This is a genomic window from Thermomonas sp., assembly GCF_029945965.1.
In the GTDB taxonomy this organism is placed as follows: Bacteria; Pseudomonadota; Gammaproteobacteria; order Xanthomonadales; family Xanthomonadaceae; genus Thermomonas.
In genome coordinates this window covers 1-85,983 of record NZ_JAQSDO010000002.1, presented here as the reverse complement: position 1 = coordinate 85,983, position 85,983 = coordinate 1, and the positions used below count along the sequence as shown (strand labels likewise).

79 protein-coding genes and 5 pseudogenes are annotated in these 85,983 nt (G+C 61.5%); 47 read left to right on the top strand and 37 right to left on the bottom strand.

The annotated features are described in order from the left end of the window. Positions 1-235: 235 nt before the first annotated feature. Genes PSV05_RS00470 through PSV05_RS00440 form a run of 7 tightly spaced genes read right to left on the bottom strand, consistent with a single transcriptional unit; the run spans position 236 to position 7,623 of the window. Positions 236-1,384: a PrpF domain-containing protein gene (locus PSV05_RS00470; protein ID WP_300059862.1), complete on the bottom strand. Its 1,149-nt coding sequence runs from the start codon at positions 1,382-1,384 to the stop codon at positions 236-238. A gap of 9 nt (positions 1,385-1,393) precedes the next feature. Further along, on the bottom strand, positions 1,394-1,813 hold the full coding sequence (locus tag PSV05_RS00465) for an OB-fold domain-containing protein (protein ID WP_300059859.1): 420 nt from the start codon (positions 1,811-1,813) through the stop codon (positions 1,394-1,396). A 9-nt stretch (positions 1,814-1,822) separates the two neighbouring features. After that, positions 1,823-2,968: a thiolase family protein gene (locus tag PSV05_RS00460; protein WP_300059856.1), complete on the bottom strand. Its 1,146-nt coding sequence runs from the start codon at positions 2,966-2,968 to the stop codon at positions 1,823-1,825. Positions 2,969-2,987: 19 nt separating this feature from the next. Beyond that, positions 2,988-3,764, bottom strand: a complete 777-nt coding sequence (locus PSV05_RS00455) for an enoyl-CoA hydratase-related protein (protein ID WP_300059853.1) — start codon at positions 3,762-3,764, stop codon at positions 2,988-2,990. A 9-nt stretch (positions 3,765-3,773) separates the two neighbouring features. After that, positions 3,774-5,141, bottom strand: coding sequence for an MmgE/PrpD family protein (locus PSV05_RS00450; RefSeq protein WP_300059850.1), 1,368 nt, complete (start codon positions 5,139-5,141; stop codon positions 3,774-3,776). Next, positions 5,138-6,358 carry a CoA transferase gene (locus PSV05_RS00445; RefSeq protein WP_300059847.1) on the bottom strand — a complete coding sequence of 407 codons (1,221 nt, stop codon included), beginning with the start codon at positions 6,356-6,358 and terminating at the stop codon, positions 5,138-5,140. The genes PSV05_RS00450 and PSV05_RS00445 overlap by 4 nt, the downstream gene beginning before the upstream one ends. Then, entirely contained in the window at positions 6,355-7,623 is a 1,269-nt protein-coding gene (locus PSV05_RS00440) for a CoA transferase (RefSeq protein WP_300059844.1), read from the bottom strand. The genes PSV05_RS00445 and PSV05_RS00440 overlap by 4 nt, the downstream gene beginning before the upstream one ends. Positions 7,624-7,879: 256 nt before the next feature. Between PSV05_RS00440 and PSV05_RS00435 the strand changes: the two genes are divergently transcribed. Genes PSV05_RS00435 through PSV05_RS00420 form a run of 4 tightly spaced genes read left to right on the top strand, consistent with a single transcriptional unit; the run spans position 7,880 to position 11,679 of the window. After that, complete coding sequence (locus PSV05_RS00435; protein WP_300059842.1) at positions 7,880-8,836, top strand: tripartite tricarboxylate transporter substrate binding protein; 957 nt, start codon at positions 7,880-7,882, stop codon at positions 8,834-8,836. Continuing rightward, positions 8,833-10,083 (top strand): iron-containing alcohol dehydrogenase, encoded by a 1,251-nt coding sequence (locus PSV05_RS00430; RefSeq protein ID WP_300059840.1) that lies wholly within the window; start codon positions 8,833-8,835, stop codon positions 10,081-10,083. Before PSV05_RS00435 ends, PSV05_RS00430 begins: the two co-directional genes overlap by 4 nt. 22 nt (positions 10,084-10,105) lie before the next feature. Then, on the top strand, positions 10,106-11,089 hold the full coding sequence (locus tag PSV05_RS00425) for a tripartite tricarboxylate transporter substrate binding protein (RefSeq protein WP_300059838.1): 984 nt from the start codon (positions 10,106-10,108) through the stop codon (positions 11,087-11,089). A 5-nt stretch (positions 11,090-11,094) separates the two neighbouring features. Then, entirely contained in the window at positions 11,095-11,679 is a 585-nt protein-coding gene (locus PSV05_RS00420; RefSeq protein ID WP_300059836.1) for a DUF2889 domain-containing protein, read from the top strand. On the opposite strand, the gene PSV05_RS00415 is transcribed toward PSV05_RS00420, so the two are convergent. Then, positions 11,634-12,485: an IclR family transcriptional regulator gene (locus tag PSV05_RS00415; RefSeq protein WP_300059834.1), complete on the bottom strand. Its 852-nt coding sequence runs from the start codon at positions 12,483-12,485 to the stop codon at positions 11,634-11,636. The two genes, PSV05_RS00420 and PSV05_RS00415, sit on opposite strands and share 46 nt — an antisense overlap. 119 nt (positions 12,486-12,604) lie before the next feature. Here PSV05_RS00415 and PSV05_RS00410 point away from each other — a divergent pair, with 119 nt between their 5' ends. The 5 genes from PSV05_RS00410 to PSV05_RS00390 all read left to right on the top strand — a co-directional run bounded on the left by PSV05_RS00410 (position 12,605) and on the right by PSV05_RS00390 (position 16,579). After that, positions 12,605-13,792: an acyl-CoA dehydrogenase family protein gene (locus PSV05_RS00410; RefSeq protein WP_300059832.1), complete on the top strand. Its 1,188-nt coding sequence runs from the start codon at positions 12,605-12,607 to the stop codon at positions 13,790-13,792. A gap of 119 nt (positions 13,793-13,911) precedes the next feature. After that, entirely contained in the window at positions 13,912-14,196 is a 285-nt protein-coding gene (locus PSV05_RS00405; protein ID WP_300059830.1) for a hypothetical protein, read from the top strand. Between the two features lie 55 nt (positions 14,197-14,251). Further along, complete coding sequence (locus PSV05_RS00400) at positions 14,252-14,584, top strand: transposase (protein WP_300059828.1); 333 nt, start codon at positions 14,252-14,254, stop codon at positions 14,582-14,584. Beyond that, positions 14,581-14,901 (top strand): IS66 family insertion sequence element accessory protein TnpB, encoded by a 321-nt coding sequence (gene tnpB / locus PSV05_RS00395; protein ID WP_300059826.1) that lies wholly within the window; start codon positions 14,581-14,583, stop codon positions 14,899-14,901. Before PSV05_RS00400 ends, tnpB (PSV05_RS00395) begins: the two co-directional genes overlap by 4 nt. 85 nt (positions 14,902-14,986) lie before the next feature. Continuing rightward, the gene (locus PSV05_RS00390) at positions 14,987-16,579 is read left to right on the top strand and encodes an IS66 family transposase (protein WP_300059865.1); all 1,593 of its coding nucleotides are present in this window, start codon (positions 14,987-14,989) and stop codon (positions 16,577-16,579) included. A 97-nt stretch (positions 16,580-16,676) separates the two neighbouring features. On the opposite strand, the gene PSV05_RS00385 is transcribed toward PSV05_RS00390, so the two are convergent. The 8 genes from PSV05_RS00385 to PSV05_RS00350 form a co-directional block, all read right to left on the bottom strand. Further along, on the bottom strand, positions 16,677-17,531 hold the full coding sequence (locus tag PSV05_RS00385) for a WYL domain-containing protein (RefSeq protein WP_300059824.1): 855 nt from the start codon (positions 17,529-17,531) through the stop codon (positions 16,677-16,679). 332 nt (positions 17,532-17,863) lie between these two features. Beyond that, a complete protein-coding gene (locus PSV05_RS00380; RefSeq protein ID WP_300059822.1) occupies positions 17,864-19,273 on the bottom strand; it encodes an IS701 family transposase in 1,410 nt (469 codons plus the stop codon). A gap of 113 nt (positions 19,274-19,386) precedes the next feature. Then, positions 19,387-20,556, bottom strand: coding sequence for an IS4 family transposase (locus PSV05_RS00375; protein ID WP_300059820.1), 1,170 nt, complete (start codon positions 20,554-20,556; stop codon positions 19,387-19,389). A 347-nt stretch (positions 20,557-20,903) separates the two neighbouring features. Next, complete coding sequence (locus PSV05_RS00370) at positions 20,904-24,398, bottom strand: indolepyruvate ferredoxin oxidoreductase family protein (RefSeq protein ID WP_300059818.1); 3,495 nt, start codon at positions 24,396-24,398, stop codon at positions 20,904-20,906. 44 nt (positions 24,399-24,442) lie between these two features. Then, complete coding sequence (locus PSV05_RS00365; RefSeq protein WP_300059816.1) at positions 24,443-25,639, bottom strand: acyl-CoA dehydrogenase family protein; 1,197 nt, start codon at positions 25,637-25,639, stop codon at positions 24,443-24,445. A 5-nt stretch (positions 25,640-25,644) separates the two neighbouring features. Beyond that, positions 25,645-26,430 carry an SDR family oxidoreductase gene (locus tag PSV05_RS00360; protein WP_300059814.1) on the bottom strand — a complete coding sequence of 262 codons (786 nt, stop codon included), beginning with the start codon at positions 26,428-26,430 and terminating at the stop codon, positions 25,645-25,647. Then, entirely contained in the window at positions 26,427-26,816 is a 390-nt protein-coding gene (locus tag PSV05_RS00355) for a DUF6285 domain-containing protein (RefSeq protein ID WP_300059811.1), read from the bottom strand. Before PSV05_RS00355 ends, PSV05_RS00360 begins: the two co-directional genes overlap by 4 nt. After that, positions 26,813-27,847, bottom strand: coding sequence for a phosphotransferase family protein (locus PSV05_RS00350; RefSeq protein ID WP_300059809.1), 1,035 nt, complete (start codon positions 27,845-27,847; stop codon positions 26,813-26,815). The genes PSV05_RS00355 and PSV05_RS00350 overlap by 4 nt, the downstream gene beginning before the upstream one ends. Positions 27,848-28,061: 214 nt before the next feature. Here PSV05_RS00350 and PSV05_RS00345 point away from each other — a divergent pair, with 214 nt between their 5' ends. The 10 genes from PSV05_RS00345 (at position 28,062) to PSV05_RS00300 (ending at position 37,127) form a co-directional block, all read left to right on the top strand. Next, positions 28,062-28,409 (top strand): RidA family protein, encoded by a 348-nt coding sequence (locus tag PSV05_RS00345; protein ID WP_300059807.1) that lies wholly within the window; start codon positions 28,062-28,064, stop codon positions 28,407-28,409. 14 nt (positions 28,410-28,423) lie between these two features. After that, complete coding sequence (locus tag PSV05_RS00340) at positions 28,424-29,665, top strand: D-amino acid dehydrogenase (protein WP_300059805.1); 1,242 nt, start codon at positions 28,424-28,426, stop codon at positions 29,663-29,665. Next, a complete protein-coding gene (locus tag PSV05_RS00335) occupies positions 29,665-30,435 on the top strand; it encodes an aspartate/glutamate racemase family protein (protein WP_300059803.1) in 771 nt (256 codons plus the stop codon). The genes PSV05_RS00340 and PSV05_RS00335 overlap by 1 nt, the downstream gene beginning before the upstream one ends. A gap of 130 nt (positions 30,436-30,565) precedes the next feature. Further along, positions 30,566-31,666, top strand: a complete 1,101-nt coding sequence (locus tag PSV05_RS00330; RefSeq protein ID WP_300059801.1) for an ABC transporter substrate-binding protein — start codon at positions 30,566-30,568, stop codon at positions 31,664-31,666. Positions 31,667-31,809: 143 nt separating this feature from the next. After that, entirely contained in the window at positions 31,810-32,703 is an 894-nt protein-coding gene (locus PSV05_RS00325; RefSeq protein WP_300059799.1) for a branched-chain amino acid ABC transporter permease, read from the top strand. Continuing rightward, entirely contained in the window at positions 32,696-33,583 is an 888-nt protein-coding gene (locus PSV05_RS00320) for a branched-chain amino acid ABC transporter permease (RefSeq protein WP_300059797.1), read from the top strand. Before PSV05_RS00325 ends, PSV05_RS00320 begins: the two co-directional genes overlap by 8 nt. Next, positions 33,580-34,380 carry an ABC transporter ATP-binding protein gene (locus PSV05_RS00315; protein WP_300059795.1) on the top strand — a complete coding sequence of 267 codons (801 nt, stop codon included), beginning with the start codon at positions 33,580-33,582 and terminating at the stop codon, positions 34,378-34,380. Before PSV05_RS00320 ends, PSV05_RS00315 begins: the two co-directional genes overlap by 4 nt. Further along, positions 34,380-35,168 carry an ABC transporter ATP-binding protein gene (locus PSV05_RS00310; protein WP_300059793.1) on the top strand — a complete coding sequence of 263 codons (789 nt, stop codon included), beginning with the start codon at positions 34,380-34,382 and terminating at the stop codon, positions 35,166-35,168. The genes PSV05_RS00315 and PSV05_RS00310 overlap by 1 nt, the downstream gene beginning before the upstream one ends. A gap of 60 nt (positions 35,169-35,228) precedes the next feature. Then, positions 35,229-36,182, top strand: coding sequence for a 4-hydroxy-tetrahydrodipicolinate synthase (gene dapA / locus PSV05_RS00305; protein WP_300059790.1), 954 nt, complete (start codon positions 35,229-35,231; stop codon positions 36,180-36,182). A gap of 210 nt (positions 36,183-36,392) precedes the next feature. Further along, positions 36,393-37,127 (top strand): GntR family transcriptional regulator, encoded by a 735-nt coding sequence (locus tag PSV05_RS00300; RefSeq protein ID WP_300059787.1) that lies wholly within the window; start codon positions 36,393-36,395, stop codon positions 37,125-37,127. A gap of 73 nt (positions 37,128-37,200) precedes the next feature. On the opposite strand, the gene PSV05_RS00295 is transcribed toward PSV05_RS00300, so the two are convergent. Genes PSV05_RS00295 through PSV05_RS00275 form a run of 5 tightly spaced genes read right to left on the bottom strand, consistent with a single transcriptional unit; the run spans position 37,201 to position 41,043 of the window. Further along, positions 37,201-37,452, bottom strand: coding sequence for a DUF3363 domain-containing protein (locus PSV05_RS00295; protein WP_300059784.1), 252 nt, complete (start codon positions 37,450-37,452; stop codon positions 37,201-37,203). 43 nt (positions 37,453-37,495) lie between these two features. Then, positions 37,496-38,212, bottom strand: coding sequence for an IS6 family transposase (locus tag PSV05_RS00290; protein WP_300059782.1), 717 nt, complete (start codon positions 38,210-38,212; stop codon positions 37,496-37,498). A 55-nt stretch (positions 38,213-38,267) separates the two neighbouring features. Next, complete coding sequence (locus tag PSV05_RS00285; RefSeq protein ID WP_300059779.1) at positions 38,268-39,110, bottom strand: fumarylacetoacetate hydrolase family protein; 843 nt, start codon at positions 39,108-39,110, stop codon at positions 38,268-38,270. A gap of 24 nt (positions 39,111-39,134) precedes the next feature. Beyond that, the gene (locus PSV05_RS00280; RefSeq protein ID WP_300059776.1) at positions 39,135-39,875 is read right to left on the bottom strand and encodes an SDR family oxidoreductase; all 741 of its coding nucleotides are present in this window, start codon (positions 39,873-39,875) and stop codon (positions 39,135-39,137) included. Positions 39,876-39,918: 43 nt separating this feature from the next. After that, a complete protein-coding gene (locus PSV05_RS00275; RefSeq protein ID WP_300059773.1) occupies positions 39,919-41,043 on the bottom strand; it encodes a mandelate racemase/muconate lactonizing enzyme family protein in 1,125 nt (374 codons plus the stop codon). A 97-nt stretch (positions 41,044-41,140) separates the two neighbouring features. Here PSV05_RS00275 and PSV05_RS00270 point away from each other — a divergent pair, with 97 nt between their 5' ends. Genes PSV05_RS00270 through PSV05_RS00240 form a run of 7 tightly spaced genes read left to right on the top strand, consistent with a single transcriptional unit; the run spans position 41,141 to position 47,232 of the window. Beyond that, entirely contained in the window at positions 41,141-42,100 is a 960-nt protein-coding gene (locus tag PSV05_RS00270) for a C-terminal binding protein (protein ID WP_300059769.1), read from the top strand. A 55-nt stretch (positions 42,101-42,155) separates the two neighbouring features. After that, positions 42,156-43,151, top strand: a complete 996-nt coding sequence (locus PSV05_RS00265; protein WP_300059766.1) for a TRAP transporter substrate-binding protein — start codon at positions 42,156-42,158, stop codon at positions 43,149-43,151. After that, positions 43,148-43,657, top strand: a complete 510-nt coding sequence (locus PSV05_RS00260; RefSeq protein ID WP_300059763.1) for a TRAP transporter small permease — start codon at positions 43,148-43,150, stop codon at positions 43,655-43,657. The genes PSV05_RS00265 and PSV05_RS00260 overlap by 4 nt, the downstream gene beginning before the upstream one ends. Then, positions 43,654-44,931, top strand: a complete 1,278-nt coding sequence (locus PSV05_RS00255) for a TRAP transporter large permease (RefSeq protein ID WP_300059760.1) — start codon at positions 43,654-43,656, stop codon at positions 44,929-44,931. Before PSV05_RS00260 ends, PSV05_RS00255 begins: the two co-directional genes overlap by 4 nt. Beyond that, on the top strand, positions 44,928-45,692 hold the full coding sequence (locus PSV05_RS00250) for a FadR/GntR family transcriptional regulator (RefSeq protein ID WP_300059757.1): 765 nt from the start codon (positions 44,928-44,930) through the stop codon (positions 45,690-45,692). The genes PSV05_RS00255 and PSV05_RS00250 overlap by 4 nt, the downstream gene beginning before the upstream one ends. Next, a complete protein-coding gene (locus PSV05_RS00245; RefSeq protein WP_300059754.1) occupies positions 45,689-46,477 on the top strand; it encodes an acetoacetate decarboxylase in 789 nt (262 codons plus the stop codon). The genes PSV05_RS00250 and PSV05_RS00245 overlap by 4 nt, the downstream gene beginning before the upstream one ends. Beyond that, a complete protein-coding gene (locus PSV05_RS00240; protein WP_300059751.1) occupies positions 46,474-47,232 on the top strand; it encodes an SDR family oxidoreductase in 759 nt (252 codons plus the stop codon). The genes PSV05_RS00245 and PSV05_RS00240 overlap by 4 nt, the downstream gene beginning before the upstream one ends. 390 nt (positions 47,233-47,622) lie before the next feature. Here the strand turns inward: PSV05_RS00240 and PSV05_RS00235 are convergent, their stop codons facing one another. After that, on the bottom strand, positions 47,623-47,832 hold the full coding sequence (locus tag PSV05_RS00235) for a hypothetical protein (RefSeq protein WP_300059748.1): 210 nt from the start codon (positions 47,830-47,832) through the stop codon (positions 47,623-47,625). A 331-nt stretch (positions 47,833-48,163) separates the two neighbouring features. Between PSV05_RS00235 and PSV05_RS00230 the strand changes: the two genes are divergently transcribed. Next, positions 48,164-48,352, top strand: a complete 189-nt coding sequence (locus PSV05_RS00230) for a DUF1778 domain-containing protein (protein WP_300059745.1) — start codon at positions 48,164-48,166, stop codon at positions 48,350-48,352. A 136-nt stretch (positions 48,353-48,488) separates the two neighbouring features. Here the strand turns inward: PSV05_RS00230 and PSV05_RS00225 are convergent, their stop codons facing one another. Together PSV05_RS00225 and PSV05_RS00220 are read right to left on the bottom strand one after the other, a co-directional pair. After that, the gene (locus tag PSV05_RS00225) at positions 48,489-49,043 is read right to left on the bottom strand and encodes a hypothetical protein (protein ID WP_300059742.1); all 555 of its coding nucleotides are present in this window, start codon (positions 49,041-49,043) and stop codon (positions 48,489-48,491) included. A gap of 141 nt (positions 49,044-49,184) precedes the next feature. Next, positions 49,185-49,472, bottom strand: a pseudogene (locus PSV05_RS00220) (IS3 family transposase); the annotation flags it as partial. Here PSV05_RS00220 and PSV05_RS00215 point away from each other — a divergent pair. Continuing rightward, positions 49,473-49,774: pseudogene (locus tag PSV05_RS00215) on the top strand (integrase core domain-containing protein); the annotation flags it as partial. Positions 49,775-49,832: 58 nt separating this feature from the next. On the opposite strand, the gene PSV05_RS00210 reads toward PSV05_RS00215, so the two are convergent. From PSV05_RS00210 to PSV05_RS00185, 6 genes and pseudogenes are all read right to left on the bottom strand, one after another. Further along, positions 49,833-50,105: a hypothetical protein gene (locus tag PSV05_RS00210; protein ID WP_300059739.1), complete on the bottom strand. Its 273-nt coding sequence runs from the start codon at positions 50,103-50,105 to the stop codon at positions 49,833-49,835. Continuing rightward, a pseudogene (locus PSV05_RS00205) lies at positions 50,102-51,589 on the bottom strand (IS66 family transposase); the annotation flags it as partial. The pseudogene PSV05_RS00205 and the gene PSV05_RS00210, both read right to left, overlap by 4 nt. Positions 51,590-51,845: 256 nt before the next feature. Next, positions 51,846-52,064 carry an IS66 family insertion sequence element accessory protein TnpB gene (gene tnpB, locus PSV05_RS15055; RefSeq protein ID WP_345782226.1) on the bottom strand — a complete coding sequence of 73 codons (219 nt, stop codon included), beginning with the start codon at positions 52,062-52,064 and terminating at the stop codon, positions 51,846-51,848. Positions 52,065-52,105: 41 nt separating this feature from the next. Further along, positions 52,106-52,504, bottom strand: coding sequence for a transposase (locus tag PSV05_RS00195; protein ID WP_300059736.1), 399 nt, complete (start codon positions 52,502-52,504; stop codon positions 52,106-52,108). Positions 52,505-52,742: 238 nt separating this feature from the next. Beyond that, the gene (locus PSV05_RS00190; protein ID WP_300059733.1) at positions 52,743-53,480 is read right to left on the bottom strand and encodes a helix-turn-helix domain-containing protein; all 738 of its coding nucleotides are present in this window, start codon (positions 53,478-53,480) and stop codon (positions 52,743-52,745) included. A 22-nt stretch (positions 53,481-53,502) separates the two neighbouring features. Then, on the bottom strand, positions 53,503-54,759 hold the full coding sequence (locus PSV05_RS00185) for an MFS transporter (RefSeq protein ID WP_300059730.1): 1,257 nt from the start codon (positions 54,757-54,759) through the stop codon (positions 53,503-53,505). Between the two features lie 196 nt (positions 54,760-54,955). Between PSV05_RS00185 and PSV05_RS00180 the strand changes: the two genes are divergently transcribed. The 11 genes from PSV05_RS00180 to PSV05_RS00130 are packed head-to-tail and all read left to right on the top strand — an operon-like array spanning position 54,956 to position 65,652. Beyond that, entirely contained in the window at positions 54,956-56,173 is a 1,218-nt protein-coding gene (locus PSV05_RS00180; RefSeq protein ID WP_300059727.1) for a CoA transferase, read from the top strand. Beyond that, complete coding sequence (locus PSV05_RS00175) at positions 56,170-57,336, top strand: acyl-CoA dehydrogenase family protein (protein ID WP_300059724.1); 1,167 nt, start codon at positions 56,170-56,172, stop codon at positions 57,334-57,336. Before PSV05_RS00180 ends, PSV05_RS00175 begins: the two co-directional genes overlap by 4 nt. 4 nt (positions 57,337-57,340) lie before the next feature. Beyond that, a complete protein-coding gene (locus PSV05_RS00170; protein WP_300059722.1) occupies positions 57,341-58,513 on the top strand; it encodes a CaiB/BaiF CoA-transferase family protein in 1,173 nt (390 codons plus the stop codon). 10 nt (positions 58,514-58,523) lie between these two features. Further along, positions 58,524-58,982 (top strand): MaoC family dehydratase, encoded by a 459-nt coding sequence (locus tag PSV05_RS00165; protein ID WP_096697583.1) that lies wholly within the window; start codon positions 58,524-58,526, stop codon positions 58,980-58,982. Then, positions 58,979-59,770: an enoyl-CoA hydratase-related protein gene (locus PSV05_RS00160; protein WP_205853051.1), complete on the top strand. Its 792-nt coding sequence runs from the start codon at positions 58,979-58,981 to the stop codon at positions 59,768-59,770. The genes PSV05_RS00165 and PSV05_RS00160 overlap by 4 nt, the downstream gene beginning before the upstream one ends. A gap of 9 nt (positions 59,771-59,779) precedes the next feature. Beyond that, on the top strand, positions 59,780-60,343 hold the full coding sequence (locus PSV05_RS00155; protein WP_300059714.1) for a TRAP transporter small permease: 564 nt from the start codon (positions 59,780-59,782) through the stop codon (positions 60,341-60,343). Next, on the top strand, positions 60,340-61,629 hold the full coding sequence (locus PSV05_RS00150; protein WP_300059711.1) for a TRAP transporter large permease: 1,290 nt from the start codon (positions 60,340-60,342) through the stop codon (positions 61,627-61,629). The genes PSV05_RS00155 and PSV05_RS00150 overlap by 4 nt, the downstream gene beginning before the upstream one ends. 44 nt (positions 61,630-61,673) lie before the next feature. Beyond that, the gene (dctP, locus tag PSV05_RS00145; protein WP_300059708.1) at positions 61,674-62,696 is read left to right on the top strand and encodes a TRAP transporter substrate-binding protein DctP; all 1,023 of its coding nucleotides are present in this window, start codon (positions 61,674-61,676) and stop codon (positions 62,694-62,696) included. Between the two features lie 3 nt (positions 62,697-62,699). After that, a complete protein-coding gene (locus PSV05_RS00140) occupies positions 62,700-63,851 on the top strand; it encodes an acyl-CoA dehydrogenase family protein (RefSeq protein ID WP_300059705.1) in 1,152 nt (383 codons plus the stop codon). After that, positions 63,848-64,864, top strand: a complete 1,017-nt coding sequence (locus tag PSV05_RS00135; protein ID WP_300059702.1) for an acyl-CoA dehydrogenase family protein — start codon at positions 63,848-63,850, stop codon at positions 64,862-64,864. The genes PSV05_RS00140 and PSV05_RS00135 overlap by 4 nt, the downstream gene beginning before the upstream one ends. Beyond that, positions 64,861-65,652 carry a crotonase/enoyl-CoA hydratase family protein gene (locus PSV05_RS00130; RefSeq protein ID WP_300059699.1) on the top strand — a complete coding sequence of 264 codons (792 nt, stop codon included), beginning with the start codon at positions 64,861-64,863 and terminating at the stop codon, positions 65,650-65,652. Before PSV05_RS00135 ends, PSV05_RS00130 begins: the two co-directional genes overlap by 4 nt. 188 nt (positions 65,653-65,840) lie before the next feature. Here PSV05_RS00130 and PSV05_RS00125 read toward each other — a convergent pair whose 3' ends face one another. Genes PSV05_RS00125 through PSV05_RS00110 form a run of 4 tightly spaced genes read right to left on the bottom strand, consistent with a single transcriptional unit; the run spans position 65,841 to position 70,267 of the window. Next, a complete protein-coding gene (locus PSV05_RS00125) occupies positions 65,841-67,109 on the bottom strand; it encodes an acetyl-CoA hydrolase/transferase C-terminal domain-containing protein (RefSeq protein WP_300059696.1) in 1,269 nt (422 codons plus the stop codon). Continuing rightward, positions 67,106-68,020: a CoA ester lyase gene (locus tag PSV05_RS00120; RefSeq protein ID WP_300059693.1), complete on the bottom strand. Its 915-nt coding sequence runs from the start codon at positions 68,018-68,020 to the stop codon at positions 67,106-67,108. Before PSV05_RS00120 ends, PSV05_RS00125 begins: the two co-directional genes overlap by 4 nt. Next, entirely contained in the window at positions 68,004-69,116 is a 1,113-nt protein-coding gene (locus tag PSV05_RS00115; RefSeq protein ID WP_300059690.1) for a nitronate monooxygenase, read from the bottom strand. The genes PSV05_RS00120 and PSV05_RS00115 overlap by 17 nt, the downstream gene beginning before the upstream one ends. Continuing rightward, on the bottom strand, positions 69,113-70,267 hold the full coding sequence (locus tag PSV05_RS00110; RefSeq protein ID WP_300059687.1) for an NUDIX domain-containing protein: 1,155 nt from the start codon (positions 70,265-70,267) through the stop codon (positions 69,113-69,115). Before PSV05_RS00110 ends, PSV05_RS00115 begins: the two co-directional genes overlap by 4 nt. A 153-nt stretch (positions 70,268-70,420) precedes the next feature. Between PSV05_RS00110 and PSV05_RS00105 the strand changes: the two genes are divergently transcribed. From PSV05_RS00105 to PSV05_RS00095, 3 genes are read left to right on the top strand one after another with little or no spacing between them, the layout of a single operon-like run. Continuing rightward, a complete protein-coding gene (locus tag PSV05_RS00105; RefSeq protein ID WP_300059684.1) occupies positions 70,421-71,164 on the top strand; it encodes a hypothetical protein in 744 nt (247 codons plus the stop codon). A 38-nt stretch (positions 71,165-71,202) separates the two neighbouring features. Further along, positions 71,203-72,204 (top strand): tripartite tricarboxylate transporter substrate binding protein, encoded by a 1,002-nt coding sequence (locus tag PSV05_RS00100; protein WP_300059682.1) that lies wholly within the window; start codon positions 71,203-71,205, stop codon positions 72,202-72,204. A gap of 23 nt (positions 72,205-72,227) precedes the next feature. Next, entirely contained in the window at positions 72,228-72,707 is a 480-nt protein-coding gene (locus tag PSV05_RS00095; RefSeq protein WP_300059680.1) for a MaoC family dehydratase N-terminal domain-containing protein, read from the top strand. Positions 72,708-72,828: 121 nt separating this feature from the next. Here PSV05_RS00095 and PSV05_RS00090 read toward each other — a convergent pair. Both PSV05_RS00090 and PSV05_RS00085 read right to left on the bottom strand, forming a co-directional pair. Continuing rightward, positions 72,829-73,013: pseudogene (locus PSV05_RS00090) on the bottom strand (IS3 family transposase); the annotation flags it as partial. Positions 73,014-73,166: 153 nt separating this feature from the next. Further along, a pseudogene (locus tag PSV05_RS00085) lies at positions 73,167-73,443 on the bottom strand (transposase); the annotation flags it as partial. Positions 73,444-73,788: 345 nt separating this feature from the next. Here PSV05_RS00085 and PSV05_RS00080 point away from each other — a divergent pair. Then, positions 73,789-74,637 carry a hypothetical protein gene (locus PSV05_RS00080; RefSeq protein ID WP_300059677.1) on the top strand — a complete coding sequence of 283 codons (849 nt, stop codon included), beginning with the start codon at positions 73,789-73,791 and terminating at the stop codon, positions 74,635-74,637. A gap of 11 nt (positions 74,638-74,648) precedes the next feature. On the opposite strand, the gene PSV05_RS00075 is transcribed toward PSV05_RS00080, so the two are convergent. Beyond that, a complete protein-coding gene (locus PSV05_RS00075; RefSeq protein WP_300059674.1) occupies positions 74,649-80,174 on the bottom strand; it encodes a hypothetical protein in 5,526 nt (1,841 codons plus the stop codon). A 777-nt stretch (positions 80,175-80,951) separates the two neighbouring features. Between PSV05_RS00075 and PSV05_RS00070 the strand changes: the two genes are divergently transcribed. The 4 genes from PSV05_RS00070 to PSV05_RS00055 all read left to right on the top strand — a co-directional run. After that, positions 80,952-83,141 (top strand): type I secretion system permease/ATPase, encoded by a 2,190-nt coding sequence (locus tag PSV05_RS00070; RefSeq protein ID WP_300059672.1) that lies wholly within the window; start codon positions 80,952-80,954, stop codon positions 83,139-83,141. Then, positions 83,138-84,553: an HlyD family type I secretion periplasmic adaptor subunit gene (locus PSV05_RS00065; protein ID WP_300059669.1), complete on the top strand. Its 1,416-nt coding sequence runs from the start codon at positions 83,138-83,140 to the stop codon at positions 84,551-84,553. The genes PSV05_RS00070 and PSV05_RS00065 overlap by 4 nt, the downstream gene beginning before the upstream one ends. Positions 84,554-84,748: 195 nt before the next feature. Then, positions 84,749-85,237: a response regulator transcription factor gene (locus tag PSV05_RS00060; protein ID WP_300059665.1), complete on the top strand. Its 489-nt coding sequence runs from the start codon at positions 84,749-84,751 to the stop codon at positions 85,235-85,237. 77 nt (positions 85,238-85,314) lie between these two features. Further along, positions 85,315-85,983 (top strand): retention module-containing protein (locus PSV05_RS00055; protein ID WP_300059662.1); only part of this gene is annotated, 669 nt, incomplete at its 3' end.

Here is an 85,983-nt window from a genome sequence, read left to right as displayed (position 1 = left end):
AAGGCGTCAATAATCGAACTCTTGCGGAAATCAAGCATGAGCTGGATTGTCGGTTACGCTTATTGCGATAGAACCAAGATTATGTCCCTCGGGGCAGCCCAGCGCGCGCAACGTCACGTGGCAAACTCCATCACAACGTTGCGCCTCCAACTGGGCGTCGCACTCGCAAGCGTCCTGGGGCACTGTCCGCACTGCAACTCGATAAATCTGCGTTTACGTCTGTGACACAGTAAGACTAGAAGGCTTCCTTGAGGAAGGCCCGCCCCTCCGCGAGCCGCCGCGCGGTTCGCTGCACTGCCAGCCGCCGGACCTGAGGCGGCGCGCCGGCGCGGCAGTTGGCATCGGCCTCCACGTAGATCACCCCGGACGGATGGCCGAAAGCCAGCGGGCGCTCCGGGTTGCCCCGGACGGCCGCCATGATGCGATGAGGCAAGGTGCCGGGCACGCGGCAGGCGATGCCGGTGGTGGCGGTCAAGGTCCCGGCCAGGGTCTTGCTGGCAGAGCCGGAGGCGTACTGGCGAACCACCAGGTCGAGATCCCCCGCGGCCACCAGGTCGCCCTGCGTGCAGGTGCGGTAGTCAGCCGGTTCCGCCAGCACGATCAGCATCGGCGTCGATGGCGCCTGCCGCGCATCCCAGTATTCGCGCAGGCCGCAGCTGTAGGCCACGATTCGGCGAATCGCATCCATCCGGGTCTTGAGGTCGGTGTCGCCATCGATCTCCTCCGGCGACTCGATGCCCGTCATGCGCAACGCGCTGTGGTGCACGTAGATTGCCATGTTGGCGCCATCCACCACCGACAGCTCCACCGAGCCGACGCCAGGAACGTCCATCATGTCGACTGCATTTCCAGTGGGCAGCAGCTTGCCGGTGATGGCGCCGATTGCCTGCGAGAAGTCCAGCGAGATCGCAGCGCCGGTGCCGGGCACACCGCCGATGGCAAAGTCGCCGCGCCACACGGGCTTGCCGCCCTGCACCGGCACTTCGACGCCAATCACGCGGTCGGTATTGACGTTGTGCACCCGCACCAGCGTGATGCCTTCTACCGGGGCGACCATGCCCTCCTGGATGGCGTAGACCCCGACCGCGGCCGTGAGGTTGCCGCAGTTCAGGTTGTAGTCGACCTCCGCCCGCACCGTGCCGACCTGTCCGAACAGGTAGGTCACGTCGGTGCCTTCGCGCACCGGCTTGCCGATGATGGCCGCCTTGCTGGTCAGCTTGTCGGCGCCGCCGAGGCCGTCGATCTGGCGACGGTCGGGGCTGCCGAACAGGTCCAGCAGGACCTTGGTCAGCGCGCCGCGGTCCGTCGGCAGGTCCTCGGCGCGCAGGAAGACACCCTTGCTGGTGCCGCCGCGCATCAGGACGAAGGGCAGGTCGTCACGCATGGCGTCGCCTCAGCTGGCGCGCTGGAAGCGCGGGATCGAGACTTCCGGCGTTACCGGGTCGAACATCACCTGCACGTGTTCGCCGACCTTGACGTCGGACGGCGGCACGCCGACCACGTTGCTGATCATGCGCGGCCCTTCGGCCAGCTGGATCAGCGAGACGTTGTACGGGACGTCCTGGGCGAAGGCCTGGTTGTAGACCTGGTGGAACACGATGCTGGAATGCACCGTGCCGCGGCCGGACACCGCCTTCCACTCGAATTTTTCGCACAGGCAATGCGGGCAGACATGATTGATCGGGTAACGCGGCTTGCCGCAATCGCCGCAGTGCTGCAGCACCAGGCGGCCCTCGCGGGCGGCGCTCCAGAACGGGCGGTTAGCGTCGTCGAACGAGGGCAGCGGCTTGTCGTAGGTCATGGCTTCGGTCATTGTGGTTCCTCAGGCAGCTCGCAGGATCATCGCGTTGGAGCAGTTCAGCGTCATGCCGCGCCCCGTCACCAGGCAGGTCTGCGCTTCCTTCACCTGACGCTCGCCGCCCTGGCCGCGAATCTGGCGCACGCCCTCGACGGCATGCAGCCAGCCTTCCATGTAAGACTCCGACAGGTTGCCGCCCGCGGTGTTGATCGGCAACTGGCCGCCCAGTTCGATCCGGCCGCCTTCGGTGAAGGGGCCGCCCTCGCCAACGCCGCAGAAGCCCGCGTGCTCCAGCCAGAGGATCACGCTCATCGTGAAGTTGTCATAGAGCTGGGCGACGTCGATGTCCTTCGGGCCCACGCCGGCCATCTTGTAGGCACGGGCTAACGCGTCCTTCTGGTGCGGCACGTACCACCAGTCCTCACGCTCCATGTTTTGCGTCGTGTACGCCTGGCCCATCCCGGAGATCAGAACGGGCTTTTGCTTCAGGTCCTTCGCCCGTTCGGCCGAAGTCAGGATGATGGAGACGCCGCCGTCGCTGATCAGGCAGCAATCGAGCAGGTGGAAAGGCTCGACGACCATGCGTGAGGCCTGGTGGTCTTCGATCGTGAAGCGGTCGCGCATGACGGCGTTGGGGTTCATCGAGGCGTGCTTGCGGCAGGCCACGGCGACGTTGCCCAGGTGGCGGCTGGTGGTGCCGTACAGCGCCATGTGGCGGCTGGCGGCCATGGCGCTGTTGGCGGCGGCGCCGAACATCCCCCAGATGCCCCAGGAATCGCCCCAGCCAGATGCGCGGCCGAAACGGTAGTTGCCGGTGCGGGCGGTGTCCGCGAAGACGCAGGCCACGTAGTCGGCCATGCCTGATTCGATGGCCATCGCGGCGTTCTGGATCAGCGCGCCGCAAGTGCCGCCGCCCATGGTCATGCTGCCGGTGTACTTGGGGTCGATGCCCAGCGTCTCGCCCATGCGCAGGTAGTTGAGCGATCCTTCCGGCGAGGTGGTTCCCGGCATCGTCAGCAGGCCGTCGATCTGGCCCTTGTGCAGGCCGCTGTCTTCGAGCGCGAGCTTGAAAGCCTCGGTGCCGAGCGTGACGGGGGTGGAGCCTGGCAGCTTGCCCTGCCTGGTGGCGCCGACGCCGACGATGGCGATCTTGTCCTTGAGTGAGTTCATCGTTTGTTCCTTTTTGCTTTCAGCGGCCGTGGTAGACCGGGGGACGCTTTTCCTGGAAGGCACGGCGGCCTTCGATGCGGTCTTCGGTGTCGCGCAGCAGGCCGAACACGTAGCTCTCAAGCGCCAGCGCGCGGTCCAGCGGCATGGCCGAACCTTCGCGCACCAGGCGCTTGACGGCGCGCACCGACAGTGGTGCGTTCAGGGCGATGCGGGCGGCAATGGCCAGTGCCGTTTCCAGCAGTTGTGCCGCCGGGACCACTTTGCTGACCAGCCCGGTGCGGAGCGCCTCCTGGGCGTCAACGCGGTCGCCGGTCAGCAGCATCAGCATGGCGTCGGAGCGGCCGATCAGCCGCGGCAGGTGCTGGGTGCCGCCGGCGCCGGGGATGCTGCCGATGCGCACCTCGGACAGCGCGAAGTGCGCGTTCTCGGAGGCGATGCGCACGTCGCAGGCCAGCGCCAGCTCCATGCCGCCGCCCATGGCGTAGCCGTTGACGGCGCCGATGATCGGCTTGTCCATCTCCATGCCGGCCAGCAGGTGACCGGGTTGTGCCTGGCCGAAGGTGAGCTGGGCAAAGCTTTCCTTTGGCGGCATGGTCTTCTTGAGGTCGGACCCGGTGCAGAAGGCCTTCTCGCCGGCGCCGGTCAGGACCACGCAGCGCACCGCGTCGTCCTCGGCGACGCGCTGCCAGGCTGCGCGCAGCTCGGCCCGGGTCTCCGGGTCGATCGAGTTCATCGCCTCGGGGCGGTTCAGCGTGATGATGGCTACGCCTTCACGCACTTCATACAGCAGCGGCATGTCGATCCTTCAAGTTCGGTTGGGGAAGGCGACGGCGCTGTCCAGCCACTGGCGCACCGGCATCCTGTCGATCGAAAGCGCGCCCTCGAACAGGCGGTCGAGGTCCGCGCGGGCATGGCCCCATTCGAGGCAGTCCTGCACCTTGGCGCGCAATTCCTGCAGGCTGAGTGGCGCCTCGGCCGAACCGCGCAGCACGTCGACGCGGCGCTGCAGCCGCTCACCGTTGCGCAGTTCAAACGCGATCTCGGTCCAGCGTGGGAAGGTGCCGCCTTCCGAGGCATCGACGGCGGTCACTTGGGGGAAGAAAGCCTGGGCCTGCGGCCGCAGCACGGCTGCGTCGATGAAGCTGGAGAGGCCGATACCGCCATCCAGCAGAGCCGCGGTCACCGCGTACTGCATGCTGAACTTCGCTTCCAGTCCGGTCTGCGGCCGCTGGTGGATCAACGGCGTCAGCGCGCCTGCGCTCGCTCGCACGTGCACCGAACCGACATCGGCCAACGTGAGCCCGTGCTCCCGACGCAAGTCGAGCACACCGTCGAGGGCGCGGTGGGTGGCATAGCAGAGAGGGTACTTCTTGACCTCGATCCCGCTCGAGACCAGCTCCAGCGGCGCCTGGCCGAGCGTTTCCAGCGCGGAGAGGGACTCGCCGTTGGCGTACAGGTCCATGTAGCCGAAGGCGTCGTCCAGCGCGCCTGCGGCGGCGTCGAAGCCCTCGCTGGCCAGCAGCGCGGCCCGCAGGCCGGCGCTGTTGGTGTGGCCGGCCTGGAAAGACTTGGCGTGGGTGCCGAAGTTGGCCCGGCTGCCAGCCGCCTGCGATACGGCAAGGCCGATCGCATGGACGGTCTGCGCCGCGTCCAGTTGGAGCAGTCGAGCGCAGGCCACGGCAGCGCCAATGGTGCCGATGCTGGACGTCGAGTGCCAGCCGCGGGCGTAATGGCGCACCGCCATCGCCTTGGACAGCTTGCAGATCACCTCGAAGCCGCAGACGTAGGCGCAGGCCAGTTCGGCGCCGTCGGCGTCGATGGCCTCGGCCAGGCCGACCAGCGCCGGCAGCAGCGCCACGCTAGGGTGGCCGCGCAGCGGCGAGGTGACGTCGTCGTAGTCGAGCACGTGGCCGGCGACACCGTTGCTCAGCGCGGCCAGTTCCAGCGGCAGCATTTCCCCCGTGCCCCAGTCGCGGGAGGCCCGGCCCGGTGCCGGCAGGCCGCTGCGGCGCGCGTACGTCAACGCCATCCGCGAAGCTTCTTCATTGCGGCCTGCGAGGGCGACCGCATAGGTGTCCAGTAAGGCGCGGCCGCACGCTTGAACCAGATCCCGCGTCAGGTGTTCGCGCCTGAAGCCGACGGCGAAGGCGGCGATGCGCTCGGCGGCCTTCACTGCAGCGCCCCCTGCGCGCGCAGTGCGACGATCTCCGCTGCTGCCAGCTCCAGCTTTTCCTTCAGCACTTCGTCGGTATGCTGCCCCAGCAGCGGCGCCGGCCGGTGCGGGAAGCCGGGCGTACGCGACATCTTGAATGGCAGCCCGTTGTAGACGGTGCGGCCCATTTCGGGGTGATCGAGGTAGACCCAGTGCTCGCGCGCCTGCAGCTGCGGGTCGCGCTGCAGCACGTCGGCCGCATCCTGCACCGGGCCGGCGGCGACGCCGCGCTGCTGCAGCCGCTGCGCCAGTTCGAGTGCGTCGTGCAGGACGGTGCTGCGGGCCAGTGCTTCGTCCAATGCGGCGCGGTGTTCCCAGCGTCCGGCCATACCGGCAAAGCGCACATCCTGCTCCAGGGCCGGGTCCCCCAGCACGTGTAGCAGTGCCTGCCAGGCCACTTCGCTCGAAGCCGAGATGGCGATCCATCGATCCTCGCCGCGGCTCGGGTAGACCCCGTGCGGCGCGCCGGCGATGTGCTGATTGCCCACGCGGCCGGCAACGTGGCCGTTGGCGGTGTAGTCCATCACCGCCGGGCCGAGCAGCGCGATCGTCGGCTCGATCTGCGCCACGTCGATGAACTGCCCCTGGCCGGTGCGTCGTCGATGGCGCAGTGCCGCCAGGATGGCGAAGGCGGCATGGGCGGGGTTGGGCACGTGATCCGGAAAGTTGGTACCGGTGCCGGCCGGGTCGAGCTCAGGCCGGCCGCATAGCTGGTGCAGGCCGGTGACGGCGCCCATGGTCAGGCCGTAGCCGAGGTACCTGGACTCGGGGCCGACCTGCCCATGCATCGACATGCCGATGTAGATCGCGTCCGGCTTGAAGGCGCGCACCGCTTCATGGCCGAGGCCGAATTTCTCCATCGTGCCGGGGGTGAAGTTGTTGGCCACGACGTCGCTGCGTTCGATCAGGCGGCGCGCCAGCGCGCGGCCTTCCTCGGTCTTCATGTTCAGCGTGACGCTGCGCTTGCTGGAGTTGCGGTCGGCGAAGTAGCCGCTGCGGTTGACGCCGCGCACGCCGCCCTGGAAGGGCTTGGCGTCGCGCAGCGTGTCCAGCCTTTCGGCGCTTTCGATCTTGATCACGTCGGCACCGAAGTCGGCCAGGATCTTGGTGGTGTAGGAGCCGGCGCCGATCCAGGTGAAGTCGGCAACGGTGATGCCGGCGAGCGGGAAACGGTTCATGCGATCACTCCCTCGCGCAGCAGCACTGCCTGGCGCTGGTGGTCGTAGCCGAGGCCCGAAAGGACCTCCCCCGTGTGTTCGCCGAGTTGTGGCGCCGGCCGGCCCAGCCGCCACGGCGAAGCTTCCATGCGGAACGGTGCGCCGGGGACGGTCAGCGTGCGGCCGGAGAACGGGTGCGCGGTCTGTTCGAAGAACTGCCGGAAGACGAGTTGCCGGTTGACCAGCAGGTCGGCCGTGGTGCTGACCGGGCAGATCGGGATGCGGCGCCGCTGGCCTTCGGCATAGAGCTGCGCCTTGGTCATGCCGGCGGCATAGGGCAGAAAGATGGCGGCGAAGATTCGCTTGGCGCCCGCCGTCTGCAGGAAGGCGGAGTCCAGCCAGCGCGGCTCGCGCAGTTGCTCTGCGCCTTTTGCGCCGGCTTCCACCAGCCAGTCGGTGGTGGTGTTCCAGAACTTGTTGGAAGCGACACCGCCCGCCATCAGGTAGACCATGCCGTCCTGGCACGGAAACACGCCGGTGCCGGCCTGGCGCTGCTCGCCACCGTTTCGCTTGCGCACGGTGTTTTCCAGTTCGACGAACTGCACCGCGTTCTCCAACGCCATGGCCACGCTCTCCTGCACCGAGACGTCCACATGCTGGCCCTGCCTTGCGCCGGACTGGCCTTCGACTTCCAAGATGGCGATCATCGATGCCACCGCAGCGAATTGCGCGGCCGCCAGCAACGCCTGGTTGCCGTAGGGTGCGGTCGGCGCCAGCCCGGGATAGCCACCGAGCGACAGCAATCCGCCGAAAGCCAGACCGATCAGGTCGCCGCCCTCATACTGGGCGTACGGTCCGTTCTGGCCGAACGGGGTGATGCTGGTGGTGACCAGCGCCGGCTGCTCGCGCAGCAACGCCTGCACAGCCAGTCCGCGGGCCTGCATGCGGCCAGGCCGCTCGGCCTCGATCACCAGATCGGACTCGCGCACCAAGGCGCGGAACACTTCCTGGCCCTGTGCCTGGTCGAGGTCGAGAGCAATCCCGCGTTTGCCCTGGTTGAAGTATGCGAACGCCAGACTGTGTTCGCGGTGGGCGCGGTCGCCCAGGAACGGGCCCTCGCGGCGGTTGGCGCAGCCAGCGGTCGGCTCCACCAGTAGCACCTCGGCACCGAGCTGGGCGAACAGCTTGCCGCAGTACTGCTCGCTGCCCTGGGTCAGGTCGAGGACGCGGATGCCTTCCAGCGGCCCGGGTGCGGGACTGCCAGGCGGGAGGGCTGGGGATTGCATGTCGTCGAAGGTCATAGGAGTCCGGCTGATCGTAGAGGCTGGACTGGCCCACCGCAATGCCCCGGGCCATGCCGCACGTCCACATAGTGAGACTCCAATGCCCTTGGGTGAAATGCCTGCAGGAATAACTCCGCCTTCTCAGTATGTGGACATTTTTATGGCGACGCGATGTGCAGGCGGCCGGCGCCTGTACGAAACTTTGCACTAACGCCGAACAGGAGACATCATGACAGTCATTCGAGACCGCAGCCGACGCTTGATCACCGCTGCAGCCGTTGCCGTGGTGGGACTCGCCGCCATGGGTGCCGCGCTGGCGCAGGACTTCCCCAACAAGCCGATCCGCCTGATCGCGCCGTTCGCCGCCGGCGCCAGCACCGACGTCCTGGCCCGCACCATTGCCCAATCGATGGCCAAGGACCTCGGCCAGCCGGTGATCGTGGAAAATAAGCCCGGCGCGGGCGGGGCCCTGGCGGCCGAGATCGTGGCCAAGGCACCACCGGACGGCCACACTTTTCTGCTGACCTCCGCCGGCATCGTGACGATGAACCAGCACATCTACGAAAAGCTGCCCTACGACCCGATCAAGGACTTCACGCCGCTGACGATCGCCGTGCGAATGCCCATCGTCACGGTGGTGCACCCTTCGCTGCCGATCAAGAACATGGCCGAACTGATGGCCTATGCGCGCGCCAACCCGGGCAAGCTGACGTATGGCTCAGCCGGCACCGGCACCTCGCAGCATCTGGCGGGCGAACTGTTCAAGTCCATGGCCAAAGTCAGTCTGCTGCATATCCCGTACCGCGGTGGCGGCCCGGCCATGACCGACCTGCTGGGCGGCCAGATCAACCTGATGTTCGTTCAGGTGCCGTCTGGCCTGCCGCAGGTGAAGGCCGGCAAGGTGCGTGCCCTGGCCGTCGGCAGCGACAAGCGCGACCCGTCCATGCCGGACGTGCCCACCGTGTCGGAGTCCGGCGTCAAGGGCTACAACTCCGACACCTGGTACGGCTTCGTGATGCCCGCCGGCGTGTCGGCCCCGATCGCGCAGAAGCTGCATGCCTCGATCCTCAAGGCCTTGAAGGAAAACGAGCAAAAGCTGACTGCGCAAGGCTTCAACGTCGATGGCGGCTCGCAAAAGGAGATGGCCGATACCATCACCGTCGAGTCGAAGAAGTGGGCCGGCGTGATCAAGACCGCCGGGATCAAGGCCGAGTGACGGTGGGCCGCGCTTCGATGCCGCGGGCGCATGCACACACCTTCCGCGCGGTCAGCCATCCGCTGCGGGTGTTCAGCGGCGAGGACGCCCTGGCCCACCTGCCGGCGGAGCTGGCCCGGGCTGGAGCCAGCCGCGCAGTGGTGCTGTGCGGGCGCACCGTGCAAGACCGTACTGACCTCATCGCGCGGCTGCGCAGCCTCCTCGGTCCGCGACTGGCGGGCGTGTACGCCGATCTCGGCGCCGGTGCGCCGCAGCGCCAGGTGGAAGCGGCCGCGGACGCCGTCGCGGCACTCGCAGGCGATGCGTTGATCGCCATTGGCGCCGGCAGCGTCACGAAGGCGGCGCGGGTGGTCGCGATCCGCTTGGCTGAAGACGGCCCGCTTGATGCTTTGGCCACGCGATACGACGCCAACGGGCGCGGCACCAGCACCCGGTTGCCAGCCCCCAAGCTCCCGATCTTCAATGTGCTGACCGCCGCGACCACCAGCCAGAACCGCGCCGGCGCCTCCATCCGCGACGAAGCTGCGAATCGACAACTGGAGTTCTTCGACCCCAAGACCCGCCCACGCGCCGTGTTCTGGGATGCCCGGGTGCTGCTCACGGCACCGCGCTCGCTGACCCGCTCGGCGGCCGGCATGGAGTACTGGTGGGGCCTGATGAACTTGGCCGGCGGTTCCGACGAGAACCCGCTGGTGCTGGCCAGCCGGCGCCAGGCCTGGGCCATCGCCCAGGAGGCAATGCCGCGCATGGACGATGACACCGACTGGCAGGTGCGGGTCGAGCTCTGCGCCGCCGCGTTGCTGCGCACCCGCGACGAGGACGATGGCGGCGTGCCCCTGGGCGTCGCGCCCGGCAGCCACGAGATTCGAATGCACCCGGTCACCCGAGCCACCTACATGCTGGCCCAGGGCTTGTTCAACGCCGGCTTCGGCATCAGCCAGCCTGGCGCCACGATGGCGCTGGCCGCACCGGCCGTGCGCGCCTTCGGCGACCTCTGCCCGCAGGTGGTGGCCGACATCGGCCACTTGCTCGGTGTAGCCGACACGTCCACCGCCGGCGTCGCCGATGCGCTGGAAAGCCGCCTGCGCGACTTCGGCTTCACGCTCGACTTGCGTGCCGCCGGCGTGTCGCGCGAGAGCGCCGCGGTCGTAAGGGCCGCTTCGCTGCGCACCTTCAATTGCAATGCCGACGGCTGGATGGACGACAAGCAGCCGCGCCTGCAAACAATGCTGGACGCCGTCCTGTAGAACCAACACAAAGGAGACCGACATGAACCGCAAGAACTTCCTGCTTCGCGCCCTCGCCATCGGCGCCACGCTGACACTGGGCGCCGGCGCCGCCAGCGCCCAGGCCTTCCCCTCGCGCCCAATCAAAATGATCGTGCCGTTCAACGCCGGCGCCTCGGTCGACACCATCGCCCGCAGCATGGCCCTGCTGATGTCGAAGAAGCTGAACCAGCCGGTGGTGGTGGAGAACCGTCCTGGCGCCAACGCCGCGATCGCCGCCCAGGCCGTGGCCAGCGCTCCTGCTGATGGCTACACCGTGTTCTTCGCTTCCGATTCCGCCCTGGTGCTGAACGGACTGCTGTACAAGAAGCTTGCCTACGACGCTGAACGCGACTTCACCGCGGTGGCGCTAGCCGCGAACGTGCCGCTGGTGATGCTGGTGAATTCCTCACTGCCTGTGAAGAACCTGCAGGAGTTCGTCGCTTACGGCAAGCAGAACCCGGGGAAGCTGAACTACAGCTCCACCGGCACAGGCGGCGCCTTCCACTTGGCCGGCGAGTTGTTCGACCAGGCCTCCGGCGTCAATATGACGCACGTTCCCTACACCGGCGGCGCGCCGGCAATCCAGGCGCTGCTGGCCGGCCAGGTGCAGGTGATGTTCGGCATCGTCGGCTCCAGCCTGCCGCACGTGCGCGCCGGCAAGCTGCGGCCGATGGCTCTGGTCACTAAGGAACCCGTGAACGTGCTGCCCGGCGTGCCCACCCTGCACGAAACCGGCTACCCCGGCCTCGAGGCGATGGTGCGGTACGGCCTGGTCGCCCACAAGAAAACTCCGCCCGAGGTGCTGGCGGTGCTGAACGATGCCGCCAATTTTGCGCTGGCCGATGCGGGCTACCGCGAGAAGTACATCGGCGAGGGCTATCTGGTGCCGCAGCCCCACAGGGGCTCGGAGTTCGACGCCATCATCGCGGCCGATCGCCTGCGCTGGGGCAAGTTGATCGCGGCGCGCGGCATCACGGTCGATTGAGGCGGATGTTCGCCGAAGATCCCGGGCGCATCCCGGTCCACCAGCGCGACGTCAGCTACCGCAGCTTCCTGCGGCCTGACGGGCTATGGGACATTGAAGGCACGCTGATCGACACCAAGGCCTACGACCAGGCGGCCATCGAGCGCGGGCCGCTGCCTGCCGGCACGCCCATCCACCACATGCGCATCCGCCTGACCATCGACGAGAGTTTCACCGTGCGGTCGGCGCAGGTCGACATGCCGGCCACGCCGTTCGGCGAATGCCAGGGCGCGACCTCGCCACTGCAGCAACTGGCGGGGCAGCGCTTAGGTGGCGGCTGGCGCAAGATCATCAGCGAGGCCATGGGCGGCGATCGCGGCTGCACCCACATCCGCGAACTACTGTTCGGCATGGGCACCGCCGCCTTCCAGACGGTGGGCCGCTACCGGGCCCACCAGCGCACCCTGGCCGGCGAGCCGGAACCCGTGATGCTCAAACCCCGGCCGCCGCTTGGCGAGTGCCTGGGATGGGCCTTCGACGGTGGCCCGGTACAGCGCTACCGGCCTCAATTCTTCGGCTGGCGCCCAGCAGCAGACGGCGCTGACGGCTGAAGAGCCGCCAGCGCCTGGTCGGCGAGTGCGGCCTCTATCGCCTCGACAGCGCTCCGTACCAGAGTGCCGATTTCCATGGCTCGTTCATCGTCCAGCCGGCTAGCCACTGTCGATACGCTGATAGCCGCCACGGGAGCGCCGCCGACATCGCGAATCGACACCGCCACCGTCCGTACGTCGGGGATCTCCAGCACCCCACTCAGCACGAAGCCGCGGGCCCGTGCACGGGCGATTGCGCCGCGCAACGTCGGCTCCGAGTAGCGGGCAAACTTCTTCAAGGTGCGGTCGAGATTGGCACGGCAGATCCGATCCACCTCCACGTCGTCCATCGCACTCAGGATGGCTGTGGCGCCGCCGCCCACCGTCAGCGGCCGGCGCTTGCCGATCTCCAGTACGTAGGCCTTGATCGGCGCGTTGCCCTCGGCGCGGTCGGTGCAGACGCCGTCCAGGCCGGAGCGCTCTGTCAGAAACACCGTGTCGCCAGTATGCTGGGCGATCCGCTGCAAGTGCGGGTGGCAGATGTCGCGCAACGCCAGCTGCGGTGATGCCGCCAGCCCCATCTCGTACATCGCCGGGCCCAGGAAATAGCGCCGGCTTGCGCCGTCCTGCCGCAGCAGGCGCTCGCCTACCAGCGCCTGCAGTAGCCGGTGCACGGTCGGACGCTCCAGGCTGGCAGCCCGGTGCAGGTCGGCCAGCCGCAGGCCGGACCGCTGGCCTGCGGCCACCAGCCGCATCAGCAGGGCCACCCGCTGCACCACCTGGCTGCCGCTGGCCCGGGTCGGCGCCGCGTCTTCCTCTTGTCTCATCATATGGACCATTTTCGCACGCGAAAACGGGCGTTATCCAGCGTGGCTTTCTATGATCCACGCATACCCGGCGGGCAAGTTGCGTCCATATGCCGGAAAAGCAACGACCAGGAGATGCCATGAATTTCGAGCTCCCCGACACCACCCGGATGATCCGCGACACCGTGCGTGAATTCACCAGGCGGGAGCTAATGCCGCTCGAGTCGATGGTGATCCGCCGCGAGGCCGAGCGCGGCATGCGCGACGACCCGCTGCTGCCCCCCGAGGTGGAGCACGAGCTGACCGAGAAGGCCAGAGCCATCGGCCTGTGGGGTATCGACGTGCCCGAGGAATTCGGCGGTCAGGCCTTCGGCATGCTGGCCAAGTGCGTGGTCACCGAGCAGCTGAAGCACTCGATCGTGCATTTCGTGCCGCCTCCAGACAGCCCCAACCTGTACCTGCTGAAGGAACAGTGCAAGGGCGCGCAGATCGACAAGTACCTGATGCCCTACGTGCGAGGCGAGAAGAAAAGCTGCATCGCGCTGTCGGAAGAAGGCGCCGGTTCGGATGCCGCCGGCATCCGAACCAAGGCCGAGCGGGTCAACGGAAAATGGGTGATCAACGGCGCCAAGATGTGGATCAGCAACGCCCGCCGCTCGCACTTCATGATCGTGGTGGCTGTGACGGACGCCAGCAAGGGCTCGCGCGGCGGCATGACGGCCTTCCTGGTGGACCGCGAGACGCCCGGCGTCAGCATCCCCACCTCGTACCCGATGATCGGCGAGTACCACCCCTACCAGGTGTTCTTCGACAACGTCGAACTCGACGACGGTCAGGTGCTGGGCGAAGTGGGTAACGCCTTCGTGCCGATCACCAACCGGCTCGGCGTCCGCCGGCTGGACATCGCCTCGCGCTGCCTCGGCCTAGCCGAGCGTTGCTTGGAAATGATGATCGAGCAGGCCAACACCCGAAAGACCTTCGGCTCGCTGTTGGCCGACCGCCAGGCCATTCAGTGGATGATCGCGGACAGCTGGCAGGAACTCGAGATGGTGCGGTTGCAGGTCTATCAGCTGGCCTGGAAGATTGACAACGGCGCTAAGGACTTCCGCCGCGATGGTTCGATGGTCAAGGTGCAGGCGACCGAGCTGATCGGGCGCGTCGCCGACCGCGCCATCCAGCTGTTCGGCGGCATGGGCCTGTCAAAGGAATTGCCGCTGGAATACATCGCCCGCTCGGCCCGCGTGCTGCGGATCGTGGAAGGCCCGAGCGAGGTGCATCGCTGGGTCATCGCGCGGGACCTGCTCAAGAACGGGCTGCCGGAACGGTGAACGCGCACGCTGCCTGAGCGCGTCTGAGCGCCAAGCTTCAATCCAGCCAGCGCCTCGAACGCGACGATGTCGTAGTCTCGGCGGTTCTGTCGCAATAAGCGCAACCGACAATCCAGCTCATGCTTGATTTCCGCAAGAGTTCGATTATTGACGCCTTGCGCAAGGTGCTCCTTCGGTTCCACTATCCGCTGGAAGTGATGCTCACATGCGTGCGCTGGTATGTGGCCTATCCGCTGAGTCTGCGTCACATTGAAGAGATGATGCAGGAGCGCGGTGTTTTCGTTGACAACGCCACTGTGCATCGCTGGGCAATCAAGATGGTGCCGGTGCTGGCCGCCGTATTTCGTCGGCGCAAGCACCCCGTTGGCAAGAGCTGGGTAAGCGTCCGGCGATCCCCTTCTTGAATCCGGAGGTGTAAGCGGTAAAGATGGTGTCCACCAAAGAATTTAGGTGGACACCATGAAAGACTCCAGAAAGATTGTGCGGCGGCGCCACAGCGCCGAGCTCAAGGCGCAGATTCTGAGCGAATGCGCCCAGCCCGCAGCGTCAGTGGCGAGTGTGGCCCTGTCACACGGACTCAACGCCAACGTCGTGCACAAGTGGCGCCGCCTCGCAGGCGCTGCGCGCCTGCCGGTTGCCGCATTCGTTCCCCTGGCATTGCCTGCGCCCGGCAGCCCGGCGCCAGCGGATATCCGACTGGAACTGCGCCGAGGCGCCACAAGCATGACCATCACCTGGCCCGTCGCCGCTGCTGCGGACTGCGCAGCCTGGATGCGAGAGCTGCTGCGGTGATCCGGGTAGAAGCCGTGTGGCTGGCCATTGATCCGCTGGACATGCGCTCGGGCAGCGAAGCGGCGCTGGCCCGCGTGGTCCATGTCTTTGGCGCGGCCCGCCCGCACCATGCGTACCTGTTCGCCAACAGGCTGAAAGTGCTCGTGCACGACGGCATTGGTGTGTGGCTGGCCGCGCGGCGCCTGAACCAGGGCAAGTTCGTCTGGCCCAAGGACACTGCCGGCACCTTGGCGCTCACCCGCGCGCAGCTTGATGCGCTCGTGCTGGGCCTGCCCTGGCAGCGTATCGGCGAGGCCGGCGTCATCACGGTGCTGTAGGCGCAAAGCAGGCAGCGCAGTGCAGTGCAATTGGCGAAAGTGCCGATGTGCATGGGCATGTTGATCGGTAGCATCACCCTTCGTGATCGACGAAGCACACATCCACAACCTTGACGCGCAGCAACTGCGCCATCTGGTGCGCACTCTGATCGCCGAGGCGGCCGACACGCTGGCAAGCCAGCAGGCCGAGATCGGGCGCAAGGATCGCGAGATCGCCTTCAAGCAAGCCTTCATCGACAAACTCACCCACGAGATGGCGGTCTTGAAGCGGCTGAAGTTCGCAGCACAGTCCGAGGCGTACAGCGCCGAGCAAAGAAGTTTGCTCGAAGAAGCCATCGACACCGATCTGGTCGCGCTGGCCGCCGACATCGAGCAGGCACAGCCCTCACCACAAACTCAGGACGACAAGCAAAAGCCCAAGCGCCAGGCGCTGCCTGCGAGTCTGCCGCGCCGGGAGATTCACCACGAGCCGAACAGCACCACCTGCCATTGCGGCTGCCAGTTAAAGCGCATCGGCCAGGACGTGGCCGAGAAGCTGGACTATGTTCCCGGCGTGTTCAGTGTGGAGCGGCACATCCGTGGCAAGTGGGTCTGCGCCCAGTGCGAAACCCTGGTGCAGGCGCCGGTGCCTGCGCACGTGATCGACAAAGGCATCCCCACCGCCGGCCTCTTGGCCCAGGTGCTGGTGGCCAAGTACGCCGATCACCTGCCGCTGTATCGCCAGGAGAACCTCTTTGCCCGTGCCGGGCTGGCGATTGCGCGCTCGACGCTGGCGCATTGGGTCGGGCAATGCGGGGTGCAGTTGCAGCCGCTGGTCGATGCGCTGCGCACTGAGTTGCTCAAGCACAGCGTGCTTCATGCCGACGAGACGCCGGTGGCGATGCTCAAGCCGGGCAAGGGCAAGACCCATCGCGCCTATCTGTGGAGCTACTGCACCACGGCATACGACGACACCAAGGCGGTGGTGTTCGACTTCGCCGACAGCCGCGCCGGCCAGCATGCCAGGGACTTCCTGGGGCTGCCCGGCCGCGTCGGCGAAGACGGCTGGCATGGCAGCCTAGTGTGCGATGACTATAGCGGCTACAAGGCGTGCTTTGAGATGGGCGTGACCGAGGCCGGTTGCCTGGCGCACGCCAGGCGCAAGTTTCATGAGCTGTGGGCCAACCACCAAAGCACCGTTGGCGAGGGGGCGCTGAAGTTCTTCATGCAGCTGTATGCCATTGAGCGCGAGGTGCGCCAGCTCGATGCCGGCGAGCGAAAGCGAATACGGCAGGAGCGATCCCGGCCCGTGGCCGATGCGCTGCACCTGTGGCTCAGCGAGCAGCGCAAGAAGCTGCCCGAGGGTTCGGCGACGGCCAAAGCCATCGACTACAGCCTGGGCAGATGGCGGGCGCTGACGCGTTACATCGACGACGGGAACCTGCCCGCCGACAACAACTGGGTAGAAAACCAGATTCGGCCGATCGCCATTGGGCGAAACAACTGGCTGTTCGCGGGATCACTGCGGGCGGGCAAGCGCGCCGCCGCGGTGATGAGCCTGGTGCACTCGGCGCGGCTCAACGGGCACGATCCGTACGCATACCTCAAGGACGTCCTGGAGCGCCTGCCCACGCAGCCGGCCAGCCGCGTCGAGGAGCTGCTGCCGCACCGCTGGCGACCCGAGTACGCGACTATCTGACCCCCCGGGCCGTCGTCAAGACGGGTTCACAGCGCGCTTACGTTGCCGCGTGAATGGCATGACCTTGTGCATGACCACGCGGATGACAAGCAGGCGTTCATTCTTTTTCCCTCTCCAAGTTTTCGTTTGTGAATCCTGGAGCCAGTGCCGCGCTCTCAACCCCGTATAGCGTCATCGTATTGCGCAACCAAAGGTGATGGGATGCCGAGTTCAGTCGGTGGTCGGGCGAGCAGTCAATCGACCAACGGCGCAGGAGATAGCCGGCCAAGGCCGCGCGGGTGCGCAGCTGCAGTACCCCGTTGTCCATGCTGTAGTCCGCAGCAACGGCGTCGGGCCACCGGATGGCGGGATGTGGCACAACTTCGAGTTCGACGATACGTGCCCATTGCTCGTCTGCGGACAGCAACTCGGACTCTTCGGCTTTTCCAGGCCCAACTTTGGCCGATGTGATGCGCGTCAACACAAAGTCGCTGAACCGCTGACGAGCCCGGTCATAGGCTCGAACATGCCAGCGCTGGCCGTTGTCGGCGAGCGCCACTGGAACGATCTCGCGGGAGGATGCTCCGGAGGAGAGAGAGATATAGCTGACGCGCAGGGAGCGTTGCGCGCACATCGCACGCGTCACCTCGGACAGAATTCCCATGCTGGGCCGCACCAGGTTGCCAGGCCCTTCACAGGGCGTGATTCTCCGCTGCTTCAGATCCAGGCCATCTCCAAAGCCCTGCATAAGCCAGGTCAAAACTCTTTCTGTCGAGAACTCAAACACTGGCGCGAAGGACTTGACGGGGCGGTAACAGCGGGAGGCCACGTCATACTGGAGGTTCTTTGGAGAGAGATGCCGGTAGGCGCTGATGTCGCGAGATGCCGCGGCCGGTTTAACGCCAAATCGAGTCTCGATATCGGCCCGACGAAGCTCACCCGTGAAGTAGGCGCGCATCTCCAGGAACGCCAAGCGCTCTCGTTGAGTCTGTGGAATCTCTGTAGGGTCCATGGATCGGAGCAAAAAGCCTCAGGTATTCAGACGGATTATGTATCCTAATAGACTGGTACCCCTTATCTTTTTGATAACCTAACTCAGAAAGCTGAAACTCAGCCCCCAGACCTGGCCTTAAAGAATGATCGAACGGGCCTAGGGTGCTTCTTTACCTCGTGCAGTTGTTGCTCGACGCAAACTCCAAGCTTTTCGCCGGCACGCAATGGATTGCAAGCCATGACTCCAACCAATTCGGTGGGTTCAAATCCGGCGCGTAGACCGGGGGAACTTGTATGGTCAGCGTTTTAGTCTTACTGTGTCACAAACGTAATTTTGGACTTATCCAATTGCAATGAGGGCAATGACCCAGAGCGTTTGCGAGTGCGCCGCTCAGGCGCAGGCGCAGCGTCGTGATTGAGTCCGGCACATGACGCTGCGCGCGCTGGACTGCCCCGAGGGATGTAATCTTTGGGAATGGCAGGCACTTGGCGCCCGGCGAAGTTTTTTTTACTGCTGGCATTGTTGCCAGTCTTGAGTCGCTCGGCCATCAGGAACCCGTAGGCTGCGATGCTCAAAGTGGCGTGATGGTGAAAGCCGCGCCAGCCCCTTCCCTCATAGTGGCCCAGCCCGAACTCCTGCTTTAAATCCTGGTAATCGCGCTCGATGCGCCAGCGCACCTTGGTGACGAACACCATTTGCTCCAGTGTGGCATCTTCTGGGGCGGTCGTGAGGAAGTACTTTGCTGGTTCGGCCTCACCTTCGGGCCATTCGATCAGCAGCCATTGTTCGGCTCGCATTTCGCTACCCAGGTAATCCCGATGAGCCGGGCGCACCCGTACCCCGGCGAAACGGGAGGAGAGTTCGTTGTTGGTACCCTCCCGCCAGGTGACCGTGCGCCAGGCTTTGGCCGACAGTGTCATGGCCAGTGCCTTCACTGCCAATGGCTCATTACCGGGCTCCCGACGCAGCCGCGTGGGCCGTATGCCGCGACCCGACCAGGGCTTGGGCGGTAGCGGCCCGGTCCCCGTCGCCCACACCGTGGTGGCCGGACGAATACCGACGGCGTAGAGCATGCCCAACTCGGTAAGGTCATCACGAAAGGCGGTTTCATCCCCATAACCGGCGTCTGCCAGCACCACGCCCATGGGTACACCCGCAGCGACTGCTTGGCGCACCTGTGCCAGGGCGATCTCGGGCTTGGTGGCGAACGCTTGTGTCTCAGGAACCCCGCCCGCCTTGCGCCGCACTGGGTCAGCAGCCCAGTCTTTGGGCAGGTAAAGTTGGTAGGCTATTGGGATGCTGCCTTGAGCGCTTGCCAGCGACAGGCTGACTGCCACCTGGCAATTGTCTTGTTTGCCCGGTTGACCGCAATACTGGCGGGCCACACCCACCGAGTGTTTGCCCTTCTTTGGAAAGCCCGTGTCATCGATGATCCAGTAGCAGCCGCTATCCAGGCCTAGCGAGGGCATAACCCAATCGCGCACGCCAGCCATCACGGTTGTGTCCGACCACTCGGATTTGGCCACAAAGTGATGCAGCGCCTGGTGCCTGGCGCTGGCGTGCAGTGGGTCAACGCGCGCGGCCATGGGCTCTACGCTTTTACGTGACAGGGGCAGCATCAGGCCGGTGCAATACCCGCTCAGTCCTGCATGCCGGTCAACATGGCCGAGCCCTTCAGACAAATGAGCGATGTAGCGGTTGAACTTCGTCACTGTGTCCATCATGCCTCCGGCCGGAATTTACGACGTCGACATCATAGCAAACTTTGTGACACAGTAAGACTAGATGGCGATAGCTCAATTGATACGCCGCGTCAGTAGTGTCCCAACGTTCTTCAGAGGAGAGCGAGCTGATCGGGCTCGAAATCCGGGTCTGAATCCGGCGATGGTGGCGTAAGTAGTTGATTTATAGGGATAGTTTCAAACATGGACAGGTTCAAGATCTGTAGGATTTCATACAGGCTGTGATGGTCAAGATGCAAACGCTTCTTCGCAATGGCAATCAGCAAGTAGGTCGATATGGCAATCCATATCTGCGTCTTCACCGCGTTCTCGCTGGTGCCGAAGAACACCTTGATGCGCAGGTGTTGCTTGATCCACTTGAAGAACAATTCCACCTGCCAGCGCTGGCGGTACAGATCGGCAATCAACTCTGGCTTCAAGGTGAAGTTGTTGGTCAGAAACACCAGGCGTTTTCCATTGTCGTCTTTGGCCACCACCCGGCGCAGCGTCGTGGGGTAATCCTTGCTCGAAAGATAGGTCGTCAGAACGCCCGTCTGATCGCAGATCACCGTCGTATTGATCCGGTCCACCGGATGCGAGTAGCGCCGTTTGAATTTGGTGTTGCTCTTGGCGCGAGTCACAAAGAAGGCCTTGGCCTCGTGAATCACGAACAGGCGGGAAAAATCCAGATAGCCCCGATCCATCAAGTAGAACGCCCCCGGCTCCAGCACCAGATCGTCCAACACATTGACCTCGTGCGTCTTGCCGTCGGTGATGTGAATGAAACTGGGGATGTTGCCTCTCAAGTCCAGCAGCGTGTGCAGCTTGATGGCGGCCTTGGTCGAGCGAAACGGAGCCCACGCAAACACCGACAGACACAGATCGATGGTGCTGGCGTCGAACGCATAAACCGCCGCGTCGAGCGCCAAGCCAAAGGGCTCCGTGGCGTACAGCGGGCGTGCAAGGGCAATCAGGTGCTGAGCAAAGTCGGCGTAGATTTGCCATGGGCGCGTGGCGTTCGCATTGGCCAGCGTGTTGCGCGAAATCGTCTGGCAGCGAAACCCCATGTGGTACAGCCGTCGAGCCTGAGCGCGCAGGTTGACTTCGATGTCGCGCAAGGACTCGCGGTAGGTCAACTGGGCGAAGGCCATGGCGAAGAACTGGTCCAGGCAGGAGAAGTCCTTGACCTTGTGCTCGCCTCGGTGGTCGGCCACACAGCGGCGAAACGTGCTCAGTGGCAGGTAGAGCATGAGTTGCGCAAATACGAGCTTGCCTTGGTGCATGGCGGTTTTGGGCGGAAATCCGCAAAAAACCGACAGTCTGACTTTCGACGTTCAAATCGAGACCAGACTGAAATGCCAAATTCAACAAGTAAATCATTAACTTACGACGTCCTGGTGTGCAAACGTTGGGACACTACTGACGCCGCGTACCAACGGATGCACACCAGAATCACGTCGATTGGGAATCGCATTTTTTTGGTGCTCAGCATCTCGTTTCAACCCTTTTCTGTTAAGGCCCTCAGCATAGTCGAGCGGGTTGCTTTGACAGTCAACGCGACAAAACCGTGCGCGCTGCTCCCGCCACCACTATTTCTGGTACGGTCTTCATGCTTTCCTTCACTGGTTGGTCAAGCCGCTTGTTTCAGCGGGATCACGCGGCACTGCAGGGCAGCGAGCAGGTCGCCTTCTCGTTTGCGCGTGGGTTCGATGTTGCGGACGCGGACATGCCCGTAGCCCCGGATTTGTTCCGGCAAGGAGGCCAACTCCACTGCGGTGTCATGGTGCGATTGGTCCTTGGTCACTTCGAGAATCGAAAGAGCCTTCTCGATGCTCGCCTCGTATCGGGTAATCAGGGCACGCTCGGCGCGGCGTTCCGTGGTATAGCCAAACACATCCAGTGCGGTGCCGCGCAGAAAGCGGAGCTTGGCGAGGATGCGGAACACCGGCACGATCCACGGGCCGAACTCGCGTTTCTTCGGCTCGCCGGTCGATGGGTCGCGCTTGGACAACAGCGGCGGCGCCAGGTTGAAGACAAGCTTGTAGCCGCCTTCGAACTGCTGCGCCACGCTGTCGAGGAAGCCGCTTTCCACGTGCAGGCGTGCGACTTCGTATTCGTCCTTGATGGCGAGCAGCTTGAAGTAATACTTCGCAGCAGCCTCGGTCAAAGCGGTGCGACCGGGAAACGCACGCTGCTCGACCGTCTGCACGCGTTCCAGCAAGGCCATGTAGCGCTGCACGTACGCGTCGTTCTGGTAGTCCTTCAGGAATTTCTTGCGCAGATCAATCGCTTCTTCGAGAGTCTTCGCCGGCGCAGGCGACACACCCGCGTTGGATGCAGAGCGCTTGGACGCAAGAATCCGTTGGACAGCCTTCGGATCGACGGCGGTGCGGCGCCCCCAGAGGAAGGCGTCCTTGTTCATCTGTTGCGACGCACCATTGAGCACGATGGCCGCATCGATGGATTCGGCGGAGATCGGGATCAGGCCGCGTTGGTAGGCAAAGCCGAGCATGAACATGTTCGCTGCAATGCTGTCGCCCATCAGTGCCGTTGCGATGCGCCCCGCGTCCACGAACTCGGCGCAGTCCTCGCCTACGGCATCGATAACGTTTTTGCGCAAACCACCACTCGGGTATTGCATGTCCGCGTTGCGGGTGAATTCACCAGGCATCGTTTCCTGGGTGTTCACCAGCATCCGGGTGCTGCCGCGCCGCGTGGCGGCCAGGGTCTTCGAGTTCCCTGCCACGATCATGTCGCAGCCGAGCACCAGGTCAGCGCCGCCCGCGGCGATGCGGATGGTCTTGATGGCCTCAGGCGAGGCGCCGAAGCGCAGATGACTCCATACCGAGCCGCCTTTTTGCGCGAGGCCAGCCATGTCCAGCAGCCCGCAGCCGCGCCCCTCCAGGTGGGCCGCCATTCCTAGGATGGCGCCAATCGTGACCACACCGGTACCGCCCATGCCGGTCACCATGATGCTGTACACGTGACTGTCCAGGGAAGGCAGCACCGGTTCAGGCAATGCGGCGAACACGTTGGCCTCGCTCACGCGTTCGGGTTTGCGGAGGTTGCCGCCGAGAACGGTCACGAAACTAGGGCAGAACCCCTTGACGCAGGAATAATCCTTGTTGCAAGAGGACTGGTCGATGGTGCGCTTGCGACCGAGCTCGGTTTCGAGCGGCTGCACAGACACGCAGTTGGACTTCACGCCGCAATCGCCGCAACCTTCGCACACGAGATCGTTGATGACGATGCGTTTGGCCGGATCAGGGAAGGCGCCGCGCTTTCGGCGGCGGCGCTTTTCCGCGGCGCAGGTCTGGTCGTAAATTAGGGCGGTCGTGCCTTCGGTCTCGCGCAATTCGCGTTGTACGTCGTCTATGGTGTCCCGGTGGTGCACCGTCACGCCGGGCGGCCAGGCGGTGCGGGCCGGATACTTGTCGGGTTCATCGGTGACCACAACGATACGCTTCACACCTTCAGCATGCACTTGGTGGGCGATGGTAGGCACGTCAAGGTTACCGTCGTGCCGCTGTCCGCCAGTCATTGCGACTGCATCGTTGAACAATATCTTGTAGGTGATGTTCGTTTTTGCCGCGACCGCAGCGCGGATGGCTAGCAAGCCGGAATGGAAGTACGTCCCGTCGCCGATATTCTGGAACATGTGTTTGCGCTTTGAGAATGGCGCCTCCCCCACCCATGAAAGACCCTCGGCACCCATCTGGGTATAGCCAGTGGTGGAGCGGTCCATGGTCTGCGCCATCCAGCTGCAACCGATGCCGGCGTAGCCCTTGCTTCCCTCCGGGAGGACCGTCGAGGAGCTGTGCGGGCACCCGCTGCAGAAGTAGAAGCTGCGCGACAAGATGTCGATGACTCCCTTGGGGGCGCGGTAGGTGCGGATTTCCTCCACCCGTTTGCGCAGCGCATCGTTGTCCCCCTCGTTCAGTTCCAGCAAACGCTCGCCGATGGCGATAGCGACCTGGTTGGAGTCGAGCGCCATCTCCGACTGGAATAGCGTTTGCTTGTTTTCATCGAACTTGCCGACGATGGTGGGGGCGTCGGTCCGGCCGTACAGCTGTTCCTTCAATTGAAACTCAAGCAGGCTGCGTTTTTCCTCGACGACAAGAATTTTTTTCAGGTCATCAGCGAACGCCGCTACGCCCTCGGGCTCCAGAGGCCAGGGCATCCCGACCTTATAAAGACGCAGGCCCAACCTGGCAGCTGCCTCTTCCGAAAGGTTCAGGTCATCCAGAGCCTGCAGAACGTCGAGATAGCTCTTGCCGTGGGTGATCACACCGAGCTTTGCCGCTGGTCCGTTGATGATGGTCCGGTCGATGCCGTTTGCTCGGGTGAATGCCTTGGCCACCACAAGCTTGTGCCGATGCAGCCGGGCTTCCTGCGCATGCGGTGTGTCCGGCTGGCGGATGTTCACTCCGTCGGGCGGCAAGCCCACACCTTCCGGAATCTTGATGCGGACACGGTTGATATCCACGTCGATGGAGGCAGTGGCCTCAACGGTGTCCTTGACGCACTTCATCCCTACCCAGCAGCCGCTGTAGCGGGACAAGGCCCAGCCAATGACGCCGTAGTCGAGGATTTCCTGAACGCCGGCTGGACTCAGCACCGGGATCATGGCGTCCACCATCGCGAACTCGCTTTGGTGGCATGTGGTGGAAGACTCGCAGGTATGGTCATCGCCCATGAGCACGATCACACCACCGTGTTTGGAAGAACCCGCGAGGTTGCCGTGGCGGAAAGCATCACCCGTGCGATCCACGCCTGGCCCTTTGCCATACCAAAGCGCGAACACACCGTCATATTTGCCTTCGCCACCGATTTCGGCCTGTTGCGAACCCCATACGGCGGTCGCTGCCAGGTCTTCGTTCACGCCAGGCACGAACACCACGTTGTGCGCTGACAGATGCTTTTTCGCTTTCCCGATCTGGTCATCGAAGTTGCCGAGTGGGGAGCCGCGGTAACCGCTGATGTAGCCCGCAGTATTGAGTCCCTCTTGGCGGTCGCGTTGCTGCTGGGTCATGGGCAGGCGAACCAACGCCTGGGTGCCGGTGATAAAAATTCGCCCTTCGGAGAGTGTGTACTTGTCGTCCAGTGTGACTGTTTTAAGTTGCATGGCTATCGCTTCTATGGGGGTGGTTGGAGGAACGGTCGTCTGGCTCAGTCCCACTGCCAGAACTGGTCGCCCTGTGACATCAGGAATCGGGCGAGGACCATCTTGTGGACCTCGGAGGCGCCATCGACAAGGCGTGCCTGGCGCGCGTACCTGTAGATCCATTCAAGCGGCGTGTCTTTGGAGTAACCCCGTGCGCCATTGAGCTGGATCGCGGTATCCACGGCCTTGTGCAGGGCTTCCGAGACTACGATTTTGGCCATCGATACTTCCTTGCGCGCAAAGTCACCCTGGTCTAGCCGTGCCGCGGCCCGCATCGTCAGTAAGCGTCCGATCTCGATCTGCATGGCCGCCTCGCCCAGCATCCATTGCACGCCTTCGCGGTCGGCAAGCAACACCCCGCCGCTGCGACGCGTGCCAACGTGTTCCCGCGCGATCTCCATTGATCGCCGGGCTAGGCCGAGCCAGCGCATGCAATGCGTCAGACGGGCCGTGCCAAGGCGGATCTGTGTGAGCTTCAAGCCGTCCCCGACGTCCATGAGACGGTTCTCGTCAGGAATTTCCAGGCCTTCGAACTCGATCTCGCAATGGCCGCCGTGCTCCTCCGGCCCCATGATCCCAATGCGACGAACGATGCGCCAGCCAGGCTGGTCGGCATGGAACAGGAAGGCGGTCAAGCCTTTCCTTTGATCGTCCGAGGTCTTGGCAATCAGGATGAAGTGACTCGCGATGCCGGCGCCAGTGATGAACCACTTGCGGCCGTTGATGATCCAGCGGTCGCCTTCGCGACGCGCCGTCGTCTTCATCATCGAGGGGTCGGAGCCCGCGCCGGGTGCCGGTTCGGTCATGGCGAAGGCAGAGCGAACGTCGCCTCGCACGATCGGATCCAACCAGCGTACCTTTTGTTCTTCGGTGGCGACTTTCTCCAGGACAATCATGTTCCCATCGTCAGGCGCGGCACTGTTGAAAACAACGGGACCAAAGAGGGAACGGTTCATTTCTTCGTAGCACGCAGCCATGCTGGTCACCGACAAGCCTTTGCCCCCGCGCGCGACTGGCATCTGCAGCGACCACAGGCCGGCGTCGCGGGCTTTGGCCCGATATATTTCGAGAGTGTGCTCGTCGATGTTCTCGTGGGCGTCGTACGCGTCGGGCTGGGCCTCGAGCGGGATCAGTTCCTCATCGACAAACTGTCGGATGCGCAGGCGCAGGGATTCGGTGGTGGGGTCGAGTTTGAAGTCCATGATGATTAGAGGCTGTTGATGCTGTGACCACCGTCCACTGTCAAGACGGTGCCGGTCATGAATGAAGAGGCGTCTGATGCGAGCAGCAGCAGCGGCCCGTCCAGCTCGGCCGGGTTGCCAATTCGTCGTTGAGGTACTCTGCGGGTCAACGCCTCGCCGGCTTCTCCGGCGAAGAATTCCTGGTTGAGGTCGGTCTCGAAATAGCCCGGCGCCAGTGCGTTGACGCGGATCGAGTGACGCGCCAGTTCGATGGCCATCGCGCTGGTGAGGTGCAGCAGCGCTGCTTTGCTCGCCGCGTAAGCCGGAACCTGCTGCGCCACGCGCAGCCCCAGGATAGAGCCCACGTTGATGATCGAACCGGGCACACCATGGGCGACCAGGTTCTGCGCAAACACCTGCGCGGCACGCCAGGCACCCGTGAGGTTGACGTCGACAACAGCATTCCAGTCCGAGTCCGAGGTTTCCAGAATGGGTGTGGTCGTTGCCACACCGGCGTTGTTGACAAGAATGCTTGGTTGACCGAATGCTGCGTGGACGTCGCGCAAGCAGGACTCCACGCTTTTTCGTTCTGTCACATCGAGAGCAAAAGCGCGAACGGTGGCTTTCGAGCCCTTGTCGATGGCCACTTGTTGCAATGCTTCCGCCGTGGCTCGTCCCAAGTCGATGCGTCGCCCCGCGATCGCTACGTTGGCGCCAGCCTCCAGCAGCGTGGAACAGAAGTGCTTACCAAGGCCGCTAAAACCACCGGTGACGACAGCCGTGCGGCCCTGAAGGGAAAACAACCCCCTCATGGCTGTGCCTCCTCCAATGCCGCGAGCGCCTTGGGTTGGTCAATGGAACACTGAGCGACCACGGACTGTGAAAGAAATGACTTGAGTCGGCTTGCTCCTTCGGGGTGCGTTTCCGCGTCGAACGCTCCGGTGCGAATCTGCTGGATCAGTTCTCGGCGAAGCGAGGAGGGATCGTCCAATTCGCCCCGGACCAAGGCTTGCAGGCCGCGCATTTCTTCCGCTTCCTGCGCATCGCCTTGTTGCAGCACCCGGATCGCGATGCCCATCGCATTGGCCACCATCAGTCCGACTGTGCGCGTGTTCCCGCTCAACGCGGGGAGCACCTGTTGGCGCAAGGCTTCCAACGACGTTTTTAGCAGGTCGACAGCGTCGCTTTTTTTATTCATGAAGCGCGTCCTCCAGCGGTCAGCAGTTCAAGGTTGAGCTGCGACGGAATTCGACCAGTCAACAGCAGTTCAAGCGAACGTTCCTTCCCGCTGTGATGGCGGTGGGCTTGCAAGTGGGCGATTACGGCCCAACGTGCCTGGGCCAGCATCTGCCAGTAGCGTAATTCCTCCGGCAAGGGTGCTTCGCCGCCTTCGTCGCGGTAGCCGGCGAGGAACGAGGCCAGCGGACCAACACCGCCCGCGCGGTCCGGTCTGCCGAAGCACCAGCACTTGGCCGTGAACCAACCCATATCTTCCAACGGGTTGCCCCAGCCGGCGAACTCCCAATCCAGCAGGGCAGCCAGGCGCCCCTCGTGGACCATGTAGTTGCCGGTACGGAAGTCGCGATGCACCAAATGGGCGCGTTCTTTCCCCGGTGCGTTCAATTCGAGCCAGCGCAGGCCCCATTCGAGGGCGGGATCGGCGACGCCGATTTCATCGAGATGCGCACGCTGTAGCAAGACTTGTGCAAGCGTTGGGCGGCTCTCCACCGGAGCGAGAAAGTCGAGTTCGGCAACCGGTGGGAGGACGCGATGCAAGCGCGCCAAGTTCTGCCCGAGTTCGAAGGTCAGCGCTTCCCGGTCGGGCACCAGACTGTCGTCACGCACCAGGCGGTACGCCGTGGCCAGGCCAGGAACGAAATCGGTGATGAAAAAGGGCCTACCGATCACCTCACGCGAATCGCACAGCGCACGCGGCGTCGCGACCTTCACACCAGCTTTCACCATGGCCTTTAGCAAGGCGTACTCACCCGCGCGCGATCCGCTGGCGGAAACTAGTACGTCGGCGTCGGTGCGCAGCAGCCATGCGGATTCCCCGATGAGATCGATGGTCTCCACCTTCCAGTTTTGTTGGATGGCGCCGCCAGTGAGCCGACGCGTCGACGTGATTCGCAAACCCGGGCGGTGGAGGACCACCGCCAGCCAATGCGCAAGACGGTCGGCGATTTCCGGAATTTCAATTAAGTCCATACGCACCAGGAAAATGTCCACAAAAATGTTGGCATGGCCTTTGCTTATCCTTTAAATATATGTGTCGGCACTTGTGCCGGCACACTTCAGAATTCAAAGGTCTCATATTTACTAGTTGATTGCACCTAGGGAAAACACTCTGTTCGCAAATCTAATGGGTAAATTATAAACAAGTGGTTGCACAAGTGTCGGCACATGTGAAATCAATCAACATTATTTTTTCAAGGACTATCGAATGCAGATCAAACGCTTGCAACCTGGTGCCCGCATGAGCGCCGCCGTTAACTACAATGGCTTCGTTTTTGTCTCGGGCCAAGTAGCCGACGATACCGGCGCAAACGTGGCCGGGCAGACCCAGCAAATCCTCAACAAGATAGACAAGCTTCTGGAGGAGGCTGGCAGCGACAAGACCAAGATCCTGAGCGCGAACATCTGGCTGGCTGAAGCGTCCAGCTTTGGCGAGATGAATTCTGTCTGGGACGCCTGGGTGCCCGCCGGCAACACGCCTGCCCGAGCCTGTGTGGAGTCGAAACTGGCATTCCCGCAGTACACCGTCGAAATCGGCGTCATCGCGGCAGCCTGATCGGGGAGTTCCGAATGAAGACGGTTATCCTTGGAGCGGGCATCGTGGGTGTGACCACGGCGTACTACTTGGCGAAGAGCGGACGCGAGGTCACGGTGATCGACCGTCAGCCTAGCGTCGCGCGGGAGACAAGTTATGCCAATGCGGGATTGGTCGCGCCCGGGCATTCCTACACTTGGGCATCGCCGAAGGCGCCCAAGATCCTGTTCAAATCGCTTTTCCAGGACGGACAGGCTTTGCGGCTGCGGCTCAATGCCGATCCCAGGATGTGGGCTTGGGGTCTGCAGTTCCTGCGCAACTGCACAGCGGAACGGTCCCGGCTGAACACTACGCGCAAGTTGCACTTGTGCGTCTACTCCCAGCGCAAGCTGCAGGAGCTCACGGCATCCGAGGGCTTGCAGTACGACCGCATTGAAGGTGGGCTGCTCTACCTCTACAGGGACCAAGCCTCCTTCGCCAAAGGCTGCTCAGCGATGACCGTCCTTTCGGACAACGGTCTGTCTCTGCAGATTCTGACGCCCGACGAGGTCGCGCTGCGCGAACCCACTCTGGCAGCTTCCAAGCACCGCATCGCCGGCGCCATCTTCTGCCCGACCGACGAAAGCGGCGATGCGCACCTTTTCTCCCAGGACCTTGAAAGGCGCTGCAGGGCTCTCGGCGTGCGATTCGAGCTGGACCGACAGATCCAGGGCTTCTCACACGCGGGCAACCGCGTCGACGCCGTTCTTACGGACAAAGGCCAAGTCAAGGGTGATGACTTCGTTTTGGCCCTAGGAAGCTATTCGCCGCTGTTGGCAAGCAAGCTCGGTTATCGGCTATCGGTCTACCCGGTCAAGGGTTACTCGGTCACGTTGCCCGTGCATGCGCACCACCGGCCGCCCACCATGGGTGGAGTCGATGAGAACAACCTGGTGGCCTGGGCCCGCTTTGGCGATCGACTTCGATTCACCGCCACCGCCGAATTCGCCGGCTATGACACCTCGTATCGGCCCAGCGATTTCGTTCACATGTTGCAAGCCGCACGGGACCTGTTCCCCGAAGGCGCGGATTACGACAAGCCCACCTATTGGTCGTGTCTGCGTCCCATGACACCGGCCGGTGCGCCAATCCTGGGCAAGACCGGCCATAGCAATTTCTACCTCAACACGGGCCACGGGCACATGGGCTGGACCATGGCTTGCGGAACCTCACAGATCCTCGTCGACATCATGAATGGACACACGCCGGATCTCGATCTTCAAGGACTGACACTGTGATGAGCACGATTGCAAAAGCAGCTTTCGCGGTGCAACCCTTCACGCTGGATCAGGGTGTCTCACACCGGGCGGCCATCGGACTGGTGGTCTTGGCCACCGATCACACCATTGAACACGAGTGGCGGAACCTGCTGCGTCTGGATGGCGTGGGCTTCTACGAATGCCGACTTGCCAATTCGCCCGACATATCACCCGAGACGCTGGCGGCCATGGAAAAGGACATTGCCGCAAGCGTCGCTTTGATCCGGCCTGGAGAGCGCATCGACGTCGTTGCATTCGGGTGCACGTCTGGTGCAATGGTGATCGGCGAAGAGAAAGTCTTTGAGCGCATTCGCGAGGCGAGACCAGGTGTTGCGTGCACCACTCCTATCACAGCGGCACTCGCGGGCCTGCGTGCCCTGGGAGCCAAGCGCATCGCGCTGCTGACGCCTTATGTGCGCAGCGTGAGCGAATGGATGGCCAGCTATATCGAAGCGCGCGACATCCAGGTCGTCAAGGCCGGTTCGTTCAACCACGCTAATGACAACGAGGTCGCCCGCATTGATGCCCAATCAATTCGCAATGCAGTGCTTGACCTGGGCTCTGACGACGCCGTCGACGCAGTCTTTGTGTCGTGCACCAGCTTGCGCGTGGCAAGCCAGGTCACTGAACTGGAACAGCTACTGGGCAAACCCGTGCTGTCCAGCAACCACGCCATGGCCTGGCACGCGCTCCGCCTAGGTGGGGTGCAAGACAAAGTGCCCCACCTAGGACGGCTCTTTGACCTCTGAAACCAGGACGGCGTCGCGCGCGGGAGGCGCCGTTATCTCCTTCCCCGCAAAGTCTTTCGTCTTCTTTTACCGTGTCGCGGACAAGTTGCCCGCGGCGATTTAGCAACCAAGGAATCTAAAGGATCCAATCATGATGAAGCGTGCAATCAAAGCCCTGGCTGTGCTGGGCGTGTGTGTGGGATCGATCGGCGCCGTCCGAGCGCAGGACATCGCCATCGGCGCGGTGCTGCCCCTGACGGGTTCGAGTGCGAGCATTGGTGAGGACCAGCGCCGCGGCATGGAACTGGCCGTTGAACGCGTAAATGCGTCCGGCGGTGTACTTGGGCGGAAATTGAAAGTAATCACCGAAGATTCGGGTGGGCGTGCGCCGACCGCGCTGGACGGCGCGAAGAAACTCGTGACAGTCAACAAGGTGCCGGTGGTTCTGGGTGAGTATTCTTCCGGCATCACAATCCCGACCGCACAGTACCTAGTCAACGAAGGCGTGTCGCATGTCAACATCGGGAGTTCGAGCCCCAAGGTACGCAGCATCGGCGAAGGCTCATTCAGCGTGATCGGGCTGGATGACGTATCCGCCAAGTTCGCAGCGCAGGATGTCTTCGATCAAAAGTACCGCAAGGCTGCATTCATTGCACCGAACAACGCCTACGGCCAGGGCGTTGCAGAGGAGTTCAAGAAGAACTTCGAAGCCATGGGTGGCAAAGTGGTTGGATCCGTCCTCTACACCGCGGGCCAATCCACCTACCGGCGTGAGTTGCAGCAGCTCGAGCGGGCCGCGCCCGACGTCTATGTCTACAGTGCATATGGCCAAGAAGCGGCCATCATCAACCGCGAAGCCTATGACTTGGCCCTCAACAAGTCGGCATGGTATGCGATCTACCAGACCATGTGCACCACTGACACCCCGGCGCAGATTGCCAATGGACAGCTGGGCATGGAGGTGAGCTCCACCGGGCCCAACGGCCGTCAATATGAAGAAGCGTACACGAAGCGGTTTGGCGAGAAGTTCAAATCGGCTTACAGCGGCTATGCCTACGACGGCGTCATCCTGGCCGCGGCTGCAATCAACAAGGCGGGATCCACGGAGCCGGCCAAAGTTCGCGCGGCACTGCTTGAAACGGGCAGGAAATTCGAGGGCGTGACCGGCGCCATTGCATTCGATGCCGATCGTCAGCGCACGGTTCAACCCTACGTGAAGACCCGCTATACGAACGGTGTTGTGCCGCGCTGAAATGGCAGTTCTTTCCTCCTGCGAGGACGCAGCCTGCGGCACGTCTCGGAGAAATCCAACGGCTGCAGGCAGTTCGATAACCCGATACTTCAGGCGTGCACGGTCCGCTGCGCGCTCCTGAAGCAACCCAAGCGGCTACTGCCATGTTTCAATTCATCCTGGACGTGCTGATCCGGTCGGCCGACATCACACTGGTCGCGGTCGGCCTGAGCGCGGTCTACGCGTTGGTCAAGTTCCCAAATGTCGCGCACGTACAGTACGCAACACTGGGCGCCTTCCTTACGCTGGCCGGCCAAAAACTTGGCTTGCCGTTTACCGTCGCCATGCTTGTCTCGTGCCTGATAACGGGCATCTTCGCGGTGGTCCTGAATAGCCTCATCTTCACCCGACTGCTTCGCGCCGGTCCTGCGATCGCGATGATCGGTTCATTGGCTGTGTCCATGGTGATCGTGGCTTGCATCCTAGGTTTTGCCGGATCGCGTCCCCTGCGGTACGCATTCGATATCACACCACCCGTCATCATCGGCGGTGCCAGGGTGGCGCATGCACAGCTCTACTCGATTGCCGCAGGACTGACCGTCCTGATCGGTTTCGCCTTGGTCTTGTACCGGACCAGTGTCGGGCGCTCGATGCGTGCCTTGTCGGCCAACCGATCTCTGGCCGCAGCCACCGGTATTGATGCCGCGACTATCACCAACCTGATCGCCTTCACCAGCGGAGCCTTCGCGTCGGTCGGTGGCACGATGCTCGCGATGACGGGCGACGTCCACGTCAACCTGGGCACCGACCTCCTGTTGCCCGTGTTCGCTGCGGCCATCATCGGGGGGCTGGGCAATCCCCTCGGGGCAGCAGCAGGTGCTTTTCTCATCGCCATCGCGGAGACAGCCGTGACCAACATCAACTTCGGTTGGGCTGTCGGCCAGCCCCTGGCATTTCTTCCCGTCACCTACATCGGGGCGGCATCCTTCCTCTTCCTGCTGGTGGCATTGCTTTTCCGCCCGTACGGTCTGTTCGATCGTGAGGTTCGCCGTGTTTGACTTTGCTATCCATATCGCCACGGTCGCTTCGATCTATGCGCTCATCGCGATTGCTCTTAACTTCCAGGCGGGCTATGCCGGACTCCTGAATCTGGGCCACATCGCATTCGTGGGTATCGGCGCATATGCGATCGGCATTTCCAGCGCATCGGGCGTGTCACCCATCATCGGGATCGCAGCCGGCTGCGCTGCCGCTGCGGCGCTGGGTTTCGGGATGTCGCGACTCGGTCGCAACCTCGGCGCGGACTACTGGGGAATCGCCACGCTCGCGATTGCAGAGATCCTACGCACGGTTGCGCTGAACGAAAACTGGCTCACGGGAGGGGCGCAGGGGATGAGCGGCATTCCGCGGCTGTTCCAACACATCGAACGCCCTTGGGACCGAAGTGCATTTCTTGCCGCTGCTGTTGGCGCGGCGTTGGTGGCAGCTCTGCTATCGCGACGCCTGGCAGCTGGACGCTTCGGGCGTGCCCTTCGGCTCATGCGGGAGGAGCCCGCGTTGGCGACCAGCCTTGGATACAACCTAGTGTCGCTGAAGTCCAAAGCCACCATGGTTTCGGCCGTGGCGGCCTCCATCGGTGGATCTTTGCTGGGGCTGTACATGAGCTACGTCGGCCCGGACTTCATGCTCGCCTCCGAGACGTTTCTGATCTGGACGATGGTCATGATCGGTGGGCTCGGCAATGCCGGAGGCGTAGTCCTAGGTGCCGTGATCGTTCAGATGATCTATACAGCCGTTCCTTTCGCAAAAGATTACCTGGGCATTAGCTCGGACGTCGCTGGCGCGGTACGTCTCGGTTTGATTGGCTGCCTTCTTCTGGCCTGCCTACTGTGGCGCACAGAGGGCCTGCTGCCGGAACGCGTTCGGAGAATTCGATGAAAGTACTTCTGAGGGTCGCCCACGTCGCCAAGGCGTTCGGCGGCAACCAGGTGTTGAACGATGTCTCGTTTGAGATCCACCCCGGCGAGATCGTCGGGTTGCTCGGTCCGAACGGATCTGGCAAGAGCACCTTGTTGAATGCGATCTCGGGCTTCACGCGGGCAGATGCCGGAAGCGTCTGTCTGGGGAATACCGATGTCACCCGCTGGAAGAGCCACGAGATCGTGCACAGCGGTATCGCCAGAACGTTTCAGTTGCCCTCGATGCCTCAGAAGATGTCGGTGCTCGAGGTTACGGTGGCAGCGAGCACCTCGCACCACGGCGTGATCGCGACGATGTTGCGTCCTGCATCGGTGAAACAAGCGGAGCGAGCCGCCATAGACCAGGCCAACAGGTTGCTCGACGAGCTCCTGCTGGCCAAGGTGAAGGATCTGCCGGCGGCCTCCCTGTCGGGGGGGCAGAAGAAGCTCTTGAGCATCGCCTGCTCACTGATGGGCGCGCCCAAACTCCTGATGCTCGACGAGCCTACTGCCGGCGTTCATCCGAATCTGCGGCGCGACATTGTGGGTACGTTGCAACGGCTGAACCAGCGCGGCATTTCTCAAATGATCGTCGAACACGACATGCACTTCGTTCGTGAAGTCTGCACCCGGTGCATCGTCCTTGATCGTGGCCGGATCGTCGCCGACTGCCTTCCCTCCGAGCTTGCTACTAACCCCAAGGTGCTGGAGGCCTACCTGGGCCGCCCGACTGATCAAGCTCAACCCGTTTCCCAGATCTGCAAGGAAGCCGCGTGATGACACCTGAACTCTGGCCCCAGACGCCACAAGCGGTGCCGTCGGCCCTGCAGCGGACGGACAGCCTCGCCATTCAAGTCGACAACGTGGTCGCCGGATATGCGGTGGAGGTCGATATCCTGCGTGGCATTTCATTGAAAGTCGCGCGCGGTGAGATCGTCTGCATTCTCGGACCCAACGGGTGCGGAAAGTCCACGCTGCTGAAGACGGTCGCGGGCTTCCTGAAACCCCGCTCCGGCGTCGTGCGGATTGCCGGTAGCGAAGTCACGAATGTACCTGCGCATCGCAAGGTCCGCCACTGCGGCGTAGGCTTTGTACCGCAGACGGAGAACGTCTTCGGCGCGCTCACTACTTGGGAGAATCTGGCGCTTGGGGGCCAGTTCTGCACCAAGGTGGCTTGTGCTGAACGCATGGAGCAACTGTGCGACATCTATCCGGTCCTTCGTCGGAAGATGACTGCCCCCGCATCCTCGCTCTCCGGCGGCGAGCGGCAAATACTCTCGCTTGCGCGTGCGCTGATGCCGCGCCCTCAGGTCTTGTTGCTTGACGAGCCCTCGGCGGGTCTCTCGCCCAAGACCTTGGGCGAGGTTTTCGATGCAATCTCTCGCATTCGGGAGACCGAGCAAGTATCCGTACTCATGGTGGAACAGAACGCCATGGAAGCCTTGCGCATGTCCGACAGAGCCTATGTCCTGTCGATGGGAACCGTCGCGCTGGAGAACAGTGCGAGCTATCTTCTTAACAGCAGCGAGATGCGAGAGCTCTACCTGGGCGGCCGTCCCCATTGAACCTCGCCCCGGAACAGCAAGGGAAAACACAATGAAAAGCGAAGAGCAAAGAACGCGAACATGAACGCGTGCACCAAATTGTCTTCGAACCTGCCACGGGGCTCGTTGGTTGCACTGATCACCCCGTTCCTTCATGACGGTTCGGTGGATCTTCAGAAGTTCCGAACCCTGATAGATTGGCACATTGGCCAGGGCACGAGCGGCATCGTCGTTGCCGGGACGACGGGCGAATCCTCCACCCTGTCAATTGAAGAACATGGCCGCCTGCTGGTGGAGGCGGCTCAGCATGCCGCGGGGCGGATTCCGATAGTCGCCGGTGTCGGCGCCAATGCCACCTCCGAGGCGATTGCACTCGCGCGCATCGCCAGCGAAGCAGGCGCTGACGCTTTGCTCAGCGTGGTGCCCTACTACAACAAGCCGACGCAGGATGGCTTGTTTCGCCATTTCAGCGCTCAAGCCGAGGTAACCTCATTGCCGTTGATCCTGTACAGCGTCGCGGGGCGTACGGTCGTCGATTTCTCCGTGGAGACTGTGCAGCGCCTCGCGGCCCATCCGAACATATGCGGCATCAAGGATGCGTCGGGCGACATGATCCGAGCCCAAGCCATCGCCTCCGTGGTTCCAACTGATTTCGCGCTGTACAGCGGTGACGACTTCACCGCGTTGCCTTACGTCGCCGTGGGCGGCTGGGGCATCATTTCGGTGACTGCCAACGTTGCACCGCGTATGGTCGCTGACCTGTGTGCATACATGGCCCTCGGCCAACTCGACATGGCTCGCACGGTCGCCCGGAAACTACACCCCCTCACCACGGCGCTCTTCTGCGAATCAAACCCGATTGCAGTGAAGCACGCCGTGTCCCTCTTAGGCCTCAGTGCCCCCATGCTTCGGCTGCCCATGACCTCGCTGCCACCCGAGTTGGCAGAGTGTGTGGCTGTGGCCATGCGAGAGGCGGGTTTGCCGATAGCAAATCGGAACACGGTGACGCACAGTGGCGTTGTTGACCCGAAATGAGGGTTTCCAAGGTACGCGTGCCAGCGGCGGCTTAGGGTGAAGCCCTATTGTGGGTCATGTTGAAACAAGTGCCGACAGCTGTCTACGCAGATGTGTGTCGTACACGAACTGGCTACACTGGGAGCCCACCCACACTGAAATAAACATATGGCTACAACTTCACGACGCAGCGCCGTTAAACCGCCGCCTCGGGTCCGAGACGAAAGCAGCGTGGAGCGTTTGTATTATGAGCTGCGCGATCGAGCAATGCGGTATGACTTCAAACCAGGCTCGCGAATCAACGAGCAGGCGCTCGGACGAGAACTTTGTGTCAGTCGCGCGACGCTTCGGGAAGCGTTGAATCGCCTCGTGGCTGAAGGTCTGTTTGACTTTGTGATGAACAAGGGGTTCTTCCGCAAAGCCATCAGCGTCGACGAAGTGTTCGATCTGTATCAGGTGCGCATTGCGTTGGAGCGCAGGGCTGTGTTCCTGGTGATTCAACGAGCCACGGACGAGGAGATCGCGTCCCTCAAGCGATTCTGGGTCGAAGTGATGCAGCGAACGGCGACGCTAACGACCGGCGATCTGCTGCTCGCCGATGAGGAGTTTCACCGCAGATTAGTTGCATTGTCCCGCAACAAGGAACTGTCGGCGTTCATGGAAATCGTCACCCGCCGCATCCACGTAGCGCGGCACATCGACATCCAACAATTGTCTGCATGGAACATCCAGGCCTTCGATGCCCACTTGGCCATTGTTGACCTCATCGCGCAGCGCAAAACGGAGGAGGCGCTCAATACCCTCACCGAACATATCGACATGAGCCTCAAGCGGGCGATCGAAATCACAAAGGAAATGGTCGCGCGTTTCTTCCTCGTGGAGGCCACTTCCGCCTCAATCGATGACGGAGGTCGGACAGCATCCGATGGAAATCGCGAAGCCACGCGGGTCGTTGAATCGGCTTGATAGTGCGCGGGCTGGCATTCGTTCATCAGCCGCGTCGGTGCCATCGTGTGCTCGGCTGAAATGTCAACAAATCTTAGATACCGATACCGCGCTGGCGGCCGAACTTCCAGGTAACGAACTGGCCGCGCACCACGAAAGCTACGTACTGCGCCAACCGCTGCTCAACCATCAGGCGCCACGGAGCCAGGCTGAAGCCCATGCCGTCTTCGATCATGGCGAATCGACCACTGACATGGGCTCGATGCTCTTGCGGGATAAAGGTAAGCGTCCGACCAGTACCGTCTTGCGGCGATAACCAGGTGGGGTAAAAATGGTTTTGTCGCAATAACGGACTCTGGCCGAAAGGAGTTGCGTTGCTGACCTGGTGATCAAACTGCGAGACTGTAGAACTGCTGTGCTGCGGACATGGTCTGACCGGCAGGGCAGTTCAGCTGCCCCTTGCGAATCATGTGCATTGTCTCGACCCCGGCAATGATGATTCGTGCACTCCAAAACGACTTGAATCCGAGTAACGGTCGGGTGATTCGTTTGATGGCGCGATGGTCCTGCTCGACGATGTTGTTGAGGTATTTGTTTTGACGCATCAGGATATCGACGCAAGCGTCGGCCTTGATGCTTTCTATGGCCGCCGTGTTGGCTCCACTCTTGTCGATGGTGATCTTCTCTGGCAATCCGTGCAGGTTGATGGCGCGCTCCAAGAAGCGCCGCGCTGCAGCCATATCTCGCTTGGCAGTGAGAAGAAAGTCAACCGTATCACCAGCGCGATCAACCGCGCGGTAAAGGTACTTCCACTGGCCGGCCACTTTGATGTAGGTCTCGTCCATCCGCCAGCTCAGGCCAACGGGTCGTTTGCGCCGCCGCAAAACGGCAGCCAACACCGGCACCATCTTGATTGCCCAGCGATGCACAGTGGCGTGGTCAACGAAAACACCGCGCTCCTGCATCATTTCCTCAACATGGCGCAGGCTCAACGGATAGGCCACATACCAGCGCACGCACGTCAGCATAACTTCGAGGGGATAGTGAAACCGTTTGAGGACCTTGCGCAGGGCGCTGTTGATTGAACTTTTGCGGAAATCAAGCATGGCCCGGATTGTCGGATACCCTTATCACGACAGAACCGGTAGATCTGCTTTGGTGTCAGGCCTGAACACACACCTGCCGTTGTTCGCCGAGGCCTTCGATGCCCAGCGCCATCACGTCGCCGGCTTTCAGGTAAACCGGCGGTTTTTGGCCCAGCCCAACACCTGGGGGTGTTCCGCTTGAAATAATGTCGCCGGGTTCCAGCGTCATGAACTGCGAGATGTATGACACCAGTTTTTCGACGCCGAACACCATGGTACGGGTGCTGCCGTTTTGGTAGCGCTTGCCGTTTACATCAAGCCACATTGAGAGATCATGCGGGTTGGCGATGTCATCTCTTGTGACCAGCCACGGACCAACCGGCGCGAAGGTGTCGTGACTTTTTCCCTTGTCCCATTGGCCAAGACGTTCCAGCTGGAATTCGCGTTCGGACACATCGTTCATCAGGCAATAGCCTGCTACGTGTTCCATCGCTTGCGCCTCATCAACGTATTTGGTGCGTTTTCCGATTACCACTCCTAGCTCGACTTCCCAGTCCGTCTTATGGGAGTTTCGGGGAATTTCTACATCGTCATCTGGACCACAGACGGCAGATGGCGGTTTGATGAAAATAATGGGTTCCGCTGGTACTGCAGCACCAGTTTCGGCTGCGTGATCGGCATAGTTCAAGCCTACGCAAATGATCTTGCTGATGCCGGCGACACAGGGACCGAAGCGTACGTCCCCATTTACCCGAGGCAAGCTATTCGTATCGATTTTCTGCAGCACCGCCAGTTTGTCCGGTGTGAGTATATGCAGGTTGATGTCGGCGACATGCGCGCCCAGTTCACGCAGCGTCCCTTCCTTGTCTACCAGGCCAGGTTTTTCCTTGCCGGATTCTCCATATCGAACTAGTTTCATAGTAGTCTCCTTTGTATAAATCAGTTAGCGCATCAGCATGCCGCCGTTCACATCCAGTGTGTGGCCAGTCACATAGGCAGCAGCGGGCGAGAGGAGAAAAGCAGCGCACGCAGCCACCTCAAAAGGTGTTCCTGCACGTCCGAGCGGCGCAAGCTTCAGGAATGCATCGAGAGCTGCGGATGATGTACCGTCACGCAGCATGGGGGTATCGGCTGCACCGGGCGAAATCATGTTCACGCGAATACCCTCCGGAGCCCATTGCCGGGCAAGCGATTTGCCGAGGGCGATGACCGCCGCTTTTGTCATCGCATAGATAGTAGATCCGACATAGCCGCCCGTGTGCGCTCCTTGCGACGTGAATAGCACGATCCGTCCATCTCCGCCTTTTGCGAGCAATGGGCGGGCGGCGCGGCAGAGATGGAATGGCCCGGCCATGTTGACCGCAAACTGGCGTTGCATGGAGTATTCGGTCACGTCATCAATGTCCTCGCGCCGAATCATTGCGGCGCAGTGCACCAGCCCATCGAGCCCACCTAGAACCGCAATGGTCTCGTGTATGGTCTCCAGGCAGGAAGCCTCGATACCGAGGTCCAGCCGGAGGCTTTTTTCGCCTCGGCATTGCTGTGCAACCTCATTGAGGTCGGCCGTGACAACTCTCGCACCAGCGGCGACCAGAAGCTCCGCCGTAGCCGCGCCTATACCGGAGGCGGCACCGGTCACGAGGAAGCGCTTGTTCTGCAGTGAAAAGCAGTTGGAAAGTTGCATGGACGTGAATTCTTTGAGTATGTTGCGGTTTTGAATCCGGAGATTACTGATGCTTGTAGCGGTTCAATGCCGCATCCACTATTTCAATGCCGAGACCGGGACGGTTTCCCGCAAAGACCTCCCCTTTCACATGCCAGATAGGCTCACGCACCAGTTCATGCTGCAGGGGACTTGGCAAGGGCTTGAGTTCAAACCAGCGGGCACATCGTGTGGACAGTGACAGGTGAAGCGAGGCTGCGGTCAGAATCGCCGAGGACCACGCATGCGCGTTCACAGTCACCCGGGCCGCTTCCGCTATCGCCGCAATCTTGCGAAACCCGGTAACCCCTTCGGCCCGCGCCGGATCGACGCCCACGACATCGACCAGTCCCGTCGCGATAAGCCGGCGGTAGCCTTCAACTGTCCACTCACGTTCGCCGGTAGCGATGCGTGTCGCGGTATGTCTACGCAGTTGCGCAAGCCCTTCCAAGTCGTCCGGGTGCAACGGCTCCTCGATCCAGTCGATTCCTACTTCTGCAAACAGGTCGGTGGCGCGAATGGCGGTTGCAGCATCCCAACGCACACCGTTGCCGATGTCAACCATCAGTGAAGCGTCTGGGCCGCACGCGTCGCGTACTGCTTTCAGGTAGGCAAGATTCACGACGGGGTCAGGACCGACTCTCGACAGGCCGCGTTTAGCGAATCCCAGCTTTGCGCCCTTGAAGCCCGAGCGGATATGTCCGGCCACTTCCTCTGCGCCTTCTTCGTGGGTGGCGCGGTTGACGTGCATGGACGCGAGTGCCGGCAGGCTCTGATGAGCCCGCCCTCCCAACAAGGCATAGAGCGGAAGGTCGGCATTCTGCGCGGCCGCGTCCCAGCAAGCCATGTCAATGGCCGAGATGGCCATTGACGCGAGTCCGCCTTCGCCGTACCACCATGTATGCGTCTTGAGCTTTAGCCAGACTGCCTCGGGTTCACGCTCGTCCATACCGCAAACCGTGTCTCCCAAGCCGGAATTGATCAGGCTTGCCACGGCATGCGCAGCTTCGGGCCATAGCGTGATTGCCTCGCCCCAGGCCCGTATGCCTTCCAGCGTACGCATTTCAAGTAGCAGGGTGTAACGCGTATTACCAAAGTCATTGGGCTCCGGGCAAGCGAGGACATGCGTGCGCAGTGCCTGAATCGTCATCGGCTGTCTCCTATTAGGGTAGTTACTACTAGCGAGTACCTACAGTCATCTTACAATTGGTCTGTCCAATTAGTCAAGCAAACCAAGTAAAAGCACTATGCGTAAAGTTGTGGTCACTGACAGCACATTTCCAACGCTGGAGTACGAACAGGCAGTTGCCTTGCGGCATCAGGGCCAGTTCAATGCACACCAATGCAGAACAAGTGCCGAGGTGACGGAGGCTGTCAAAGGCGCGGCAGCTGTATTTGTGCAATTTGCCCCGCTTCAGGAAGAGGCGATTAACGGCTTGGCGCCAGGCGCCACCATCGTTCGTTATGGGGTAGGCTTCGACAATGTCAACGTGGCAGCGGCACTCGCTGGCGGGCATCGTGTGTGCTATGTACCCGACTATTGCACCGACGAGGTGGCTGATCACACCGTGGCGCTCTTGCTGGCCGGATTGCGCAAAATCCCTCAACTGGACGCATCGGTCCGGCAAGGGCAATGGAAGGCGGTCGCTATTTCTGCGCCGCTCAAGCCGTTTGATCTCTCGACTATCGGTTTTGTCGGATTGGGGCGCATCGGCCGGTCTGTGCTACACCGGATCAGAAATTTCGGTTTTGACATGGTGGTCAGCGACCCGATGATGACTGATGAGCAGGCCGTGGCGTTGAATGTCCGCCGCGTATCCACAGATGAACTCTTGACGTCCTCCGATGCCGTGCTTCTGCACGTTCCCTCCACGTCGCAGACGCGCGGAATGATCAACCGGCAAAGCATTTCGTCCATGCGCGATGGCGCATTGATCGTGAATTGCTCCCGCGGCGACCTGATTGATGAAAATGACCTAGCCGCAGCTCTGACGGCCGGGAAGGTTCGCGCCGCCCTTGATGTATTCGGTCATGAGCCCTTAGTCGAAACCAGCCCTCTGCGTTCGGCGCCGAACCTCATCCTAACGCCTCATGCAGCCTGGTATTCCGACCGGGCGATAGGTCGATTGCAGGAGTTGGCGTCCGATGAAGTTGACCGCGGCCTTTCTGGCAAGCCGGCCCGCTGCCCCGTTCCTTTCACAGCCTAAATGCAAAAGCCGCGAGCGCAGGGCTACTGCGCCATTCACAACAGGAGACAAATCAATGATGACCAGCAACCGGCGCCGTTTCATTCAATCCGCAGCGGCAGCAGCCACCGTCGGCGTTATTCCGTTCCGAGCTCACGCTAAGCAAACACTGCACCTGTCGCACATCTTCAACTTAGAAGACCTGCGGCATAAATCTGCGCTGGCGTTTGCCGACGAAGTACGCACCAAAACCAACGGTGAAGTGGATATCGTTGTCCATCCCTTGAGCCAGATGGGCGGCTTGCGAGACAGTGTCGAGGGAACGCGCCTGGGTACCATCGACCTGACTATGGCCGACACCGCGACCATCGGCAACTGGGCTCCGGCCTTGGGGATGTGGTCCTTGCCTTTCATCTTCAATGACTACGACCATGCGCAGCGGGTCATGGCTGGACCGGTGGGTGAATGGCGCACGAAGGAAATTCGATCCAAAGCCGGCCTGGTTGCACTGGGTCATGCCGTCGTCGGTTTTCGTGTGATGTTGACCTCTAAGCGCGCAGTAAATTCCGCCGCAGACATTCGCCAAATGAAACTCCGGGTGCCAGAGATCCCGATTTATGTCTCCACGTTCCGCGCGCTGGGCGCCAATGTCACGCCAGTTCCTTGGGGCGAGGTGTACTCGGCTCTGCAGGCTGGCGTCGTGGAAGGAGTGGAAAGCAACCCGTCGAGCTTCATCCTTGCCAAGCATGTCGAGGTCACCAAGTTCGCATCGCGCACGCAGCACATCCTGCTGGACAGCGGGTTGCTGATGAATCCCGACCGCTTTGGCGCACTACCACGCGACACGCAGGCCATAATTGCCGCCGCGGCCAAACGCCATGTAACCGATAGCCTGTCCAAACAGCAGATCGCTCTGGAAACCGGTGCTTGGAACGACCTCGCCAAATGGGCTACGCTAAATCCAAACCCGGAACTCGCAAGCTTCAGAACTGCCGTCGCTCCGGTGGTCGAGGACTTCTCCAAACGCAACGGCCTCGGTGAAATACTGGCAAAGGTCGGGGCGGCGAAATGAACGGCGCGCTAGAAAACTCGGGCCCAGCGCCCATCAGGCCGCTGGCGCTTTTCATACGGGCGTTGCGAATCTGCGTGGAAACCGCAGCCGTCCTGATTTTTTTGAGCTTCGTGGTGGCCGTTGCCGCCCAAGTTTTCTGGCGCTATGTACTTAATGACAGCATTTTTTGGGCCGAAGAATATGTGCGCTTTGCGCTCTACTGGATGACCATGCTATCAATTGCGATTGCGGCGGACCGCAAGGCGCACATCGTTATGGACCTCTTACACACCTCGGTCGGAGAGGCCTTTCGCAAGGTGCTCGACTGGATAAATGCCGCGGTGTCCGTAGTATTCCTAGCCATCCTCAGCTATTACGGCGTTCAGCTGGTCAACCGGTCGCATGAAACGATGTCGCCGGTCACCGAGATTTCGATGAGCTGGGTATACCTAGCCGCGCCCATCGGTTGCCTAGCAGCCATTGTTTTTACCATAGACGCCCTTGTACGGCCTAGGCAGATTGCATGACAGCCACAGTGATGATTCTTGTGTTTCTGGTGCTAATGACCCTCGGAACACCGATCGGCTTCTCGATGGGTCTTGCCGCTGTGGTGGCAATTGCAGCTTTTGAGAGCGCTCCGCTTATCTTGCTCCCACAACTCTTTTACACGTCTATCGACAATTTTTCGTTGCTGGCGATTCCATTATTCGTGTTCGCTGGCGCCCTGATGGGCCTCAGCGGCATCACCGAACAACTTGTGGCGCTGGCGCGTTCATTGGTTGGTCATCTCCGCGGTGGGTTGGCACAGGCCAACGTGCTGACCAACACGTTCATGTCTGCGATTTCTGGCTCCGCGGCTGCCGACGTGGCTGCCGTCGGGTCGATCATGATTCCCGCCATGACTCGAGCCGGATACGACAAGCCCTTCGCGGTGGCCGTGACCAGCAGCGCCGCGATGCTGGCCCCAATCATTCCGCCGTCCATCATTGCTGTCATCTATTCGTCCGTTACAGGCGTATCAGTCGGGAAGCTTTTCATCGCCGGCGTGATACCCGGGATCATCTGTGCCATGGCCATCATGCTACTGACTTGGTACTACGCCCTTCGCGCCGGAACACCGCGGGATACCAAGGCTACTTTTGCACAACGCGGCCGCGCCATCGTTGTAGCAGGTCCTGCTTTGTTGATGCCGGTCCTTGTGCTCGGTGGCATTCTCGGTGGCATCTTCACGGCCACCGAAGCCGGTGCTCTAGCTTGTGTCTATGCGCTGATTTATTGCCTGTTTCGCATGCGCACGGGGGCCAGTGCATTTTATGAGGCGGTGATGGAGTCGGCCATTACCACCGGCACCGCGCTGGTCGTGTTGGCAGGTGCTGCTCTGTTCTCCTGGGTGCTTGTTCGCACTGGAAGTAGCGCCGCTATGATGAACATGATCATGGGTGTGTCCAACAACCCACATGTGGTCATGGCCCTGGTCCTCGGCATGCTGTTCTTTGTTGGCATTGTGATGGAGCCGATACCCGCCCTGGTGTTGACGGGGCCACTGCTGGTAACAGCAGCCAACGCCATGAACTTTGATCCACTGTCATTCGGTATTGCCGTGATCATGATGCTCATCGTCGGCAGCGTGACCCCACCTGTAGGCGTGCTGGCCATGATCGCCTGCAGAATCGCCAAAATCCCCTATTCGTCTACGTTCCGTGTGATCATTCCCTTCACGCTAGTCTGGCTGGCTGTTATCGCATTGATTGCCTACGTTCCTTCTATTGCCAACTTTCTGCCATCACTTCTCACCGAATGACCTCCCTTCCTACCGTCTCAACCGGTGAAAGCCGGGATTTGGGTATTGCGCCGATCGAACGGGTCTCCATTGCCGAGAAGGTTGCCAAACACCTGCTCGACCTGATTCGCACGGGCAATCTGGAGCCGGGTCAGCAGCTTCCACCGGAGCGCGACTTGGCTGCCAGCCTGCAGGTGTCGCGGCCATCAGTTCGCGAAGCGCTACGGGGCCTGCAGATTCTTGGCGTCATCAAAACTCGGCAGGGTGGCGGAATTTTTGTTTCGAGCTTAGATGCGACCGATCTGCTCCAGCCGCTTCAGGTGTACCTGACCCTGTCCGGCGAAAACTTCGAAGCCTTGCACGAGGCGCGGCTTGAGGTCGAGGCCGGGCTGGGTCGGCTCTTGACAGGCCGCATTTCAGACGTGGCAATAGAACGCCTCGATGCAATGGTCCAAGCCCAGCGCAAGCTGGTCAATGACCCGGTCGCATTCCGTATTTCAGATATGGAATTCCATCACACCCTGCGCGTGGCGGTTGCCAATCCTTTTCTCGAGCGCGTATCCGCCTCACTTTATGTCCTTGGCACCGAATACCGGCGCGTGCGTTGGGAGACGCCGGGCATGCTGCAGCAGTCGCTGTCTGATCACCAGGAAATAGTGGATGCCCTCGCAGCGCGGGACAGCACCCGCGTCGTCAGCGCCATGGAGCGCCATATGCACAGCGTGCACAACTCCACCCGCCAAGTTATGAATGTCGAACTTCCCGAAAAGGAGAACCAATGAGTGAGCGTGATGTTATGCGTGGCCGGCGCCTGACGACGGAACAGATTCTGGGCAGTGGTTTTTCCACACCCTTCGACGCGCCCATGATTCCGCCGTTTCCGTTTTCATTCCGGAACGTAGAAGTACTGACGCTCGCCTGGCGAACCCGTGGCGAGTGCGTCGACGCCTTGCTGCCACCCGAACTGTCTCGCACTTCTGATGTAGTGATGGCCCATATCTACAAGATGAACGACACCGAATGGCTCGGGCCTTACACGGAAAGCAACTTCATGGTGGGTTGCCGTTATGACCGTACGGGCGAGGCAGGCTCATATTCTCCCTATCTGTTCCTGTCCTCTGACGTCGGTGTGGCTCATGGACGTGAAGTCCACGGTCAGCCGAAAAAGCTAGGCAAGCCCACATTGGTCACCGACGGCGATGCTTGGGTTGGGCGGGTAGAAAGAAATGGTATTGAGATCATTACGGGAACGCTGGCGTACAAACAATCGCGCAGCGTTATCGCCAAAATGGCCGACTACTACGATTTCGCACTGAACTTCAACCTGAAAGCCATTGACCACATCGACGGCCGTCCGGCGATTCGCCAGCTGACAGCACGCAGATTGGGTGAATTGACGGTGCATGAATGCTGGTCCGGTCCCTGCACCGTCGAACTGAGGCCTAACGTGCAAGCCCCTGTCCATCGACTTCCTGTAGTTGAAATGCTGGACGGGTTTTACTGGCGAGGTGATTTCACGTTGGTGCAGGGGCGTGTGCTCCACGATTACCTGGACCGTGCTTCGTGATCATAGCGAAAGTTTTTATCGTGACTGGCGCCGCTCGTGGCATTGGCTACGAGGTCTGCCGGCAACTTGTAGGCCGTGGTCATCGAGTCGTTGCCGCTGTGCGCCAAGAGAAAGATATACAGGACATCGCCTCCGCTATCGGACCTCATCTTGAGGCCGTTCTTTGTGATGTCAGCGATTCCGTGCAGGTTCGCATGCTCGTTCAAGTTGCAATGCAGCAGTTCGGCAGACTGGACGGGCTGGTCAACAACGCGGGCACGGTGCACCCCATCGGGAAAATCTCTGAAGTCCCTGCAACGAAATGGAAAGACGCCTTGCTGACCAACGTATATGGGCCCTATCTGTGCAGCGCATGTGCAGTACCGTACATGGCAGATGCCGGTGGCGTGATCGTGAATCTATCGTCCGGCGCCGCAAATAAACCAATGGAAGGCTGGTCCGCCTACTGCGCCAGCAAGGCCGCTCTTGCCATGTTCACGCGCTCCATGCATCAGGAATTCGGTGCACGTATCAGCACCGTGGGGTTCGCTCCAGGGTTGGTGGACACAGACATGCAGGCGTCCATCCGCCACTCCGGAGTCAACCCTGTTTCAAAGCTGAATCGCACGAGCCTGACGTCGCCCTCGGTTCCGGCAAGTCTGATTGTTTCTCTTCTTGAAGGTGTAGCACATCAATATTCAGGCCAGGAAGTCGATGCGCGTGATGAGGCATTTCGCAAAATTTGCGGGCACTCCACGATGGATGCAAACCAGTAGTACTTCGATCGGCGGTCGCACTTCTGCTGAGCCACAGGCTGGGGCGCGGCGCACTCACTGCTTTCCACTAAGGCTGAGCGTGACCACACGCGGCACGCTGGCTACTTCTGCAAGGAGTTGGAATTCGCTTGTGAGGGCAACTGAGCTGCAACGCTTCAACGCAAAGGATGGCCTGAACAAGCCGCTAAATTTGCTCCGCGAATTGCCGTCTGGCTACCCGGGGACAGCACCAATCATTTGGTAGGGTACAGACTCCGCCCAATTTACTAATTGCTCTATTGATTGCGTTTGCGCCCCACCTGTTTGGCATTGAAGTCCTGTCCTGACCTACGTAAACCTTCTTTTATCGCATCCCAGCCCTTTGTCCTCCGAATACCATCAAAAGCCGCGTCACCACAGCGCCGAATCACGTATCTCGTCCAGCTTTCGCCGCGCGTTCTTTCTCACCACCACGCGCCAAATCACCACAACTACCATCGTCACTAGCGCGCCCATTAAAAGTTCAGCGTTGCTCAAAGCGCGTCCGAATAGCGTTTCAGTTTGCAGCAGCAGCGCGGCTGCGATGCCTAGGATGAGGCAGAGAAAGATGAGGGATTTCATGTGTAGGCTGAAGATCTGAGTCTGAGGAGCTGAGTTGTGTTTTTCATTTTAGGGGCGCCAGAGGATTACGACTGGATAGGCGTTGGAGATTTGACCGGGTGATAGGAATTCGAGGCTGGAGCTGCAGAAAACGGTTGCGTGTGACGGGGCTAGAGCGCGAAGGGTTCGGTAGATGGTTGCGGCGTCGTGGAGTTTCGGGCGGTATGCGAGGGTGAAGGCTATTGCTGCGGAACCGCGGGATGCAGCTTCTTGCGAGAACTAGCTCGGTGTGGACAATAGCTACACGTGCGTGCGTGCTGTATATTTGTTACATACACATTCGGAGTTTCCCATGCGTGACGCTGCCCTCAACCTGCGGGCCAAGCCCGAACAACGCGACCTAATCGACCAGGTGTTCTTCAGCCTCGATACGGACAGATTCATGCAGTTCACGGCACTGCTCGATACGCCGGCGACACCCAATGCCGGGCTGCAGCGCCTGATGGCCGTGCGCGCCCCCTGGGCCGCCAACGCCGAATGAGCCTGCGCCTGTCCGCTCCCGAGCCTCTTTCCGCTGTCCATGATTTGAGCGCCTTCGAATGCGGCGAAGCCAGCCTCTAGATTGGCGAAAGAGCCAATTTTTTTGGTGCTCGGCGACAGTTCACTCCACCCTGAGGTCAGTCCTTGCCGCCGAATCCAGGCAGAAACGCCGCGGCCTTTGCCATGTAGGCGGCCCGCAGAGCAAGGGCATCAGCCAGGGCGTGGTGTCGGCCGAGACGTCGAGCCTTGAGGGAGCGAAAGCACTCTTCGGCCGCCAACTCTCCGGTGATGGTGCCGGTAATCGCGTCGACATTTCTTGGGATCACAACTTCTCGCACTTGCTCCCACAACCCGGCATCCCGTATCGCGTATTCCAGCAGCTCATAGTCCATCGAGTAATCGAAGGCAATTTCGACTTTTTCCCCGGCGTCGGCAGCAAGCCCAAGGATCCACTCCCCGGCTCGCCGGCCCATCTCCCACTCCGTTCCCAACGCACCTGGGACACGGCCCCATTGGTCAATGACGCCGTTGTAGCGCACAAACTCAGATGAAGCTTTGAGGCGGGCTTTTCCGATGTCCGATTCCAAGTCGAGCTCTGCGTAAAACTCTCTCGCATCTAGGGAGGCAAGTCCAAGGCTGAGTAATTGCGGATCCAGCAGGTCGGTGAATTCGGAGTCGAGAAAAGCGATCATTAGATTTAGGGGTACTTATTGATGTCGGATAGCGTCCCATCGGATGACGAGTACATGAGCGGCTGGAGTAAGAGGTGGTGGACTAGACTTTCTATCAAAAGCTGAATCGCCCCGGGTTTCGTGGAGGCCCGTTGGGTTAAGTCAGACCTCCGCCGTGGTGGCCTGGCTGGCTAATTGCTGAAAGTAATTTTCTTCCGCTTCGGCAAGGGGAATGTATCCGATGGGCTCCAGCAGTCGGTGGTGTTTAAACCATGACGCCTATTCGAGCGTTGCAAATTCCAGCGATTCTTTGGTTTTCCAGGGCGCCCGCCGATGAATCAATTCGGCCTTGTACGAGTCGTAGATCGTTTCGGCCAGAGCGTTGTCGTAGCTGTCACCCCGGCTGCCCACAGAGGGCTCAATACCGGCTTCGGTCAGCCGCTCACTGTAACTGTTGAATACGCCCAGTACACCAGCGAAGACTTTCAGCGCCTGCTGGCCGATCAGGGCCTCACCTGCAGCATGAGTCGGCGCGGTGAGTGCTGGGACAATGCGGCGATGGAGAGCTTCTTCTCGACGCTCAAAATTGAAAGAGTGTTTCGCTCCAGGTACAAAACCAGTGACGAAGCCCGTGCAGGCATCTTTGACTATATTGAGCGGTTCTACAACCCCGACGTCGGCATTCGACGCTCGATGCATTGAGCCCGGTAGAGTTTGAAAAACGCTATGCGAGCTTAACGGTGTGTCCGTGATAATGAGGGTAAGCGTCCGACCAATACCGTCTTGACGCAGATGCTGAACGGGTAGCAGCTACTGGGGGCCGTTCACTTCGTCAATGAAGTGGTCGTATTCATAGGCAGCCTCGATGGCAGCATCCAGGCGCTGCAGCAAGTCGTCCAAAGACTCACCGGGCTGGCGCACCAGCATTGCCAGGCAGTTGTGCGCATCGGTTGCGGTGGCCACACATTCAAACGGACGCACGGGCCCGATCGTAATTTCCCCGCCCCCTTCAATCAACGCCTCAATATTGATCTGCCCGGGCTGTGGCTGTGGCCGCCTCCTGGTTTTTCCGATCATGTTCATGCCGCCTTCTGCTCAGGTGCGCGTGCTGCGGCCATCTCCTGCGCAAGATTCCACGGCAGCAACTCATCGACCCGATTGACTGGATGCTGCGCAATGCGCTTGATCACTTCTGTGAGGTAGGCCTGCGGGTTGACCCCGCCCAGCTTGGCCGTCTCGATCAGGCTATAAACAGCGGCGGCGCGCTCGCCACCGGCATGGGAGCCGGCAAACAGCCAGTTCTTGCGACCCAGGGCGATGCCGCGTATCGCCCGCTCGGCGGCATTGTTGTCCATCTCGATGCGCCCATCGTCCAGGTAGCGGGTCAGCGCCGTCCAGCGTGTAACCGCGTAGCCAATCGCCTTGGCCAGAGCCGACTTGGCCGATACCTGCGCCAGCGCATCCTGCAACCAGGCGTGCAGTTCCTCCATCAGAGCCCGCGAACTCGCCTGCCGAACACTTACCCTCTCATTGGGCGGGCATCCCCGAATCGGCGTTTCCACGGCGTACAGCTGGGCAATGCGTTGCAGCGCCTGCGCAGCCAGCGTTCCCGGCAACCGTTTCTGATCCTCATGAATGTCGTAGAACTTCCTGCGTACATGCGCCCAGCACGCCGCCTCCAGAATCACCCCGGCTTCGCGCGTCGGTTCATACAGTGCGTTAAAGCCCGCATAGCCATCGGCCTGCAAGATGCCATGGAACGTCCTGAGATGTCTTGCTGGGTGTTCACCCTTGCGATCCGGCGTGTACTGGAACCACACCGCCGGTGGCGCGGGACCAGCGGCCGGCCGATCATCCCGTACGTAAGCCCACAGCCTGGCGATCTTGGTGCGCCCGCGGCCCGGGTCAAGCACTGACACCGGGGTGTCGTCCGCATGCACCTTCACGCCATCCATGACGTGACGGGCCAGACTGTCCACCAACGGGCGCAGCAAGGCGCTGGTCTGTCCCACCCAGTCGGCCAAGGTGGAGCGGTGCAGGTCAACACCCACCCGCCTGTAAATTTGGCTCTGCCGGTACAGCGGCAGATGGTCACAGTATTTGCTGGTCAGGACATGGGCCAGCAAACCGGCTCCAGCCATGCCGCGCTCAATCGGACGTTCGCCAGCGCTGGCCTGGCAGATGCTGCTGCACTGCCCACAAGCGTACTTGGGACGCACGTGGCGGATGACTTTGAAGCTGCCTGGCTCGTAGTCCAACACTTCCGAGACATCTTGTCCGATGGCGCGCAACTCGCTGCCGCAGCTCAGGCAAGTGCAGTCCGTTGCGTGGCGGGGCTCGTGGACCACCGTCTCGCGCGGTAGATGCTCGGGCAGGTGGCGCAGTTCAGGGCGTTTGTTGGACTTGCCCTTGCGACGCTCACGCTCGACTTGCAGATCGATCACCGGCGCTGCGTTGACCTGGGCGTTTTGCACCAGCAACTCCAGCTGCTGGGCGTCCATCTGTTCGCTGGAGCGCCCGTAGCGCATGCGCCTCAGGTACGCCAGTTCCAGATTGAGTTTGTCGATGGTCAGGTGTGCCGTCTTGAGCGCGCCGCCCTGCCGCTCAACCGTTTTGGTCAGCGTGTCGATCGTGGCCTGCAGCACATCCGTTGTCATGGGGCATGACTTTGCCACGCAAACCGACGCCTCGCTACAGGATTGTCCCTGTCAACCAAGGCCGCAGTGGACCATGCAATTGCCTATGCCGCGCGCTGCGGTTGCCAGGTGCGAGTCGGCATTCTCCAGTCGAGGCCTTCGAGCAGCATGGACAGCTGCGCCGGGGTCATGAAACCGCGCCGCTGTCGGCCTGCGGCCAGACGAAGCGCCCCTTCTCCAGCCGCTTGGCAAACAGACACAGGCCTTGTCCATCCCACCACAGCAGCTTGATAATGTCGCCTCGCCTGCCACGAAAGACGAACACATGGCCGGAGAACGGGTCTTGGGTGAGTGAAGTTTGTGCAAGACCGGCCAGACCGTCGAATCCTTTGCGCATGTCGGTCATGCCGGCCGCCAGCCAGACCCGTGTTCCCGCAGGCAAGCCGATCATCTCAATGCGGCCAGAATTTGCACGATGCAGCGCAGCTCCGCCGGATCGAATCCGGCCGGCAAGCGCACCGTTGCTCCAGCCAGGCTCATCTCGATGGGCGCACGTTCCGCAGCGAGTGTTGGGTTCATCCCAGACCTGGGCGTGACTGCCGCTGCTGCTGGCTCGATGCTGACCGGCAGCATCGTCGCCAACGACGTTGATGTCCCTGGCTTGGGCCGGCGCAGCCATTTGCGTATGACGTTGGCGTTGATGCCGTGGCCCAGCGCAATGGCTGAAACTGAGGCTCCTGGCAGCAGGCATTGCGCAACCACCTCGCGCTTGAACTGCTGTGCGTAGGTACGTCGCGCTCTGCGGGTAACAGGTGCCGCTATCGACACGCTATTTTTGGCGTCCACTATTTTCATCATGGACGCTATCTTTACGCCACCCCTTCAACTCCACAAGGCGGTACTGGTCGGACGCTTACTAATGAGGGAATCCTACAGTGTCAAGTCGGCTCTTTGAGGGGATCGCGGCGTCCGGGCTAAGGCGCGGTGGACGATTCCCGATCAAAGTCTGGCGATGCTCCAAACCGTTCCGCGGCAATCTGCCGTGAATTTCATCTGTAACGAATACCGGGGGGAGTAGGCGCTGTTATTTGGGGTTTCCCAAGTGCCGCTCGATCTCGCCCTTCATCGCTTCCACTAGTTCCTTGGCGCGCTCGCCCACGCGGAACATCGGCCCGGCCAACAGCAGGGCGAACTGGCGGTGCGGCATCTTCAGAGGCAGCGCTACGCCGCCCAAGTCCGGCGTGAACTCGGCGTTGCCCTCGAACCAGCCGCGCTCCAGCGAGCGCTGGATTTCCTTTTCGACCGCGGCCACACTCATGAGTGTGGAGGGCGTATAGCGCTCGAAGTTCGCCCGCCGTAGCACGGCCGAGCGTTCAGCGGTCGTCATTTGCGACAACAGGACGCGGCCGGTGGCCGTCACATGAAGTGGGACCAGCTTGCCTGGCGAAGCGGTATAGCGGATGGCATGGGGTGATTCCACTACATCCAGGAACACGGCGTATGCGCTACTCGAGGCGGCCAGCACCGCCGTCTCGCCGGTGCGCTGGACAAGGGCGTGAAGCAGTTCTCTCAGTTGCTCGGGGATCGGCTCCGCGCTTTCGATCTGCTGCAGAAGCGAGAACCAGAGCGGCGAGGGATAGTAGCCACCGCGGGCGCGCGGCTCATAGAGGAATCCACGCGCCGCCAGCGTACCCAGCAGGTTGAAGGTGCTTGACCGCGGCCACTCGAGCTGCTTCGACACCTCCGCAAGCGTCGCCGGCTGCCGGTGTTTGGCAAAGAACTCGAGCAGATCGAGCACGTTCGCAGCTTGTTTGACGTTCACGGGTTATCTATCGAAGGGTGGATTAATCGGCGGCCCGATTATGCCGCAGCAGGTCGGACGTCCAGAACGGCGCGGCCGCAATGGCCAGGCACCCGAGTGACAGCATGAACGCCAGGCTATAACTGCCTGTTGCGTCGTACAGCACGCCGGAGAGCAGGGCGCCGATGCCCGAGCCGATCGCCATGCACGCGTAGATCACGCCGTAAATCGCCGCTTGGCCGGGGCCCGCGAAGAGCCGCGAGCTCAGGCTGGCGATAAGTGGCCCCCGGACACCCTGGAAGAGCCCAAACAACAGGACGTAGCACGCGAGGAGCACGGTGCTGGGCCCGAACGAGAGGCTGTAAAGCATGGCGACTCCCGAGGCCGTGCCGATGAAACTCGCGGTGGCCGACAGCTTGTAGCCGAAGCGGTCGGCGATCCAGCCGGCGCTGGACACCCCGACCACGGATAGCATGCCCGCGGCCCCGAAGGCGCTCGCGGCCTTCAGTGGCGGGAAGCCCACATCGACAAGATAGGCAACCGATTGGACGATCACGAGGTACATGCCCACGGCGGTGAAGAACATGGTTTGCACCATCAGCCAGAAGCGCCGCTGCCCCAATGCCGAGCGCAACCCCGCGGACGCGCTCTTCGCGCCGGCCGCCCCGCGAGCCAGTCTGGGCGACAGCGGATCGGTGCGCCCCACTAGGATCGACCGCCAAGGGATGAACTGCGAGAGGACCAGCACGACCAGCAAGGCTTCGCCGGCCCACCGGTAGGTGGCGCGCCAGCCCGAGGCATCGATCAACGCCTGCGTGAGAGGCACCATCACGAGCGAGCCGCAACCGAATCCCGCGTAAGCAATGCCCGTGGCTGCGCCGAACCGGTGCGAGAACCACCGGCTCAGCAGGGCGGTGGCGGGCACCATGCCGATCGCGCCCGCACCCAGGCCGCCGAGTAATCCCACGTACAAGTAGAAGTGCCAAATTTTCGTTGCGAATGCCGCGAGGAAGTAGCCGCACGCCAACACGGCGATGCCCACTGAATAAAGCTTGCGCGGACCCCAGCGCTCGATCAGAAGCCCAGCCAGGGGCGAACTCAAGCCGCTGATGACCATCAGGGTTGAATAAACGCCCGTCATCTGCGACCGTTGCCAGCCGAATTCGGCCTGCAGCGGCAGCAGGAACACCATGAACGTATCGCCTATGCCGCGGGCCAGAAAATTGAAAAGGAAGCAGAGCCCCAGCACCAAGGCCGGCAGACGAGCGCTAGCCGCAGGATTGCCTTCATTCTTGTACATGAAAGGTAATGTACAGGTATCTGAATTTGAATTCTAGTCATAACGTCGTAGTCGCGAAATATCTGGTTTTTTCACTAGAAAGTTCTCCGTCGATCGGTAAAAACCCTATTAATAATCTGTCCACTCTCAGGAACAATGATGACAGCCCGCTGAACTTAACTTTCACTCAACCACGAGAACGACCCCAATGGGACCCTTGGACGGCATTCGCATCATCGACATGACGTCGGTCCTCATGGGTCCGTTCGCCACCCAGGCGCTCGGCGACATGGGTGGAGACGTTATAAAGGTCGAGGCGCCACAAGGGGACGTCGTGCGTCAGATCGGGCCTGCTCGCCATGACGACATGGGGCCCATCTTCCTTAACACCAACCGCAACAAGCGATCGCTCTCGCTGGACCTGAAGCGTCCCGAAGGCATCGCGGTGCTTCATCGACTCATCGCCGAAGCGGACGTGCTGGTCTACAACGTGCGCCCGCAAGCGATGGCGCGTCTCGGCCTGGATTACGAGGCCGTGGAAAAGATCAATCCGCGCATCGTCTACGCCGGCCTCTTCGGCTTCGGCCAGGATGGCCCCTATGCCGCGCGGCCCGCCTACGACGACCTGATACAGGGTGCGTCCACGCTCTCGTACCTGATTGCCCGCGCCAGCGACGGCACGCCCCGCTATGTGCCCACGGCGATGGCGGATCGCATCGTTGGCATCACGGCGGTGGGCGGCATCCTTGCCAGCCTGATCGCGCGGGGCCGCACCGGCCGTGGACAGCGCGTGGACATCCCGATGTTCGAGACCATGGTGGGCTTCGTGCTCGGCGACCACCTCGGCGGCCTGACGTACGAGCCTCCGCTCGACGGTGGTGGCTACGCGCGGCAGCTTTCGCCGTACCGGCGTCCTTACCGTACGAAGGACGGCTACATCTGCGCCCTTGTCTACAACGACAAGCAGTGGGAAGGTTTTCTGCGCGCCATCGGCCGCGAGTCCCTGCAAAAGGAAGACGCGCGCTTTGCCACGTTCGCGAACCGTTCGCGCAACATCGACTTCGTCTACGAGCGGCTCTCGGACATCTTCGGGGAGCGCACGACGGCCGAATGGATGCGCGTGCTGGAAGAGGCCGACATCCCGATGATGCCGATGCACGACTTCGAGAGCGTGCTCGAGGATCCGCACCTCACCGCCACCCGGTTTTTTACTACGGTGGAGCACCCCACCGAGGGCACCATCCGCTCGATGCGCGCCCCTGTCAGCTTCTTCGGCACGCCGACCGGCCCCATCAAGCATGCGCCCAGCCAGGGTGAGCACAGCGTGGAGATTCTGCGCCAGGCCGGCTACAGCGCCGAGGAAATTGATTCGTTTCTCGCCAGCGGCGCCGTGCAGGCCCCGCCGGCTCCCTCTTCCAAGGAAAACACAGCGTGAATTTCGAACTGAGCGAACAACAGGAAAGCATCCGTGAGGCCATCGCGCGCATCTGCGCGCAATTCGATGACCAGTACTGGTTTGACCGCGACCATGACGGGCGCTTCCCCGAAGAGCTCTACCGGGCGCTGGCCGACGATGGCTGGCTGGGCATGTGCATCGGTGAGGAATACGGCGGGGCCGGGCTGGGCGTGACCGAGGCGGCCATCATGATGCAAGCCATCACCCAGTCGGGCGGCGGCATGTCGGCCGCGTCGTCCGTGCACATCAACCTGTTCGGTCTGAACCCGGTGGCCGTCTTCGGCAACGAGGAACAGCGGCGCCGCATGCTGCCGCCGGTGGCGCGGGGCGAGGCCAAGAGTTGCTTCGGCGTGACCGAGCCGAACACGGGCCTGAACACGACGCAACTGAAACTGCGCGCGGTCAAGAAGGGCGACCGCTATGTCGTCAACGGTCAGAAGGTCTGGATCTCGACCGCCAAGGTGGCCGACAACATTCTGCTGTTGGCACGCACCACGCCGCTGGAAGGGGTCAAGAAGCCCACGCACGGCCTGAGCCTCTTCTACACGCCGTTCGACCGCAGCCGGGTCACGGTGCACGAGATCGAGAAGATGGGACGCAAGTGCGTCGATTCCAACGAACTTTTCTTCGAGGACTTCGAAATCCCTGCGGAGAACCTGATCGGCGAGGAAGGTCGTGGGTTCGAATACATCCTGCATGGCATGAACCCGGAGCGCGTGCTGATCGCGGCCGAGGCCGTGGGGCTGGGCCGTGTGGCTCTGCAGCGCGCCACGGCCTACGCCAAGGATCGCAACGTCTTCAACCGCCCCATTGGCATGAACCAGGGCATCCAGCACCCGCTCGCGCAGAACTGGATGGAACTGGAGGCGGCCAACCTCATGGTGATGAGGGCGGCGTGGGAGTACGACAGCGGCAAGGACTGCGGCGCGAGCGCCAATGCGGCGAAGTTCCTGGCGGGCGAGGCGGGCTTCAATGCCTGCCAGCAGGCAGTGATGACGCACGGTGGCTTCGGCTATGCGAAGGAATACCACGTCGAGCGCTACCTGCGCGAATCGCTGATCCCGCGTATCGCGCCGATCAGCCCGCAGCTGGTGCTTTGTTACATCGCCGAGCGGGTGCTCGGCTTGCCGAAGTCGTACTGACCCCATGGCAGCCGGCACGCACGACCTTGCGCGAAGCGGCCCCTTGGCAGGGCTGCGCGTCGTCGAGTTCGCGGGCATCGGCCCGGCGCCGTTCTGCGGCATGCTGCTGGCCGACCTGGGGGCGCAGGTGCTGCGCCTGGACCGCACCGAGCCCAGCAGCCTGGGTATTCCGCGCCCTCCGCAGTTCGACCTGCTGCAACGCGGCAAGCGGTCCATGCGCGTCGACTTGAAGGGCGGGGCTGGCCTGGCTCTGGCTCGCAGCATTGTGGCGCGGGCGGATGCGCTCATTGAAGGATTCCGTCCCCGGACGATGGAGCGCCTCGGCCTCGGCCCTGATGTGTGCCTGGCCGACAATCCGAAACTCATCTACGGCCGCATGACCGGCTTCGGCCAAGAAGGCCCGCTCGCGCACGCCGCGGGCCACGATCTCAACTACCTGGCGCTCACCGGCGCGCTGCATGCGATCGGCCGTGAAGGCGGCCCGCCGACGCCGCCGTTGAATCTGGTCGCCGACTACGGGGGTGGCGGCCTGATGCTGGCCTTCGGCATGGTGAGCGCGGTGCTCCATGCCCGCGCCACTGGGCAAGGGCAGGTAGTCGACGCGGCGATGGTTGATGGTGTGGGTGCGCTGATGACGCCGTTGCACGGGCTCATCGCCGCCGGGCTTCAAAAGGGCCCGCGCGGCACCAATCTGCTGGACTCTGGCGCGCCCTTTTACGATGTATATCGCTGTGCCGACGGTGAGTACGTCAGCCTGGCGCCGATCGAGGCGAAGTTCCAGCAGGTGTTTCGAAAAAAGCTCGCTGAGGCCGGCATCGACGCGCTGGACCTGACCGCTTTCGACGATCGGGCGAACTGGCCGCACTTGCGTGGGCGCCTGACGGCGATCTTCGAAACACGAACCCGCGCGCAGTGGTGCGAAATTCTCGAAGGCAGCGACAGCTGCTTCGCGCCCGTGCTCTCGCCGACCGAAGCGCCACGACATCCGCACAGCGCCGCGCGCCGCAATTTCATCGAGATCGCGGGCGTCGTCCAGCCGGCGCCGGCACCACGTTTCAGCGCCACCGTCCCCGACCTGCCCGAGCCGCCTGGGCAAGACGGTGGTGAGGAATGGGCAGCGGCCTGGGGCGTCCCGGGGGGCGAACTTACGGGCTGCGGGTATGACCTGAGGACATAGGAGGGACAACATGGCAGGATTGCATTTCGAGGAATTTTTTGAGGGCCAAGAATTCATGCACGACTGGTCGCGCACCGTCACGGAAATGGACAACACGCTGTTCAGCCTCCTGACGATGAATCCGCAGCCGCTGCACCTGGACGCCCATTTTTCCGCCGGCACCGAATGGGGCCAGCGCCTTTTCAACAGCCTGTACACATTGGGTATCCTGGTTGGCATGACGGTGAACGACACGACCATGGGCACGACGGTAGCCAACCTGGGCATGACCGACGTGCGTTTTCCCAAGCCCGTGTTCCATGGCGATACGCTCAAGGCCCGCACCCGCGTGGTGTCGGTGCGTGCCAGCAAGTCGCGCCCCGACACCGGTCTGGTCGAGTTCGAGCACACGGGTCTGAACCAGCGCGGCGAGATCGTGGCTGTCTGCCGGCGCACGGCCATGATGCGGCGCAAGGTAGTGACTGCATGAACGCGCCCGGAAGCATAGAAGCGATCAATCCGAGCCTGCTTTACGAGCAGCACGGGTCCGTGGTCGTGATCCGGATCAACCGGCCCGACCAGCGCAACGCGATCAGCGGCGAAGTGCGCTCCGGCCTCTTCACTGCATTCGAGCGCTTCGAGCAGGACGACTCGGCGCTGGTCGCCATCCTCACCGCAACCGGGGACCAGGCCTTTTGCGCCGGCATGGACTTGAAGGAGGCCGCCGAATCGGGTCTGGCGGTGCCGCCGCCGGGTTTCCTGCCGATCATAGGTGACAGCATACGGGTGACCAAGCCCACCATCGCCGCCGTGAACGGGCTGGCCTTCGCGGGCGGCTGGCTGCTGGCCCAGATGTGCGACCTGTGCATCGCCGCCGACCACGCGACTTTCGGCATCACCGAGGCGCGGGTGGGACGCGGCATGCCCTGGGCAGCGCCGCTCATGAGCATGGTGCAGCAGCGGGCCGTGATGGAATTGCTGCTGACGGCCGAGCCGATTACTGCGCAGCGTGCGTACGAGATCGGGTTCGTGAATCACGTGGTGCCGGGGCTACAAGTCCTGCCGCGCGCCATGGCGATGGCCGCAAGAATCGCCGCCAACGCGCCGCTGACGGTGCGGGCCGCCCGCGAACTCGTCTACCTGTCTAACGAGATGGGGCGCTCCGCCGCGCAGCGTGCGGCGACGCACCTTTTTGAGAAGGTTTACCTGAGCGAGGACGCCCAGGAGGGTCCTCGCGCATTCCGAGAAAAAAGAACACCCGCCTGGAAAGGGCGTTGAGAAAGACGAATGACAAAACCAACTGCTTACCAAACGATCCGCGGCGTCGTCGATGCAATCGACAACGTCGTGATGTTCGTCGGCTGCGCGATGCTCTTCGCGCTGATGTTCATCGTCGTGGCGGACGTGTCCCTGCGCTACCTCTTCAACGCGCCGCTCCAGTGGGCGTATGAAGTGGTGTCGAGCTACCTCATGCCCGGCCTCTTCTTCTTCGCCGTGTCGCACACGCTGAAGGCCCATGCCCACGTCTCTGTCGACATCGTCCACAACTACATCAGCCCCCGTGCGCGGTATGTCTTCGAGGCGATCGCCACGCTCGTGTCGATCCCCGCGTTCGCGATCTGCACCTGGGTCTCGGCGCGCAACACGATGGCCGACCTCGCGACGGCCGCCGAGTCAACCAGCGGCCTGGCGGTCCCGACCTGGACGATCAGCATCATGCTGCCGATCGGGTTCGGCCTGCTCACGATCCGCTTGATCCTCAACGCCATCGGCTACCTGGGCACGCTCGCGAGCGGTCGCGAGCTGCTGGCGCTGCCACCCATCGCCGGCACCGAGGAGACGGCGCAATGATCGCCGCCGGTATCACCCTCCTGCTGTTCGTGCTGCTGGCGCTCGGGACGCCGGTCGCATTCTCGCTGGCGATCGCGGGCAGCCTGGGCCTGTTCATGATCGGCGGGCTCGACGTGCTGGCTGGCGTCATCACGACGACCCCCTTGTCCACCGCGGGCAGCTACGAACTGATCTCCGTCCCCATGTTCATCCTGATGGCGGAGTTCGTCATCCTGAGCGGCGTCGCGGACGGGCTCTTCACGGCGGCCAAGACCTGGGTGGGCCGCGTGCCGGGCGGCCTCGGCATGGCTACCGCGCTTGCAGGAGCCGGGTTCGGCGCGATTTCGGGCTCGAGCACGGCATCAGCGGCGACGCTCTCGTCGACCACGATGCCGGCGATGCTCAAGCAAGGCTACGACCCCAGGCTCGCGGGCGGCGTGGTCGCGATTTCGGGAACGCTGGCGATGCTCATTCCACCCAGCATCGCCCTGGTGCTGTACGGCATCATTGCCGACGTCAACATCGGCCAGCTCCTCATCGGCGGCGTGATTCCTGGCATCCTCGTGACGCTCACGATCATGGCCACCGTCTATGTGCTGGTCCTCATCGACCCGTCCGCGGCGCCCCGCGGTCAGGCCTACACGATGAAGGAAAAGATACTGTCGCTGAAGGTCGTCGGCCCGATGCTGCTGCTCTTCATGGCCGTCACCGGCGTCATCTACAGCGGCATCGCCACGCCGACCGAGGCCTCGGGCATCGGCGCCTTCGGGGCCTTCCTTCTGGCGATCAAGGCGGGGACGGTTAACCGCAAGAGCCTGGTCAAGGCCCTCACGCACGCGGCACACGCCAGCTGCATGATCATCATGATCATCGTCTGCGCCAAGATCTTCGGCTACTTCCTGACGATGACCCAGAGCACGCAGATGATCGTGACCTGGGTCGGATCGCTTGGCGTTTCACCCTGGGTCGTGCTGGTGATCATCCTGTTCGGCTACCTCGTGCTGGGCTGCCTGATGGACCAAGTCGCGATCCTGATCCTGACGGTGCCTGTCGTGCTGCCGCTGATCAAGGCGCTGGGCTTCGATCCCGTCTGGTTTGGCGTAATCATCATTGTCGTTGCCGAGGTCGGGCTCGTCACGCCACCCGTGGGGCTGAACGTTTTCGTCGTCGCCCGCTACGCGAAGCGACCGTTGCAGGAAATTTTCGCTGGTGTTTGGCCGCACGTCTTCAGCCACCTGATGCTGCTGGCAGTGCTGGTCGCGTTCCCTTCCATCATCCTCTGGCTGCCAAAGCAGATGGCGCCTTGAAGCCGGATCTCCATCTCTCCTTACCCAAAACGAAAGGTTACATCATGTCCAAGCTAATTCACAACGCGCCCCTGGCTCTCGCCGCCGCAGTGCTCCTGGCCGCCGGTGGGGCCAACGCCCAGACCGTCAAGATCAAGATTGCCGACTCTTTCCCGGTCGGTCACTATCTGCCAAAGTACTTCACGATGCCGATGATTGAGCGGCTGAAGGCCAACCCGGCCGCCAAGGGCTACGAGTTCGAGTACTATCCGGCCGAACAGCTGGGCAAGGCCAAGGACCTGCTGGCGCTGACACAGTCGGGCGTGGTCGACATCGCCTATGTCGCCCCGGGCTTCGTGTCGGACAAGATGCCTCTGTCCGTCGTGGCCGAACTGCCCCTGGAGTTCACCGGCTCATGCATGGCAACCATGGCGTACTGGAACCTGGCGAAGCCGGGCGGCACGCTGTCCAAGAAGGAGTTCGAGCCGAACGGCGTGCGCCTGTTGTTCACGATCGTACTGCCACCGTACCAAGTGGTCACGCGCAAGCCGTTCGCGACGCTCAAGGAAGTGGAGGGCATGAAGATTCGCGCTTCGGGCTCAGCCAAGGAACTGCTGCTCAAGAAGATGAAGGCCGTGCCGGTGCTGATGCCCACGCCCGAGGTGTATGAGTCGCTCTCGCGCGGCACCATCGACGGCGTCCTGTTTCCGTTCAACAGCCTGCCGCCCTATGACATCCACAAGCTGTCGAAGGCCGGCACGATCGGCGAGAACTTCGGAACCTTCGTGGCCAACTGGGTCATCAGCGAGAAGCGCTTCCAGTCGCTGCCGCCGGCCGTCCAGCAGGAACTCACCACGATGGGCGAACAGTTCACCAAGAGCGTCTGCCTGCAGGTGGAAAAGGACGAAGCGGGCGACATCGAGAAGGTGAAGGCAGCCGGCGTGAAGCTCACGCCGCTGCCCGCCGCCGACAAGGCGACGCTGTCGACGCTCTCGCTGGAAGTGGCCAAGGACTGGGCCGACACGCTCGACAAGCGCGGCAAGTCGGGCACCGAGATCCTCAATGCCTTCCGCGCCGGCCTGAAGTAAGGCGTGATCGAGACCTTGTCCCTGCAGCCCTTGCCGCTGCAGGCGGAAGCCCTCCGCGCCGAAGTCCGCAACTTTCTCGACGAGAAGCTGCGCGGCGTGCCGCCCGAGCGGCGGGCGCGCTCCTGGCTCGGCTTCGACGCGGACTTCAGCCGTGCCCTGGGCGAGCGCGGCTGGATCGGCATGGCCTTGCCGCAGGAATACGGCGGCGGCGGGCGCGATGCGTTCGCGCGGTTCGTGCTCGTCGAGGAGCTGCTAGCGCAAGGTGCGCCTGTTTCGGCCCACTGGATCGCGGAGCGCCAGAGCGCCCCGATGCTGCTGCGCTTCGGCACTGAGGCTCAGAAGCGCTTCTTCGTGCCGCGCGTCTGCAAAGGCGAGCTCTTCTTCTGCATCGGCATGAGCGAGCCGCAGTCCGGTTCGGACCTGGCTAGCGTTGGGACGAGGGCGACGCCGACGCAGGACGGCTGGCGCCTGAAGGGCCAGAAGATCTGGACGACCAACGCCGACCACTCGCACTGGATGATCGCACTCGTGCGGACCTCGGGCACGCCCGCGGACCGGCAGGTCGGCTTGTCGCAGCTGCTGGTCGACATGAAGGCGCCAGGTGTCACGGTTCGCCCGATCCAGGACCTCACCGGCGACCGCCACTTCAGCGAGGTGTTCTTCGACGATGTGGAGTTGCCGCACGAGGCCCTGATCGGCGATGAAGGCTCCGGCTGGAAGCAGGTCAATGCCGAACTGGCGCTCGAGCGCAGCGGCCCGGAGCGTCTCTACTCCAGCATGGTGCTGCTCGACACCTGGATCGATCACCTGCGCCAGATGCAGGCCCCGGACGAGCAGGCGTTGGCCTTGGCCGGCCGCATGGTCGGCCACCTGGCGTCGCTGCGCTCCATGTCCGTGGCAGTGACCGCGCGGATCGGTGCGGGGGGCAGCCCGATGACCGAGGCCTCCTTGGTGAAGGACTTGGGCACCGAGCTCGAGCAGTACATCCCGATCGCGATTGCCGATGCGATCGCCAGCGACACGCGCCACGTGGCTTCGCCGGCGCTGATGCGCACGCTTGCCTACGTGACACAGTTCGCACCGACTTTTTCACTGCGCGGCGGCACCCGCGAAGTCTTGCGCGGGCTGATTGCACGCGGCTTGGGGTTGCGATGAACGATCTGACAGCGCCTTTCGAGCGTCTTCTTGCCGATGTATTCCCCTTGACGACAGTACGCGCCATCGAGGCCGGCAGGAACGCGGACGCATCGTGGGAGAGGCTCGAGGACTCGGGCTTTCTCGATGCCATGGTGCCTGAGACGGCAGGCGGCGCGGGACTCTCGCTGGCCCAGGCCTTTGAGCTGCTCGTGGCGGCGGGCGCTTCGGTGTTGCCCGTGCCTGTGGCTGCGACGATGCTTGTGCGGGCCTTGCTCGCGCAGGTGGGCGCCAGCGCGCCGGCAGGGCCAATCACGATTGCGGCGCGTGTCGAATCCCTTGCGCAAGACGGTGTGCATGCCCATCAGGTGCCCTGCGGGATGACGACGCAATGGGTTGCGCTGTCGCAAGGTGCTGGCTGGCTGTTATTGCCGGTGGCTGCGGCCCGGCGCGAGCCGAGCGGTATCCACGGCAGCCTGCGTGCGGATTTTCACTGGGACGCGTTGCCCGCCGAAACCATCCGCGCCGACTCCAGCGTCGACTGGATGGCGGCAGGGGCGGCGATTACGGCAGCACAGCTCGCCGGTGCGATGGAACGCGTGCTGGCGATGACTGTCGCATTCGCGAACGACCGGGTGCAGTTCGGCAAGCCGATCGGCAGATTTCAGGCGATCCAGCACCAGCTCGCCGTCCTGGCTGAGAACGTGGCGGCGACCCGGATGGCAGCGCAGATCGGCTGTACTTCCGAAGGCTGCCTGCCCGAGCCCCTGCGCGCCGCGACAGGAAAGGCCCGGGCGAGCGAGGCCGCGGCTCTGGCAGCGCCGATGGCGCATGCGATCCATGGCGCCATCGGCGTTACCTCCGAACTCGACCTGCAACTCTTCACCCGGCGCATCCACGAGTGGCGCGCCGACTTCGGTTCCGAGCGGCACTGGAACCTCGAACTTGGACGTGCCTTTATTGCCGACTGCCGTGGCGCGCTGGAATTCATGCGCGCCAGCATCATTCCCGCCAACGAGGAGATCTTCGTGTGACTGCCTTCCTTCTTTACGAACAATCGGGTCCCGTCGTCACCTTGACGATGAACTCACCGCAAACGCGCAACGCACTTACCGGCAACAACGCTCCCCAGGAGTTCTTCGAGGCTTGCGAGCGCATCGCCAGGGATGCTTCGGTGCGCGTCGTCATCCTGACGGCCACAGGCACGGTGTTCTCGTCGGGCGGTAACCTCAAGCACATGCAGGAGCTGTTCGATGCGTCGCCCGCGGCGCTGAGAACGTGGTACCGCGAGGGTATCCAGCGCGTGGCCACCGCTCTCTACAACCTGGACGTGCCGACCATCGCCGCAGTGAACGGCCCAGCGATCGGCGCCGGCTGCGACCTCACCTGCATGTGCGACATCCGCATCGCCTCTGAGGCGGCGTCCTTTTCGGAAAGCTTTGTGAAAGTGGGTCTCATCCCCGGAGACGGGGGTGCATGGTTGCTGCCACGTGTTGTCGGAATGTCGAAGGCAGCGGAGATGACCTTCACCGGCGATGCGGTCAGCGCGGCGGAAGCGCTCGCATGCGGGCTAGTGTCGCTAGTTGTTCCGGCGGACCGGCTGATGGACGAGGCGCGCTCGCTGGCCAACCGCATCGCCGCGAACCCGGGCGGCGCGCTGCGGCTGAGCAAGCGGCTGTTGCGCGAGGGCCAGCACATGCGGCTGGAAAGCCTGTTGGAAATGTCGGCGGGCTTCCAGGCACTAGCGCACAAGACACCGCAGCACGTCGAAGCCGTGAACGCCTTCGTTGAAAAGCGCAAACCGGTGTTTGGCGACGACTAGTGAGGCAACTCGAAAGTAGTGAAACAAGAACAAAGCGATGGCTTCGTGCGCAGGGCAAGACCAAGCCGCAGCGAAGGCCGGGCGCCTTGACAAGGGTGGCAATGCGGCCATGGGCCTGAAGACGCGTTTTGATGTTTCGCTATTGTCGGGGTGTCGTACCAAGCCTGTCCGCAGTTCCTGGTCGGCCGTCAGGTACCGTACAGCTCGCGCGCTTCTCGGGCCAGCGCCTCGCGGTGGTCGGGTGCGGCCAGATCGATCATCGCGCGGACCCGCTGTTGCAGGTCCAGGCCGCGCAACCGCACGGCGCCGTTCTCGGTGGCGATGATGTCTACATCCGCGCGCGCCGTCGTGACCGGGCCGCCCAGCCTGGCAACGATGCGCGGCACCGTGCCGCCCTTGGCGGCGCTCGGGAAGGCAATGATCGACGCGCCGCCCGGTGACTGGCCAGCGGCCCGCACGTAGTCGACCTGCCCGCCGACCGCGCCCACATAGTCGCCGCCAGCCAGTTCGGCGTTCACCTGGCCCGTCAGGTCCACCTCGACGGCGGAGTTGACGGAAATGAAGCGCGAGAGCTGCGACAGCACGGCCGCGCCATGCGTATAGGGAATGGGCTTGAGGCGCAGCGCCGGGTTGCGGTGCGCGAAGCGATAGAGCTTGTCGCGCGTTCCGAAGAGGACGCCGCTCACCGTGAGCCCGCGGTCGATCTCCTTGTATGCGTTGGTGACGACGCCGGATTCCATCAGGTCCACGACCGAGTCGCCCACCATGCCGGAATGGATGCCCAGGTCCTTGCGGCTGGACAGCATCGCGATGATGGCCTCGGGGATGGCGCCGATCCCCACCTGCAGCGTCGCCCGGTCGGGAATGAAACGGTCCACGTGGACGGCGATCTGCCGCTCGAGGTCGCCAACGGCGGCCGACGGCAGCTCCATGAGCGGGCGGTCCGTCTCGACCAGCACGTCGATGTCGGCTTCGGTCAGGGCGCCGTCGCAGAGCGACTGCGGCACCTGCCGGTTCATTTCGGCGATGACGATCCTGGCCTTGTCCACGGCGATGCGCGTGTAGTCCGCCGCCAGGCCGAGGCTGTACCGGCCGTTCTCGTCAGGCGGGCTGACTTGCACGAACGCCACGTCACAGCCGATTGCGCCGCTTTCGATGAACGCGGGGATCTGCGAGACATGCGCCGGGATGACGCGCATCCGGCCGGCCTTGATCAGGCGGCGGTTGGTGCCGACACCGCCGATGCCGCGCAGGCCGAGGCCGTCCACCGCATCGGGCTGGAAGGTCCCGGAAAACATGGCGCAGAGGAAGGTGTTCACGCCACCGAGTTCGGCGCGTTGTTCGACGAGCTTTTCGGTAAGCGTCTGCGGCTCGGCCGTTCCTTGCGCAACGAGGATGTGATCGCCCTTGCGGATCCACTCGCGCAGGTCGAGGTCGGAGGGGGCGATGCGGATCATTTCGTCCCCCGCGCGGCCAGCGCCTCGGCGAACCCGACCATACGCTGTGCGCGCTTCAGGAGCGGACCGTCGACCATCTTGCCTTCGAAATCGATGGTGCCGATGCCGCGGGCCATCGCTTCCTCGTAGCGTGCGATGAGGCGGCGCGCGTGGTCGAGTTCTGCGTCGCTGGGACGGAACACCCGGTTAGCCACCTCGAGCTGGCGCGGCAGCAGGCAGATCTTGCCGTCGTAGCCCATGTCGCGGCCCGTGGTGGCGTCGCGCTCGAAATGGTTGTCGTCGCGGATCTCCAGCACTGCCTGGTCAAGCGCCAAAATGCGGGCTGCCTTTGCGTGCAACAGCACGCGAGAGCGCGCATAGGCCACTTCCGCCGAATCGGCAGTGCGGCGGGCGCCGAGGTCGCTCGCCAGGTCTTCCGCGCCGAAGTAGACGGCGGCGATGGCCGGATGCGCGGCGCATAGCGCCGCCGAATTGGTCACGCCGGTGATCGACTCGATGCCACCCACGATGAAGCGCGGCGCCGCGCGCGGCGCATCGCGATCGAGGCGACGCATGAGGTGCAGCGCCGGATAGAGCTGCTCGACCTGTTCCAGCTTGGGAATGACGATCCCATCGACATCGGCGCGCAGTGCGGCGTCCAGGTCCTCAAGGTACTGGTCCGATTCGGGCTCGTTCACCCGCACGGTCAGTAGGCCGCCCACCGACTGCTTGCGAGCTGCCGCCACCATTGCGGCCAGCCCAGCGCGCGCGGGTTCCTTCTCGGCCAGCGGCGTGCCGTCTTCCAGATCCACGACGTAGCAGTCGGCCGGAAATCGCGGAAACTTGGCAACGAGGTCGGCCCGGTTTGCGGGCGCGAAGAAGAGGCTTCGGATCATCATCATGTGTTTTCGACTTTCAATCGAGCAGGCCATCCAGCCGCTCCTTGGATTCGGACAATTCGAGCAGCATGTCGTGGATGACATTGCGCACGGACGTTTCTTCGGTCATGTCGCCTACGATCTGGCCGACAGGATAGGTGAGGAATTCCTTTGCTCGCACACGCTCGACGCGCGTGCGGCCCTGGCCCCACCACAGCAGGGCCTGCAGAGGCGCTGGCAGCGTTTTGGGCGCGCCGGGCTGTTCCCACGCGTCAGTGAAGCTGCTGCGCAGGGTGCGGCAGGGTTTGCCAGTGACGGTGCGGGTGAGAACAGCATCCTCGGATCCAGCTTCGAACATCTTTTGCTTGATCTCGGGCGTCACTTCGCTCTCGCGCGTCTTGAGCCAGACCGAGCCGCACCACACGCCCTCGCAGCCGAGCGCCAGTGCGGCCGCCATCTGACGGCCCCGGCCGACGCCGCCAGCACCGAGCACGGGCATCGGCGCCACCGCATCGACAACTCGCGGCCACAGCACCATCGAGGTGGTGCTGCCTGTATGCCCGCCGGCCTCGGTGCCGACGGCGATAACGAAATCGCAGCCCGCTTCCTTGTGGCGCAGCGCGTGCTTGGGGGCGCCAGCCATCGCCGCGATCTTCACGCCCTTCGCGTGGGCCCGCTCGACAAGCTCCTTCGAGGGCGAGCCAAGCGCGTTGACGATTAGCTTAATCGGGTGCCGGAAAGCGACGTCGAGCATCTTCGCGCTCTCGGCGGGCGTGAATGTGAACTCGCCTACCATCGCCTTCATGATGCGGTCGGCATCGGCGGTCGGCAGAGGCGGGATTCCGGCTTCGTCGAGCATTTTGCGCACGAAATCGCGGTGTTCCTGCGGAAACAGGCGCTCGGGATCGAACTTGCGGTCACCGAAGTCCTCGTAGCTTGCAGGGTTCAGGATGTCGACGCCGTAGGGTTTGCCGCCGATGTGCTCGTCGATCCATGTCAGCTCCTCATGAACACGCTCGGCACTCATGCGCGCCATGCCGAGGACACCCAGGCCACCGGCACGGGACACTTCGACCACAACGTCGCGACAGTGGGAAAATGCGAAGATCGGTACTTCGATGCCGAACATCTCGCAGAGGCGGTTTTTCATGGCTTGTTTCCTGGGGAGGAAGCGGTGAGGAGCCGCAGGAAGCCGCGCCGCGGTGCGATGACTAGCGCGGCGCCGGTGAGTCGCTGCAGCTGTTCAGCGGCTGCAATTTGATCCTCATCATCGCAAATGACGGTGGTCAGGCGTCCTGCCAGTGCGGCGATGACGGCGTCGAGGTGGGCCCGGGCTGCGCTTGCCGGCGCGACGACCACGCACTCTTCGGTGCCGACGATATAGGTGTTCGCGCCGTTCGTGGCCATCACGCGCCACAGCGTCGACGAAAGCCGGACCGGAACGTTGGCGCGCGGCTCGCACCAGGCGGTGCCTTTGCCCTCGGGATCGATCAGACCGATTTCCTCCCAAGGCGCCTCATGCGGCAGGACGGGACGCTGGCCGGACTCCCCAGTGGCAAGGCGCGGCAGCACGCGCATAACTTCGCGTGATGACCCCCCCCATTCGACGAGGGCTGCCGTGTCCGCGAAACGCGTAAGCAGTTCCAGCACGGCGCGCGTCGGTGTCATCAGGCGCCGGGTGTTTTCAGGTGCGAGGGCAGCCGAAGGACGGATCCAGATGTGGTCCAGCGTTTCCACCTGGTCGTGTGCGCTCTCCTGTCCCTGCGGCACGATGGCCACGAAGAAGCGGGTGTCGAAGCGCTTCGTGCGCCCCACCGGGGTTAGCCAGTGCGCGACATAAAAAAGCTGGTCCGCAGCGAGGCGCAGCTGCAGCTCGCGGCAGGCTTCTGCCATCGAGGCGGTGCCGGATTGAAGCGCTGGACGCAGATCGAGTAGGCGCGCCCCGGCGTCACTCCTCAGGTGAACGCCTTGGCCTATGCCGTCTGTGGCGAAGAGCAGACCCGCTTCCTCCAGGCATTCGCGGATCGCGGCCACGTAGAACGCGAGCCCGCCTTGTTCCACAGCGAGAGTGGCGTTTGCCTGTTCGTCCGACAGGCCGCTAACAGGTACATCGGCGTCCGCTGCATCGACCAGCCCGCCGGGGAACACCCAGGCGCCGCTGTTATGGTCGCCGCGATCTGCGCGCTGAAGGAGCAGCGTTTCGAGGCCGGAGGGGCCGTCACGAGTCACAGCGACGGTGGCTGCATTGCGGGGTATGGTTTTGTCCATAGTGATGAACAAATAATGCTTGCCCGTGATCAAAAAGTCAATTCAGGGTTTCTCCCCATCCTGACTTTGAAGGGAGGTGAGAGGTAAAATTACCAGAAGTCTTCAGTTACTAGGGAATCTACCAAGATATTTTGATTCACCTATGCGTACATTTATATTCCTGTGTGTGAATAAGTGAGGAAGATCATGATCGTTACGGGATCGGCGGAGCACGGGCAAAGCAGGCGGCGCAAGCTCCGGCTGGAAGACGGATTCGAGTATTTCAAGGGCGAATGGCTGGAGGCGGGCCAGGATCCATACCTGTCCCCCACCATGTTCCTGATCGAGCAAGGCCCTCATTCCACGCTGGCCGCGCACTTCCATCGCCAGAACGAGTTCCAGGTGGTGGTTGAGGGCGGCGGCACGTTTGGCGCCCACGAAGTGCAAGCCATCACCGTGCACTACGCGGGTGCGTACACCGGCTACGGTCCGATCATCGCGGGGGAGAACGGGCTTTCCTATTTCACGATCCGTTCGGTGTTCGAGCAAGGCGCCTTCCTACTGCCGCAGGGCCGTGACAAGATGGTTCGGGGACCCAAGCGACAGATGCACAGCCAGCCCTATCCGGCGTCAGAGACCGCGGCACTCGCTGCACGCACCGGCATCGAAACCATCGAGCTCTTCCCGGCGCAACCCGACGGGGTCGCGGCGACGCGCCTGCTGCTGCCGCCGGGTGGCGAGGTCGCTGCCCCCCCGGGTGCGGGTTCCTCCGGTCAGTACATCATGCCCGTGGCGGGCAGCCTGCTGCATGGCGGGCGCGAGTTCACGCGCTGGGAGCCGATTTTCGTTTCGGCCGACGAGCCACCGCTTCCCCTTCGCGCAGGCACGGGTGGCGCCGACGTTCTGTATCTGAGGCTCGCCACCCGCCCGGACGAATACGCGGCCGCATAGAACTGTCCAACCGCATTGAGACGACCAGGAGATATTCGATGAACACATTTCCGCGCGCTACGCGCCGGGCCGCGCTGGGCGTATTTTGCTCGCTCGCCCTTGCAGGTTTCGCCGCTCCGCACACCGCCTTCGGGCAGCAGTACCCCACCAAGCCAATTCGGCTGCTGATCGGCTTCGCGCCGGGATCAGCCACCGACTCAGTCGCGCGTGCGCTGGCCGAGCCGCTCGGCGCGGCGCTTGGCCAGCAGATCGTGGTCGACAACAAGCCCGGCGCGGCGTCCACGCTGGCTACGAGTATGGTTGCGAAGGCTATGCCCGACGGCTATACGCTGACGCTGGGGACGAACTCTGCGCTGGCGACGGGCCCTGCTGGCGTGATACGCAACATCGATTACGACCCCGTGAAGGACTTCACGCCGCTCGGGAAGGTCGCAACCGTGAACTTCATGCTGGTTGGTAACACCAAGGTGCCGGCGCAGACGCTGACGGAGCTGATGGCTTACTCGAAGCGCAACGCCGACAAGGTGAACTGCGCCTCCGGCAACACCAACGGAGTCGTCTTCTGCGAGCTGTTCAAGCAGCGCGTCGGCGCCAACCTGATGGGCGTGCCCTACAAGTCGACGCCGCCGGCTTTGAACGACCTCATCGGCGGACAGGTCCAGCTGATGTTCGTCGATGTGCCATCCGGCGGGCCGAGGGTCAAGTCGGGGCAGTTGCAGGCGTACGCAGTGACAAGCCTTAAGCGCAGCGCTCTGCTGCCCGACGTGCCGACGATGGCTGAAGCCGGCCTGCAAAACTTCCCAGACAACTCCGGTTGGTGGGGTCTGTACGGTCCAGCGGGACTGCCTGCGCCCATCGCCGCGAAGATCACCGCCGCACTGGACCAAGTGCTGCAGCGCGAGGACGTGAAGCTGCGGCTGCACAACTTGGGCGTCGAGATCTCGCCCGCATCACCGCAGGAGCTCGACCGGTACCTCAAGTCGCAACTGCAGGACTGGCGCAAGTTTCTCAAGGACTTCAACATCCAGCCCGAGAACTGAAGAGCCGGATTCCCAAGGACGACATGACTGCGCGCGACACGAACCTGCCCCGGCTGGGGCAGGGCTTTTACTGGCAGGACCTCGAGGTCGGGCAACGCTTCCGCACTTTCCGCAGGACGGTGACGGAAACCGACTTGGTGAACTTCATCGGCGTCACCGGCATGCTCGAGGCGATCTTCATCGATACAAGCTTCGAGGAAGGCGCGATCCCGGGACGGCCCGTGCCCGCGGTGTTGACGTACTCGCTCATCGAAGGTTTGCTGCTGCAATCGATGATCCAGGGGACCGGACTCGCCTCGCTCGAAGTGCACAAGAAGGTTCTCAAGCCCGTGATGGTCGGCGATACGGTGTTCGCCGAAGTGGAAATCACGGGTGTGCGGCTGACGTCGAAAGGCAACCGCGCCATTGTCACCTCGCAGGTCGACATTTACAACCAGCGTGACGAGCAGGTGATCACGTACACGGTGACGCGGATGCTCGCAGGCCGGCCTGGCTCTCAATGAGGGAGCACGTCGGCGTGCGGTCCTTCAGCACATCTTTCCGCCACTGCGCGGCGCCGCGTCAATGAAATCCTCAAACTGGCCAGTGCGCCCAGGCGCTGGCGCCACTGGCTGACCACCTCGCGTCGCGGGCACCGGAACCGACCTCGTGCCGGCGCACCCACTCATTGAGGGTTTGCGGCACGCAGCCAGTCTTGGGCGCTATGACTCAATGACCGCCCATAAGGACGGGTACTCCCCTCGGTGCTCTTGCACGATGCGCGCCGCGCGTTCGCGCACCTCGGGGGGTAACTTGTTTGACTTCTTCATGGCTCAATCCTCTCAGAGAATAGAGCCTCTTCAAAACCTGGGGCGATTCAGTGTGTAGTGAGACACCCTCAGGCATGGCACTGGCCCATTCGGCTTCGCTGACTGTGTTGTTGGGTGGAACGATGAGACCCAGACGGCAAGTCTGGTTTTCTTGAGCGCCAGCGCGCGCAGCCGCTCGATATTCAAGTACCCAAAACCGCCAGCAACATGCGAAGCTGATTGCCCTGGAACTGCTGGCAACTTGTGCGCGTGGCAAACAGTCCGACCTGGGCCTCCTTGATCCGGTTCTCGGCTTCGCCGCGCTTGCAACACACCTCGTCGTACAAGGCTTGGGCGTCTGCCGTGAGGTTGGTCACAATGTAGCGCGGTTGTTGCCCTGTGCGCCCTACTCCAGGCGCGTGATGATGCGGCGCTCTTTGGCCCAGGACTGCACGCCACCACCAAGCTCTCCTCTTGAAGTCGTCAGGGTTGTAGTCGACAGGGTCGGAAAAAGCCGGGGGTCCGGACTGATTTGGTCGGATCAATATGCAGCCAAGATACCGCATTCGCTTAAAAACAGTGCAGTCAGGGTGCTGACTTGAATCAATGACATCGATTCGGTATCTTATATCTGAGAGGTTGAACGAATCAACGTTTGTCAGCGTTACCGGGTATCTGAAAGGACTCGTTTTGTCAAGTTCAACGGGCAGGGGTGAGAAGGGTCCCCTGTCGATGACCTACTGACGGCCTGTTCAGCTCTCCGATCAATAGCAACAATTATTTGGAAAGAATGCTCATGTCAGCTTTGCAAGAAAAAAAAACGAAAATCACCTCCTTTGTGGGAGATGCCGCATCCCGTGGTCTAAAGGGGCATGTACTGCTGGCGAGTTTTCTTCAATCGCAAGATCTGCAGATGTCTGCCGAGTTGTCCGAAGGCTCAGTGCTGTTTTTGCGCGGGCCTGTAGATATGGTCAAGTGGAAGGAGTTGCATATCTTCCACGACACTCTCAAAGCCGCCATCGTTTTGGCCGGCTTGGTACCTTCAGAACTTCTTTGCTGTGCGCCGTTTATCAGAAAGGCAGCGTCGGGCTGGAGTCCCGGACTTGAATTATGGGCAGACGCCTCGCAGAACAGTTGTATCGACTATAAAAAGATAGAGACAGTCAAAGACTTAGTTCTCGCCGGTCTCACCCGTGATGCAGCAAACGACGCTGATGACTTTGCTTCGATGGATCTGGAATTGACGGAACGCGTCGCGGTTCAGCAAGCGGTCGCAGAATCCCTGGGCTCGATAGGAGGAAAGAAATTGTCAGAGCCGGTATACGTCCAGACTGAGGGCCATCCTTTGAAGATCGAGGGCAAACTCGGTGCAAAGCCGAGCCAGGCAAACTTTCATCCGATTGAAGAAAATATTTGCGGCAGCTTCATTGGCTTTGACTTGTACAAGGAGGAGCTTTTTTTCCAAGCGGGTGAAAAGCGAATTCAGATTAATTTTGGAAAGATTCCGATCGATCTGGTGGAGGTAGCGCGTGCCGCGAGAGACCGACGGGAATGCACGGTACGCACGCATAAAATTATCAGCCCGAACGGTCGAGACGAGTATGCTTACTTGCCTGACGTACCGTTCAAGCCGTTGAATTCTTGACTGCACGCTTGTCATTGCAGTGCCAGGCTAACTAGGACGAGCAACACCAACTCATGATTTGAGCGAAATGCAGACCTCGCGTGAGTCTGTGCAAGTGCTGCGCAGCGATGCCGGACAAGCATCGAAGAATCGCCAATTTCAACCGTAATCGTATCAATTTGCTGAAAAGACTTGTTAGCTTGAGTTCCTGTTGTGGGCTCTAGACGCAATTGAAATTGATCTGCCATGCCCTGCAAGGCGGCCTGACCAGTTACGGTGCTGTGGATGCGATAACTATCTTCACCCAATTTCCAAAGGTCCACCATTTCCCTGAAAAAACGGAAGTGCAGGGGCTTCCACAGCACAATTTGGCGTGAGCTGCCGATCATCAAGGGCAGCTCGTCAGAAGTGATCGCCAATTTTTCTGGTGACTCCGGTTTCCATGCCACGTCATGAGCGCGCGCAATCAAATCGGCCCAGCGCGCTTGCGGTATATGGCCGAGCAGGTTGTAAGGCCCTCCCATTGAGCGATTGATGGCAGGGCGGCGAGCGAGAATGCTGTCTATCTTTTCCACGCCGTGAATCAGTTGATCGGCATCTTCCGTGGAAATGCCGACGATCTGTTGAGCGCGTACAGTCTGAACGCCACGCTGGCAAAGGTGCAGAAAGCTCAGGGCTCGATCCGTTGTGAGTGGGCTCGGTGCAGCCACTTCAAACTCTGTGGGGATTGGCTGGAGGTAGTCTTCGGTAAATGCCAGGTTCTCAAGGTTGACGCAAATGGCGCTGAGGTGCTTGGATACAGGGCGCTTGTCGGATACCGGCAGATTCACATAGTGCATCGCTAAATCCGGCAGAAAGTGAAGGTAGCTGCGAACCGTCGTCGTTGGGTGTGCATGCCCCAGCAATCGGGCAATTGCCCATAGGCTGCGCCGTGTGACCTGGTCGGTACCTAGCAGGAGGCGCCGCACATGGTTTTGGCGTTCCTCGTTCGATTGGCTGGTGGTTGCTGCGTGAGGCCAGATGCTTCCAGCGCTCTGCATGAGCAGCAGGGCAACCCGATTGCCGAAGGAATGACGCGCATGGTGCGGGGATAGATCGGGATTGCCCGTAACCTGCTTGATGATCTTGCCGACGTCACGTCGCAGCTGCTTGACGTTCATCAACTTGTCGGGTAACTGCCTATCAGCGAACAGGGGACCAGCGCTACTGAGCGTAGTGATACCCTCCCAAGAGGTCAGCCAGCTCGCGAGAATTTCCTTTTCCTGGTCGGTCAGCACAAACAGTAGAGGCACTTGCCGCTGCGCCGCCGCAGTTTTGAGGCGGCGAAAGCGGTTGGTACGCACCAGGAGCACGATGGCGTCGGGCTGGTCATCGACCCAGTCTGAGCGGAGCAGGCCGGTAGATTCGTCGCCCCTAAGTCCGAAGCGATAGATCGTGAGGAGGATGAAGGCGCGCGCCAAGTCTTCTCGCGACGCCTGGGCTGGCGCGGGGGTCAAGGTGCGGAGCGCACAGCAATACTCCGCCTCGGTCATCATCCCGGGGGAGATCGACAGCAGCGCGTCACTGATGCTGAGCTCAGACCAGTCAGGATCCTCGACACCGAACTCGCGGCTCACCAGCCTATGAAAATCCGTGAGAAGTTGCAGCGCCAGACCTTGCGAACGGTATTGCATGGCAGTCTCCGCATCATCACCATCTATCTTCTCGGCTGCTGTGGCCTGTGGCGATAAGACGCCTGTTTCGGGCGAATGACCGGGGCGGACCAGCTGGCGGACCTCCATTACTTTTCGATAAAACTCGGTGACCTCGTCCCCATCGCATTCAAGCAGGTCATGCTCATAGGCCATGGCCTGGAAGCAGACCGACAGGGCGTTGAGGTAGCGCTGTAGTGACCGGATGCGAATCAGCCCCTTCTTGGTTTTTCGCCACAAAAGCGAGCGTTGCCATTCACCAAGTAGCAGGCAGGAACGGCTGACCAGATCCTTGTTCGCCGAGATCAGGGTGCGCAGCTTTGCGTCCAGATTCCGCCGGGAGGGATTTGTGCCGTCCAATTCGGCATTGAGCGCGTCGCGTATATGTTGGAAGAATTTGAAGCTGCAATGTTGCAGCTGGGACATTTCGGGGCGAGTGGCAGGCTTTTCGTGATCCAGCGACATGAATGCGTCGGGCCAGGCGACGTAGCCTTCATCCATCGCTTCGGAAGGTAATGCGTCGTTTTCATCTTCATCCTCTGTATCGCTTTTTGAGGCATCACTTCCCGGCCTTGCGAGGGCTGCAGGGCTGACTGCTTTGCCCAGACTGACGCGCACCCAGTCGAGGTGATGAAGGCCAGCCGAAATAATGTCACCATTGAGATAGGCGGCAACCAGCCCGGGATATTGCAGTGCGTTGGCTTGGCGCACGTGGATCGCAATGGCGAGAGTGCAGGATTGCAATGATTCAAACTGACGATCATCCAGGCCGAATGGCTGACCGATGACCCGTAGCAGATCCGCGACCGGCCACTGACGCAAATCCAATCTGTAGGTTGACGATTTGCCTCTGGCTAGCAGTACGGCTGCAGCCGCACTGACTGCATGGCGACGAACCGGTGCGTCGGGCGCTTTGTCCAGTCCAGGGGAGTGCTCAATATAGTAGCGTTTCTGGAATAAAACCAGCCGAAAGTTTTTGCCCTGTAGCAGCTCTTTGATCACCGCCGGGTCCCCAAGGCGGGACTCCAGGATTACAAACAGAATCCCCAGTGCCCGCGATTCGCGTTTCGAAGGGCGTGAGAGTATCGCCTGTATCCGGCGCGCATTTTCAAGTGACGCGCTGATGCGCTCCAAGCATCCAATTGCATCGACCGTAAACGGAGACTGCTCTTCAAGGGATGGGATATAACGCCGCTTGATGCGGGGTCGTAATCCGCTGTCTTGCCAGTTTTGGGCTATCCAATGTTGCAAGGCCTCATAGCGAAGCGTGCCTAGGGTACGAGGTCGCCCATCAACGTTGAGCAGCATTTTTTGACTCAGGGTTTCCCATTCCTGTGGACTCAAGCTGTCAATCGTGCGCCCGCCTACGAAATCCAGGATATCGGCTCGTGCCTGTTGGGCGGCTTTTTTGTGACTGTCCTTGCGCCGGATCGTGCGCGCCATCGCGCCAAAATTAGAGACCGTTCCAAGGCAGGACGTGGGCGCTTGCCCGGTTTGGGCGGGTATCGTAGAGGCTGGCCATTGCGGCATCTTCGGGGTCTGGAGCTGAAGGTTTAGCAGCGCGTCCATCAAGGGCTGGCGCATTTTCTGGGCATCTGCGTGCCAAATCCGCATTGAATATGGTCCGTAGGCGGCTGTGCCATTCTCGCCGTGCCCCGTAAGCCCATTGATGCATTCATGGTCCTGGCCGGCGCGCTTGAGTGTCGACGGCAACCGGTGCCGCATCAAATTCCAGGGCAGCGGCCACGAAAAAACCTCCAGCGCACTTAAAGATGTCTCCGAGACCTCGATCCACCGCAACTGCTTTTCATTCTCCGAGCTCCTTCCCAGTAGAAAAAACAAGGGCAAGCGTTCGCAGGGAACGCCCCGAGAGAGTTTCGTGAGCACCTCACTCAATGGCCCATCGATCTGCGCGACAGTGACGGCAAGTCGGGCCAGGTGCGGCAAGTAGCTGTTCTGCATCAGTGAAACCACCGATTCAGGAAGGGGGACGAGCCGACCTTGGTGTAATTGAGATGAAACTTTGTCCTCTATATATATAGCGTGCGTAATCCAGTCAAAATATTTCAGGGATTCGAATGGGCTGCTCACGGGCCGCGCGCCAGTCGCTGCCAGCAGTACCGTGACCATATAGGCGGTGAGCGCGTTATGGTGCGCGACCCACTGCTCGGACTGGGTGGCCAGATCATTGACTTTGGACAGCGCTTCTTGACAAGCCTGACGGAGCGCGGCGTCCAACGGCGACAGTTCACTGCCCGCGGCGTTCGACAGGGGCTCAATCGGATCGTTTGGGAAATTTGTTGATTCAGATGTTGCGTTGGTCAGCAGACGCCGCACCTGATCACTTCTATACGAGGCATAGGCACAAGCACCGCCCAATCCAGTTCTCGGATGACTGGCTAGCAACTGGCTCAAAACGGGGTCACCCGTCCCCTCGAACACTCGTTGTTCGAGGATATGGGCCAACATGCCAGATCGCAGTCGCTCCAGTCCCTTGGTTTCTCGACAGATACGGTTGAATAATGTTTCTGGGGTATCGCCAACCGAGATGGGCCACAAATGCCCCAACTGCCTGCTGGCTGACGCATCGGCGCGCAATCGTTGCAAGGTGGTGGCTACTGCCGGATTGAGCATGATCCGCGAAGTTGTTGCGATGGGCTCCACCCAAGACGCGGCCTCCGCCGTGACCCGCCAGCCGTTGTATCGGCGTGGTGGTAACCGATGCAAGTGCCTCCGGTCTATATCGATGGACCAATCCTGCGCAGGAACATCTGAAAGTTGAATGGTCCGAACTGTGTCCAGCGAGTACGCCGACTTAGCGGCGATCTCCACAAAACTTGCCAAAGACTGCAGCATCAAATCACTGCTCTTCAAAGCCGATGTAATCCATTGCTCCAGGCAGTACTTTTCGGCGGGGGACGGGCGGTTCCAGCTGAAAGGCAGAAACTGATGGTCCTCAGCCGTGGCCAGCAGGATGCCCTTGGCCTGGTGGTCTTGTTCCAGTGGGGTTCGATCCTCGTCGACTATGGCCAGTTTTAATATGGACTCTTCAGCTCCTGGGGGATCAAAATTCTGGGTAAGAACTTGCTCATCCTGGTCTTGGCCCGGTGAGGCGTTATCCAGTAGCCGCCATCCACCTTGCACTTCAGACGCTACAAACGAGGTCGGGATCTGTTGCGATTTTTGATCCAGAAATCTTCGAAATAGTCCCTGATCCTCTGTGCCATCATCCTCTCCCGATACCGGTGTTTTGCCGTTACAAAAATTTCGCAATGTGGAAAGCAGGTTCCGGTGCGCCGCACTTTCGACGGGGACGTTTTGGTTGGCAAGAAGGCGTTCGCAGGCGGAAGTCAGGTCCCTTGTCATTCCATTTGCCGAGGCAGTTGATCCTCGCAGGCGAGCAAAAAGTCCTAGCCATTTTTCATCCTTGTCGATAGCCAGTCGCAGTTTCTGGGTTATCTCCACCAAATAGCTATTCGGACGGCCACCCTGGAAAACCGAATTGATGCATTGAAGGAGGACCCACATTCGTAACCCAACAATCCATTGCCGGTCTTCGTCTGTGGTTGCGGTGACGGGGCGAGCGACTAGCGCTACGGCGGGCAGTTTGGTCAGCAGTCCGCCTGTGAGTTGACGGGAGACCTGTTTGATGGATGGCATTGCCGGGTATTCGGTCGCAATGAATGGGGAAGCCTGGCAGGCGTCAGAGAGTCGGCGTAATTCCTCTGCGCATGGCAATTCATCGCTCCATATACGCAGCAAAGCTGAAGAGTCTTGCTGCATGAGGAACTGGACGATGGTGCCAACATAGTCGGGATGCCGGTCCGTTTTGGTGGCGTCGAGTAATGCGATCCAGATTTTATCCAAGCCCAGTCTGTGGGCCCACCGAGAGATGGAGTGCAGTTTCTTGTGTAGCCCAAAGGTCGCTATTTCGTCCAAGTCACTGGGTGCCTGCGGCGCAATTCCTAGCAGGTTCCGTGAGTTCAATTGGGTTTAACTGGGTGGATGATCATCGTTCAAGTGTATCGCTCCAGCTCGACTTCGGAGAGAAAATCAATGATTTAATACGTTCTAAGCCTATTTAAAACATAATATACGTTCCTAGATGGCGTAGCCTCATAACCATCTTGCCCGCGCAACCAATCTCCTGGCTAATCATGCCGGGATCAAAACGCCCACATCAAGTGGGCGTTTTGCTTTCCGCTATTCGTTCGTGATGGCCTTGGGCCGCACGGCGTTGCGGATTAGTCCGGGCTCAGGATGTTGATCCGCTGTTTCTTCGTGGTTGGACTGGGAACTTCATGAGAAGCCGGTGTCCTGTGACGCTGGTAGGCTCACCGTGGCGGGGTAACATGTCCCAGCGGTACTGCTTTTATCTTGGAGCGACGCAATTGGCGAATCTGTATGCCCCAGTGTCGCGTAAACTCCCTGAACGCGCCCAAATGGGAGCAGTAGGTCCCATGGGCCGGTGGTCATGGGGTCAAGCCACCACACTTAGCGGGCAATGTCACCAAAAAAACTGCCAACTTGCAAAATCTAACTTGCAGATGTAGCGGCAAGTGCTTGATTTTATTACAATTGGTTACGTCAAGTGTCAATTTGAATTTTGAATGAGTTGACCCTAAAGATCAGGAAATGAGTGACATGAACGTGCCATTGCAGACCAGTCCTAAGCGCGAGGCTAGCCACTTGGCCCAAGGCTTGCGCGAAGACTTGCTGCATCACGATCCCTTGCTCGACTGCCTGGTGGAGTTGACGCGCATACATGGTCGTCCAAGTACCCGGGCCGCTCTGTCCGCCGGCCTTCCCCTGCCCAAAGCGGGTCTTCCTCCCTCGCTCTTCTCCCGTGCTGCAGCGCGCGCGGGCCTGTCATGCAAGATATTGCGGCGCCCCCTCGAAAAAATTGATTCGGCTCTGTTGCCTGTGGTCCTGCTCCTTGAAGGAGATGGGGCCTGTCTTTTGCTGGGCTGGGATGAGCAGGGGCAAACGGCAAATCTGCTTTTCCCAGAGGCCGGGCAGGGCGTTGTGCAGCTGTCACGTGAACAGTTGCTTGGCCGATATGTCGGCATTGCGATTTTCTCGCGGCCGAACTTTCGTTTCGATCAGCGTACACCTGAGCTGGCTGACATTCCCCAGCGGCATTGGTTTTGGGGCGCTTTTCGCGACCAGTTTCCGCTTTACCGGGATATTCTGGCGGCGGCGCTCCTCATCAATTTGTTTGCGCTCGCGTTGCCACTTTTTTCAATGAATGTCTATGACCGTGTTGTGCCCAACTTCGCGGTTGAAACACTCTGGATGCTGGCCTTCGGTCTGCTGCTGGTGCTGGTCATTGATTATTTCCTTCGCGTCATGCGGGGTTATTTTGTGGATCTCGCGGGTTCGCGCATAGATATCAAGCTCTCCACGCTGATCATGGAACGGGTGCTCGGGATGCGTCTCTCCGAACGGCCGGCTTCTGTGGGGTCCTATGCCGCGACACTGCGCTCCTTCGAATCGGTGCGCGACTTTATCGCATCTGCCACAGTCACTGCGGTGGTTGACCTCCCGTTTGCCCTGCTGTTTTTCCTTGTTCTCGGCTGGATATCCTGGCCGCTGGTCATACCACCCTTGGTTGGGGTCATTGTGGTTGTCATCTACAGCTACGTTGTTCAGCACAAGATGCACCTGCTTTCCGAGACCACGTTCCGGGCCTCTGCAATGCGCAATGCCACGTTGGTGGAAACACTAACAGCCATGGAGGCCATCAAGGCCCACGGGGCAGAAAGTCAGATGCAGGCCAAGCTTGAGGACACTGCCGCGTTTCTGGCGCGTGTCAGTGCCCAGCTGCGGTTGTTGTCGTCTTCGGTGATCAACGTCGTCTCAAGCCTGCAGCAACTGATCAATATCGTAATGATCGTGGCAGGCGTGTACCTGATTCATGAAGGCAAGCTGACCATGGGTGGCCTGATCGCGGCCACGATGTTGTCTGGGCGCGCCATGGCTCCGCTGGGGCAAATTGTGGCCCTGTTGATGCAATACCAGAATGCCAGAACAGCCTTGGCCTCGCTTGAGGACACGATGAAAAAACCCGGTGAGCGTTCCGATGAAATAAATTTCGTACATCGTCCCGACATCGTTGGCGAAATCGTATTTGACAATGTGCACTTCAGTTATCCCGGGCGTACGCAGGAAGCGTTGCGAGGAGTGTCCTTCAGGATCAAGCCAGGGGAAAATGTGGTTGTGATTGGTCGGGTCGGGTCGGGCAAAACGACCCTGCAGAGATTGATCCTGGGTCTTTATACCCCTACTGAAGGTGCGATCACCATGGATGGCATCGACCTCCGGCAGCTCGATCCCGCGGATTTGCGTCGCAACGTCGGTTACGTTGAGCAGGATGCCATGCTCTTTTATGGCACCTTGCGAGACAACATCGCGATCGCTGCCCCTTATGCCGACGACGGTGCCATTCTGGCAGCCGCCGAGGTGGGCGGTTTGATCGAGTTTGCCAATCGCCATCCCCAGGGCTTCGACATGATCATTGGCGAACGAGGAGAGTCGCTTTCCGGCGGACAGCGGCAAGGTGTCGCAATCGCCCGTGCAGCGTTGCTGGAACCGCCTGTGTTGTTGCTGGACGAGCCGACGGGCGCCATGGATTTTTCTTCAGAAGCGCAATTCAAGGAACGCTTGCGCAGCTATGCCAAGCACAAGACGATGGTTGTGGTGACGCATAGAAATACCCTGCTTGATCTGGCCGACCGCATTATTGTTATTGACGAAGGCCGCATCGTTGCCGATGGCCCCTATGAGCAGGTTATCGAGGCGCTGAAAGCCGGCCGCATTGGGAAAGCCTCATGAAGCCGCGATGGATAGCGTTGGCTCGCCCCTTGATTGCAGGCCTGAAGTCTGTCCGGCGCATGTTGCAGCCTGGACTTGACCGCACCCTCTCCTCTTGGCGGGAGGATGATCGCCGCATGGATGCAGGATTTGGCGGAGATGCAGATCGCGCCATGCTTGCCCAGGAGCCGCTCCGAGCCAGAATGCTCGTGAATAGCCTCGGCGTGGTTTTCATTCTGGCGGTTTTATGGGCCGGGCTTTCGGAAGTCGATGAAATTACAAAAGGCGAAGGCAAGGTCATTCCCTCCAGGCAATTGCAGGTTCTGCAAAGTCTGGATGGCGGTATTGTTTCCGAAATTCTTGTCCAGGAGGGGCAGGTTGTCGAGCCTGGGCAGGTGTTGGTAAACATCGATACGACGCGGTTCGATTCTTCCGTGAAGGAAAACCGCGTCCAGTACCTGGCCCTGCTGGCCAAGGCGGCCCGACTTCGTGCCCTTGCCGAAGGGGTGGCTTTTGTACCCCCCCCTGAAGCCGTTGCCGAGGCGCCGAAGACAGTCGGAGAAGAGCTCCGCTCCTACGAAGCCAGTACGTCAACATTGAATGCACAGCTGGCTATCGCCCGGCAGCAATTGGCCCAGCGTCAGCAGGAACTGGTTGAAGTTCGGGCGAAAAGGGAGCAGGCGTCCCGGGCGTACGAGTTGACCGCCAGGGAACTGGGGTACACCAAGCCCTTGCTCAAGGATGGCGCTGTATCCGAGGTCGAATTGCTGCGGCTGGAGCGGGAAACCGGACGTTTTCTGGGTGAGCGGGAAATGGCCTCCGCCCAAATTTCAAAAACACAGTCGGCGATCGAAGAGGCCTCACGCAAGATTCAGGAAATCACCTTGAATTTTCAGAGCGAGGCTCGCAAGGAGTTGTCCGATACCCTGGCGAAACTAAACGTGAGTTCAGCCGGCGGGGTGGGACTGGCGGACAAGGTTGATAAATCCTCCCTGCGGTCGCCGGTCAAAGGCACGGTCAAGCGTCTTCTTGTCAATACGGTGGGTGGCGTGGTCCAGCCGGGCAGGGACATCATCGAAATTGTGCCGCTCGAGGAAAACCTGCTTCTCGAAGCCAAAGTTTTGCCAAAAGATATTGCTTTCTTGCGACCAGGGGATCGGGCGCTGGTGAAATTCACTGCGTATGATTTTTCCATATATGGCGGTCTCGAGGCCAAGCTGGAGTTTATTGGCGCCGATTCGGTCACTGATGAACGCGGCAATACCTTTTATACCGTGCGTGTTCGTACCGAAAAATCGAAGCTGGGTGAGGGCTTGCCCATCATTCCGGGGATGGTCGCTGAAGTGGATATCATCACCGGCCAAAAATCCATACTGTCCTATCTTCTCAAACCTGTATTGAAGGCAAAACAAGCCGCCTTTACAGAGCGCTAGATCGAGACGGCAGTGGGAATTCAGGACTCCGGACATCTTTTTCTTTGCCCGCACGGACGCATGCTTCCTCGCTGGAGTGAGGCTTTCAAGACGGGAAGAGCCGGCAAAGTCCACGCCGCGAGACCCGGTTCGGGGGCAGGCAGGGTAGATCTCGTTTGGCTACGGCTGGAGCAGGGCGTGCCTGTGGCTCTGCAGATGGAACGTCTTGCCCCGCGTTTGAAGCTGGTTCCATGCGTGGTATTAAGTGATCTGCCGACAGATGAGGAGGCGATAGCCGCTTTTTCGGCAGGTGCACGGGGATATTGCAATACACACGCCTTTGCTCAGGTTTTGATTCAGGTAGCTGCAGTCGTGTTGCAGGGTGGGCTCTGGATTGGCGAGTCATTGATGCAGCGGCTCGTCAGCGCCACCAGCCGCGTTCAGGTGCAGGCCAGCGGGGGGCGTGCCGCGGTGAGGCCGAGTTGGTCTAAAGATCTCACTGATCGGGAGAAAGAGGTTGCCACCACGCTGGCCGCCGGGGCCAGCAACAAGGAAATTGCCCGGGCACTTGGTATTACGGAGCGTACCGTCAAGGCGCATGTAGGCGCCATTCTTGAAAAACTCCATGTGCGGGATCGCCTCCAGTTGTCGCTGATCGTGAACGGCCAGGCGTCCGGACGTCCCGAAAGTCCAGGTTCGACCTAGTACCTCAGTACAGTTCCCCCGGCCAGGCAAACGGACTACATTGAAACCCAATGTAATAACTCCGTCTGGAATTCGCTATGGCAAAAGAAGCCAACGTCGTCGGCAATGTCGTTTTGATTGAAGGCATAGCTTTCGCTCAAAACAGCGATGGCGAGCAGCGCCCTCTCAAGTTTGGCGATCCTGTTTTTGAAGGGGAAGTGATTGTCACTGCTGCCGGAGGCCGTGTGGAACTCGCCTTCGATCAGGGGGGAAAGTTTCTTCTCCGTTCCAGCGAAACCGTAACACTTGACTCAACGGTCTTTGGCAACGTCTTGCCGGATGCCAACAGCGGCGCTCTTTTGCCGCGTGTCGGAGAGCTAACAAGCATTCTTAATGCCATCAACGAAGGCAGTAGTCTTGACAGGCTATTGCAGGAAACATCGTCCGGGGTGAATTCGGTTTCTGACGTCGGCGGCACCAACATCAGGGCTGACGATGGCAACAATTTTGTTCAGTTGTTAAGGACAGCCGAGGGGCTTGCACCGTTAACCTATGACTACGCTTCGCTTGATCGACAGGCCTTAGGATATTTGCCTTCGGGCAGGGTGCAATCCCTCTATGAGGCTTCTGCTTCTGTTAACAACTATGCGAATATTGCTGGCGTCTTTCCTTTAGTTCCTGCGCCGGTGGCAGCGAAAGATACTGCGATGGCGGCCACGACAGTGACGCTGAGCTCGACGACGGCCGGCACGGCGATCAGCGAAGGC

What these genes read in the sequence shown, in the direction of transcription:
- PSV05_RS00400 (WP_300059828.1), top strand. Translation starts at nt 14,252, where the DNA reads ATGAAAGACTCCAGAAAGATTGTGCGGCGGCGCCACAGCGCCGAGCTC.
- PSV05_RS00235 (WP_300059748.1), bottom strand. Translation starts at nt 47,832, where the DNA reads ATGAAATCCCTCATCTTTCTCTGCCTCATCCTAGGCATCGCAGCCGCG.
- PSV05_RS00275 (WP_300059773.1), bottom strand. Translation starts at nt 41,043, where the DNA reads ATGACGATTCAGGCACTGCGCACGCATGTCCTCGCTTGCCCGGAGCCC.
- PSV05_RS00325 (WP_300059799.1), top strand. Translation starts at nt 31,810, where the DNA reads ATGTTTCAATTCATCCTGGACGTGCTGATCCGGTCGGCCGACATCACA.
- PSV05_RS00330 (WP_300059801.1), top strand. Translation starts at nt 30,566, where the DNA reads ATGATGAAGCGTGCAATCAAAGCCCTGGCTGTGCTGGGCGTGTGTGTG.
- PSV05_RS00060 (WP_300059665.1), top strand. Translation starts at nt 84,749, where the DNA reads ATGGAACGTCTTGCCCCGCGTTTGAAGCTGGTTCCATGCGTGGTATTA.
- PSV05_RS00230 (WP_300059745.1), top strand. Translation starts at nt 48,164, where the DNA reads ATGCGTGACGCTGCCCTCAACCTGCGGGCCAAGCCCGAACAACGCGAC.
- PSV05_RS00070 (WP_300059672.1), top strand. Translation starts at nt 80,952, where the DNA reads ATGAACGTGCCATTGCAGACCAGTCCTAAGCGCGAGGCTAGCCACTTG.
- PSV05_RS00160 (WP_205853051.1), top strand. Translation starts at nt 58,979, where the DNA reads ATGAACGCGCCCGGAAGCATAGAAGCGATCAATCCGAGCCTGCTTTAC.
- PSV05_RS00465 (WP_300059859.1), bottom strand. Translation starts at nt 1,813, where the DNA reads ATGACCGAAGCCATGACCTACGACAAGCCGCTGCCCTCGTTCGACGAC.
- PSV05_RS00345 (WP_300059807.1), top strand. Translation starts at nt 28,062, where the DNA reads ATGCAGATCAAACGCTTGCAACCTGGTGCCCGCATGAGCGCCGCCGTT.
- PSV05_RS00470 (WP_300059862.1), bottom strand. Translation starts at nt 1,384, where the DNA reads ATGCGTGACGACCTGCCCTTCGTCCTGATGCGCGGCGGCACCAGCAAG.
- PSV05_RS00410 (WP_300059832.1), top strand. Translation starts at nt 12,605, where the DNA reads ATGAATTTCGAGCTCCCCGACACCACCCGGATGATCCGCGACACCGTG.
- PSV05_RS00310 (WP_300059793.1), top strand. Translation starts at nt 34,380, where the DNA reads ATGACACCTGAACTCTGGCCCCAGACGCCACAAGCGGTGCCGTCGGCC.
- PSV05_RS00280 (WP_300059776.1), bottom strand. Translation starts at nt 39,875, where the DNA reads ATGCAACTTTCCAACTGCTTTTCACTGCAGAACAAGCGCTTCCTCGTG.
- PSV05_RS00405 (WP_300059830.1), top strand. Translation starts at nt 13,912, where the DNA reads ATGCTTGATTTCCGCAAGAGTTCGATTATTGACGCCTTGCGCAAGGTG.
- PSV05_RS00370 (WP_300059818.1), bottom strand. Translation starts at nt 24,398, where the DNA reads ATGCAACTTAAAACAGTCACACTGGACGACAAGTACACACTCTCCGAA.
- PSV05_RS00115 (WP_300059690.1), bottom strand. Translation starts at nt 69,116, where the DNA reads ATGAAAAACCGCCTCTGCGAGATGTTCGGCATCGAAGTACCGATCTTC.
- PSV05_RS00095 (WP_300059680.1), top strand. Translation starts at nt 72,228, where the DNA reads ATGACTGCGCGCGACACGAACCTGCCCCGGCTGGGGCAGGGCTTTTAC.
- PSV05_RS00155 (WP_300059714.1), top strand. Translation starts at nt 59,780, where the DNA reads ATGACAAAACCAACTGCTTACCAAACGATCCGCGGCGTCGTCGATGCA.
- PSV05_RS00285 (WP_300059779.1), bottom strand. Translation starts at nt 39,110, where the DNA reads ATGAAACTAGTTCGATATGGAGAATCCGGCAAGGAAAAACCTGGCCTG.
- PSV05_RS00120 (WP_300059693.1), bottom strand. Translation starts at nt 68,020, where the DNA reads ATGGCCTGCTCGATTGAAAGTCGAAAACACATGATGATGATCCGAAGC.
- PSV05_RS00440 (WP_300059844.1), bottom strand. Translation starts at nt 7,623, where the DNA reads ATGCAATCCCCAGCCCTCCCGCCTGGCAGTCCCGCACCCGGGCCGCTG.
- PSV05_RS00355 (WP_300059811.1), bottom strand. Translation starts at nt 26,816, where the DNA reads ATGAATAAAAAAAGCGACGCTGTCGACCTGCTAAAAACGTCGTTGGAA.
- PSV05_RS00265 (WP_300059766.1), top strand. Translation starts at nt 42,156, where the DNA reads ATGATGACCAGCAACCGGCGCCGTTTCATTCAATCCGCAGCGGCAGCA.
- PSV05_RS00210 (WP_300059739.1), bottom strand. Translation starts at nt 50,105, where the DNA reads ATGAACATGATCGGAAAAACCAGGAGGCGGCCACAGCCACAGCCCGGG.
- PSV05_RS00375 (WP_300059820.1), bottom strand. Translation starts at nt 20,556, where the DNA reads ATGCACCAAGGCAAGCTCGTATTTGCGCAACTCATGCTCTACCTGCCA.
- PSV05_RS00105 (WP_300059684.1), top strand. Translation starts at nt 70,421, where the DNA reads ATGATCGTTACGGGATCGGCGGAGCACGGGCAAAGCAGGCGGCGCAAG.
- PSV05_RS00335 (WP_300059803.1), top strand. Translation starts at nt 29,665, where the DNA reads ATGAGCACGATTGCAAAAGCAGCTTTCGCGGTGCAACCCTTCACGCTG.
- PSV05_RS00165 (WP_096697583.1), top strand. Translation starts at nt 58,524, where the DNA reads ATGGCAGGATTGCATTTCGAGGAATTTTTTGAGGGCCAAGAATTCATG.
- PSV05_RS00460 (WP_300059856.1), bottom strand. Translation starts at nt 2,968, where the DNA reads ATGAACTCACTCAAGGACAAGATCGCCATCGTCGGCGTCGGCGCCACC.
- PSV05_RS00135 (WP_300059702.1), top strand. Translation starts at nt 63,848, where the DNA reads ATGAACGATCTGACAGCGCCTTTCGAGCGTCTTCTTGCCGATGTATTC.
- PSV05_RS00185 (WP_300059730.1), bottom strand. Translation starts at nt 54,759, where the DNA reads ATGTACAAGAATGAAGGCAATCCTGCGGCTAGCGCTCGTCTGCCGGCC.
- PSV05_RS00150 (WP_300059711.1), top strand. Translation starts at nt 60,340, where the DNA reads ATGATCGCCGCCGGTATCACCCTCCTGCTGTTCGTGCTGCTGGCGCTC.
- PSV05_RS00080 (WP_300059677.1), top strand. Translation starts at nt 73,789, where the DNA reads ATGTCAGCTTTGCAAGAAAAAAAAACGAAAATCACCTCCTTTGTGGGA.
- PSV05_RS00255 (WP_300059760.1), top strand. Translation starts at nt 43,654, where the DNA reads ATGACAGCCACAGTGATGATTCTTGTGTTTCTGGTGCTAATGACCCTC.
- PSV05_RS00340 (WP_300059805.1), top strand. Translation starts at nt 28,424, where the DNA reads ATGAAGACGGTTATCCTTGGAGCGGGCATCGTGGGTGTGACCACGGCG.
- PSV05_RS00250 (WP_300059757.1), top strand. Translation starts at nt 44,928, where the DNA reads ATGACCTCCCTTCCTACCGTCTCAACCGGTGAAAGCCGGGATTTGGGT.
- PSV05_RS00365 (WP_300059816.1), bottom strand. Translation starts at nt 25,639, where the DNA reads ATGGACTTCAAACTCGACCCCACCACCGAATCCCTGCGCCTGCGCATC.
- PSV05_RS00425 (WP_300059838.1), top strand. Translation starts at nt 10,106, where the DNA reads ATGAACCGCAAGAACTTCCTGCTTCGCGCCCTCGCCATCGGCGCCACG.
- PSV05_RS00380 (WP_300059822.1), bottom strand. Translation starts at nt 19,273, where the DNA reads ATGGACACAGTGACGAAGTTCAACCGCTACATCGCTCATTTGTCTGAA.
- dapA (WP_300059790.1), top strand. Translation starts at nt 35,229, where the DNA reads ATGAACGCGTGCACCAAATTGTCTTCGAACCTGCCACGGGGCTCGTTG.
- tnpB (WP_345782226.1), bottom strand. Translation starts at nt 52,064, where the DNA reads ATGACCGACATGCGCAAAGGATTCGACGGTCTGGCCGGTCTTGCACAA.
- PSV05_RS00245 (WP_300059754.1), top strand. Translation starts at nt 45,689, where the DNA reads ATGAGTGAGCGTGATGTTATGCGTGGCCGGCGCCTGACGACGGAACAG.
- dctP (WP_300059708.1), top strand. Translation starts at nt 61,674, where the DNA reads ATGTCCAAGCTAATTCACAACGCGCCCCTGGCTCTCGCCGCCGCAGTG.
- PSV05_RS00270 (WP_300059769.1), top strand. Translation starts at nt 41,141, where the DNA reads ATGCGTAAAGTTGTGGTCACTGACAGCACATTTCCAACGCTGGAGTAC.
- PSV05_RS00125 (WP_300059696.1), bottom strand. Translation starts at nt 67,109, where the DNA reads ATGATCCGCATCGCCCCCTCCGACCTCGACCTGCGCGAGTGGATCCGC.
- PSV05_RS00315 (WP_300059795.1), top strand. Translation starts at nt 33,580, where the DNA reads ATGAAAGTACTTCTGAGGGTCGCCCACGTCGCCAAGGCGTTCGGCGGC.
- PSV05_RS00260 (WP_300059763.1), top strand. Translation starts at nt 43,148, where the DNA reads ATGAACGGCGCGCTAGAAAACTCGGGCCCAGCGCCCATCAGGCCGCTG.
- PSV05_RS00065 (WP_300059669.1), top strand. Translation starts at nt 83,138, where the DNA reads ATGAAGCCGCGATGGATAGCGTTGGCTCGCCCCTTGATTGCAGGCCTG.
- PSV05_RS00225 (WP_300059742.1), bottom strand. Translation starts at nt 49,043, where the DNA reads ATGATCGCTTTTCTCGACTCCGAATTCACCGACCTGCTGGATCCGCAA.
- PSV05_RS00100 (WP_300059682.1), top strand. Translation starts at nt 71,203, where the DNA reads ATGAACACATTTCCGCGCGCTACGCGCCGGGCCGCGCTGGGCGTATTT.
- PSV05_RS00415 (WP_300059834.1), bottom strand. Translation starts at nt 12,485, where the DNA reads ATGAGACAAGAGGAAGACGCGGCGCCGACCCGGGCCAGCGGCAGCCAG.
- PSV05_RS00170 (WP_300059722.1), top strand. Translation starts at nt 57,341, where the DNA reads ATGGCAGCCGGCACGCACGACCTTGCGCGAAGCGGCCCCTTGGCAGGG.
- PSV05_RS00455 (WP_300059853.1), bottom strand. Translation starts at nt 3,764, where the DNA reads ATGCCGCTGCTGTATGAAGTGCGTGAAGGCGTAGCCATCATCACGCTG.
- PSV05_RS00360 (WP_300059814.1), bottom strand. Translation starts at nt 26,430, where the DNA reads ATGAGGGGGTTGTTTTCCCTTCAGGGCCGCACGGCTGTCGTCACCGGT.
- PSV05_RS00290 (WP_300059782.1), bottom strand. Translation starts at nt 38,212, where the DNA reads ATGCTTGATTTCCGCAAAAGTTCAATCAACAGCGCCCTGCGCAAGGTC.
- PSV05_RS00420 (WP_300059836.1), top strand. Translation starts at nt 11,095, where the DNA reads ATGTTCGCCGAAGATCCCGGGCGCATCCCGGTCCACCAGCGCGACGTC.
- PSV05_RS00445 (WP_300059847.1), bottom strand. Translation starts at nt 6,358, where the DNA reads ATGAACCGTTTCCCGCTCGCCGGCATCACCGTTGCCGACTTCACCTGG.